The sequence below is a fragment of the Nocardia sp. NPDC003482 genome (genome assembly GCF_053588115.1).
On the sequence record NZ_JBSFPI010000015.1, the window covers coordinates 1 to 115,343 of the forward strand.

The window sequence follows — 115,343 nt, forward strand, 5'->3', positions numbered from 1 at the left end:
CGCCGCCCAAGCCGCCGAACTCCAGAAGCTGCTCGGGCTCGCCGGCGACCCGACCCACGGAAACACCATCATCGCAGGCGATTTCAACGGCACCTTCGGCCCCGAGGACCCCAACGGCCAGCGCATCCGCGATTTCGGCAGCCAGGGCTTCGACCCGTACGCGGGACAGATCCACGACGGTCAGGGCGGCACCTCGGCCAGTCATCGTCCCATCGACCAGATCATCCCCCGCGGCGTCGGCACCTCCGACGCGCTGCGGTGGGAGCGCGGCCAGTCGGACCACGACGGGCAGCGGGTCGATGTGACGCTGCCCGCCTGGTGACTTCAGCGGTTCACGTTTACGTGGACGCGCGTGGTCGAACGGGTTTCCCCGTCGCCGGGGCCGCCCTTGCCGAGTTCGGTGACCGTGGGACTTTCGGTGGTCACCCCGTTTCCGGTGCGCACCACGACCGCATTGCCGAACTCGTTCTTCAAGCCGTAGTGCGACCCCTCGCCCTTGTCCGAGGCGGGCCCGAAGTGCACCTCCCACTTCTCGCCGGGCCCCGCCCGCTTGTCGAGTTCCTTCTGCAACTGGTCCGCGCCGTCCTTGAAGACCTCTTGCAGCGTCGCCACGTCGACCTTGCCGTCGATGAGCCGTTGCGCGAGATCACCCATATCCCCCTTCTGGTTGCCCTGTCGCTCGCTGTCCGGTTTCTTGTCCCACGGCCAGTGGACCTTGTTGCCGTCGCCGCCCTGCTGGATATTCCAGTTCAGCATCCGCAGCGTGCGTTTGGACCAGGTGCTCTCCCAGGTCTTCAACTGCGAGACCGCCGAGGTGAACAGGTCGGCCTGCGGCTTCAGCTGCTTGTCCACCCGATCGCGGATCTCGTCGTAGGCGGTGACCACGTCCTTGACCAACGCGGTGTACTTCGCGTCGGCCGGGCCGATCTCGACCGTGCCGCCCACGCCCGTCTCCCGCCAGGTGACCTTGCCGTTCAGCTTGGCCTTCTCGTTGTTGAGCAGGCCCTGGTTGTAGCGCAGCACATGGATGCAGGAGCTGATCGCCGTGGCCGCCTTCCCGGCGAGTTCGGCGGCCGCGTCGAGGTCGGCGACGATCTTGCGGCGGTGACCGTCGAACCGCGTGGCCGCCCCGCCCGCCCAATGATCGCCGCCGACAACACGATTGGCGGCGGCGTTGATCGTGTCGGCGGCCCAGGACAGCTTCTCCTGCTGCGCCTTCCACACGGACTCGAATTCGCCGAGCTTCCCCAGATCGGCGTCCAGATCAAAGACGGTGACTGTGCTCCCCATGCGACAAGATTCGATCCTCACCGGCCGCCCTGTCCTGGTAGTGATCCTGCTACCCGACCGTCCGGGGGACGCGAAATGCTGACCGCCCCCGGCAATTCCGAACTCGCGCGGCGCGCCGAACTCGCCCAATTCCTGCGCGCCCGCCGAGCCCGGCTGCAACCCGCCGACGTCGGGCTGACCGCGTTCGGCGATCCGGCCCGCCGCCGCGCACCGGGACTGCGCCGCGAAGAGGTCGCCGAACTGTCCGGCATCAGCCTCACCTGGTACACCTGGCTCGAACAGGGCCGCGACGTGATGGCCAGCCGTCAGGTCATCGACGCCTTGGCCCGAGCGCTGCGCCTGGACCCGGTGCAGCATCGGCACCTGCGCGGCCTCGCCGGACTGTCCGACCCCGAACCCGGCGACCGGCACGCCGATCCGGAACGACTGCGGCGCTTCGTGGATGCCGTGCTGCCATATCCGGCCGCGATCTATACAGCCAATTTCGACTACCTCGCGTGGAACACGGCCTACGCCCTCGTGCGCGGCGATCCGGGACGGCTGTCCCCGGACCGCCGCAACCTGCTGTGGACGCTGTTCGCCGTCGCCGAATCCCGGGCCCTGCCCGAATGGGAACACCTCGCGCGGGCCGCGCTCGGCCAGTTCCGCGCCGCGGTCGGACGCCACCCGGGCGACGCCCGCGCGATCGAACTCGTCGAGCGCCTGAGCGCGGTGAGCCCCGAGTTCCGGTGCTGGTGGCCGGAATACGAGATCCGCGAATTCGATGCCACCCTCGTGCGGATCGACCATCCCGAGGCGGGCCCGATGACCTTCGAACTGTTCCAGATGCGCCCGGTGGACGACCCGCGTTCGATCATGGTGCTGCACAGGCCGTTCACCCCGGCCGATCGGGCCCGGCTCGAAACGCTGCTTCGCCGGGGGGCCGGGTAACGCTCCCGCCCTCTCGTAGGGCAGGATGGACGCAGTATTTCGTCACCGTCCCGTGTCCTTCCCGACACCGGATGGTCTTTTCGCATGTGTGTAGCAGCCGCCGTAGAGAATGGAGACCGATGTCGGAACCACAACCGGCCCGTAAGGGCTATCGGCGAGTGCTGCTCAAACTGGGCGGCGAGATGTTCGGCGGCGGCCGGGTCGGACTCGACCCCGACGTGGTGCAGGCGGTCGCCGAGCAGATCGCCGAGGTGGTTTCGACCGGCGTGCAGGTGGCCGTGGTCATCGGGGGCGGCAACTTCTTCCGCGGCGCCGAACTCGAGGAACGCGGGATGGAACGCGCCCGTTCCGATTACATGGGCATGCTCGGCACCGTCATGAACAGCCTTGCGCTGCAAGACTTCCTGCAGCAGCAGGGCGTCGACACCCGAGTGCAGACGGCCATCACGATGGGGCAGGTCGCCGAACCGTATATCCCGTTGCGCGCCAAGCGACATCTGGAGAAGGGCCGCGTGGTGATCTTCGGCGCGGGCATGGGCATGCCTTATTTCTCCACCGACACCACCGCCGCGCAGCGCGCGCTCGAGATCGGCGCCGACGTCGTGCTCATGGCCAAGGCGGTGGACGGGGTGTACACCGCCGACCCGCGGGAGGACCCCAGCGCGGAGATGTTCTCCGAGATCACGCACAAGGAGGTCCTCGAACGCGGCCTCAAGGTCGCCGACGCCACCGCGTTCAGCCTGTGTATGGACAACCAGATGCCCATGCTGGTGTTCAATCTCTTGACGAAGGGCAATATCGCTCGAGCGGTCGCCGGTGAGAAGATCGGCACACTGGTTCGGTCCTGAACGGATCAACATGACGCTGTGGAGGAAACGGTCGTGATTGAAGAAGCGCTCTTCGACGCCGAGGAGAAGATGGAGAAGGCCGTCTCGGTGGCGAAGGACGACCTCGGCTCCATCCGTACCGGTCGCGCGAATCCGAGCATGTTCAACCGGATCGTCGTCGACTACTACGGCGCGCCCACCCCGATCACCCAGATGTCGAGCATCACCACGCCCGAACCGCGCATGCTCATCATCAAGCCCTACGAGCAGTCCCAGCTGCAACCGATCGAGACCGCGATCCGGAATTCGGATCTGGGCGTCAATCCCACCAACGACGGCAACATCATTCGCGTGCTGGTGCCGCAGCTGACCGAGGAACGCCGCCGCGAGCTGGTCAAGCAGGCCAAGGGCAAGGGCGAGGACGCCAAGATCGCCATTCGCAACGTGCGCCGCAAGGCCATGGACGAACTGGGCCGCATCCAGAAGGACGGCGAGGCGGGCGAGGACGAGGTCGGCCGCGCCGAAAAGGAATTGGACAAGACCACCGCCAAGTACGTCGGCCAGGTGGACGAGTTGGTCAAGCACAAGGAATCGGAACTGCTCGAGGTCTAGCCCGGGTCGGTGCGTGCCGACCCGCGGCGACCGCCCGCGGGGTACGAAATGGACGACAAGTGAGCGACGGGACAATCGTGGCCGAACAAACCGCGGCCGGTGATGCGATGCCGACCGGCGATGTGACCGGCGGGGCCGCCGACCAGGCACCGGCCCCGCAGGGACCGCCGAGCGGTAAGTCCTCGCGGGCGGGCCGCAACCTGCCCGCGGCGCTCGGCGTCGGATTCACGCTGGGCCTGTCGCTGATCGCGATCCTGCTGTTCGCGCCGAAGATCCTCATCGGCGTGGTCGCGGTCGCCATCGCCGTCGCCACCTGGGAGGTGGCCAAGCGACTGCGCGAGGCCGACGTGCTCGTGCCGCGCATCCCGTTGATCGCGGGCGGTCAGGCGATCATCTGGCTGTCCTGGCCCTACGGCACCGCGGGCGTGGTGGGTTCGTTCGCGGCGACCGCGCTGTTGTGCATGGCGTGGCGGCTGTTCGACCACGGGCTCGACGCGCATCCGCGAAACTTCTTGCGCGACACCGCGATCACCGTCTTCGTCTTGAGCTGGATTCCGCTGCTGGCCTCGTTCGCGACGATGCTGCTGCTCGAGGACAAGGGCAACCTGCGGGTGCTCACGTTCATGATTCTGGTGGTGTGCTCGGACGTGGGCGGTTACGTCGCGGGCGTGCTGTTCGGCAAGCATCCGATGGTTCCGGCGATCAGTCCGAAGAAGTCCTGGGAAGGTTTCGTCGGCTCCCTCGTCTTCTGCGTCATCGGCGGCCTGCTCACGGTGACGCTACTGCTGCAAGCGAATTCGATGATCGGCGTCCTGGTCGGCGTCGCCGTCGTCCTGGTGGCGACCTGCGGGGACCTCATCGAATCCCAGGTCAAGCGCGAACTCGGCATCAAGGACATGGGCACCCTGCTCCCCGGCCACGGCGGCATCATGGACCGCCTGGATTCGATGCTCCCGTCCGCCCTCGTCTCCTGGCTCGTCTTCACCGCCCTGCTCTGACCCGCGCCGCGCCGCCGACCTACCGCTTCGCGGCCCGCCGCAACTGGAGGATGCGACCGCCGCCGACCAACGCCATCACCAGGGCTCCCGCGATCACCGACAGCAGGATCGTCACACCCAGCGGCTGGGTGAAACTCCAGAAGAACATGTGCACCTGCTGCTGCTCGGAGTTCTGCAGGATGAAGATCAACAGCAGGATGCCGAGGATCGCGGCCGCGACGAGTGCCGTCCAGGTGTAGCCGGTGCGGGTGCGCAACGATCGTCGGCGGACCGGCGTGGTGCTCGTCGCGGGGTCGGGCGTGTGCGTCACCGGAGGCTGCGCGGGCTCGTCGGGATGCACGGGGGTTTGATTCGGGTTCGGAACTGCATCGCTGGTCATACCCTGGCCATTCCCGGCGGCTATCGGCGCTACACGTCCCCGGGCGGGGCAATCGGTGGCCGGTCCGCGCGCGGTCGCCGACGGATGGGACACTGGAGTGGTTATGACGACCTCCCTCCCGCTCGTGTTCGATGCTCCGCGCCGTGGCATGCCGCCGCGGCACCTCGCCGACCTCGACGCGGACGAGCGACGCGCGGTGGTCCAGGAACTGGGCCTGCCCAAGTTCCGCGCCGACCAGATCGCCCGGCAGTACTACGGCCGCCTGCAAGCGGATCCGGAGCGGATGACCGACCTGCCCGCGCCCGTGCGCGCGAAGGTCGCCGAGGCCCTGTTCCCGCCGCTGCTGACCGAGGTCCGGCACGTCGTCTGCGACGACGGCACCACCCGCAAGACGCTGTGGCGTGCGGGCGACGGCACGCTGCTCGAGAGCGTGCTCATGCGCTACCCGGACCGCAACACCCTCTGCATCTCCAGCCAGGCGGGCTGCGGCATGGCCTGCCCGTTCTGCGCCACCGGCCAGGGCGGCCTGAACCGCAACCTGTCCACCGCCGAGATCGTCGACCAGGTCCGCGCCGCCGCGGCCGCCCTGCGCGACGGCGAGGTCGCGGGCGGCCCCGGCCGCCTGTCCAACATCGTCTTCATGGGCATGGGCGAGCCCCTGGCGAACTACAAGCGGGTGGTCAACGCCGTGCGCCGGATCACCGCGCCCGCCCCCGACGGCCTCGGCATCTCCCAGCGCAATGTCGTCGTCTCCACGGTCGGCCTGGCCCCCGCGATCCGCAAACTCGCCGACGAGGGCCTATCGGTGACCCTCGCCGTCTCCCTGCACACCCCCGACGACGAACTCCGCGACACCCTCGTCCCCGTCAACAACCGCTGGTCCGTCGCCGAAGTCCTCGACGCCGCACGCTATTACGCCGACACCACCGGCCGCCGCGTCTCCATCGAATACGCCCTCATCCGCGACATCAACGACCACCCGTGGCGCGCCGACCTGCTCGGCAAGAAACTCCACCAGGCCCTCGGCCCCCGCGTCCACGTCAACCTCATCCCCCTCAACCCCACCCCCGGCAGCAAATGGGACGCCAGCCCCAAACCCGTTGAGCGCGAATTCGTTCGACGCGTCGAGGCCCAGGGCGTCCCCTGCACCGTCCGCGACACCCGCGGCCAGGAGATCGCCGCCGCGTGTGGACAACTCGCCGCCGAGGGGTAGCGATTGGTTCACCCGAGGTCGACCAGCCTCCAGCATTCGCCGTATCGCCCCTTGCTTCAGTAGATACTCGATGCCATGCGCTTTCCCCGCGTTGGTGGTCAATCGATGTTTCACGACCTTGGGAGGCAAACGTGAGGGCCGCACGGCACGGGCAGCCCTGGACTGAGGAAGAGGACGAACAGCTCCTACAGGAAGTCCGGCGGGGTGATACTAGTCGCGAGATCGAGGACCGGCATCAAAGGACCGAGCGGGCGATTACACTGCGTTTGGTAGCTTTGGCTGGCACGGTCCGTCCTGTTCCTCCAGATGAGAATCCATTCGAGTGGATCCGCTCCTGTCTGTTGAAAGAAGACCAGCTGCCGGATTGGCCGGTACGCCTGCGGCGAAGTTGCCGGCGTCCGGCACAATCTCCTTCGCAAACAGATGAGTCCAACCCGCGTCCCAGGTCGAAGGACTCGGGACCGGCCTCCCCGACGGCTCAGGCCAAACAGCGATGTGTTCAGGACGTATGGACGGAGATCGAGGCTGGAACGAGTTTCGCTGGCACCGATGCCGAGCTCCGGGTGCTCGCACAATTCGACCTCGCGACCTTGCGGTCGGCGGGAGTGCGTCTGATGGAGAGCTGCGGTCGTTTGACTGCATCGGATTGGATACTGGAATGCGATTGGCCTGAAGTCGAGAGCTTGCGCTTGTCTGCTGACGACCTTCGTGAAGCTACCGAGGACGTTCGTATCGCCTGCGTCGAGCTACTGAGTGCTGCGACATGTGTCATTCGGTCGGATCGGGATCGTGATGTGCTGTTGCGCCGCATCGGCTTGCGAGGTTCGTCAACGAAACTCGCCGATATTGGTGCCGATTACGGCGTGGGCCGCGAGCGAATCCGCCAACTTGTGACGCGTGCGATGTCGCGGCTCAACAGTGGGAAACCAAAGGAAGTCTTTCGGGCGTGGGACCACACGCGAGGTGTGCTGCGGACGGCACTTCAAACCCGAAGAGGCGCCCTGGATCCCGAACTCGTCCTGGCATTTGTCGAGGCTGCCTTGCCGCGGGCCGATATTGAATTGGCGACACGCCTGCTCGCGAACGCCTCCGGACACGGGCACGCCGCTGACATCCTATGTGATCAGGTCCTACGGCTGGCGCGCGAGCGGGAACAGCGGCAGCGTGAGATTGATCGGGCGAGAGCGAAGGAAGTTCGTCGAAGGCAGGGATTTCGCGAACTGGTCGATAAGGTTGATTGGCCGCAGGGTTCGTCCAACGCCGACCAAGTACGGTGCGTTCCGCTGCGCGTGCCCAGGGAACCGGATCATCGCAGCATCGGTGGTAGATGGAGATCGCCGTTGCTGAATAGGTTTGTCGGGTATGACTCGCTGGTTGAGCTGGACTTTATTCGAAGCCTGGAGGAGTCCGATCTTGTTGAGGACTACTGTGAGCAACCGCTCGAGATCGAGTACGACCTCGATGGGCGAAAGCGTCGATACTTTCCAGATTTCATCGTGACGCTCCGCGATGGCCGCCGTTTTCTCGTGGAGGTCAAAGCAGCGCTGAGTGACTTCGCTATGTACCAGAACGTCGTGAAACTCGAGGCGGCTCGGCGATACTGTCACGCCAGGGGCTGGGGGCTGCTCGGTACGGAGGGACGACACGCCATCGGTGATCTTCAGAGTCGGCCGGTTGACGCGTCTGTCGAATCCGCATTGCGTGACTGGTTGGGGTCTCGGGTGGTCGGATGGCCGCGTTGTCGAGAATTCATGCGGGAGCAGGGCATTGGTTGGGTGGACGTCGCAGCGGTAATTCTCCGCAAGGGATGGCACTGGCGTACCCAGCCGTTCCAACTGTCGGTGCAGGCCTTTTCGCCTCCGTGACATCAGCGCGCGTGGTATCTCGATCTCACCGTGATCAGGGCCGGACATGAACCGCATCAGGTCGGTCGAGGTCGTCGGCAGCTGATCGTCGTGACCGGTTCCAATTCTTCGAAGGCGTAACTTCCTCGCTGAGACGGGGGAAGGGCTGGGCATGCCGCGGCGCTCGAATATGGCTGTCGTCTCCGAATCGTGCTCCGCCGTCATCGCCGCAGGTCGCTCGAAGGCCGCCATGCCTCGATGAGATCCGCCGGGGTGAACACGGCGTCGAGGTGCTGAGTTGTGACTCCGGATCGGGTAACGGCGATCAGGGGGACGGGTTGGTCGATGACGCGGTGGCGATGGCGCTGGAGCGCGGTCAGGTCATGGACGTCGAAAGGTGAGTTTTCCAGCCACTTGATAGACCCCAGGAAGGCGAGTTCGTGCGCGACGGGTTCGCGGTCGGCGCCGACGATGTCGATTTCCACGTCGTTGCTGCGAGTCCAGTAACCGCCGACGGCAGGACATGCCGGGATGCCGTGCGCGGGGAGCAGACGTGCGAGTGATTCGCGGACGAGTGGCTCGATGGCGCGGCCTCGCCAGCTCGTCCATCCCCGGCGGACTCGTTCGAGCGTGAGGTCGGGGCGCATGCGGTCCAACTCGGCGAGATGGGGACCGAGGAAGGTGAGCCAGAAGCGCAGATAGGGGTCGGTGATCCGGTAGCGGCGTTCCTTCGACGGTATGAGGCTGATCGGCAACTCCGCCGCGACGACACCCTTGCTGGTCAACAGTTCCGTAGCTCGTGTAAGTGTCGAGTGCGCGATGCCGCCGGCCGCTCTGGCGATGTTCGTGAAGGTGCGTTCTCCGCTGCCGATGGCCGCCAATACTTGTCGAGCTTGGGTTTGGTCCGGAAATTCGGCGGCGAGCGACAACTGTGCCGACACGACCAGAGGGCTCACTGGGTCTGCCAGCTCCCGGGCGAGGAATGCCCAGACATCCTCGCCCGTCCGCCAGCGTGCCGCGATGATGGGCAACCCCCCGGTCACCAGCGCTGCGTCGAAGGCGCTTGCCGGTTGCAGGCCGGTCATCGTTGCCACATCGGCCGGGTTCAACGGCCCCAGGCGCATTTCGGTGCCGCGTTGATGGAACGGCCGCCCGTATGAGGTGAACGCTTGCATCATGGCGAGATCGGAGCCGATGAGGATCAGCAGTACTGGTTTGCGTGAGAGTTCGCGATCCCAGGCCCGCTGCAAGATGCTTTCGAACGCGCCCGCTGGATCCATCAGATACGGCAACTCGTCGAGCACCACGACAGTCGGTTTGTCGTCCGGCAGAATCCCCGCGAGCTGGCGCAGCGCGGCTGTCCAGTTGGCGGGTAGCGCCTCGGCGAAGATGTCGGCATCGGGTAGCGACGAACTGCGTACGGCGTCGACGAACTCGGTGAGCGGGTCGGTGCCGAAGCCGATCTCGTTGGTATGAAAGACATTCGGTACGTGGTTCCTGTCCACGAACTCCTCGACCAATGCGGACTTGCCGATCCTGCGTCGTCCACGCAGGATCAGGCAACGTCCCGGTCTTGCCGTTCCGATCTCTGCTCGAACCCCGGCCAGTGCGGCCGCAAGTGCGTCCAGCTCACGTTGCCGCCCGATGAAGTTGACCAAGCCACACCTCCATGTCGAATACTATCGACACGGATACTATCTTGCTCGATAGTATTCTGAGTCAAATGGGACGCCAGCCCCAAACCCGTTGAGCGCGAATTCGTTCGCCGCGTCGAGGCCCAAGGCGTCCCCTACACCGTCCGCGACACCCGCGGCCGGGAGATCGCCGCCGCGTGTGGGCAACTCGCCGCGGAGGGGTAGTCGCGGGGGAGTGACCGCCGCTACACGATGTCGTATAACCGCAATGCTCGAGCTACTGTGGACGTCGGGCGCCGATCATGGTCGCCCGGCGTCGTAGATTGCGTGTGGCACTGCTTTTCCTGCGGCGATCGATTTTGCCCATCGGCAATCTCGCCATTTGCGTGCCCGGCGCGGATACTGTTCCGCTGCGTGTGACCGGGGCACCCTTGCCCGAAAGACGTTGACAGTACTGTGAATTCAGAGACCTCCTTCGCCGCGCTCGGCGTGCGCGACCCCTTGGTGCGCGCCCTCGAGCGGGCGGGCATCACCTCTCCGTTCCCGATTCAAACCGATACGCTGCCCGACAGCCTCGCCGGTCGCGATGTCCTGGGCCGCGGCCGCACCGGCAGCGGCAAGACGTTGGCCTTCGCCATTCCGACCGTCGCGCGGCTGGCCGGGGGACACCGCAGCCTCGAGGGGCCGCGCGGGCTGATCCTCGCTCCCACCCGCGAGCTCGCGACCCAGATCGCGACCGCGCTCGAACCCTTGGTCCTCCCGTACTCGATGCGGGTGACCACCATCTTCGGCGGCGTCTCCCAGCAGCGGCAGGAACGCGCGCTGCGCCAAGGAGTCGATATCGTCGTGGCCTGCCCGGGCCGCCTCGAGGATCTGATGCGGCAGCGCCTGATCTCGCTCGACGCGGTGCGCATCACCGTGATCGATGAGGCCGACCACATGGCCGACCTGGGCTTCCTGCCCGGCGTCACCCGCATCCTCGCCGCCACCCCGGCCGACGGGCAGCGGCTGCTGTTCTCGGCCACGCTGGACAACGGCGTCGACAAGCTCGTGAAGCGGTTCCTGCCCGACGCGGTCCGGCATTCGGTCGATTCGGCCGCCTCGCCGGTGACGTCGATGACCCATCACGTCTTCGAGGTCGCCAACCCCGAGGCCAAGAAGGATCTGGTGCACACCCTCGCCTCCGGCACCGGTCGCCGAATCCTGTTCATGCGCACCAAACATCACGCGCGCCGCCTGGCCAAGACGCTGACCGCCGCCGGAATCCCCGCGGTCGATCTGCACGGCAACCTCGCCCAGGGCGCTCGCGACCGCAATCTGGAGACCTTCGCCTCCGGCCGCGCCAAGGTCCTCGTCGCCACCGATGTCGCCGCGCGCGGCGTCCACGTCGACGGCGTCGAACTCGTCGTGCACGTCGACCCGCCCGCCGAACACAAGGCGTACCTGCATCGTTCGGGCCGCACCGCCCGCGCGGGCAGCGCCGGCGACGTGGTCACCATCGTGCTCCCCGACCAGCGCAAGGACCTGGCCACCCTGCTTCGGAAGGCCACCATCACCGCCCGCCCGCAACAGGTCACCTCCGCCTCCCCGGAGGTCCTGGCCCTGGTCGGCGAGGTCGCCGCCGCGGTCGCCCCGACCCCGCCCGCGCCGAAACCGGTGCGCGCCAACGGTTCCGCGAACTCCGGCGGCTCGGCCTCACGCGGATCCGGCGCCCCCCGCCGCCCCCGCGCCAAGAACACCCGCAACCCGCACGGCGCCCGCACGGAAACCGCACGCAACTCGTACGCCGAGGGCCGCTCGCAGGGCACTCGCACGGAAACCGCACGGAACTCTCACGCGCAGGGCGCTCGTACGGACGCCGCACGGAACTCCTACGCCGAGGGCCGCTCGCACGGAACTCGTACGGAACCCGCACGGAACTCCCACGCCGACGGCCGTCGCACCGAACCCGCACGGAACTCGTACACCAAGCGCACCGAGACCCCCGCGCGCGGAGGCAATCAGCGCGCGACACAAGGACATTCGGCCGGAAACCGCACCGGCGCCGCCCGCAACGAACGCCGCCGCGCCACCCGTTCCTGGTGACCGAGTAATCGCCCCACGCCCGCCCGATCCGTGATCCGGCGGGCGTCGGCCTATCTCCGCCCCGCCAGCCAGCGCCAGCGGGGGAGTTCCGCCACCACGGCCGCGACCGCCAACACCACGACCACCACCGCCAGCCACACCGGCCAGACGAACCACACCGCCACCCCGGCCGCCACGAGTTGCAGCACCACGATCCCGATCGTCACCACTCCCGGCACCGCAATCAGCGTCCGCGCCTTGTCGCCCGGCGTGCCGAACACCGACGGCAGCCCGATCAACACCACCAGCGACAGCGCCGACAGCACGATCGATACCGAGGCGAGCGCCCAGGGCGTGGCGATCCACGCGATCAGTTCGGTCGAGAACCGCAGCACCGAGGCGACGCGGCTGTCCGGAGTTTCGCCGCCCGGACCGCGGGCAGTCTGTTTCACGATTCCGGCAGCGTACCGACCCCTCTTTCTTTCCGCGACGCGCGTGTTCCGATCCCGAATCACCGGTGAGAGGGACATCACAGTCATACCATCGACGCATGTCGGACCCGTGGAGCGGATCAATGATGATCGAGGGGCGGGTGGTGCCAGGCGCGTCGGGTGGTCCCCGGATCGAATTCCGAAGCGGCCCAGGCGAAGCCATCGCCGTCGCGGAACGCGCGGAGCCGGTCGCCTCGGGCCGCCGGTTCCCGTTCGCGTTGGGGCGCAACAAGTCTCGCGGCGAAGCCCATCTGCTGACCTACTCCGACGGCTATCGAGTGCGCATCGGCTCGAGCGGCGACGCGCAGACGGTCCTGGAGAGCGAGACGGGCACGCGGCTGGGCATCATCCTGGTAACCGACACGGCCACAGCCATTTCGATCACCGCTGGCACCCTGTTCCACTTTGTCCCGCACCCCGAGGAAGCCCGCACCCCCGACGTGTTCCGGCTGCTCGTCCTCGACGTGTTCGGCGTCGAGATGGGCCGCCTGAATCTCATCCGCACCCCCCAGGGCTGGGGTCGCCGCGACGACACCGCCGACACCCACCTGTGGTGGGACCGCAGCGGCGAACACCTGCCGCACCCGATCCTCGGCGCCCGCCTGGCCGTGGAGCGCCGCATCGACCGCGACGAACGCGACGCCCTCCTCGCCGCCTGCGTGGACATGGTCCTCGCCCTGCGGCCCTACATCACCGAGCTGAAACGCCTCGACGACTGAGCCCGTGCGGTACCTCTCGACCACCCATGTGTGCAATACCCTGACACGAATGACCGGATCAACTCCCGACGCGCTGCGCGTGGGTTACGTGCCGGGCGTGATCGTGTCCAAATGGGAAAGAGTCTGGGCCGAACGCTTTCCCGAGCGCCCCCTCGCCCTCGTCGCGGTCCCGCAAGCCGACCAGGAAACCGCGATCCACGAGTCCCGAGTGGACATGTGCTTCGTCCGCCTCCCGATCGACCGCGCGAAGACGCACGCCATCCCCCTCTATGAGGAGCGCCCGGTCGCCGTGATCCCCACCGACCACCCCATCTCGCTGTACGAGGAGATCACCCTCGCCGACCTCGCCGACGAACGCCTCCAGGACGCCACCGACCTCGACGCCCTCGCCGACACCGTGGCCCTGGTGGCGGCCGTCGGCGGCGCGGCGGTCATGCCGCAATCCCTGGCCCGCCTGCACCACCGCCGCGACCTCACCTACCGTCCCCTCACCGACGCCGAACCCACCGCGATCGCCCTCGCCTGGCTGATCGACAACCCGAACGAGGCGATCGAGGACTTCATCGGCGTCGTCCGCGGCCGCACGGCCCGCAGCTCCCGCACTCCACGCACGGAACCCGTTGCGCCCCAACGCAACAACAAACGACCGGAGGCCGCTCGCAAGAAGCAGCCCGCCGGTCGTCCGAGAACCGCGAAGCGTCGCGGTCGCTGATCGAGCCCTACCGCGGCTTGTTCCGCAGCACCCGATCCCGGATCAGCACACCCGCCAGCAATGCCGCGAACAAGATCAGGAAGATGTACCCGATGTTCCCGGTGCCCGACGAGGATCCCTGCGGCCCCTCGAACAGCATGGCGAGCAGGATGACCACCACGACCCATCCGGCGATGCGGAAGGCGCGCGGCGACTCACCGCTCCAACCCCACGCGGCGGACGGAACCTCGGCGGGGTCGACCTTGGTGACGACACCGGCACTCGTCTTCTCCAGTTCCGTGGCGGCCACGTTCGCTCCCATCGGCTCGTTCGGATAGCGCTTTCGCCAATATCGTGGCATACGACCGGTCGTCGTAGCCAGCGGGGTGAGGGGGTGTCGGCCGGGCGGGTCCGCGACAATGTGAGGGTGTCCGACATCGTGAGAGTCCTGCTGCTGGGCAGCACCGGTTCCATTGGCACGCAAGCCCTGGAGGTGATCGCCGCCGACCCGGACCGCTTCCAGGTGGTGGGACTCGCCGCGCGCGGCGGCAATACGGACCTGCTGGCCGAGCAGATCCGGGCCACCGGCACCACGAACGTCGCCGTCGCCGACCCGGCCGCCGCCGCGAAACTCGGTGTGTCCCTTGCCGGTCCGGACGCGGCCACCGAACTGGTCCGCCGCACCGACGCCGATGTCGTGCTCAACGCGCTGGTCGGCTCGCTCGGCCTCGGACCCACGCTGGCCACCCTCGAATCGGGCCGTCGCCTCGCCCTCGCCAACAAGGAGTCGCTCGTGGCGGGCGGTTCCCTGGTGACCCGCGCGGCCGCGCCCGGCCAGATCGTGCCCGTCGACTCCGAACACTCCGCGATGGCCCAATGCCTGCGCGGCGGCCGCGAATCCGAGGTGGCCCGCCTGGTGCTGACGGCCTCGGGCGGCCCGTTCCGCGGCTGGACCGCCCCGATGCTGGAATCGGTGAGCCCCGCCGAGGCCAAGGCGCACCCCACCTGGTCCATGGGCCAGATGAACACGCTGAACTCCGCCACCCTGGTGAACAAGGGCCTGGAACTCATCGAGGCGCACATGCTGTTCGGCATCGCCTACGACGACATCGACGTCACCGTGCATCCCCAGTCGATCGTGCACTCGATGGTCACCTTCACCGACGGCTCCACCATCGCCCAGGCCAGCCCGCCCGATATGAAACTGCCCATCGCCCTGGCCCTCGGCTGGCCCGACCGCGTCCCCGGCGTGCTCGCGCCCCTCGACTTCACGCAGGCGTTCACCTGGGAATTCGCCCCGGTCGACAACGAGGTCTTCCCCGCGGTCGAACTGGCCCGCGAGGCCGGGAAGGCGGGCGGCTGCGTGACCGCGGTCTACAACGCCGCCAACGAGATCGCGGTCGAGGCGTTTCTCGCGGGACGGCTCCGATTCCCCGATATCGTGCGCACGGTCGCGCGTGTGGTCGAGTCGGCCGACCGTTGGCGCGCGGAACCCGCTACCTTGGACGAGGTGCTCGCGGCCGACGCGTGGGCGCGGGAACGTGCGCGCACGCACGTGGGCAACTGACGCAGGAGGGTTCGGAACCGCATGGGCTTCGCGATCGGATTCGTGCTGTTCGCGCTCGGCATCACCATCTCGGTAGCGCTGCACGAGTGCGGGCACATGTGGACCGCGCAGGCCACCGGGATGAAGGTGCGGCGTTACTTCATCGGCTTCGGGCCGAAGGTGTTCTCCTTCCACCGCGGCGAGACCGAATACGGCCTGAAGGCGTTGCCGCTGGGCGGTTTCTGCGATATCGCGGGCATGACCGCGCTCGACGAGATCGACGAGCGCGATCTGGACCGGGCCATGTACCGGCAGGCCACCTGGAAGCGGCTGGTCGTCATGTTCGGCGGCATCTTCATGAACTTCCTGCTCGGCTTCCTGCTGATCGTGGTGTTGGCCATCGGGTGGGGCCTGCCGCGCATCAACGACACCCCGCCCGACACGATGATCGACACGCCGTCCTGTGTGGCGAACGAGAAGCCGAAGGCCGAGGGCTACGAGCCGTGCACGGGCAGCGGTCCGGCCGGGGCGGCGGGCCTGAAGCGCGGCGACCTCGTGACCGCCATCGACGGTAAGCCGATCCACACCTGGGAAGAGTTCCGCACCAACACCGAGAGCAAGACGGGCCCGATCGTCTACACCGTGCGGCGCGACGGCTCGACCCTCGACGTCACCGTCGTCCCGCAGCAGGCGATCACCTACGTCGATCCGGTCACCAAGAAGGCCACCGACACTCCGCGCACGGTCTCCCGGGTCGGCGTCGGCAAGATGCTCATGTACGACCCGGTGAAGTACGGCGTGCTGGCGGCGATCCCGGCCTCGGCCGCGTTCACCGGGACGATGTTCGTCAACGTGGCCGAATCGCTGGCGCACATGCCCGCGAAGGTGGTCAGCCTGTGGCACGCGGTCACCGGCGGGCAGCGCGACGCCGACACCCCGATCAGCGTGTACGGGGCGAGCCGGATCGGCGGCGAGACCGTGGAGCACGGGCTGTGGAACGCCTTCGTCCTGACCCTCGCGAGCCTGAACTTCTTCCTCGGCGCGTTCAACCTGTTGCCGCTGCTGCCGTTGGACGGCGGCCATATCGCGGTCGTCGTCTACGAGAAGCTGCGCAACATGATCCGCGGCCGCCGCGGTCTGCCGCCCGGCGCGCCCGTCGACTACCTCAAGCTCCTGCCCGCGACCTACGCGGTCGTGGTGATCGGCGGCGCCTTCACCGTGCTGACCCTGGTGGCCGATGTGGTGAATCCGATCAAGCTGTTCCCGTGACCTAGCCGTTGGGCCGAATCACCGCCCGCCCGTTGATCTTTCCGCTGTGCAGTAGTTCGTAGGCGTGCGGCGCGTCCTCGAGGGCGAACGTCTCGACGTGCACGTCGATCGCCCCGGCCCGCGCGAGATCGAGGACCTCGCGGAGTTCGCCGCGGCTGCCCCAGTAGGGCGCGGTGACGTTCACCTCGAACGGCAGCGCCCCGAACCCCACGGGCACGGTGCCGCCGCCGATTCCGACGATGGTGATGTCGCCCTCCATCGCGACGCAGCCCGCTGCCGTCGCGGTCGTCGGCGCGGCGCCCACGAAATCGAACACCGCGGTCGCGCCCCGCCCCTCGGTGAGCTCCTTCACCCGCCCCGCGGCCTTGTCGTCGGAGCGGACGGTCTCGTGCGCGCCCACGGTTCGCGCGAGCTCGAGCTTGTCCTCGCTGACGTCCAGGGCGATCACCCGCGCCGGACACAGCGCCCGCAACAGCTGAATCGCCACATGCCCCAGCCCGCCCGTCCCGATCACCACGGCCGTGGACCCCGGCACCAACTTCGGCAACGACTTCTTGATCGCGTGATACGGCGTCAACCCCGCATCGGTCAACGGCACCGTCCGCACCGGATCCAGCCCGTCGAGCGATTCCAGATGCCGCACATCATCCACGATCATGTACTCCGCAATGGCCCCCGGCGCCCCCAATCCCGGCGGAAAGATCCCCAACTCCCCGGCCCGCACACAGTAGTTCTCCCGCCCACCCTCACAAGGCCAACACGTCCCACACCCCCACGGCCCATACACCGCCACCGAATCCCCCACCTCGAACCCGGCCACCCCGTCCCCCAACGCCGCAATCGTCCCCGCCCCCTCATGCCCCAACGTCAACGGCAACGGATACGGAAACTGCTCCGCGGGCCACGACATCACCGCGATATCCGAATGACAAACCCCCGCCGCCGAAACCTCCAACAAAACCTGCCCCGGCCCCGGCTCCGGATCCGCCACGCTCACCACTTCCGGCGCGGCCCCGATACTCCGATACTGCACAGCCTTCATCGCGATACCTCCGTGGTCGAGTCCGAAAAGAACACCCAACGGAAAATCGGATACAGCTCGACCCACCTTACCGAAGACCCTGGGGCCGCGTTCAGCCGCTCACAACACCCCAGGCAACCCGAACCTCTCGAACAACCGCGGCTCCACGAACACCGTGATCCGCTCGATCCGCGAATCCGCAACCGTCAGAACGTGAATCGAATGCGCCCGATACACGCTCTCCCCGTCGTCGCGCCGGTAATAGGCCACGGCCGGTTGAGTATTGGCCGAGGTGCGGATACTGCGCCAGGCGAGCGGGGCCTTGGATTCGAAGAATTCGAGGACATGCGGGCGGCCCGCGAACCAGAGCAGGGCCGGAGGCATTTCCAGGATGACGTCGTCGCGGAGCAGTTCGGCCAGGCCGCGCATATCCGCTTGGGCGAAGGTGTGGGTATAACGGTCGACGACCGCGCGTTCTTCGGGACTCACCGTCTCCGACATCCGGTCGAGCATCGGGGCCGCCTTGTCGAGTTGAGCGTGGGCGCGTTGCAGGGCGCTGTTGACCGCGGCGGGGGAGGTGTCGAGCAGATCGGCGACCTCGGCGGCGGACCAGGACAGCACGTCGCGCAGGATCAGCACGGCCCGTTGCCGCGCGGGTAGGTGCTGGAGGGCGGCGATGAACGCGAGCCGCACACCGGAGCGGGCCGCCACGACCGTCGCCGGATCGCCCGAATTGCCCAGCAGCGCATCGGGAATCGGCTCGATCCACGGAATCTCCGGATGCGTCTCCGGCCGCGTCACCACCACCTCGCTCGGCCCGCCGAGGTCCACCGGCAACGCCCGTTTCCCGCGCTGCTCGAGCGCGGTCAGACAGACATTGGTGGCGATCCGATACAGCCAGGTCCGCACCGAGGCCCGCGTCCCGTCGAACCGATCGGCGGCCCGCCACGCCCGCACCATCGTCTCCTGCACCAGATCCTCCGCGTCGTGAATCGACCCGAGCATCCGATAACAATGCGCCAGCAGCTCCGGCCGATGCGTCTCGATCCGCTCCGCGAAGTCCTCGCCGACACCCATGACCGCCGAATCTACCGGTCCCTCCGCCCGAATCACGCCGTCCTCCGCTCGAATTCGACGCCCGACGTTTCCGGCCCCGCGAGGGCTACCGCCTCAGCCCGGACGCGCTCCGAACCGGATGCCGAATCACCCCCGGGCACCCCACTCGGAATCCACATCCCGATCGCCGCCCCCACCAACGCCAGCCCCGCCCCGCACCCGATCGCCCCCACGAACCCGTCGGTGAACACCCGAGCCGACTCGAATCCCCCGACCGCCGCGAAAACCGCTGCGGGAACGGCGATCCCGAACGCCCCACCCAACTGCCGCAACGCGTTGTAGGTCCCCGAAGCCGCTCCCACCGCGGCCATCGGCACCGCCCGCAACACCGCGCTCTGCGCCGCCGGAATCGCCATCGACACCCCCACCCCGGAGATCACGAACGGCACGACCAACGCCGCGTACGGCAGATCCGGCCGCGCGATCAGCGCGATCCACCCGTACCCGATCGCCTGCATCACCAACCCGGCCACCACCAACGGCCGCTCCCCGAACCGATTCACCTGCCGCCCCGCGATCGGCGCGACCACGAACAACGTCACCGTCCACGGCGCCAGCAGCAAACCCGTACCCAACGGCCCGTGCCCGGCCACGACCTGCAAGAACTGCGCGAAGAAGAACGCCCCACAGAACAGCGACGCCGCCAACAGGAACCCGGCCGCGTTCCCCGCCGAGAACGCCCGAGACCCGAAGAACCGCATCGGAATCAGCGGCGCCGCGGTCCGCGACTCCCACCGCACGAACCCGATCAACGCCGCCACCCCCACGACGACCACCCCGACCACCTCGGCGCTGCCCCACCCCGCGTCGTTCCCGCGCACCAGCGCCCACACCACCCCGAACGCCGCCACGCTCACCAACCCGATCCCCACATAGTCCAAACCCCGTGCCTGCCCGAAACTCTCGTCCAACCGAGTCCGGACCAACGGAATCAGCACCGCCCCGATCGGCACGTTCAACCAGAAGATCCACTCCCACGTCAGCCCCTGCACCACGGCCCCGCCCACAAGCGGCCCGCCGAGCGTCGCCAAACCCGTTGTGGCCGCGAAGATCCCGAGCGCCCGCGTCCGCTGCTCCGGCGCGAACGCCGCCGACAGCAACGCCAGCGCCACCGGCATCACCGCCGCCGCCCCGGCCCCTTGCACCGCGCGCGCGGCGATCAGCCACCCCAGACTCGGCGCCAGCGCACAGCCCGCGGACGCCACCGCGAACAACGCCAGCCCGCCGACCAGCACCCGCCTGCGCCCGTAGCGGTCACCGAGCGCCGCCCCCGCCATCAGCAACACCGCGAAACTCACGGTGTAGGCGTTCACGGTCCATTCCAGTTCGCCGAGCGATGCGCCCAGATCCAGCTGGATCGCCCGCAGCGCGGTGGTGACCACCAGCGCGTCGAGCACGATCATCAATCCGGCGACCGAGGTCAAGGCCAGCACCCAGCGCTGGCCCGTGGTCGTGTTCATATCCGAATCCCTCCTCCGAAAGGTGTCGCGAGTACCTACTCGCGGCACCGCGCGAATTCATCGGAGCGGACCGGATTTCCCGCTAGCGGTCGTTCGGCGGCAGCACGGGCGGGGTGAAGAACTCCTCGAGCGGGGTCGGGCCGGTGTAGCGGCGACAGCCGCAGGTCACCCATTCGCGCAGGCCGACGGCGTTCTTGCGGACGATCTCGGCGTGGCAGACGCCCTCGTTCCGGTCGTGCAGGGCGAGGTCGTGACCGCATCCGCAGAGGGCCGGTTCCGGACGGCCGTGGCGGGCCGGGCGGCGGCCGAAACGGCCTGCGGCCCAACCCACTCCGACGAGACCGGCGCCGACGAGAAGGCTGATCGGATCGAACATGCAACCAGTATATGTATACGTATAGCCTATCCGGCGGCCTTCGCCACGAGCTCCGCGATGCGCTTCTCGTTCGCCGCGGTCATCCGCGTCAACGCGAAGGCCGTGGGCCACATGCTGTCCTCGTCCAACTCGGCGGGATCGCTGAATCCGAGGGTCGCGTAGCGCGTCTTGAATTTGGCCGCGGGCTGGAAGAAGCACACCACCTTGCCGTCGCGGGCGTAGGCGGGCTGTCCGTACCACAGCCGCGGCGCGAGCCCCGGCGCGTACTCCCTGACGATCGCGTGCACCCGCTCGGCCATCACCCGATCGGACTCCGACATCTCCGCGATCTTGGCGACCACCTCGGCCTCGGCGTCGGCCGCGCCCGCGGCCTTCTTCAATTCGCGGGCGTGTTCCTTCATCGCCGCGCGCTCCTCGGCGGTGAAGCCGTCGTAGCCCTTCGCGGTCCTGCTGCCCTGTCGCGTGGCGGTCATCGTCGGCTCCTCGGTGTCGTTCGATCGGTACGTCTCCGAGCCTAGAAAATCGAACGACCGGAAGGCTTCTTCAATCCTGATCACTTCGCCGGACGGTCGCGCACCACGCGCTCGCCCCGTTCTCGTCGTGGAACAGCGTTCGGATCGAAGCGGATTCGACGGCCTCGACCGCCCACCCGCTGCCCGGCCCGAACGCCGCCTCGATCTCGGTGCGCGACACCGGATGTGGACCGAGATTCGGCCCCTCATCGCTCAGGCACAGCAGATACAGCGCGCCCCCGACGATGGTCGCGGCCGCCAGGCTCGCGACATAGACCCGCCGCTCGTCCGCATCGCAGGTATGGAACATCCCGCAATCGAGCACGGTGTCGAACCGCCGTCCCAGCCGTTCCAGCGCGAACGCGTCGGCCACCTCGAACTCGGCCGCGATCCCGCGCCGAGCGGCCTTCTCCCGAGCCTGGGCGAGCGCGGTCTCGGCCACGTCCACCCCCAGTACCGGCAGCCCGAGCGCGGCGATGTGCAGCGCATTCTCACCGGTCCCGCACCCCACATCGAGCACGGACCCGGTGAACGCTCCCGCGGCCGCCAGCCGGACGACCACGGGCTGCGGCCCCCCGATGTCCCAGGGCGGGGGACCGTCCCGATACGAGGCGTCCCACGGCTGCCCCGTCATGCGCTCGTGACTGGTCGGCTTCCGATCGTCGGTCACGACCTCATCGTGGCACTTTCACGGCCCGCCCGGAAGCCGCCGCCGCCCCGCGTGCACCTCCTCGACGAGGTCCTCGTAAGCGACGGCCAATTCCGCGAGATGTTCCCACGCATGGCCGAGATCGACATCGTGCGATCCGGAAAGGGCGGCATAGGCGATCGCGGTATAGCGCGCGACCCGATCCACGACCGCGCCGATCGTCTCGGTGTGTACGCGAGCGGCCCCGTGCGCGGGCGGAAGCGAACGGGTGACGCAGTCGTCGATCTCGATGACGAGGTCGATCCGTTCGGTCTCCAACTCGATCACCTCGAAACCGTCGACAGCCAAGCGTCTTTCGTGAATGTCGGTGAGCCGATGCGCGACCCCCAGTATGGGATGGCCGTCCGTATCGACTCCCCGACACGCGTGTAGCAGTTGGTTCTTGGTGGGCAATGGATTCATGAGCAGCAAAGTTCCCCCAGTTCTGTCCTGGTTTCGCGAAAGTTGTTGTGGCGGAGTGGTGTTCCCGTTCTCGGCGGGCCTTCAGTGTTACTCTTTCCCCGAGCGGGGTGGTAGTTCTCACAAGTTCTTTCGGCGCGATCGGGCCCTGGTTCCACGCGGGCCCTTCCCCATTCAGGCAGACGATTGAATAGCGAGGCTAACGATGGGTTCGACTCTTGCCAGCCGTGCACTCGGCCGACAGCTGCAGAAGTTCCGTGAGCGAGCGGACGTTTCGAAGAACTCGGCCGCGAAGGCCGCCGAGACATCGCCGCAGACATATGGACGATTGGAAGACGGGGTGAAGCACAACCCCACCAACATGATGATCAACGCCCTCTGCGACAAGCTGCGGGTGAGCGACGACGAGCGGCGGTTGCTGTTGGCGCTGGGGGAGGAGGTGCGGAGGGAGCGGGCGTCGGCTGGGAAGTGGTGGCGTGCGTATATCGACGGTGCGCAAGTCAACTTCGATCATTATCTGAGCCTGGAGCAGAACGCTCGCCGCGTAACCACTCTCCAGATCGGGCTGCTGCCCGGATTGCTTCAGACCGAAGCATATCGACGACAGCTCGCGTGGTCCGGCCATCCGACGTGGACGCCGGAAGAAGTGGCTCGACGAGTTGCGCTCCTCTCGATTCGTCAAGAACGGCTCGAGGATCCAAAATTCCGGTACGAGACGATAATTCCCGAATGGCTCCTCCGTCAGCAGACCGGCGGTCCGGGGGTGATGGGCGATCAGCTGCGCCATCTCTTGGCCGAGGGTGAGCGACCGAATGTCTTGATCAGGATCGTTCCGCTCGCGGCAACCGATCCCATCGTCGGGATTGCCAGTTCGTTTGTATTGCTCGAATTCGGGCCGCTGCCCTTCACCAAGTTGATAGAGCAGCCAGTGGTCTTCGTCGAAGGGTTCACCGGGGCTCTCTACCTCGAGACGAAAGACCACCTCGACCCCTACGAGGAAGCCCTTGGCCGAGCCCGGCGAGTAGCGTTGGACGAGGCTGCAAGCCGGGACTTGATACAGGCGGTCTTGAGGGAGTGCTACGAGTGACCAGTGATCTATCGAGGGCAATGTGGTTCACGTCGAGTCGAAGTCAACCGAACGGAGAGTGTGTCGAGGTCGCTCACCTCGACGGGGGCATGGTCGGCGTCCGTGATTCGAAGGACCCCTCCGGTCCCGCGCTCATGTTCCTGCCCGGCGAGTGGGATGCGTTCACCGCGGCTGTCAGCGATGGACGTCTCGGCCCAAACTGACTGACCGGCAGCGTGATTGAGGCTACGGCGTAGTCGTCCTCGCGACTACGCCGTACCCAACTCGCTCTCTTCCCGTACCGCCACCCCCGAATCCACCAGGATCGAAGCCAACAGCTCCCGCGACCGCCGCAGATCCGCCGCTACCGCGTCCACCCGATCGATCTCCGACCGCAGAATCCCCACCACCTCGGCGCACGGATCGATCCGGGGCACGGCATCGCGCGTGCACGGCAGCACGCGGCGAATGACCTCGGTGGTCAATCCGGCCGCGAGCAGCGCTCGGATGCGCAGCACCGTGCCGACCGCGCTCTCGTCGAAACTGCGGTAGCCGTTGCCCTTCCGCGCGGCCGTCAGCAGACCCTGCTGCTCGTAGTACCGCAGCGTGCGCGTGCTACTGCCGGTGCGTTCCGCCAACTCGCCGATTCGCATCCTCACCTCGCGCTCTTGACCTTGACGCTGATGTCAATGTTTACCGTAGCCGCCATGCGTATCGGAATCTTCACCGGCGTCACGGACGAGAGCCTCGGCCCGGCCGAGTTGGGCCGGGCGGTCGAGGAGCGCGGCTTCGAATCCCTCTTCGTCGCCGAACACACCCACATCCCTGTCACCGTCCGGACGCCCAACCCCGGCGGCGGCGACATTCCGCACGACTACTACCGCAATCTCGACCCCTTCGTGAGCCTGTCCTTCGCCGCCGCCGCGACCACCCGTCTGCGGCTCGGTACCGGGGTCGCCCTTGTGGTGCAACGCGATCCGATCATCCTCGCCAAGGAGGTCGCGAGCCTGGACCGCGCCTCCGGCGGCCGTTTCGAACTGGGCGTCGGCGCGGGCTGGCTCCGCGAGGAGATTCGCAACCACGGCACCGACCCCCGCACCCGGCTCGCCCTGCAACGCGAACGCCTCCTCGCCATGACCGCCATCTGGACTCAGGAGAAGGCCGAATTCCACGGCGATTGCGTCGATTTCGACCCCCTCTATTCTTGGCCCAAACCCGTACAAGACCCGCACCCGCCGATCTGGCTCGGCGGCTGGGGCCCCACCACCCACACCCGCATCCTCGACCACGCCACCGGCTGGCTGGCCCCCGTCGGCATCCCCCTGGACGAGCTCGAAAAGGGCATCGACCAACTGCGGGAGCTGGCCGCCCGCGAAGGCCACCCACCCGTCCCCGTGATCGCGACCCTGTTCGACCCTCGCCCCGACGACCTGAAACGCCTGGCGGAGTTGGACATTCACCGCGTACTCCTGGGCATCGTCCCGGTCCTGCCACCCACGGAAACCCTGCGCGAACTGGACCGCCTAGCCGAGATCACGGCCTCGCATCGCTGAAATCACCCCTGCCGCAACAATTCCCGGCACAACCGATCCGCGCGCCGCGTGGTCTCCGGCTGCCGATACCGAGGAGTCAACCCGAGCACCGCCGCGCAGGCGGTGTCCAGGTCGATCCGATGCCCAACCGACACGAACACGGGCTTCACCCCCGCCCGCGTCCGCAACGCCCGCCCGACCACCTCGTTCCCGACAACGACATCACCGGTCGCGCCCCGCTCCGCCCCGGGCTCGGTGTACTCACCCCACACGGTTTTGGCGACCCCGACGGTCGGCAGCCCCGTCAGCACACCGACATGACAGGCCAGCCCGAACCGCCGCGGATGCGCGACACCCTGCCCGTCGCAGATCAGCAGATCCGGTGTGCTATCGAGCTTTTCGAGCGCCGCGACGGTGACCGGCAACTCCCGGAACGCCAACAACCCCGGTACATAGGGAAACTCGACCCGCCCCCGCGCCGTGGCCGTATCGACGACCTCGAACGTCTCGGCGTCCAAGACGACCACGGCCGCAACCGCATTCCCATCCTCGTCGTACGCCGAGTCGAGTCCGGCCACGGTACGGAACCGCTGCGGGCCGCGGCGAACCTCGACCAGCCCGCGCAACCGATCCTGCACCGCCACAGCCGCGTCGATGTCCGTCGGCAGCTCCACTTCCCGTGCGAGTCGCATTCCCGCACGGTACCGGGCTGCTCGGCCCATGTTGACAGATCGGTCAGGCTATCTGACAATCTAAGTCAGGGAAGCTGACTACTTCACCGGCGACCAACGCGACTCGCACGCAGTGGTCCCATGCATGGATCTGGGGGTAATTCTCTTGTCGCGCAAACTGATTCACCGCGTCGTGGGCGTCTTGGCAGCCGTCGTGACGATACTGACCGTCCCGGCCGCGACCGGCCTCGCCACACCCGGACACCCCACGAGACGCCACTGCCCGTTCGAGCCGACCAATCTGATCGCGACCCGCTGGTACCTGCTCGACGCGGCCGATGGCGAACTGGGCTGCCCGATCACGGGCGAGCTTGTGCCCGACCACATTCCGCCCGGCTTCCCGCCGGGCATGGGCGAAGCGCTCCGCCAGGAGAGCAGGCATCAGGTGTTCGAACACGGCGACATCGTCTGGTCGCCCCATCAAGGCGGCGAGATGACCGTCGCGGTGGTCACCGGCAACGGAGGCGGCGTCTACGTCGAATGGGGCCCGTCGACCCCGTTCTCCTACGATCGCTTCATCGTGAGCGTCGACGGCAGCCAGAACAACACCCCGGGCGGACTGGGCGGCTCGACCAGCCGTTCCGCCGGTCCGGGCATTCATCTGGTGACGGTCGAAGGCTGCGACGGCCACTCCACCTGCCGCCAGGGCTGGACGGTCCCGGCGGAGGTCCGGGTGCCCTGACGCGCCTCACCGCGAGCGCAGGTACTCCTCGTGCTCGCGGTCCTCGGCGTAATAGCGCTGGGTGAGCGTGGCGAGGCGGTGGATCTCGGCCGACATGCGCTGCGCGTCAAGAGGTTTGGCGATGATGGGGTCGCCGGTCTTCACGTAGTAGCGGCCGTCCTCGTAGTCCATCCACCAGAAGGAGCGGCCCGGGGTCGGGCGGGAGTCGACGGCGCCGCCCGCGAGGACGGTGACCTCGCCGATGCCGAGGCGTTCGCGCTTGAAGACGCCGTTCAGGCGCTCGATCGCGCTGTGCGACACGGCGATCGGGCGGTCGCGGTCGGCGGCGATCTCCTCGCGCCGGACCTCGAGCGGCGGCTTCGCCCCGGGCCCGCGCGGCGGCAGAGCGGCCACGGCCCGCTGTGGGACGTGCGCCGAATCCCCGTATGTCACAACGACATCCGAACCGATGTCCTCGCTGGGACCGGGCAACTGAGTCAACGAAGCACCCTCGCCGCCGCGCAACACCCCGTGGAACCGAATCACCTCCGACAGCCCCGCACCGGTGAACCCCTTCATCTCCACCCGCACCTCGGGTTCGAGCAACGCCCCGATCGCCCGCGGCAACTCCTCGCTGTACTTCCCCAGCAACCCCGCCACGGCCTCCTCCCGCCGCCGCTTCAACTCCTCGAACTCCACATCCTCGGGCCGAAACCGCAACGGATACGGCAACCGATCCCGCCCATAAGCGGCCCAAAGGATTTCGAACTCCTGCCCACTGAACCGCCAACTAAGCACTGTCGTAATCCCCACCGATCACCGGAGGCACAGCCCTCCGATACTCCCCGATCAACTCCTCCCCATGCTCCTTCGTGATCAAATAATCCGGCGTCCCCTTCTCCCGCTCATCCTCCTCCTTCCCATGCGCCCCCGGCGCCCCCATCCCCGGAATCCCCATACCCTGCTGCCCCGCAATCCCCGCCCGAGCCGCCGCAGGCGTGACATTGGTCCCCTGCGGCCCACCGGGAATGCTGCGCCCAGGGGCGTTAGCGGCTGTCCCACCGCCACCTCCTGACCCACCACCCCGACCTCCCGGCCCGGACCCGATCCGCCCGAACCCACCTCCACTCGTCCCGCCGGACCCACCGCCCGAGGACGGCCCACTCAAACCGGCTGGGCTGGTACTGGTTCCGCCCCGAGAGTCTGTGGTGCTTCCGGGCGTCGCCGACTCCGACCCGACAGAACTCGGCGCAGTACTCGCAGGCTGAGTCCCTTGCTCCGACCCACCCCCGGCCGTCCCGCCACCTTGATCCTTCGATTCCTCGGGACCGCCACCACCCCCGGACGCCGGACCACCGTCATTGCCGGTCCCACCACCGGTTCCGCCATTGCCCCCACCGCTGTCATTGCCCCCACCGCCACCCGAATTGCCGGGGCCGACGAAATCGGTGCCGGGAACGACGGGGCCATCGGCGATCTTGGGTGGTGTCGGGAGGACTGGGACGCCTTTATCGGTCTGTACGACTACCTGGCCGTAGACCGTGCGAAGAATTCGGCGGGCTTCCTCGGTCTGCTCCTCGTTGTTGTAGTCGTCCGTCTTCATGACGCCGTCTTTGGGGAGGGTCTTCGTGCGCACATCGGGACGTTCGGTGATGCCGGGGAACAGGGCTTGGGTCTGTTCGAGTCCGGTGTGGGCCTCGGCCAGTTTCAGCCCGATGACCTGAGCGGCCGATACGAGGTCGTGTGACTGAGTGGTGTAGTTGTTGACCGCCGTCGTGGCGGCCGTAGCGGCTTCGCCCGTCCAGCCGGTATGCGCACCATCTCCGCTGACCGTGCGGGCGAAGCTGCTGTTGAACGCATTAGACGCGGCCATCAAATTCCACCCGATATCACGCCAGCCGTCTGACAGGGCACGCACTTCGTCCGGCCGCATCTCGCTGACTCGCTTGCGCATCTCCTCCAGTGAAAGACCCTCGTAGATCTCGCAATAATTGATCACGGTCGGATCGAAGTCCCCCTGGAAGGTGGAGTCGAACGTTCGTGTCTCGCCATAGATTCGTTCCCGCTCCTGGTTCCATTGTTCCTGAGCGGCGATGATGCGGCGCTGGTAGTCGTCGTACGAACTCATGACGCGCCATCCGTCCGACGATACTGGTCGGCGTTCTGCTGGTCCTGCTCGACGAAGTTCGAGACAGCCTTGGCCACAACCTCTTTGGCGGTCTTCACCACGTCGATGTGCTGTTGCAGAATCGCGACGAGTGACTTGTCGCTACCGAAGGCTTTCGTTTTGAACTTCTTCTCCAGATCCACGCCCGACTGGAACGTGCCGAAACCTCCCAGGAAGCGAAAGCGGTCCGCGGCGCGAGCGAGCGCGTCCAGGCGATCCAGGTAGTCGTCGCAGACCTTGTCGAGACCCTTACCGATCTCCGGATCGAGCGTCAGCTTTCCAGAGTTGGCCTGTCCCAGCAGGTTTCGCCAAGCGGCGGGATCAACCCCCTCTATCACGATCCCCTCCTCAACTTCCGGGTAAATACTTGACCAGGTTCTCCGCGTGATGCCGAACCTCGACGCATGGGTCCCCCTGCTTGCCTACCGAATAACGAGTCTGCGCCTCGTAGGTGACACTGCCCTGGCGGAGACCAACCGCCAGGAAGCAGTACAGCCGGTCCGGATCGTCCTTCCACGAGAACTGGACTGCGTCGAGGGAGCCCACCTTGGTCGGAGTGAGGCCCTCGAAGTCCGTTCGGTTTCGGATGTCCTGGAGGGATTTGTCGGTTGAGTAGATCGTGAGGTCGTACCACTTGGCGTCGGAGCGCCAGCCGCACGTCTTGGACCCGGGGAATTGATTTCCGAGAACTCCCGATTCCTTGGTGGCTGGATCGAGACCGGTCCCGGTGAGCGCCGACTCCGGTAGCGTGCACGGGTCCCACAGGCTCGCGGCCCTGTCCGTCGTCGTAGCGGCCGAGCTGGTCCCGTTCGTCGGAGTGCCCTGCCCGGATGAATCATCCTGACACCCTCCCACCAGCACCAACGCCCCCACAACCAGCCCCGAGACCACCCAACGCCCCGCCATAACGCGTCCCCTTCCCGAGAACCCCACCGTCCGCCAGCACATTACCGCCCACCACCTTGGACGCACCCCGCCCACACCAGGTTCCCGTGTCGCCCCACTCACACGCCGCGCCCTCCCCACCCCCCACTAGACTCGGCAACGAACAGGCAGCACGCAGACGAAAGCGAAAGTAGGCAGCCGAACGTGAGTGCCATTGCATTGGGGATGCCGTCCGCGCCGGCGGCGGTCCTCGCACCTCGGCGCAAGACACGTCAGTTGATGGTGGGCAAGGTCGGGGTCGGGAGCGACTTCCCGGTGTCGGTGCAGTCGATGACCACGACTCGGACCCACGATGTGAATTCGACCCTCCAGCAGATCGCGGAGCTGACCGCGTCGGGCTGCGACATCGTGCGGGTGGCGTGCCCACGGCAGGAGGACGCCGACGCGCTGGCCGCGATCGTGACCAAATCGCCGATTCCGGTGATCGCCGACATTCACTTCCAGCCGCGCTACATCTTCGCCGCGATCGACGCGGGATGTGCTGCGGTGCGGGTCAATCCGGGCAACATCAAGGAATTCGACGGCCGCGTCAAGGAGGTCGCGCAGGCGGCCGCGGCGGCGAACACCCCCATCCGCATCGGCGTCAACGCCGGTTCGCTGGACAAGCGGATGATGGAGAAGTACGGCAAGGCCACCCCCGAGGCGCTGGTGGAGTCCGCGCTGTGGGAGGCGAGCCTGTTCGAGGAGCACGGCTTCGGCGACATCAAGATCTCGGTCAAGCACAACGACCCCGTCGTCATGGTCGAGGCGTACCGGCAGCTCGCCGCGCGCTGCGACTACCCGCTGCACCTGGGCGTCACCGAGGCCGGTCCCGCCTTCCAGGGCACGATCAAATCGGCCGTCGCGTTCGGCGCGCTGCTGAGCGAGGGCATCGGCGATACCATCCGGGTCTCGCTGTCCGCGCCGCCGGTCGAAGAGGTCAAGGTCGGCAACCAGATCCTGCAATCGCTGAACCTGCGCCCGCGCAAGCTCGAGATCGTGTCCTGCCCGTCGTGCGGCCGCGCCCAGGTCGACGTGTACACCCTCGCCAACGAGGTCACCGCCGGACTCGAGGGTATGGAGGTGCCGCTGCGGGTCGCGGTCATGGGCTGTGTGGTCAACGGTCCGGGCGAGGCCCGCGAGGCCGACCTCGGCGTGGCCTCCGGCAACGGCAAGGGCCAGATCTTCGTCAAGGGCGAGGTCATCAAGACCGTGCCCGAGCACCTGATCGTGGAAACCCTCATCGAGGAGGCACTGCGCTTGGCCGAGGGAATGAACGACGACGCGGGAACCGGTGAACCGGTCGTCACGGTCGGGTAGACCGCAGCCGACCAAAAACCAGCACGTTCGCCTTCTTCGTGGCAGGCTGTGAACGTGCGGAGTGTGCTGGAGCCGAGCCGCCGGACCCGCGGTTCCGGAGCCCGTCAGCTTGCGAGTCGCGATCTGCCCCAGGTGCTGCGAATCCTCGACAGCGACCCGGTGGCCAGCTGCATGGTCGCCGCGCGGCTGCAGGAGTACGGATTGGACGCGCGCGGCGGCTACGGCGAGCTGTGGAGTCGCGGCGGCCCGTCGGCGTCGCTGTGCTTCTCCGGCGCGAATCTGGTTCCGCTGCGCGGCGGCGCCGACGATCTGAAGGCGTTCGCCGAGCGCGCGGTGCGCTGGCCCCGGCTGTGCTCGTCGGTGGTCGGCCGCCAGGAACTCGCGCTGCCGCTGTGGGAGATGCTCGCCGATCAGTGGGGTCCGGCCCGCGAACTGCGCGCCGAGCAACCGCTGCTCGCGCTCGAGGGACCCGCCCTCGCGCCCGCCGACCCGAAGGTCCGCCGCGTGCGCCCCGACGAGCTGGACCGCTACCTGGTCGCCGCCGTCGCGATGTTCACCGAGGAGATCGGCGTCGACCCACGCGCCGGAGACGGCGGTCGCGGCTATCGCCGCCGGGTGTCGAGCCTCATCCAATCCGGCCGCGCCTGGGCACGTTTCGAGGACGGTCAGGTCGTGTACAAGGCCGAGGTCGGCGCGCAGTCCCGCCGCACCGGCCAGATCCAGGGCGTCTGGGTGCATCCCGAGTGGCGCGGCCACGGCCTCGGCTCGTCGGGCACGGCCGCTGTCGCGAATACCGTTGTCGCCTCGGGCCGCACGGCCAGCCTCTACGTCAACTCCTTCAACGACGCCGCCCGCCGCGCCTACGCCAAGGTCGGTTTCCGCCAGGTCGCGACCTTCGCCACCGTTCTGGTCGACTGAGCCGAGTGTCGCCCGGTCCCGCCCCCACCGCACTGACTACCATTTGCGCGTGCCAGATCGAGCCACGCGGACGGGGGAGAGCCGCCCCGCCAGGGTAGGGGAATCGCTCCTCGGCGCATGTCTCGCCGTGCCGACCGCGATCGCGCTGGTCGTCGGGCTCGGCGGCTGTTCGGTGACGCCCTCGGGTCCGCTGCCCGTGGCGGAGACCTTCGTCGGGGCGTTCGCCCGCAAGGACGTGCGGGCCGCCGCGGAAGTCACCAACCAGCCCGAGAAGGCCGGGGCCGCACTGGGTTCGGCGTGGGAGAAGTTGCAGGCCGAACAGATGACCGGCCATGTGGGGGCGGCGCAGGTGAACGGCGACACCGCGACCGTGGACTACACCTACGAGTGGCGACTGCCGAAGAACCGAACCTGGACCTACACCGGCCAATTGCAGATGGGCCGCAGCGAGGGCCGCTGGCAGGTGCGCTGGACCGCCGCGGAGATCCACCCCAAACTCGGCAACACCCAGACCATGGAACTGCGCGCCCTGCCCGCCCCCCGCGCCCGGGTGAACGAGCGGGCGGGCAGCGACGTCCTGGTTCCCGGTGTGCGACACGAGATCTCGTTCACCCCCGCGGCCGCCTCCGACCCCGCCGGGCTCGCCGCGCAGCTGTCGGAGGCGCTCATCCGCTTCGACCACAAACTCACCCCCGAGGCCCTCCTCGATCCCGCGCACGCCAATCCCGTTGCCGCCCTGACGGATTGGGAGTTCGAGCAACTGAACCCCGACCTGCTGAACCAGCCGGGCGTCCGCGAGGAGCGACAGTGGGATCTCGTCGCCAGCGACCGCGCCTTCGCCCCCGATCTCATGTCCCACATCCGCAAGACGGTCATCGACGAGGTCGACGGCAAGGCGGGCTGGAACGTGGTCACCGTCAACGCCAACGGCGTGGACACCGACGTGCTGAAAGAGGTTGCGCCGCAACCGGCCCCGTCGTTCTCGCTGAGCATCGACCGCACGGTGCAGAACGCCGCGCAGAAGGCCGTCGACGGTCGCGCCGAACAAACCGTCATGGTCGTGCTGCAACCCTCCACGGGCGCGTTGCTCGCCATCGCCCAGAACAAGGCCGCCGACGCCGACGGCCCGGTCGCCACCTCCGGCCTCTACCCGCCCGGCTCGATCTTCAAGACCGTGACCGCCGCCGCCGCGATGACCGCCGGGGTCGCCACCCCCGACACCGTGCTGCCCTGCCCGAGCACGATCGTCATCGGCGACCGCACCATCCCCAACTACAACCTCTTCACCATCGGCGACGCCCCGATGTCCCAGGCGTACGAGCGGTCCTGCAACACCGCCTTCGCCGAGCTGGCCAGCCGCCTGAAACCGGATGCGCTCACCGACGCCGCCGCCCGGCTCGGCGTGGGCCCGGACTACACCATCGCCGGGCTGACCACGGTGTCGGGTTCGGTGCCCGCCGCCGACGAACTCGTCCTGCGCACCGAGAACGGCATCGGCCAGGGCAAGGTGCTGGTCAGCCCGTTCGGCATGGCCCTGGTCGCCGCGACGGTCGCGCACGGCTCGGCGCCGACGCCGTATCTGATTGCCAATCATCCGACGACCGTGAACGGGGAGCGGCCCGCCCTGCCGCCGACCGTGGTGGACGGGCTGCGCTCGATGATGCGCAAGGTCGTCACGGGCGGCACCGCCGAACGGATCGCCGATCAGGGCGAGGTCTACGGCAAGACCGGGGAGGCCGAGGTGGACGGCGGGTCGCACTCGTGGTTCATCGGCTATCGCGGCGATCTGGCCTGGGCGACGCTGGTCGTGCGCGGCGGGAGCTCCGACAACGCGGTGGCGGTCACGCGCGACATGCTGGCGGCCCTGCCGCCGGGTACGGCCTGACGAAAACGGCCGGGTGCCCGAAGACACCCGGCCGCCCGCGCGGACAGCCGCCGATCATCGGGATGAACGCGTCCCGTCGGCGGCCGCCGAATGAGATTGGGGTACAGGGCCGGACATCTCCGCGGAGGAGGGGTCTCCGATCAACTCGACGACGCCGGCGCCGGCCAGGATCATGCCCACGGTCAAGAGGGCCAATGTCGAACGCTTCATGGTCTTCTCCCTTGTGGGTGAGTGAGATCGAAGGCTCGAACGAAACGATTCGCCGACTGTTCGCCGACGTGGAAAACGGTAGTCCCCGGGCGCGGAAGGATTCAACCCCTAATCTTTCCAGGTGGACATTCCGGGCATGTCCGGCGGGTTCAGCGGTCCTGTTCGCTGCGCCGCAGGCTCGCCGCCAGATGATGCTGCTCGGGCTGGCCGACGGCCGCCATCCGCAGCGTGTAGTCGATCGTGTCTCCCGACAGGTGGATCGAACGGCCCAGTGCGGTAACCAGTTTCGCGGTCGCGCTGCACCCGAGATGCGTGGAGCCCAGCTCCATGCGCAGCCCGCCGTTCGCGACGTCGAGGGTGCCCTCGCAGATCTCGGTGATCCCGGTCGGATGCGCCAGGATCAGTTCGATGCGATCGGGTCCCGCGCAGCGCAGGTAGCCGGTCTCGGCGTGCAGCGAGCGGCCGTCCCCGGCGTGCCGCGTGCGTTGCCGGTAGGTGAGGAAGGGACGCCCGACGTGCCCGAAGTGGATTTCCTCGTGGTAGTCGAACGATTCGATGGTCGGGTACTCGCCGTGCCCGGAGCCGCGCCACGTGCCCAGCAGGGGGGCGAGATGAGCGATATCGGGGTGGGGCGCGACGGGGGGTTGGGCTTCGAGCACGGCGGACAGCATAGTGGGCGGTCGGGCCCGGGGTGCGTCGGCGACGCGCCGAGCGCCCGCATTCCGGGCAGGGGGACTTGACGGGCTGCATATCCGGCGGTTCTCGCGATGTGTCTGTTGAGATATCGGACAGGGAGGTGACCGTGACGATCGAAGTGCCCCGGCGGCACGCGCTCGCACAAGGCTGGGTGCTCGCGCTGCGCCTGATCCGGCCGTCGGTGCGCAACGGCGAGGTGATCACGGCGATCCTCGCCCCGACCGTGTTCACGCTGGGCTTCTACGTACCGCTGAACCGGGTGATGACCTTCATCGGATTCGGCCTGAGCAGCTACGCGCAGTTCCTCATGCCGATGATCGTGATGCAGGCCGTGTCGTTCTGCGCGACGGCCGCCGCGGTCCGGGCCGCCAACGACGCCCGCGACGGCCTGGACGCGCGGTTCGCGACCATGCCGATGCCGTCGGTGACCCCGCTGCTCGCGCGCACCGCCGCGACCGCTTACCGCATCGCGCTGTCGCTGGTGACGGCCCTGCTGTGCGGGCACGTCATCGGCTTCCGGTTCTACGGAAGCTGGTGGCACACAGCCGGTTTCCTCGGATTCGCCATGCTGGTCGGGGTGATGCTGAGCGTGCTCGGCGATCTGCTGGGCACGCTGTCGAAGAGTCCGGAGGCGACCAGTCAGGCCCTGGTGCTGCCGCAGCTGATCCTCGGCATGGTGTCCACCGGATTCGCGCCCGCGAACCAATTCCCGCACTGGATCCAGGGTTTCGCGCGCGATCAGCCGGTCTCGCAGTTCGTGTTCGCCCTGCGCGCGCTCGCCGGGGACCGTTCGGGCCGGGCGGGCGCGGTGAGCTGGGGTGTGGTCGGGCCGGGGCTCGCGTGGACGATGGCGGGGCTGGTGGTCTTCGGCGCGGCCGCGGTGCTGGTGGCCCTCCGGAGGCAGCGATGACGGCCGTCGACCTGCCCGTGGTGCGCACGCGCACCGAGTCCTGGCGGCACGCGCTGCCGCAGACGATCCTCGAGACGCGGCGGTTGCTGATCCGCTGGCGGCGCGACCCGCTGACGATGGCGCAGTCCCTGGTGTTCCCGGCGGGCCTGCTGATCGTGCTCAATACCGTGTTGGGACGGCAGATCTCGGCGTTCTCCGGGGTGAGCGCGCTCTATGGCTCGGTGCCGATGGTGACGCTGGTGTCGGCGATGTCCGGCTCCCTGGCCGGGGCGATCACCCTCGGCCGCGAACGCGACGCCGGGCTGCTGGCCCGGATGTGGGTGCTGCCCGTGCATCGGGCCGCGGGCCCGGCGGCGCGGGTGCTCGCCGAGGGAGTGCGCATCCTGGTCTGCACGCTGGTGCTGTTCGGCGTGGGCATGCTGCTGGGTTTCCGCTTCCGGCAAGGGTTTCCGGCCGCGGTCGCGCTGGTGTGCGTGCCGGTGGTGTACGGCATCGGCTTCGCGACGCTGGTGACGGCCGTCGCCGTGTACTCCGCCAAATCCGCTCTGGTGGAGGCGATCTCGCTGGGCTCCTCGCTGCTGATGTTCTTTTCGACCGGTTTCGTGCCGCTCACCGCCTACCCGGCATGGGCGAAGCCGATCGTGGCCCATCAGCCGATGAGCCACGCCATCGACGCCATGCGTGGACTGTCACTGGGCGGCCCGGTGCGCGACCCCCTGCTCGCAACGCTGACCTGGTCGCTCGGCGCGATCGTCGTATTCGCGGGTCCGGCGTTCCTCGGCTATCGGCGCGCCAGCCGCCGCTGATCACTTCATCCCGTGCGCGACCTCGGTGATCATCTCCGCGGAGTCGCGCGGGCTGAGCGCCATCGCGCGCAGCTGGTCGAACATGACCCCGAAGCGGCGAATCTCGTTGTGGCCCTCCACGATATCGTCGCCCGCGATGCCCTCGACGTAGACCAACTCCGGATCGGCGGGATCGGGGAAGTCGAGCACCACGAACGAACCGACCATCGCCGGATGCGCGCCCGCGCCGAACGGCAACACCTGCAAAATCACATTGCGCTTATCGGACTCCTCGGCGAGCCGCAGCAGCTGTTCGCGCATGACATCCGGCCCGCCCACCACGCGCCGGATCGCGGCCTCGTCCAGCACCACCCACAACTCCAGCGGATTGCCGTCACGCACCAGCACTTTCGAACGCTCCACGCGGGCACGCAACCGCTGCTCGATGACCGACGTCTCCACCTTGGGCATGGCCGTGTCCAGCACCGCCCACGCGTAGCGCTCGGTCTGCAACAGCCCCGGAATGAACGATGTCTGGAACAGCCGCGCCGACAGCGCCTCGGTCTCGAAGTTGATATAGGCCGCGTACACCTCCGACACGGCCGCCTCGAACGGCCGCGACATCCCGGGCTTCTGCGCGTCCGACAACAACTGCAACGCGTCCGTCCGCGCCGGATCCTCCACGCCGTACAGATCCAGCATCGCCATCAACGTCCGCCGCTGCGGCCGCGCCTGCGCCGTCTCGATCCGATACAACGTGGTCACATTGATCCCGGTCCGCGCGCTGACCACTTCCTTGCTCAGCCCCGCGTGCTCCCGCATCTCGAACAACAGCGCCGCCAACCGCCGCAACCGAACGGTCAACACCGTGCGCTTACCCGCCATAGCGCGAACTCCTCCCGGTCGCCCCGTGCGCCCGCGTCATCGAGAGCACCCCGTGCGCGTCGAGCCTCGACGTACCGTCGTGAACTCCCCACGAGCGCGTCAGCCTCGACGTACCACCGTGAACTCCCCACGAGCGCGTCAGCCTCGACGTACCATCGCGAGCTCCCCACGAGCGCAACGGAAGTCGGGTCATGGGGCGAGAGCATACAGCGCACCCGGCGAACACGGCGGCGACCTGCGGGAATTCACCGATTGGGCTGATATGCCCCATCTTTCGGGAATGTCCGTTGCCTGCGGGTAGCCATCGTGACCTTTCTGTGCTCCCATCTGGAGATTTCACGGTTACTGTCGGGTCTGGGCGTCTCGTTGCCACGGCCGGGAACCGCACCGGTCGGCGGGCCGTACCGTCCGAAGGAGGCGATCTGCATGCCGGTGTGTTCCACGCGCGACGGAGTCGACATCTACTACAAGGATTGGGGGTCCGGCCGCCCGGTGGTGTTCATCCACGGCTGGCCGCTCAACGCCGACGCCTGGGACGACCAGATGAAATGCGTCGCCGACGCGGGCTACCGCGGCATCGCCCACGACCGCCGCGGCCACGGCCGCTCGGCCCAGCCGTGGGACGGCTACGACTTCGACACCTTCGCCGACGATCTGAACGACCTGCTGACCTCGCTCGACCTCCGCGACGTCACCCTGGTCGCGCACTCGATGGGCGGCGGCGAACTGGCCCGCTACATCGGCCGCCACGGCACCGACCGGATCCGCTCCGCGGTGCTGCTCTCGGCGATCCCGCCGCTCATGGTCCGCCGCGACGACAATCCGGAGGGCGTCCCCGACGAGGTGTTCACCCAGATCAAGGAGGGCATCCTCGCCGAGCGCTCGCAGTTCTGGCACGACACCTCCGAGGGCTTCTTCTCCGCCAACCGCCCCGGCACCAAGGCCACCCAGGGCAACCGCGACGCCTTCTGGTTCATGGCCATGCACGAATCCATCCAGGCCGGGGTCAAATGCGTGGACGCCTTCGCCTACACCGACTTTACCGACGACCTGAAGAAGTTCGACATCCCCACCCTGATCGTCCACGGCGACGACGACCAGGTCGTCCCGCTCGAGGCCACCGCCCGCCGGGCCGCCCACATCATTCCCGACGCCACATTGACCGTCTACGAGGCCGGCTCCCACGGCATCGCCCTGGTGCCCGGCGACAAGGAGCGCTTCAACGGGGACCTGCTGACGTTCCTGCGGGACTGAGCTCAGATCTCCAGCCGCGCAATGATTTCCGCGAGGGTGCCGACGAGGGCCGCGCGCTCGTCGGCACCGAGCTCGTCCAACACCGAAGCGAACTGCCGAACCCGAGCTGAGGTATACCCGTTCACCAGTGCGAACGCCTCCTCGGTCGCCGTGAGCACCTGAGCCCGCCCATCACCGGGATCGGCCGCACGACGCACGTACCCGAGCTTCGCCAGCCCGGACACAATCCGCGACATAGTCGGCGCCGTCACGTGCTCGGCGGCAGCAAGATCCCCGAGCCGCATCGGCCCCCCGGTCACCAAAGTCCCCAACGCCGAGGTAGCCCCATGCCCGAGCGCCCCCGCATCCCCACTCCGCCGCAACAACCGCACCACCCGATCAAGCGCAACCAACGCCTCCGCCGCCTCAACCAGCGACTCATTCACTCCTGCAACACTTTTGGTGACGGTCTCGTTCGGCGTCTCGCCCACTCCGGGGACCGTGGCCTCGTCCAACGTCTCGCTCACTTGGGAGACACCTTCGGTGGTAGACCCGTCCAGCGTTTCGCTCACTCCGGCAGGGCTTTTGGTGGCGGCCCCGTGTAGCGTCTCGCGCACCCCTGCAGCGCTTTCGGTGGCGGTCTCGTCCGGCGTCTCGCGCACTCCGAGGGCGTTTTTGGTGGTGGCCCCGTCGAGCGTCTCGTTCCCACCGGGGGCTCTTGTGGTGGCCTCGTCCAGTGTCTCGCTCACCCCGGTCGCTCTTTTGGTCGTGGCCCCGTCGAGCGTCTCGCTCACTCCGGTAGCTCTCTTGGTGGAGACTCTGTCCAGCGACTCATTCTCCCCGGGGGCGCTTTCGGTAGCGGTGTCGTCCGGCGTCTCGTTCACGCCGTCAGCACTTCTGGTGGCGGTCTCGACCAGCGACCGATTCACTCCATCAGCACCTCTGGTGGCGACCCCGACCAGCGACCGATTCACTCCATCAGCACCTCTGGTGGCGACCCCGACCAGCGACTCACTCACCCCGGCAACACCTTTGGTGCCGGGGTGGCGATCCATGTGCGGAAACACGCACGGCTCATTCGGCGCGGAACCCGCTGCGCACCGAGTGGTCCCGTTCGACGGCGTGCCCGTTCGTGCCGTTGGACGGCTGGTCGAACCCGAGGTGCACATCGTGCTCGACCGCGCCGCCGTTGACGGCCACCCGGGTCGTCACCGGCGGATAGCCCCGCGCGATCACCGTGTAATCGCCCTCGGGCAGATCGGTCACCGTGTATCGGCCCTCGTCGTCGGTCCGCGCGGTCCCCAGGACCGTGCCGCCCTCATCGCGGACGGTGACCTGGGCATCGGGCACCGGCCGCCCGTCGGCGCGGATCGAACCGGTCAGCATCGCCAGCGGCGCCAGCTCGATGTCGTGCTCGAGCACCCCGCTGTCGGGGACGGTGAGCATGGTCGCGGTCGGCCGCATGCGCTCGGCGATGACGACCAGGGTGTAGGTCCCCGAGACCACGCCCGGGCAGACGTAACTCCCGTCGCCATCGGAGACCGCCGCACCGACGACCTCCCCGCGCATATCGGTCAGCGTGACCGTGGCACCCGCGACGGGCCGTCCCTTGGCCGACAGCACCCGCCCGGTCAGCTCGCCCGAACCTTGCAGGGTGACATCCAACCGCTGCGGCTGCCCATCGATGCCGACGGTGACCGCCGCGGGCTGATGTCCGCCCGCCGACACGATGAGCACGTAACTCCCGGGCGCGGGCGGCTCGATGACATAGCCGCCGTCCCGATCACCGGAGGCACGCGAAACCTGATGTCCCCGTTGATCGATGAGCGTCAGCGCCACACCGGCCACCGGATGGCCGTCGGCCCGCCGCACGCGACCGCTGATCGTGCGCCCGTCCGCGAGCGGCGCCCGCACCGGTGCGGGCCGGACCGCGGTCGCGACGGCGTGACGGCCGTTCGAGCCGTTGTCGGCGGCCAACGCCGCGGTGGCGTCGCCGTCGGTCAGGAGTCCCTCGCGGGCGGCCTCGGCCACCTCGGCGGTCTCGTGCTCGACGTAGTTGTCGCCGCGCGCGAACCACGACGCGATCGAACCCAGCAGCATCATCACCGCGGCCGTCAGGAACACCGCGATCAGACCGGAGTGGAACGGCCCGGAGATCAGATGCGGGAAGAACTCCTGCCCGGTCAGCACATCGGCATGCACGCCCGGCTTGTCCAAAGTGCCGCTGGGACCGAGCAATTCCTTGAACGGGTTGTAGCCCAGGAAGGTCGCGAACAGGCTGCCCACCGGCGGCAGATCGGCGATCTGCGAGGCCACGTCGGCGGGAACGCCCTGCTCGCGCAGCCCGGAGTTCATCGCGCCGGGCAGCGTGCCGGACAGACCGACGATCATCAGCGAGAAGAAGATGCCGATCGACAGCGCCATACCGCCGTTCATCAGCGTCGACCGCATACCCGAGGCCACGCCGCGCTGCGAGGCCGGGACCGCGGACATGACCTCGGCCGTATTGGGCGAGGTGAAGACGCCCGTACCGAGCCCATTGAGCAGGATGACCAGCGCGAACAGCCAGTAGTTGAAGTCCACCGGGATGATCACCAGCAGCACGAACGTCACGGCCGAGACGAACAGGCCGCCCGCCGCGAACTTCCGGCCGCCGTACTTGTCGCTCAACCAGCCCGAAAGCGGTCCCGCCACAAGGAATCCGATGGTCAGCGGCAGCATGTAGATACCGGCCCACAGCGGCGTCGACTCGTAGTCGTAGCCGTGCAGCGGCAGCCAGATGCCCTGCAACCAGATGATCAGCATGAACTGCATACCGCCGCGGCCGACCGAGGCCATCAGCCCCGCGAAGTTGCCGAGCGCGAACGTCCGATTGCGGAACAGCCCCAGATTGAACATGGGCTGACGCGTCTTGGCCTCGATCACGCAGAAGATCACCAGCAGGGCGATGCCGCCGATGACCGCGGCCAGCACCCACGGATTGGTCCAGCCGGTCTTCGAATCACCGTGCGGCTGAATGCCATAGGTGATGCCGGTCAGCAGCGCGGTCAGGCCGAGCGCGAAGGTGATCGTGCCCGGCAGATCCAGTGACCCCGGGGTACGCACCCCGTTGTCGTGCAGCGAGCGGTAGGACCAGACGGTCCCGACGATGCCGAACGGCACGCTCACCCAGAACACGGCCTTCCAGTCCCATTCGGCGAGCAGACCGCCGATGAGCAGACCCAGGAACGAACCGGCCACGGCCGCAACCTGATTGATGCCCAGCGCGATACCGCGCTGACTGGCCGGGAACGCGTCGGTCAGGATCGCCGCCGAATTCGCCATGAGCATGGCGCCGCCGACACCTTGGACCACGCGCCAGACGATCAGCCAGAGGGCACCACCTCCCAGGTCGAACGGATCGAACGACAACGCGATCGCCGAGAGCGTGAAGACCACGAACCCCGCGTTGTAGATGCGCACCCGTCCGAACATGTCGCCGAGTCGCCCGAACATCACCACCAGCACGGCGGAGGTGAGCAGGAACCCCATGAGCAGCCACAGCAGATAGCTGACATTGCCGGGGGAGAGCGGATCGAGGTGCACACCGCGGAAGATCGCCGGCAACGAGATGATGACGATCGACGAGTTGATGGTGACCATGAGCATGCCGAGCGTCGTGTTCGACAACGCCACCCACTTGTAGTGCGGGTGATCGCGGTCGACGCGGAGCCGGCGGCCGATGGTCCGAACGTCGGAGACGTCCACCTCATCGGCGGATCGAGCGGTAGCCAAGGTAACTCCCTCATCGACGGCAAGTGGATAGGGCCTCCAGTTAATATAGTTGCAAGGGCTAACTAAATAAACCCGGGGGTCTGTGACGCGTGGAACGCCCGGTGATTCAATCACTGATTGAAAACCCTCTTGAAACCTGTTCTACTTTCTGCCGTGGCAGGTGACGTCTCGGTGGGCACCCGCGAGCGGTTGCTCGCGGCGGCGGAGCGGTTGCTGCTGACCGAGCCCTACGACGCGGTCTCCGTGCGGGCGATCTGCGTTGCGGCGGAGGCGAATCCGGCCGCGGTGCACTATCACTTCGGGTCCAAGGACGAGTTGGTGGTGGCGCTGCTCGAGGAGCGGCTCGCCCCGCTGTGGGCCGAGCGGCTGGCGAGCGTGACCGCGGCGGGCGGGCCGGTGGCCGCGGTGGTCGAGCAAGTGCTCGCGCCGTTCAGCGGACTGGCCGAGGACCCGGTGGGCCGATTGCATCTGCGTCTGCTGGCCCGATTCGCGCTCGGACAACGGGTGGATCTGTGGCGGCGGCCGTGGTTCCGGATGGACGCGTGGGTCGGCCTGCTGCCCGAGGTGAGCGCGCGGGAGAGCCGTCGCCGCTGGGCCTTGGCCTTCGATCTGATCATCCTGCGGTTCGGCGGGGGCGGCTGCGAGGGGCGGGAGATGTCGGCGTCGGCGGTGGCCGCGCTGCGCGATTTCGTGGTGGCCGGTCTGACCGCGCCGGCACCACCGAATGATCCAGGAGGACAACGACAATGACCGCACGGTTGGCCGGACGCGTGGCCCTGATCAGCGGGGGCGCCTCCGGCATGGGCGCCGCGCACGCCCGGGCCTTCGTCGCCGAGGGCGCCGCCGTCGTACTCGGCGACATCGCCGACGACGCCGGTGCGCGCCTCGTCGCCGACCTCGGCGACGCTGCGGCCTACGTCCATCTGGACGTCACCCGCGCGGCGGACTGGGCGGCCGCCGTCGCCGAAACCGTCCGGCGCTTCGGCAAACTCGACGTTCTGGTCAACAACGCCGGCGTCCTCGACGGCGGCCCGCTCGGCGCGTACACCGAGCGGCAATGGCAACGCGTCCTGGCCATCAACCTCACCGGCCCCTTCCTCGGCCTGACCGCCGCCCGCGACGCCCTCGTCGCCGCCCGCCCCGCTTCGGTCGTCAACATCTCCTCCGCCGCGGGCATCCAGGGCGTCGCCGGCATGCACGCCTACACCGCCTCCAAATTCGGCCTGCGCGGACTCACCAAATCCGCGGCCCTCGAACTGGCACCGCACGGCGTCCGCGTCAATTCCGTCCATCCCGGTGGCATCCTCACTCCCATGATCGGCGCCCCCGCGGGTAGCACCGCCGACCGCGACGCGGACCCCCGCGCCCGCCTCGGCCTCCCCGAAGAGGTCTCGAGCCTCGTCGTCTTCCTGGCCAGCACGGAATCCAGCTACTGCACCGGCGCCGAGTACCTCGTCGACGGTGGTATGACCGCGGGCTGACCGCGCTCGGGGCCCCGGTGCCCCTGCGCCACTTCACGATTCGCCACGTCCGGTCGCCGCCGCCCGGCGGGCGAGTGGCGGACGTACCCCTGCCGCACGCCCGCCGCCGCGTCGGGACGCGAGCGCCGTCAGAAATAGGACTGCAATGTCCCTCGCCGGCGAACGTCGAGGGTCGCGCAGTGGAACGAGCCGCCGAAGCTGTTGAAATTGCGGAAGTTGCACAGGATCGGGGTGAACCCGAAATTCTTCAGGGCCTCGATCATGGGCTCGTCCTGGCGTTCCACCATCACTCGCTGCTCGTCCAGCATGAGGATGTTCATGTTGATCCACTTGCTGGTCATGTACAGCGGATGCGCGTCGGGGATGATCGGCCGCGGCGCGTGCAGCACATCCCAGTCCTTGAACAGGTGCGGAACCTTCGGCACCCGTTCGGGATTGATCAGGAGTTTGCCGGGGGCGAGCGGGACCAGGGTCGCGTCGATGTGCATCGGATGCGTGTCGGCGAACTCGAACACGTGCACCCGGTAGTCGTCGCCGAGATGACGCTGGAGCCATTCGATGCCGAAGGCGTTGGTCACATTGCTCATCTGGCCGATGATGTCGCGGCCGCAGCGGGTGAAATCGGCGGCGTCGAAGGTCGGCTCGAATTCGGTGATCACCAAACGGGTTTCGCCGTCGCCGGGATCGGTCCACTCGTGGTCGTAGAGCTCGTCGGTGAGCTCCGGTTTGGGACCGGCGCTCCACTTCGCGCCGCCGTGGAAGTACTCCTTGAGCAGCGGCCGGTAGGCCAGCGACTCGTAGTACCGCGACCGCCACGCCATCGGGCACTCGATGATGTCGGTGCCCACCACCAGCAGCGCGTCGCGCGGCATCGCCGCGTACAGGCCGGTACTCGCCCAGTGCAGCGTGCGGAACTCGGTGGTCTGCGGAATCGGTTCGGGGCGGCGGACTTTCACGCCCTCCGCGGTCAGGATGCGCGCGAACTCGTCGAGTTCGCGTCGCGCCGCGGCGATGCGCTCGGCCGGGAACGGCCGACCCGCCTGGGCGCGGAAAATCTCGACCTGACCGCTGGGCAGCACCGGCGGCAGGCAGTCGTGGAACGGCGGGAAGGTGGCGTCGTCGACGATGCCGACGATCACCTCTTCCAGCGGGTCCCACTCGTTGTAGGAACACACCGGGCCGACCGGCTGCTGCTCGAGGGCCGGTCCCGGTGCGGGGGTCGTGATCGTCATACGAGTATCCCAACGTCGTCACGAATTCGGTTCGGTCGCATGGCGATTCTGCGTAGTGGACACGTCAGCGTCCGAACATCCGAAGGCAGCGCGTGCGCGGGTGATTTCCCAGGTCGAGCGGATGGGACCGGCGGCGAACCGGATTGACGGCGGAGTTCGGCCCGCGCGAGGCCGCCCGCGACCCGTCCCCGGCGGCCCACCCCGTAGCCGATTCGTGCGTCGTGACCGTCCACGGCCGCGACCTGCGCCGTCCGCCGCGAGGCGGTGTCCAATCGCTGCCCACGGCCCGCCACGGGATCCGGTCACGATGAAGACCCGGCCACACCGTGAAAGGACCGCGAATGCCAGGCAGCATCGTTCTCGACGAGAAGGCCCACGAGATCGTCGGAGCACTCACCGACGTCGGTGAGTGCCTGATCAGCGCCGAAACCCTCTCGAACCTGCTGGACGCCGGGCCCGACGACTGGGCCCGGCTGGCCGCCAACTGGGAGGATCTGCTCCTCGACACGTTCATGGCCGACGGTGGCACCTACCGCTACCGCCGCTACGGGCAGTTCGAGCTGGACCCCGAATCCGGTGAGCTGATCCAGCTTCCGCACGAGCCGTACCGGCAGGAGAAGTACTACAACCGACTCAACGGCGGCGTCGACCGCGTCTACGAGCCGCTCACCGACGCGTTCACCGGCGATCCGCTGCTGCGGTCGGCGCTGATCACCCTCGGCCGCATCTTCACCACCGTCGACGGCACCCGCCGCTGGCTGATCAAACTGCACCCGGTGCGCATCATCGCGGGCGAGCAGATGGGCAAGCCCGCGCCCGAGGGCCGCCACCGCGACGGCGTCACCTTCGTCGGCTCGCTGCTGTTGGACCGGCTCAACATCACCGGCGGCGAGAGCTCCACCTACGACGAGAACGGCAACCGGCTGCGCACGGTCACCCTGGAACAGGCCGGGGAACTGCTGCTCAACGACGATCAGCGCACCTACCACGCCGTCACCCCGATCGAGGCGATCGACAAGACCAAGCCCGCGCACCGGGATGTGCTGGTGGTCAACTACTCCGCCCTGCCCGCGCGGCTCTGAGGGGTTGCGATGAAGACTCGGAATCTCGGAACCCAAGGGCTGTCGGTCTCCGCGATCGGCCTGGGCTGCATGGGCATGTCGCAGGACTACGGTCCCGCCGACGACGCCACCAGCATCGCCACCCTGCGCGGCGCACTCGATCTCGGCGTCACCCTGATCGATACGTCGATGAGCTACGGCGCGGGCAACAATGAACGCCTCGTCGGCAAGGCCCTCGCGGGGCGCCGCGACGAGGCCGTGCTGGCCACGAAATTCGGTATCGTGCGCGACAATCCGGGTGAGGACGCGCGCCTGTGCGCCCGCCCCGACGACATCCGCCGCTACTGCGACGCCTCCCTCGCCCGGCTCGGCGTCGATCACATCGACCTGTACTACCTGCACCGCGTCGACCCGACGGTCCCGGTGGAGGACAGCGTCGGCACCATGGCCGAACTCGTCGCCGCGGGCAAGGTCCGCTATCTGGGCCTGTCGGAAATGCAAGCGGCGGAGCTGGAACGGGCCGCGGCCGTGCACCCGATCAGCGCTGTGCAATTCGAGTGGTCGCTGTCCTGGCGGGAGATCGAGGACGACATCGTCCCGCTCGCCCGCAAACTCGGCATCGGCGTGGTGGCGTTCAGCCCGCTGGGCCGCGGCTTCCTCACCGGCGGCCTGAACCTCGACGCGCTCGGCCCCGACGACGACCGGCTGCCCGATCAACGCTTCCACGGAGAACATCTGGCCCGCAACACCTCTCGGCTCGAGCGGCTGCGCGAGCTGGCCGCCGCCCGCGGGATCACCCCGGGACAGCTGGCGCTGGCATGGCTGTTGCATCAGGGCGACGATGTCGTGCCGATCCCCGGCACCACCAAACCGAAGCGGATCGCGGAGAACGCGGCGGCGGTCGAGATCGAGCTGTCGGCGGCCGACCTCGCCGAGATCGAATCCGAGCTGGCCCGCACGGCCTGGTCCGGTGAACGACACTCCTTCGCCGTCCCGCGCACCACCCGCGCCGAGACCCGGACGGACGCGTGAGGCGATGACAGGGGTGGCGAATGCGGGCACCGCGCCGACCCAGACCCGCAGGCTGGCCGCGGTCGCCGCGATCGACGAGGTGATCTTCGGCGAGCATGCCTGGCTCGACATGGATTCCGCCGCCGTGACCCGGCTGCGGCACCAGCTGGTGAGCGAGGCGTTCGACTGGCACCTGGGCAACTGCCCGCCCTACCGGCGGTTCGCCGAACGGGCGGGCGTCGCCGCGGCCGCCGATCTCGACGGCGACCTGTCCCGCATTCCGCACCTGCCGGTCTCGCTGTTCAAACGCCATCCGGTGCGTAGTGTCGACGCCGCCGAGATCGTGCACAGCTTCACCAGTTCCGGCACCTCCGGGGTGCGCAGCGTGGTGCATCGCGACGATGTCACCCTGCAACGGTTCTGCGGATCGCTGCGCCCGGACGGTCCGGTCCTCAGTGACATCGTCGGCGGCCTGGACGACGAGACCGGCGTCATCCTGAACCTCGGTCCCCCCCGGTTCGAGGCCGGGCAGGTGTGGTTCGCCTACGTCATGGGCCTGCTCGAGCAGCTCGCGCCGATGCGATATTACGTGTCCGGCAACGAGTTTCGCCTCGCCGAGGCGGCCGCGGAGCTGCGCCGGGCGGTCACCGACCACGAGCACGTCCTGCTCGTCGGCGCCCCGTTCCTGGTCGCCGACCTCATGGAGTACGTGACCGGACACGGCATCGACATCGCGGGCGGCACCACCCTGACCGTGTTCACCGGCGGCGGCTGGAAACGGGAACTCGCCCGCAGCGTCTCCCCGGAACGCTTCCGCGCCAACGCCTGTACGGCGTTCGGACTGGCCGACGAGACCCAGGTGCGCGACGTGTTCAACCAGGTCGAGGTGAACAGCGTCTTCCCCGAATGCCGCCACCATCACAAACACATACCCCCGTGGGTGCACGCCGTCACCCGCGATCCGGTGACCTTCGCGCCGCAGCCGCCGGGCACCCCCGGCGTGCTCTGCTACTCCGACGCCAGCGCCCGCAGCTACCCGTGCTTCGTCATCTCCGACGACGTCGGCGTGGTCGAGGAGGGCGATTGCGACTGCGGCAGAGCGGGTTCGCGGCTGGTCTGGCAGCGACGGCTGCGCGGCGCGACCCATCAGGGCTGCGCGGAGACGTTGGCGACCATGCGCCCGGCACGAGAACAGGGATCTGAGCGATGATCACGGAACGACTCGATGTCCACATCTCCGACGGCCGCCGAGTCGCTGTGTGGCGAAGCACATCCGGTGACCCGGGCGGCCCCGTGGTCGTGATCAGCGCGGGCTACGCGCGCACCATGCGCTCCGCCGGCGCGATCGCGCTGTGCTTGGTGCGCAACGGCTGCACGGTCTACCGGTTCGACTCGGTCAACCACCTCGGCCTCAGCGACGGCGAGATCGTCGACTTCAATCTCGAGGACCTCGACGAGAGCTTCCGCGCGGTCATCGATCTGGCGCGCCGGACCGAACGGGTCCACGAGGTGCGGCTGGTGGTATTGAGCATCGCCGCCGCGGCCGCGTACAAGATCGCCGTCGAGGATCCGGGCATCGACCGCATCGTCGGTCTGTCGGGGGTGGTGAACGGCGTCCGCACCCTGAAAGTCGCCTGCGGCGAGGACTATTCGGTCTACAGCCGGGCCGAACTGCCGCCCCTCGTGCACGTCGACGGTCACGACGTCGAGCCGACCCGGCTCTGGCAGGCCATGCAACCCGGCGGCGGCCTGACGCCCGAACTCATCACCGCGCGCCTCGCCGAGATCTCGGTGCCCGTGGTCAACTGCGTCGCCACCGGCGACACCTGGGTCGACATCGACGACTGCCGACAGGCGTTCACCGCCACCCGCGACAACGCCCCCCGCATCCTGGTCGAGCTGCCGTTCAACGGTCACGACATCGCCAAGAACCCGGCCGCGGTGAAACTCGTCCTCGAGGAGTTGACGCGCTACATCGCCGGACCCACCCCCGGTCACGACGGCCCGCCCGAATTCGAGGTGACCTTCCCCGGTTTCGAGGAGCTGCTACAGACCCGCACCGGCGAGCGCGACCGCGCCGTCGCCGAACAAGCGGGCCCCGAGATGGCCGGCCGGGCCGGGTGAGCGCGCGATGACCACCACCGAAACACCCACCACCGCAATCACAGTGCCGTTCGTCGTGGACGGCAAGCGCGTCTCCGGCCGCGAACGGCAACGGATCCGCGTCGGCGACCACTGCGAGGTCGTGCTCCCCGTCTTCGACGACGAACTCGCCCAGAGGTTGGCCGCCGTGGACCGGCATCTGCTCACCGACGTCCCGCTGTCGGAGATCACCGCGATCCTGCACCGCGTCGGAAAGAATTGGCGCAGCGACGAATACACGTTGCGCCGCCTCTACATCACCCGGCTGCGCGCCATCATGGGCTACTCAGAACAGGCCGCCGAGGCCGAGGCCGACTGGATCGCCGCGATCCTGTGCTCGCACAGTCGCATGCACGACCTGGTCGAGTTGGAACTGGGCAGCCAGTTCGTGCTCGACGAATGGGTGCACAGCGACGAGGCCACGGTGCGTGCCTTCCCGCGCGGGCTGGTTGTGCACATCATGCCCGGCAATGTGCCGTCGTCGAACATCCTGTCCCTGGTCCGCGCGCTGATCACGAAGAACGTGTCGGTCGCCAAGGTCGCCTCGGGCGATCCGGTGACCGCGATGTCGCTGGCGTTGAGCATTCTCGACGTGGCCCCCGATCACCCCGTGGCGCGGGCGATCAACGTCGTGTACTGGCCCGAGGGCGACCCCCGCGGCACCGATCTGGTGCGCTCCGCCGACGCCGTCTGCGCATGGGGCGGCGGGGCGGCGCTGGAGTGGGCGCACGAACACACCGCGCCCGAGGCCGCCTTCCTGCCCTTCGGTCCGAAGTGGAGCTTCGCCCTGGTGGGCGCGGACGCCGACCTGAAGGCCGCCGCCCTCGGCGCGGCCCACGACGTCAGCCGCTACGACCAGGCCGCCTGCTTCTCCACCCAACGCGCCTACGTCGAGGAGACGGTCCTGGACCGGTTCCTCGCCGAACTGGCCCCCGCCCTCGAACGCTACGAGAAACTGCTGCCGCCAAGGGCTTTGGACGTCGACGACTCCGCGCAACTCAACCTGGCCCGCCTGCACGTCCAATTCGAGGACGGCACAGTGCGTTTCGCCGCCGGGCGCGCGGCGGTCATCGTCGCCCCGCCCGCGGCCCGCACGGCGGCGCCCCTGGGCCGCACCCTGATCGTGCACCCGGTGCGGGACCTGCGGGAGTCCTACGCCTACGCCGATCCGTCCGTGCAGACGGTGGCCTGCGCGCCGTGGGACAACGTCACCGAGCACCGCGACGCGCTCGCGCGCCGGGGTGTTTCGCGCTTCGTCGATCTCGGGCTGTCGAACTTCTTCCGGGTCGGCGGCGCGCACGACGGATTGCGGCCCCTCCAGCGTCTGGTCCGGTTCGCCTCCACCGAGGCGCCGGCCCGGGTGCGCCCCAAGGGCATGGTCCTCGAGGTCGATCAGACCGACTTCCTCGAGCATCGCCGCTACAAGGATCTGGCGTTCTGATGCCGGCGCCGCGTACGGCCGTCCGATCCCACCGAACCAGCCGAACCTAGGAGAACGTCATGCCCGATTGGGGCGTCCTGCTCACCACCGCACATCCGCCGTACATGTCCGAGCGTGAGGTGCTGCTGACCACCCTCGAACACGCGGAACTGGCCGAACGCAACGGTTTTCACAGTGCCTGGCTGTTGGAACACCACTTCACCCCGTACGGCATCTGCCCCGACACCATCACCCTGGCGTCGCACATCCTCGGCCGCACCACCGACCTGCACGTCGGCACCGCGGTCCTGGTTCAGCCGTTCATGCATCCGGTGCGGCTCGCCGAGAGCACGGCCCTGCTCGATCAGATCTCCGGCGGGCGTTTCCATCTCGGTCTGGGCCGCGGCTGCTGCGCCCGCGACTACAAGGTCTTCGATGTCGACCCGTCCCAGACGCACGCCATGCTGCACGAATGCGTCGACATCATGAGGGGCGCCTGGACCCAGGAAGAGGTCGGCGGCAAGGGCCCGCAGTACCGATTCGACCCGGTGCCTGTCTTCCCCAAGCCGTACACCACTCCCCACCCGCCGGTCTACGTGGGCGGTGAGTCGCCGTCGACGGTGCAGTGGGCCGCCGAACAGGGTCTGCCGCTGCTCATTGTCACCACCGTCGAGGACGAGGAGATCCGTTCGCGGCTCGAGCTGTACAACGAGACCGCCGAGGCGTTCGGTCACGACGTCTCGACGATCGGTCACATGCTGACGTGCGTCAGCTTCCTCGCCGACACCGCCGAAGAGGCCAAGAAGCAGCTGATGTCGGACCTGATCTGGTGGGCCGACGAGGTCAACAAGGTTCGCTTGCAAGTGGAGGATCTGCGCAAGCTGCCGAACTACGGCTACCACCTGCGTCAGCTCGAGCAGCGCGTGCTCGAGGGACGAGCGGCGCGAGAGAAGCTGCTCGGTGAGTGGATGGACAAGAACCCGGTCGGTCCCGCCGAACACTGCGTGGAGCGGCTGGAGGAACTGATCGACATCGCCAACCCCGCTCACATCGTGCTCGGCTTCGAGGGCGCGGGCGATCGAAAGCTGGTGGGGGAGAACATCGAACGCTTCGCCACCGAGGTGCTCAGCAAGGTCTCCGGCGGCCTGAAGAGCTGAACCGCCGCTGGCCGGGGCGCGCAGACCCCGGCCAGCCGCCGTCTCACGACGCCTGGGCGGGCAGCAGTTCCGCGCGCTCGGTGCGGCGGTCGGCGGCCAGTTCGGCGGCGTAGGCGTGTACGAGCGGGTGCATCTGGTAGCGGCCGGGCATCGTCTCGGCGACGAAGTACACCCGCGCCAACTCGTCGAACCACGCCGCCACCCGATCCGCTGGCAACGCGAATTCCCTACTGACCGTGCCGATCTCGTACCGGCGGTCGGTCGTGCCCCCGAGCCGGGTGAGCAGCTGCACGGCCTCCCGGCTCAGCGCGTCGCAGGTCGACGCGAACGCGGTCCGCAGATCGGTGGTGTCCTCGTCGCTGACCAGCACATCGAGCGGATGCGCGTGCTCGGCCAGTTGCTCGGCGATCGCGGTGAGCGACAGGCGCACATTGATCACCGCCCGTGTCGCGATCAACGACAACGCCAGCGGCAGCCCGCCACAGCGCTGGATGATCGTCTCCGCGGCCTCGGCCTCGGCCATCGCCCGGCTCGATCCGATCCGGCGATGCAGCAGGATGCGAGCTTCGTTCTCCGACATGACATCCAGCACCATCGAGTGCGCCCCGGCCGCGGTGATCAGGCCGCGCATCTGATACCGGGAGGTCACCAGGACCGCGCACCCCGGCGAGCCGGGCAGCAGCGGCCGCACCTGTTGTGCGTGCCGGGCATCGTCGAGCACGATCAGCATCTGGCGTTCGGAGAGCATGCTGCGGTAGAGGCCGACCCGATCGGTGAGCCCGCGCGGAATCGACAGCGGCGGCACACCCAGGGCGATGAGGAATCCGCCCAGAATGTCGTTCGGGTCGCGCGCGCCGTCGGCGCCGAGATCGGCGTAGAGATGCCCGTCCGCGAAGCGCCCCGCCGCCCGATGCGCCCAGTGCGTGGCCAGGGCCGTCTTACCCACTCCGGCCAGCCCCTGCAGCGCGATCACCGGGCTGATGTCCGGCGGTCCGGCCTCGATCAAGGAGTCCAGATGGGCCAGGTGATGGTCGCGGCCCGCGAAACACGGGATATCCGCGGGCAATTGGGTCGGAATGGGAGTCGCGGCGCCGCCGGTCCGCGAATGATCGGTCTCGTTGCACAGGATCGCGAGGTAGGCGTCGGACACCTCCCGGTCGGGATCGATGCCGAGTTCGTCGGCCAGCCGCGTGCGCAGCGTCTCGAACAGCCGCAGCGCCTCGGCGCGTTGCCCGGCGTTGGCCAGAGCGGTCATCAGCCGGGCGTGCGCGATCTCGTGCAGCGGATTGGCGTCGACGAAGCGCCGCAATGGCACCAGCAGTTCGCTGTGTCGCCCGGCCTCGGCGGCGGTCTCCGCGTATTCGAGCAGCACCGCCTCGATCTCGCGGTTGATCTCCACCAACGCGGCGTGCTGCTGCAGTTCCGGCAGATCGGAAAGCGGTGTGCCGCGCCACAATCCGATCGCCTGCCGATATTGGGCCACCGCGGTGTCGAGCCGTCCGGCGTCCCGGTCGCGCCGGGCGTTGTCGGCGAGTTTGCGGAAGGCGAGGATGTCGAGCTGATTGGTCTCGACGCGCAGGGTGTAACCGCCCGGGGTGGCCACCAATACGCTGGGTCCGTCGGTCTTGGACTGTAGCCGGCGCCGCAGTCGCGACACCTGGGTGCGGACCATATCGATCATCGCCGGCGCGCCCTTCCCGTCGCTCATCGCGTCGGCGAGCGCGCTGACGCTCACGGTCGCACCGGGATTGAGCACGAACAGGCTGAGCAGTGTGCGCTGCCGATCGGAGTTCAGTTCGATCCGGGCGCCGTCGACCCACACCTCGAGCGGGCCGATCACCTGCAGGCGGAGGTCGCTGGCGAGGACCGAACCCTGTTGACCCAGTTGCACCAACTCCTCGACCTCGGCCGGCGACAGCTCCAGCGCCACGGCCAGTCGGCGCAGGGTGCTGCTCCTCGGGCGGGTCACCCGGTTCTGTTCGATATCGCGCAGGCCGCCCACGCTGATGTGGGCACGCGAGGCGACCTCGTGCTGCGTCAGCCCGACGCGACGACGGCCGCGCCGGACGACCGCACCCAAATCGTTCTGTTCGTTGATCATTGACACCCCCGGTGAAAGAAGGAATAGCGGTGGCCAAAACGTTTGGCGTACTTCCGAAAATGACGCCGTAGAGATAGCGAATTCGCACAGCCGTCGGTCTCGGCGACGACCATTCATATCGGCGAGTCCAACCGCGTTACCGCGCATCCCAGCCGATCACCTCTTGGCGTACTCACCCCCAGAATCGACCATGACCGGAAACATACCAGCGGAGCTAGGGGCGTGCAAGATCAAAAAGGATCGACTGTTAGCGACTATGTCGACGCGTCGGGAAAAGCGATGTCGATATGACAGACGGATGCCAGAAACCTTACTTCGGACATGACGTTACAACTACTGCTAGTGCCACGTCTCGACCTGCGCGGCGAGGGTCGATACGGGAACAGCACGGGCATCGATCGGGAATCGGAGAACCCCGGCGATCGACTGTTGTCAAGACCGGACATGGCCGGGCGGCAGGGCCATCGACCCGCCCGAACAGTGTGAATCCACCCGAACACTGTGTGGTAAGGATCCGATCGGAAGGGTCGGCGTGTTGCACGGACTCGACGCGCGGGTTGCGGAGACCCGCGGTCGGGGACGGCGGCGTTCCGACCGGAAAGCGAACACCGCTGTTCATCGAATCGTCCGATTCTCGTGCGGGCGGTGATGTCGAATCCGGATTTCCGGTCCGCCGGTGGAACGGTATTTCCGGTCTTTTTCGGCAATGCCTGCTCCCTTCTTCTCGTTTGCGGAAAATATCCTGGGGTCGGTTGATCGCGCACTCGATTCGGGCATGACAATTGATGCTTGCACGATGCGAAAGTGGAGGAAACCTTGGAACGTATTTCAGTTGTCGACCCTTGTCGGGTCCGTACGCTCAGTTCCTGAAAATATTCGGCCCGACAATCGTCGCCGTGCTTCCGGATCACTGTCGGGAAGTCGACGAGCGATGAGTTCGAACCGTGCCTCCGAAGATACTGCGGGGCACCGACAACAACGGGGAGCGACGGCCGCGGGACCGTCGGGCGCTGCCGTAGCGCAGTGGCATCGGTGCCCGCATCCGCCTTCTGACCAGCGCCGACCGATCGCGTGGTGTGTCAGGGACGTGACCGCGCCTCGCCACGCGCCTCCGCGACGATGAGCGTGCCCGACTCCACGGGTCGCGAACGTCGGTTGCTGAAGGGGAATGGTGACGGTGTCGAACGGGAATGTGTTCATGTTCGCCGGGCAGGGCTCGCAGTACTTCGGCATGGGTCGCGAACTGCGTTCGGCCCACCCGGTTTTCGCGCGTTCGCTGCGCGAGCTGGGCACGATGTTCGCCGACCACGGCACTCCCGGCCTGCTCGACGAGCTGTATCGGACCGACGTCTCCGCGGCCACGCCGTTCGACGCGTTGCGCTACACCCATCCCGCGCTGGCCGCGCTGCAGTTGGCCCTGTTCGACATGCTCGTCGCCGAGGACATCGTGCCGGACTGTCTGCTCGGCTACAGCCTGGGCGAGTCGGTCGCGGCCTGCGCCGCCGGCGTACTGGACCGGGAACGCCTGGTCGCGTGCCTGAGCGAACAGGTCCGACTGGTCGAGCGGCACTGCCCCGAGGGCGCGATGCTGGCCGTGCTCGGGATCCGGCCCGAGGACTACGACCCGGCGGCCGACGAGGTCGAACTCGCCGCGATCAACTACGACGAACATTTCGTGCTGTCCGGTCGCCCGGAGGCGATCGCGCGAGCCGGCGAGCGGTTGCGGGCCGCCGGTGCCACCTGCCCGATCCTGCCCGTACGGTACGCCTTCCACACCGCCGACATGGATCGCATCGGCGCCGACTACCTCCGCGTGCTGGCCGCGGAACCCTTGCGGCAGCCCGAGATTCGCCTCATGTCCTGCGCCGCGAGCGGCTTCGTCGCCGACCCCGCTCCCGACGACCTGTGGCGAATGTTCCGCGCCCCCATCATGTTCCGGGACGCGGTGCGGCTGTTGGAGCAGCGGGAGGACGGGCTGCGCTATGTGGACCTCTCGCCGTCGGGCACCCTCGCGGGCTTCGCCGCCCGCGACTTCGGCCCGGACTCTACGTCCCGTACCTTCCCGCTGCTGGACCGGTTCGCGCCGGTGTCCCGCCGCCTCGAGGAGGTCCGAGCGTTGCGGCCGAAGACCGCCGCGCGCATGCCGTCCCGGCCGCCGCGGACCGCCGTGGTCTTTCCCGGCCAAGGCTCACAGCAGCTGGGCATGGCCGACGAGCTCTTCGATGAATTCCCCGATTTGAGGGCACAGGCGGATGAAATCCTCGGATATTCGGTTGCCGAATTGTGCCGGGAGGACGCCGCGGGAAATCTGGGTCGCACCGAATTCACCCAGCCCGCACTGTTCGTGGCCAATGCTCTGTACTACCGAGCCTGGGAGCGCGAGCACGGTCCGGCAAATTTTTTCGCCGGCCACAGTCTCGGTGAATACAACGCCCTGTGGGCGGCCGGGGCCTTCGATTTCGCCACCGGGCTGAAGCTGGTACGCGCCCGGGGCCGCCTGATGGCGGCCGCGACCGGCGGTGGAATGGCCGCGGTCGTCGGCAAGAGCGAGTCGGCGGTGCGAGCCGTGCTCGCCGACCACGGTCTCGACCTCGACATCGCCAACTTCAACGCTCCGGATCAGCTGGTGCTGTCGGGTCCGGAGGATGTGGTGGCACGCGCCCAGGACGCTTTCACCGCGGCCGGTGCCCGATTTGTACGATTGCGCGTGAGTGGTGCCTTTCATTCGCGCTGGATGGCCCGCGCGCGAGCGGAATTCGAGCGGTTCCTCGCCGGAGTGGAGTTGCGTCCGCCGACCCGGCCGGTGATATCGAACGTGACCGCGCGCGCGTACCCGGACGCCGATATCCGCCCGCTGTTGCTGGATCAGCTCACGAGCCCGGTGCGCTGGGAGGCCGGCATGCGGCACCTGCTCGAACAAGGTGTCGACGAGGTGGTCGAAACCGGCCCGGGGCGGGTGCTGACCGGACTGCTCGGCAAGATCCGCGCCGCCGCCGACGGCGATGTCCCCGTTCCGCCCCGGAAGCATTCGGCCGCACCGGCTTCGGTGCCGACCCGGAGCGCGGGTATGGCGGTCGCGGTCGTCGGCATCGGGTGCCGGATGCCGGGCGCCCGCGATCATCGCCGGTTCTTCGCCAACCTGCGGGCCGGGGTGGACTCGGTGCGCGAGGTGCCCGCCGATCGCTTCGATGCCTCGCGCTACTACGACCCCGACATCACTCGCCCGGATCGTACGGTCAGCAAGTGGCTCGGGGTGCTCGACGACCCGTACCGCTTCGACCACGAATACTTCGGCCTCACACCGCGAGACGCGCGCCTCCTGGATCCGCTGCAGCGGCTGCTGCTCGAGGAGACCCAGCACTGTCTCGACGACGCGGGCATCACCCCCGCCACGCTCGCCGCGGCGCGCACCGCCGTCTACATCGGCAACTTCGAGCGCGACCACCTCATCGAGATGAGCGACCGGCCGATCGAAAGCCATTCCGTGCTCGGCGTTTACGACTGTCTGCTCGCCAACCGCCTCTCGGACGCGTTCGACCTCACCGGCGCGAGCGTGTCGGTGGACGCGGCCTGTGCCTCGTCGCTGGTCGCGATCCACCTGGGCGCGCAGGCGCTGGAGACGGGCGAGGCCGACTACGTGCTCGCGGGCGGGGTGAATCTGAGCACCCAGCCGTGGAAGTACATCGGCTTCTCCAAGGCACGCATGCTGAGCCCCAGCGGCCGCTGCAAGACCTTCGACCGGGACGCCGACGGCTTCGTTCCCGGCGACGGGGTCGGGGTGGTGCTGTTGCGGCGCCTCGACGACGCGGTGCGCGACGGCGACCACATCTACGGCGTGATCCGCGGCACCGCCGTCAATCACAGCGGCTCCCGCACCACGATCACCGCGCCGACCGTCGCCGCCGAACGATCGGTCGTCGCCGCGGCGGTATCTCGCGCGGGTGTGGATCCGCGCGCGATCACCTATGTCGAAACACACGGCACCGGAACGGCTCTCGGCGATCCGATCGAGGTGGAGGCGCTGCGCCAGGTGTTCGCGCCCGCGTCCGTCGACACCGGCTGGTGCGCGCTGGGCTCGGTGAAATCCAATATCGGGCATCTCGAGGGCGCTGCCGGGGTGGCCGGCCTGATCAAGGTGCTCATGATGATGCAGCGGCGGCGGATCGTCCCCACGCTGCACGTGCGCACGGTCAATCCGCTGATCGATGTGACGAGCAGCCCGTTCCGCCTCGCGTTGGCGGAGTCGGACTGGCTGCCCGCGGCACCGGGAGCGCCGCTGTGCGCCGGGGTCAGTTCGTTCGGATTCGGGGGAGTGAACTCCCATATCGTCGTGGAGGAATACGTGGGGGAGCGGCCCGCGAACGCGGCGGCATCGCCGACGACGGAACCTGTTGCGCGCCAACCCTTCCTGCTGTCCGCGCACACTCCCGCCGCACTCGATCGTCTGGTGACCTCCTGGCGGCAGGCCATCGGAGCCGACGGCTATGTGGCCGCGCCGATAGCCGACATCTGCAAGACGTTGGCGACCGGCCGCACTCATCAGCGAATCCGGCTCGCCGGTCTGGTCGCCTCCTACGCCGACATCGACGCACTGCTGTCCGAGGCGAGCGGAACAGCGACAGCGGAGCCGCAAGGCTGGGCACTGGAGATCGGGCTGCTGCCGCTGCCCTCGCCGGACGAACTCGAAAGCCTGCTCACCGCAGCGCCTTTCGGCGAGATCCTCACCGACTGCGCGGCTGGCGAGACCCCTGCCGAGCGGGCAGCCGCCATTCGAGCCGAGCTGTCCCAGGGCGGCGAGCGGGCCCGATCCCGGTACACCGAGCTGATCGTCCGCGCACTGCTGCGCCTGGGACTGCGCCCCGATCTGGTGGTTCCGATCGGAGCGGGCATCCGGCCCACCCTCGCCGCTCTCGGCTGCCTGAACTCCCCGAGCGCCGCCGAAAGCGCCACGGGCGCAATCGGACAATTGGACCTGCGCCCACCGGCATTCCCGGTGCTGGTTCCCGCGACCGGTCGAGTCGTCCATCCGATCGCCCTCGACCGGGACTACCTCGCCGAACTCGCCGCCACCCCGGATCCCGCACCCGCCACGCTGACCGCGGCGCTGGACCTGGCGATCCGCCTCGCCGGTCAACGCACCCTGCGCCAATACCTGCACGACTGGCAGCGCGTGCTCGACGAGCGTGGGCTCGCCGACTGGACCGTCCGCGATCCCGTTGCCGTCGCCTCGAAAACCGGCTTCCAGCCCCGCGAAACGCTGATCCTCACCGTCGCGTTCCAGCACGCGCTGCGTCGGCTCACCAGCAAATGGTCGCTACCGCTGGCTCGGCTCGACGCCGACGAGCGCGTAATGGAGTTGGTCGACCTCCTGCTCGACGACGTCCTGACCCCCGCCGCGGTTCTGGATCTGCTGCTCGGCGGCCCGGACGGACTCGCCGCGGCCGCCGCGCGGGCCGATCGTGATCGAGTCGATCTTGCCCAACCGGATCGTTACCCGGTGCTGCGTCGTCGCCACGCGTTCCCGCCCGGCCTGCGCGATCCTCGAGACTGGGTCGAATCGGACGCCAGCACAGCGGGTTTCGCCGTTCCCGACGGGTTGTCCGTCGTACGGGTGGGCGCCGGAGCGGGCGTCGCGGATCCGGCGGTGTCGATCGCCGGCACTCCGGCGACCGACCCGCTCACGCCCGCCCTGCTCGAATTGTGGCGTCGGGGAGTGGATATCGACTGGTCGCACCATCCCGTCGGATCGGCCGGAGTCACCGTTCCCCTGCCCACCACGGAGTTCGACGGCATCGTGCATCGTGACGCTCCCGCCGGGGACGAGCCGCGGGTGATCGAGGTAGCGGCGGAGTGGGTGACCGCGGATTCCCGAATCGGAGCGGAGCCCGGTCCCGTCCTGATAGCGGCATCGCCGACCCAGCTCCGTGAGATACGCGGCGCCGCAGGGGGTCCGGCGAAGGCCGCGAGCGGCGCGTTTCCCGCCGTGAGGTTCGCGGCCGTGCTCGACGGCGCCGTCCCGGACACGACGATCGATGCCGGAACCTCGGTCGTCCCGCTCACCGACTCCGATGCCTGGGGGCGCGCTCTCGACACCACCGCCGAGTTCGGTGCGCCCGTGCGCGCGGTGATCCTGGTCCTCGGCGGCCTCGAGGGCCCCGCCGCCGCCCTGCAGGCCGCCAAGGCCGCCTTCGGGCTGGGTGTCACGATTCTCGCTGTCGGCCGGCACGACAATGGCTCGCTCCCACCGGATCTGGCGGCGCTGTCCGGTATGGCGCGCACCCTGCGCCGCGAAACCGACGGGGTCCGCCTGCGGGTGGTCGCGCTCGGTGGCGGCCTCGCCGATCCGGCCACCTGGGCCGTGCTCGCCGACGAGGCCGCTCGGCACGACGGCGGCGACCTCGTCCGGCATCACCTGGGCATCCGGGCCACGCGCCGCTTCGTTCCCCTGCCCGCCGCCGCACCGCATACCGTGGAGCCGTCGCCCGACGGCGATGTCTACGTGATCACCGGCGGCCTCGGCCGCATCGGCCGCCTCGTCGCCGCACACCTGCTCCGGCGTCCCGGAGTTCGAGTGGCATTGGTCGGGCGCACGCCGGAAGGCGATGTCTCCCATGTCGATCTCACCTCCGACGCCGACCGGGTGGGGTACTTCTCCGGCGACATCTCCGACCCGGCCGGTACGGGCGAACTACTGGATCGGGTACGGTCCCGCTTCGGCCCCGTCACCGGCGTCTTCCACGCCGCGGGTGTATTGCGGGACCGAAACCTGGTGCACAAGCCGCTCGCGGATCTGCGCGACGTTCTCGCCCCGAAGGTGCTCGGCGCGATCAATCTGGACCGCGCCACCCGCGACGACCCGCTGCGCGTGTTCGTCCTGTTCTCCTCGATGGTGGCGACCGTCGGCAATCCCGGCCAGGCCGACTACGCCACGGCCAACGCCTACCTCGACGAGTTCGCTTCGGCACGAGAGGTGCTGCGCGCGAACGGAAGTCGTCGCGGCCGCAGCGTCTCCATCGGCTGGCCGGTGTGGCAGGAGGGCGGCATGGCCGCCACCGGCGGCGGAATCCTGGTCGGCGACCACGGCATGCGCCCCATGCCCAGCGAGACCGGCCTGGCCATTCTGGACCGCCTGTGCGCCACCGGTTCCGGGCCGCATCCGATTCTCCACGGTGACCCCGCGGCCCTGCTGCGCTTGCTGGAACTCGACTCCTCGGCGCCGAAATCCACTGCGCCACAAACGAAAGACGTTGCTGCCACCACAGCGACCACTGTCGCCGCGCCGGAGACGACGTCGGTGACGGCCCTGTCCCGGCGCTATGTCCGGGATCGCGTCGCCGCGCTGCGCGGTGTCGACCCCCGCACGATCGATCTGCACACCGGCCTCGACCAACTCGGGCTCGACTCCATCGTCGTCAGCGAGTTCAACGCCACCGTCGCCGCCGAACTGGGCCCGGTGAGCGAAACCCTTCTGTTCGAATCGCGCAATCTCGCCGCGGTCGCCGACCGCATCGCCGCCGCTCGACCGACCGAACTCGCGTCTCGATACGGTTCCGTGGCAACCGACGACAACGGCTCGGCCGAGCCCGCGAACACCACGACCGAACCCCGAACGGCGGTGCGCACTGTTGCCGAGACAGCGGTCCGCGACCGCGATATCGCGGTGATCGGCATGGCGGGCCGCTACCCGCAGGCCCCCGACCTGGACGCCTTCTGGCGCAATCTCGCCGAGGGCCGCGACAGCATCACCGAGGTCCCCGCCGACCGCTGGGACTCCCGCGACCGCCCCGAAAGCCGCTGGGGCGGCTTCCTCACCGACGTCGACGCCTTCGATCCGCTGTTCTTCGGCATCTCGCCCCGCGACGCCGCCGCGATGGACCCGCAGGAGCGCCTGTTCCTCCAAACCGCCTGGCACGCTTTGGAAGACGCGGGCTACCCACCGCTGCGCTTGGGTGACCCCGACCAGCCCGGAGCCCGCGCGGTCGGCGTGTTCGTCGGCGTCACCACCCAGACCTACCCGTACCTGGACACCCGGCGGCGGCCCGACGATCCGATGGTTCCGCCCTCGAATCAATGGGCCATCGCCAACCGAGTCTCCTATCGGCTGGATCTGCGCGGACCCAGCATGCCGGTGGACACGGCATGCGCGGCGGCGCTGACCGCCATCCACCTCGCGGCGCACAGCCTGGTTCGCGGTGAATGCGAGATGGCATTGGTCGGCGGGGTCAACCTCTACCTGCATCCGGTCAAATTCGACTGGCTGGCCCAACTCCGGATGCTCTCCCCGACCGGACGCTGCCACACCTTCGGCGCGGCCGCCGACGGCTTCGTCCCAGGCGAGGGCGTGGGCGCGGTGGTGTTGAAGCCGCTGCGCGCGGCGCTGTCCGACGGTGACGAAATCCTCGGCGTCATCAAGGGATCCGCCGTCGGACACGGCGGCCGCACAAGCGGATTCACCGTCCCCAACCCGGTCGAACAGGCCCAGGTCGTGCGCCGCGCCCTCGCCGACGCCGACGTCGGCCCGGACACCATCGGCTACCTCGAAGCACACGGCACCGGAACCCAGCTGGGCGACCCCATCGAACTGTCCGGGCTCACCATGGCCTTCGGTGATGTCCCCGCGGGCACCTGCGCCATCGGCTCGGTGAAATCGAACATCGGTCACCTCGAATCCGCCGCGGGTCTCGCCGGGCTGACCAAGGTGCTGCTGCAACTGCGGCACGGCCGCCTCGTCCCGTCCCTGCACAGCGAACCGGAGAGCCCGCGAATCACCTTCGCGGACACGCCGTTTCGCGTGAATCGCGGCCTCACCGACTGGCCCCGACCAATGGTGAACGGTGCGCCGGGCCCGCGCCGGGCGGGCATCAGCGCCTTCGGCGCGGGCGGAGCCAACGCACACGTCATCGTGGAGGAAGCGCCGCCGCGCGAGCAAGTGCGCGGGCCCGCCCAGGGCACGCACCTCGTGGTGGTCTCGGCGACCGACCGGGAACGACTGCGGGCCCACTGCGCCCGACTGGCTCGGGCGATCGAGGGCCGCGCGGGCGACTACCGCGTCTCCGAACTCGCCTATCAACTGCAGGTGCGCCGTGAGCCGCTGGACGACCGACTCGCCCTTCTGGTCGAGGAGACCGCGACGCTCACCGACCTTCTCCGCGCGGTCGCCGAGGACCGCCCGCTGCCCGCCCCGCACCGGCTGACCGGAACCGGCACCGGTCCGCGTCCGGACGACATGTGGGAGAACGAGATCGCCACCGCACTCGCGGCCCGCGACCTCGCCACCTTGGCCGCGCTGTGGGTCGAGGGCGCGCACGTGCCGTGGGAGCGGCTGTACTCCACACCCATGCCGCACGTTCGGCTGCCCGGCTACCCGTTCGCCACCGAACGCTGCTGGCTGCCGGACGCCGCACCCGCCCGAGGCGCGCAAGCGGTCCCCACACCACTCGCTGGTATACCGGACGCCACCGGCTCGACCATCGAATTCACCGGTGCCGAACCGATACTCGACGACCACCGCGTGGACGATGTCCCGATCCTGCCCGCCGTCGCCTATGTGGAAGCGGTACGCGCGGCCGCGAACATCGACGTCCCGTTCCGTGTGCGCAATACCGTCTGGTACGCGCCGATCGCGGTCCCGCAACCGCGAACGGTCCGGATGGAACTGTCGAACATCGGTCAGCGCAACACATTCGAGCTGACCGACCGATCGACCGGCACGGTCCATGCCACCGGCCTGCTGGAGACCTCGACCGACGTCTCCCCGGAGCCGTTGGACATCGCCGCGATCCGCGCCCGCTGCTCGACGACCAGGACCGCCGCCGAGTTCTACCCCGAGATCCGCCGCCGCGGACTCGCGCTCGGCCCCTCCTATCAGGGCATCACCGAACTGAGGTACACCGACGACGAGGCCCTCACCGAACTGCGCCTGCCCACCCCCGCCACCGGCCACCTGCTCGATCCCGGCATGCTAGACGCCGCGCTGCAAGCGAGCCTGTGGCTCCTCGCCCTGCGCACCGACCGGCTGCACCTGCCCTACTCGGCCGGATCCGTCGAAGTGCACGGCGGCACACCGAAATCCGGCTACGCGCACGTCGTCGTCCGCAAGTCCACGCCCGACGGCACCAAACTGGACGTCAGCCTGGCCGACGCGGACGGTCGCGTCCTGGTGAAGGTCACCGACCTGTGGCTGCGCCCCTGGCAGTCCACGGCCGCACCCGACCGAACCGGATCCTGGTTCGTCCCCGAATGGGTTACGGCGCAACGAGATCAGCGCCGCGATCCCGGTCGCACGCTGATCGTTGCCTCGACACCGGCGCTGGGGGAGCGTCTGCTGGACGAATTGGATCGACGAACCGGCCGTCGAGGCTCCGCCGTGCTCGCCACCCCGGGAACCGAGTTCGCCACCGCCGGGGCGGGCCGCTACCTGCTGGATCCGCTGTCGGAGTCTGACATCGAAGCCGTCCTCGCGGCGATCGGGCCCGTCGAAACGGTGATTGCCGCATGCCCCGAATCATTCGGCACCGCAACTGATTTCGGTGCCGCGTTCGAGCAGGCCGTCCTGCCGATGTTCCACCTGATCCGGGCACTCGTCCGAGCTGGTGGCACGCGGCGGGTTCGCGTCGTCGCCGGAATCCCCGCGGCCTCACCGCCGCATCGGGCGCTCGGCGGTCTGCTGCGCACGGCGACCCGCGAGAGTACCCGGATCTCACACGTCCTGGTGGAGCTCCCCGACTTCGACGGCGAGTCCACCGAACAGTTGATCGCCGAGGCCCTCGGCGCGGCCGACGGGACCCACGTACGGGCGACGGCCGAAGGCCGCGACGTGCGTCGTTGGCGGCGCTCCACCCCGTCGCCCGACGTCCCGGAACTCCGCCGCGGCGGTGTCTACCTGATCACGGGTGGCGTCGGGGGCTTGGGCGCACTCGTCGCGGAGTGGCTGGCGCGAACGGCCGGAGCGCGGGTGGTCCTCGTCGGCCGCTCGCCGCAGGACGCACGCGCTCGGGCGGTACTCGATCGCGTGACCGAACTCGGCGGCGAGGGCCGCTACCTTCAGGCCGATATCTCCACCGCCGCCGGCGCCCACGCCGCCGTCGCTGCCGCGGACACCGAATTCGGTGCGCTGCACGGGTTCTTCCACTGCGCCGCCGTCCTGCGTGACGACTACCTCGTCCGCCAGAGCGCCGACAACATGCGCGCGGCGGCGGCCGCGAAGGCGTTCGGCGTGGTCCAGCTCGACGCGGCCCTGTCCGGCCGCGCGCTCGAGGTCAGATGCCTGTTCTCCTCGGCGGCGGCCGCGCTCGGCAGCGTCGCGCAAGCGCCGTACGCGTACGCCAACGCGTTCCTCGACGCCTACGCCGAGTGGTGCACCGACCGCGGTCAGCGCACCGTTTCCATCGGCTGGCCCCTGTGGGCCGACGGCGGGATGCGGGTGGATGCCGAAGTCGCCGAACGACTCCGGGCGGTCTTCGACATGGAGCCGCTCGACACGGCCGAAGGTCTGGCCGCCCTCGGAACCGCCGTCCGCACCGGCACACCTCATCTGGTCTACGTCCGCGGCGACGGCACCGCAGTGGCTCGTGAACTCGGCGCTGACAGCCACGACGGCGAAAAGTCCACGGGGACAGGCGAACAACAGATCCCGGACACCGCGGTGCACGATCTCGTCATCGCCGATATCGCCGATATCGCCGGTCTGGCACCTCACCGGATCCGCTCCGACCGCGCCATCGGTGACTACGGCTTCGACTCCCTCTCCTTCGGCCGCCTGGCCAACCAGCTGAGCAAACGCCTGAACATCGACCTGACCCCGGCCCTGTTCTTCGAATACACCACCGTCCGAGCGGTCGCCGACCACCTCCGATCCGAATATCCCGCCGCGATCGCCAGCGCACTGGCCGACACCGCGGCCACCCCGACCGCGACCACGCCCACCCAAACCACGACCGAATCAGCGCCACCCGCCGAGACCGTCCCCGGCGACACCGCGCAATCCGGGCCGGAACCGATCGCGATCATCGGCATGCACGCCACCCTGCCCGGCAGCCGTGACCCCGACGAATTCTGGCGTCACCTCGCGGCGGGTGACGACCTCGTCACCGAGATTCCCGCCCAACGCTGGGACTGGCGCGACAACTACCACCCCACCCCGGGCCCGGGCCGCACCAATAGCCGCTGGGGCGGATTCCTGCCCGAGGTGGACACTTTCGACGCCGCCTTCTTCGGCATCACGCCGCGCGAGGCCAGTCTGATGGATCCGCAACAGCGACTGTTCCTGCAAACCGCGTACCGCGCGATCGAGGAGGCCGGGTACCGGCCCGCCGAACTGGCCCACGGGCGGACCGGACTGTTCGTCGGCGTCGGCTCGCACGACTATCAGGAGTTGTTGCGGGAGGCAGGGGTACCGGTCGAAGCCTTCACCACCACCGGGATGTTCCACGCCATCCTGGCCAACCGGGTGTCCTATCTGCTGGACCTGAAGGGCCCGAGCTTCCCGATCGACACCGCCTGCTCCAGTTCCCTGGTGGCACTGCGTTCGGCCGTCGAATCCCTGCGCGTCGGCAGCTGCGACACCGCGTTGGTCGGCGGGGTGAATCTGCTGCTCGCACCCATGGTGTACATCTCCTTCGCCCGCGCCGGGATGCTCAGCCCCACCGGACGATGCCGTACCTTCGACGCCGCCGCCGACGGCTACGTGCGGGCCGAGGGCGTCGGCGCGCTGCTGCTGAAACCGCTGTCGGCGGCCGTGCGCGACGGCGATCACATTCACGCCGTCATCCGCGGCAGTGCCGTCAATCACGGCGGCAGGGTCAACACCCTCACCACCCCCAACCCGAACGCCCAAGCCGACCTGATCGTGGCCGCCTTCGAGGAGGGCGGCATCGATCCCGCCACGGTCGGGTACCTCGAATTGCACGGCACCGGAACGGCATTGGGCGACCCGATCGAGATCAACGGCATCCACCGGGCCTTCCGCGAACTGCGCGACCGCGCGGGCCGTCCCCGCCTGACCACCCCGACCACGATCATCGGCTCCGTCAAATCGAATATGGGACACGCGGAGGCGGCCGCGGGCATCGCGGGCATCGTCAAGGTGATCCTCGCGATGCGGCACGGCCGTATCCCCGCCAACCTGCACTTGCACGAGCTGAACCCGCAGATCCGTCTCGACGGCGGCCCCTTGACCATCGCCGACCGTGAATTGCCCTGGCCCCGCCCGCGTACCGCCGACGGCACCGAGCAACCGCGACGCGCTGGCGTGAGCTCCTTCGGTTTCGGCGGCGTCAACGGCCACGTGCTGCTCGAGGAATACCTCCCTCCCGCAACAACTTCCGCACCGTCCTCGGGGGAGCAGATATTCGTGCTGTCGGCCCGAACCCCGGAACGACTGCGCGCCTACGCCGCCGCACTCGCGACCGCTTGCGCCACCGCGGGCGACCCGGCCGATATCGCCTACACCCTCCAGGTCGGCCGAGAACCCATGGCGCACCGGCTGGCTGTGGTCACCGCCTCCCTCGGCGTCCTCGCGGCCGAACTCTCCGCGTTCGCCGAAACCGGTGTGCCCGGGCCCCATTCGCTCACCGGTACGCCGGACCCGGACGCCGAGCCCTCAGATCTCCCGGAGTCCGATCCCGCGGCCCGATGGATAGCGGGCGGTGACGTGGACTGGGCCCTCCTGCACCGGAACCGTTCGCCTCGACGAGTCGGCCTGCCCACCTATCCTTTCGCGCCGGACCGCTACTGGATTCCGGAAGACCGCGCCCCGCAACCCGCTCCGCAGGCCAACGGCGCTGCCCTCCCGCCGTCGTCGAAGACCTCCGGCAGTGCGAGTTCACCCACCGAGGTCACCTTCGATGTCCGGTTGTCGCCCGATGACCCCTTGATCCGCGATCACGTGGTTCAGGGCGCGAATGTCGTCGCCGGAGTGGTGCAACTCGAACTGGCCGCGGCCGCCGTCGCCGAGCATCGGCCCGAACTGCGCCACGTCGTCGACCTGTGCTGGTTGCGTCCGCTGGAGGTCCCGGCGACGGGAACGACGGTATCCATCCACCTGACCGAGACCGCGGGCGAATTCCGCCACGAGATCCGAACCGGCACCGAGCCGGACCAAACCGTCCACTCCACGGGCCGGTGGATCCCGGACGACGGTTCCGCCCCCGAACCCCTCGATCCGGACCGCGTCGCGAGCCGGTGCCCCAACGAGATTCGGGACTCCGACGTCTATCGCACCTTCGAACGCATCGGCATCGAGTACGGTCCCGCCTTCCGCGGGATTCGCGCCGCCCGCGCGGGCGAAGGCCACTTGCTGGCCCGCGTCGACGCCGAGCGACCGGCGACCGTGCTCGACGCCGCCCTCCAGGCCGTCACCGTTCTCACGGCCGCACAGGGAGCCGAACCATCGACCACCCGGCTGCCGTTCGCGGTCGACCGTATCGAGCGCTTCGCCGAACCACCCACCCGCGGCTACGTCCATGTGACGAGGCGCGATACCGAGCACGATGTGGTGATCGCCGACGAGTCGGGCCGCGTCTGCGTCCGCTTCACGGGTGTGACGATTCGCGAGGCACCCGATCCGCTCGAAGGGATGTTGTATCGCCCCGAGTGGCAGGCCGAACCCACCGCGAACCCCGGTGACTCCCACGGAAACTGGCTGATCGTCCAGCGCGGCAACGCGTTCGGCCTCGCCGCCGCATTGGCCGACCGGCACGACGGACCGATTCAGCGGCTCGTGGTCGGGACACGCAACCAGCGTGTGAACGACGACACCTGGGAGGTCGACGCCGACGATCCCGGCAGCGGTCTGACCGACTTCCTCCGCGCGACCGAACGAATCGACCAGATCTGGTTCCTCAGCGCTCTTAGGGACGACCCGTCCGAATCGGAATCGACGAAAACCGGTGCGCTGTTGCTGTTCCGGCTCGTACGAGCACTGGCAGACGCCGGTCACCTCTCCGGCGTCACCCTTCGGGTCGTCGTCAACGACGCCTCCGACGCCGCCGGACGCCTGATCGGCAACCCGGAGGCGGCAGCGGTGGTCGGCTTCACGAAGTCCCTGGCCCGGGAGTATCCGCGGCTCGGCGTCAACTGCGTCGACATCGGAGTGGCCGTCGGGACCCGACCGGAACCCGGCGAACTGACCCGCATCGTCGACGCGCTGCTCACCGAACCGTCTCACCCGGACAATCGGGACGTGGCTCTGGCCGGCGGCCGTCGCCTGGTCCGGCGGCTCCGGCCGATCCCGTCGATTCCTGTGCGACACAGCGTGTTCCGTCCTGGCGGTCACTACGTGATCTTCGGGGGAGCCGGAGGAATCGGCCTGGCATTGGCCGAATATCTGGCGCAGCGGGTGTCCGCCCGCCTGCTCCTGGTCGGCCGCGGTCCACGCGACCAGCGCATCGAGGACGCCCTGACCCGGTTGACCCGCCTCGGCGGCCAACCCGAGTACTGGCCCGCGGACCTCACCGATGCCGACGCGGTGCGGGCAGTGATCGATAAGGCTTCCGCGTCCGGTCGCATCCACGGCGTGATCCACGCGGCCATGGTGTTGCGGGACGGCAGCGTGGAACGCCTGTCCGAGCGCGCCTTCGAGGCGGTGCTGGCGCCGAAGGTGCCGGGCACCCGCGTGCTGGGCCGGGAACTGAGCGGCGAACCGCTCGATTTCCTGCTGGTGTTGTCCTCGGTGCAGTCGTTCACCGGCGCCGCCGGGCAAGCGAACTACGCGGCCGCGTCCACCGCCCAGGACGCCCTGGCCCATCGCCTGGCCGCCCGCTGCGACTTCCCGGTCCACGTGGTGAATTGGGGACCGTGGTCGGGTGTCGGCCGAGTGGCGTCGCCCGAGTATCAGCGGAGCCTGCGTGCCCGCGGCTATGTGCCGTTGACGCCCGCTGAAGGCATGCTGGCGATCGAGCGCGTCTTGGCCTACGGGGAGCGGCAAGTCGTCGTCGTACGTGCCGACCGGCCCGTCCTGGATTCGATCGGCGTCCTGGAAACCCCTGCGCCGCGCCCTGATCCGGTGCCGCGCTTCGACGCCGACCCACGGGCGCGGGCCGCGCTCGACGATTACATCGCCGCCGCTGTCCGGCAGGTGTGCGCCCCAGCATTGCCCGCCTCCGGCGAAAACCGTTCCCGCGCGGACATCATCGCTCGGCTCGGGGCCGTGCCCGAACGCTATCCCCTCGTGCATGCCCTGCTGGACATCCTCACCCGGCACGGTCTGCTCATCGAGGACGCCGGGCAGTGTACCGGAACGGCCGCGGCGGTGCGGGCGCCGCGTCCGGAAACCCTGCGGGCCGACTTCCCCACGCTCACCGCGCAGCTGGATCTGGTGATCCGTTGTGTGTCGGCGCTGCCCGAGGTCCTCGCCGGTACCCGTCCCGCGACCGAGGTCCTCTTCCCGGAGGGCTCCAGCGATGCCGTGGCAGCCACCTACCGGACCCAGTTGACCGACTACTGCAACGCGATCGTCGCCCGCCGCATCGCCGACGCGCGTCCGACGCGCGTTCTCGAGGTCGGGGCCGGGACCGGCGCCACCACCGAACCGGTCCTGGCGGCGCTCGCCGCCGCCGGAATCGACGCCGAATACGACTTCACCGACATCTCCGCCGGACTGCTGCGCCGGGCCGAGCGATCCGTGCCACGCCAAGGTATTCCGATGCGCTTCCGTCGACTGGACATCGAAAAGCCGACGCGCCCACAAGGTTTCGAATCCGGCTCCTACGACGTCGTACTCGCGGGCAACGTCCTGCACGCCACCCACGACCTGGACGCCGTCCTGGACAGCGTCCTCGACCTGCTGGCCCCCGGCGGCATGCTGGTCCTCACCGAGGTCACCGCGGTGCAACCGTTCCACACCGTAACCTTCGGCCTCCTCGACGGTTGGTGGCGGCACCACGACGAGGGCCGTCGCCTGCCCGGCTCCCCGCTGCTCGACACCCATCTGTGGCGTAATCGCCTGGAGGATAGAGGTTTCACCGACGTGTCCACTCTCGGCTCCGCCGCCCCCGAACACCTGACCCAGCACGTGCTGACCGCCCACCGGCCCTCCGGAGCGCGACTCGACGCCGCAACCGATCCGGCGCGTACGGTGTTGTCCGACCGGCCGACATCACCCTCCCGGTCGGCGGACGAACACTCCGACGGGCTCGTGGTCCACGGTCCCGGCACATCGGCACCGGATCCGCGACCTGTGCGGGCGGCGTCCCCGGAAACGAACGGCGACACCCGCGCACTCGAAGAGGTCGTCCGAACGACCGTCACCGAACAGGTAGCGGGTTGTCTCGGCGTACCTGTCGACGAAATCCGCACGCACACACCGCTTTCGGACCTCGGCGTCGACTCGATCGTCGCGGTCGAGCTCACCAATCGACTCAACGACGCCCTCGGCACCACCCTGAAGACGATCGTGGTCTTCGATCACCCCACCGTCGCCGACCTGTCCGACTTCATCGCGAAACGGCATGCCGACCGGTTGACCGGACTCCTGCCGCAACAACCCACCCCGGCGCACACCGCCCCCACCAACGGGTCCGTGTCGGCGGGAACGCTCGTTACACCGGTAGCCGTTCGATTCGAAAAGCCGGGCCACCCAAGGGATCTGCGAGTCGTCCCCGTCGAACCCGTCGCACCGGGCCCCGGCGAGGTCGAGATCCGGGTACGCGCGTTCCCGATCAACTTCTCCGATTTCCTCTTCGCCAAGGGCCTGTATCCGACCATGCCGGACTTCCCGTGCACCCCGGGTGTCGAGGTGTCCGGCGTCGTGGCGCGAGTCGGCGCGGGTGTGACCCGATTCGCCGTCGGCGACGAGGTGATCGCTTTGACCGGACCGCGATTCGGCGGCCAGGCCACGCTGGTGGTGACCGACGCGGACTTCGTGATCGCCAAGCCACCGCAGGTCAGCCACGAACAAGCCTGCGGTTTCCCGGTCGCGTTCCTGGCCATGTACCTCGCCTTCGAACGTGCCGCGGTCCAGCCCGGCGACCGCGTGCTGATTCCCTCGGCCACCGGCACCAACGGGCTGATCGCGATCCAACTCGCCCGCCTCGCCGGTGCCGAGGTGATCGCCACCGCGAGCACCGCCCACAAGATCGAATACCTGCGCGGGCTCGGCATCGCCGACGCCATCGATCACCGGTGGACGGACGTCGTATCCGAGGTCCTGCGCCGCACATCGGGCGCGGGTGTCGACGTGGTCGTCAACACCCAGGGCGGCAACGCGATCCAACAGGGCCTCGACGTCCTCGCCCCCGAGGGCCGCTACGTCGAGACCGCGGTCTTCGGCCTCCAGGCCACCGCCGGGCTCGACCTGTCCCACCTGGTCGACAACCAGAGTTTCCACAGCTTCAACACGAAGAAGTACTTCCGCCGCCACCCCGAACAGCGCACCCACTACCTGTCTATCGCGGCCGATCATCTGGCCCGAGGCGCGGTGACCCCGACCGTCGCCCACATCGTGCCTTTCAATCGAATCGCCGAGGCGTACGCCCTCAAGGACAACCGCGACCTCATCGGCCGTGTCGTCGTGACCATGCCCGATTCGGCCGAGCCCGCCACGATCAGCCATACGGACCCGGCATCGAGTACGCGACCGGGGGAATCCGAATCGGTTGTCACGCAACGCTTTACCGCGAGCTCGATGGGCGAACGGGTATTGGCCGCGAGCCAGCACAGCAACGGAACCCCGCCCGCCCCGAACGGTTCGGCGGAGACACACCGCGGTCAGGCCACGAAACCGCCTGCGCGGCCGTCCGGCGACAGCGAGGCGCACACCCCTCGGCCGAACCCCGCCCGCGACACGGACATCGCAGTGATCGGCATGTCGGGCCGTTTCCCGGGCGCCGCCGATCTCGACCAGTTCTGGCGGAACCTGGCCGACGGCGTCTGCTCGATCGGCCCGGTGCCGCCGCACCGCTGGGCCGCCACCGGACGCTGCCGCGAAGGCGGCTTCCTCGACGATGTATCCGGTTTCGACGCACGGTTCTTCGGTCTGGACGAGGCCGAGGCCGACTTCACCGACCCGCAACAGCGACTGTTCCTGGAGCAGTCCTGGCTCGCGCTCGAGGAGGCGGGCTATGCGGCCTCCGAGCTGCGCGGCCGCCCGTGCGGTGTCTTCGTCGGCGCCGGGCCGAGTCAATACCTGGCCCGCATGAGCGCGGCGGGCGTGGCCAAACCGGCCTCGGTGTTCTGGGGTAACGAGGCGTCGGTACTGGCCGGGCGCATCGCCTATTTCCTGGACCTCACCGGACCCACCATGACGGTCAACACCGCGTGCTCGTCATCGCTGGTAGCCCTGCATCTGGCCGTGCGCAGCCTCATCTCCGGCGAATGCGAGACCGCCCTCGCGGGTGGCGTATTCCTCACCTTCGACCCGGACTACTTCACGGTCGCCGAGCGCGGCGGCATGCTGGCCGCCGACGGGCGCTGCAAAACCTTCGATGCGGCCGCCGACGGTTTCGGCCCGGGTGAGGCCGTCGTCGCCCTCGTCCTGAAACCGCTCGCGGCCGCCCTTCGGGACGGCGACCACATCCACGGCGTCATCAAAGGCACCGCCGTGAATCAGGACGGCCGCACCAACGGCCTCACCGCCCCCAGCGGGCGAGCCCAGACCCGCGTGGTGCTCGAGGCCCTCGACCGGGCCGGTGTCGATCCGGCGACCCTCGGCTACCTCGAGGCCCACGGAACCGGCACCCGCCTCGGTGACGCGATCGAAATCGAGGCGCTGACAACGGCGTTCGCCCAACACACGAGCCGCACCGGCTTCTGCGCCATCGGCACGGTCAAGACGAATATCGGTCACACCGCCGCCGCCTCCGGACTGGCCGGAGTCGTCAAGGTGCTGCTGTCCATGCGCCACCGCCAACTCCCCGCCACCTTGCACCTGACCCACCCGAACCCGTTGATCGATTTCGACGACACGCCCTTCGTCGTCAATACCGAACTGCGGCAATGGGATACGGACGCCGACCACCCTCGCCGCGCCGCCGTATCGAGTTTCGCCTTCAGCGGCACCAACGCCCACGTCGTCCTCGAGGAAGCCCCGCAGGCCACCGCCCCCGAACCGCGTCCCCGCGCGCACGGCCCCTTCGTCATCCCCCTGTCCGCGCCGACCCCGACCGCGCTCGCGGCCCGCCGCACCCAACTGGCCCAGTGGCTCACCGACACCGGCGCCACGACCCCGCTCGCGCACCTGGCGCACCATCTCCAGGTCCACCGCGACCACTTCCCGCACCGAGCGGTCTTCCTGGCCCACACTCACGAAGAACTACACGCCGCCCTGACCGCGACACACCCTCCCACCTCGGCCCTCCCCGACATCGCCACCGCCTACCTGTCCGGCGCCGATGTCGACTGGCGCGCGCAATGGACCACGCCCGGCTCCCGTCTCTCCCTCCCCACCTATCCCTTCGAGCGAAAGGCTCACTGGTACACCGACAACGACACGGTCTTCGGCTCCGTCCCGACCGCGAACCCCCAATCCCCAACCGCCGCCGAGGAACCCGCCGAACTCTCGTCCGCTGACCCAGCCGGTGTCTCCCCCTGGGAGGTAGCGAATGCCGCTGTGCTTCAGGCGATGTCGACAGTCCTCGCCCGGCCCCACACGGATTTCGATCTCGACGCGACGCATACGGATCACGGCATAGATTCGGTCCGAGCCATGGCCATCGTCACCCAGATCAACCGAACCCTCGGCGATGTCATAGGCCCCACCGATCTTTTCAACCACCCCGACCTTCGCAGTCTCATAGACCACGCGGCGAACCGCCTCGCGGCCGCCGAAGCGAGATGAATACCCGCCGACCGTCCCTCGGGCGCGCGAGTCCGCTCGATCGGGACGGCGGCATTGGGTCACCTGGTCCTCGGCTCGCGACGGGTGAGCGTTATGGCCTCGAAGGTGGTATCTCGCTCTCGGTGCTCGCTCACGGAGTGCCGTTGGCGCGCAGGGCAACCGGAAGGCTGGACAAGCCGCGGATATGGGCACTGAGCCGCCAGCTGAGCTCATCCGGATCCACCGCCAAGGCGAGGTGGTCGAACGTGTCCAAGAGACGGCCGAAGGCGATCTCCGCCTCCAGCCGGGCCAGCGGTGCGCCGAGGCAGTAGTGCATGCCGTGGCCGAAGGCGACGTGGCCGGTCGGTCGGCGAGTGATGTCGACCCGGTCGGGGTCGGGGAAGCGGACCGGGTCGCGGTTCGCTGAAGTGAGGGCTACGACGACGAATTCGCCCGCGGGGATATCGACACCGCCGATCCTCGTGGGCTGCTTGGTGTATCGCGTCGAGGTGATGTTGACGGGACTCTCGTAGCGGAGGAACTCCTCGATCGCGGCGGGCAACAGCGTCCGGTCGGCGCGCAGCGAGGCGAGCTGGTCCGGGTTGCGCAGCAGCGCCAGAGTGCCGCTGGCGATGAGGTTGACCGTGGTCTCGTGCCCGGCGAACAGCAGCAGGAACGCCGTCGACACCAGCTCGCGTTCGCTGAGGGCGTCGTCACCATCCCGCGCGTGCACCAGCCGACCCAGCAGATCATCGGTGGGCTGTTCGCGTTTGCGGGCCACCGACGAAACCAGGTACGCCTGCATGGCTTTGGCGGCGGCGCGCATTTCCCGGAAGCCCCCGGTGGTGCCGACGATCGCGGCGCTCCAGCGACGGAAGTCGTCCCGGTCGGCGGTGTCGACGCCGAGCAGTTCGCAGATCACGGTCAGCGGCAGCGGGTAGGCGAATTCGGCGAGGAGGTCGGCCTCGTCCCGGCCGACCAGACCGGCGACGAGTTCGTCCGCGATCTCGGTGATGCGGGGGCGCAACTGTTCCACGGCGCGCGGCGTGAACACCGTCGAGACCAGCCGCCGCAGCCGGGTGTGCACGGGCGGATCGGAGTTGAGCATGTGGGTGCGCAGGCTCTCGCCCATCGTGTCGATGATGCCGCGCCCGCGGGCGATGCGCATGATCTCGTCGGAGTCCTTGGCGATCGCCGGGTCGGTCAGCGCCGCCCGCACATCGTCGTAGCGCGTCACCAACCAGAGACGTTCGCCGCCGGGGATGTCCGCGACACAGACCGGCGCCTCGGTGCGCAGTCGCTCGTAGAGCCGATACGGATCGGCGAGGAATGCGGCGTCCAGCTCGACAGGGCGGCGCCCGGCTACGGTCTGCTCGTTCACCCGACCGTCTCCTGGGACAGCAACTGCTCGACCGCCTCCCGGAATTCACCGAAGATCGGCGTGTCCCAGACCTGCAGCATGTCGACCTCGACGCCCAATTCGCGGCGCAGGAACGACACGATCCGGGTGACCATGATCGAATCGCCGCCGAGTTCGAAGAAGTCGTCGTCGTCCCCGACATCGGCCACCCCGAGCGTTTTCCGCCAGGATTCCGCGATGATGTCCGCGGGCGGCGTCGACTCCGATGGGGTGGATGGGTCGGACATAGTCGAACTCCGTTCTCGGCCACAGTGATCGCGTCTCGATTGTCGGCCTCCGGCCTGGCATGCCACGTTTGCGGCTGTGCCGCAATCTCTCTCGCGAACCGCGAGCGCATCCGCGTCCCAGCCGCCGGATGCGGGGCGAGTACGGATCCGGTTCGGCGAGATCGAGTTCGCCCGGCGGCGCGCGGCGTTCGGCTCGATTCGCGAGCGCGGGTTCGAGCCGGTTCCCGTACTCGCTCCGCGGCGGTGCGCGGATGTGTCCCCTGCCTTCGGCTTTCCGTGAACACGTGGGCAATCGTCGTGTCGGAAGCTTGACGGCGGCCTGGCGCACGATCGATTCCGGGCCCCGGCGGGCCGTTTCGCATCGACCGAAAGGGAGTGCCACGGTGACAGGTGGGTTCGGGCAATGAGCCGATTCGACGAGTATCTGGTGGTCCGCAACGACGTCGGACAGTATTCGGTCTGGCCCGCGTCCCGCCCACTGCCGGACGGCTGGCGGGCGACGGGCGCACGCGGCACCCGCCCCCAATGTCTGTCCCACATCGATACGGTGTGGACCGATATTCGGCCTCGCCGCACCGACACCGGTGCCGTTCCCGGGCAGCGGGTCACCCCATGACGCCGGGAAAGTCGATCACGCCGGTCGACAGGTCGGCGCCGCTGCCGCTGTCGTTCGCTCAGCAGCGGCTGTGGTTCCTGGACCGTCTGATGCCGGGCAGCCCGTTCTACAACGTGCCGATGTCCTACCGCCTCTCCGGCCCGGTCGACGCCGACGTACTGCGGCGGGCCTTCGAACAATTGGTGGCCCGGCACGAGGTGCTGCGCACCGTCATCGCCGACGACGCGGGAGCACCACGGCAGGTGATCGGATCGCCCGGCCCGATGCCCGTGCCGGTGGTGGACGTCGCCGCCGCGCCCGATCCGGTCACTGCCGCGGCCGAACACGCGCTGCGAGAGGCACGGACCCCCTTCGACCTGGCCACGGGCCCGCTGCTGCGAGCGTGCCTGGTCCGGCTCGCCGCCGACGACCACGTCCTGCTGGTCACCCTGCACCACATCGTGACCGACGGCTGGTCCACCGGTGTCCTGCTACGCGACCTGAACGCCCTGTACGAATCCTGCCGGACCGGCACCCCACCCGACCTCCCCGAATTGCCCGTCCAATACGCGGATTTCGCGGTGTGGCAGCACGAGTGGCTGACCGGTGCGGCGCTGCGGGAACAGCTGGACTACTGGCGTGACCAACTGGCCGGGTTGACGGCATTGGAACTGCCGACCGATCACGCCCGTCCCGCCGTGCCGACCTTCGCCGGCGGCGCATACCATTTCGTGGTTCCCGCCGAGGTGACCCAGCGACTGCGCTTGCTGAGCCGGACCAATCGGGTGTCGCTGTTCATGACGCTGCTGTCGGTCTTCCAGGCACTGCTGGCGCGCGACACCGATTCCGACGACATCGCCGTCGGCACGCCGATCGCGGGACGTGCGCGCGCCGAGGTGGAGGAACTGATCGGATTCTTCGTCAACACCCTGGTGATCCGCACCGATTGCGGCGACGACCCGACCTTCACCCAACTGCTCGCCCGCACCCGCTCCGTAGCCCTGGGCGCCTACGCTCACCAGGATCTGCCGTTCGAACAGCTGGTCAACGAGCTGGCGCCGCACCGCGACCTGGCCCGAAACCCGTTGACGCAGGTCATCTTCCAGCTGCTCAGCGCCCCCAGCGAAAAGCTCCGGCTGGCGGGCGCGCAGGCCGAACCGTTCGGGATGGACACCGATATCGTCCGGTTCGACCTCGAACTGCATTTCGTCGACCACGGCTCACACCTGACCGGCGCGCTGGTCTACGCGCGAGATCTGTTCGAGCAGTGCACGATTGAGCGCATCGCCGATCGCTACCTGCGGGTGCTCGACGCGGTGCTTGCCGATCCCGACATCCGCCTGTCGCGACTGAACCGGCTCTCCGAAGCCGAACAGCGGGCGCTCATCATCCGTAACGATACCGCGACCCCGCTGCCCGAAAACGCGACCCTCACCTCGCTCTTTCGCGCGCAGGCCGCTCGGACCCCGCACGCGGTGGCCGTCGTGTGCGGCGAGAACAGCCGTACCTACGCCGAACTGGACCGCGAGTCCGAGGTCGTGGCCCGGCGGCTGCGCGCCCGGGGCATCGGTCCCGGGGCGTTGGTCGGCGTCTGTCTCGATCGCGGTCTCGAGGCGATCGTCGCCATCCTCGCCGTGCTGCGATCCGGCGCCGGGTATCTGCCGCTCGACCCCGAATACCCGCTGCCCCGACTGGAATTCATGCTCGCCGACACCGGCGTCACTGCGGTCGTCTCGACCCGCGCGGCGCGGCCGGGCCTCACCGGTGTCGACTGGATCCTTCTGGACGACACAACGGAAGACGGTGCGCCGCAACCCCTTCCGGACCACACCGACCCCGACGCGGTGGCCTATGTCATGTACACCTCGGGATCGACGGGAACCCCGAAGGGCGTCGCCGTCGAACACCGGTCCGTCATTCGGCTCGTCTGGAACGCCGATTACGCGGACCTCGGCCCCCGCACGGTGATGTTGCACGCGGCACCGTTGACCTTCGACGCGACCACCTTCGAAATCTGGGGCCCGCTGCTGCACGGCGGACGGCTGGTCGTGTCCGGGGAACGAATTCCCACGGTCGCGGGCCTGCGAGAGCTGTTCGCACGCAACGAGATAACCACCGCCTGGCTGACCTCGGCACTGTTCAACTCGATCGTCGACGCCGATCCCGCCGTTCTGGCAGGGCTGCGCGAACTGCTGGTCGGCGGCGAAGCCCTGTCGCGCGAACACATCGCCAAGGCCCGCCGAACGCATCCCCGGCTGCGATTGATCAACGGATACGGCCCCACCGAATGCACGACATTCAGCTGCACCGCGACGGTGAACGACGAGCTGCTGGAGTGCCGATCGATCCCCATCGGCCGCCCGATTCCCAACACCCGTGTGTACGTACTCGACGGCTTCGGCGACCCGGTGCCCGACGGGGTGGTCGGCGAACTGCATATCGGCGGCCCCGGGGTAGCGCGCGGGTACGTGAACAGGGGTGGTCTGACCGCAGACCGTTTCGTGCCCGATCCCTTCGGTCCACCGGGCAGCCGACTGTACCGGACCGGAGATCTGGTCTGGTGGAATCCGCTCGGCCTTCTGGAATACACGGGCCGGGTGGACCAACAGGAGAAGGTCAACGGGTACCGCATCGAACCGGGTGAGGTCGAGGCCGCACTGCTGGCCCATCCCGGAATCGAACGCGCGGCCGTCGTCGTGCGTGCGGATCGCCCGGGGGACCGGCGGTTGGTCGGCTACGTGATCGCCGATCCGGCGGCCGACGCCACCACCGACGAGGGCGACCTCGTCGAGCAGTGGCGAACCGTCTACGACGACCTGTACTCCGGGAGCGCCTACCTCGACGCGTCGGCCGAAACACCCTCGCACGCAGGCCGATTGGGTACCGACTTCAGCGGCTGGAACAGCAGCTACACCGGAGCGCCGATCGACGTGGCGCAGATGCGGGAATGGCGCGACGCCACCGTAGCCCGGATCCGGGCCTTGCGGCCGCGGCGGATTCTGGAGATCGGCGTCGGCTCCGGTCTGCTCCTCGCGCCGCTCGCGCCCGACAGCGCCGAATACTGGGCGACGGACTTCTCCGCCGTCGTGGTGGCCCGCCTGCGGGCCCAGATCGAAGGCGAGGACTGGGCATCACGAGTCCGGCTCGAACACCGCGCCGCCGACCGGCTCGATGATCTGCCCGCCGAGTATTTCGACACCATCATCGTGAATTCCGTGGTCCAGTACTTCCCGGGCGAACGGTATCTGCGCCGGGTTCTCGAACAAGCCGCGCGCCTGCTGACCCCCGGGGGCGCGGTATTTCTCGGTGACATCCGCAGCCTCGACCTGTTGCGCGAATTCACCACCGCGACGGAGATGACCAACGGTAGCCCCGGCGATCCGGATGCGTTGCGGCAGCGCGTATCCCGTGCCCTCGCCGCCGAACCCGAGCTGCTGCTGTCGCCGCGCTTCTTCACGACGGTGGCCGGGTTCGACGCCGTGGACGTTCAGTTGAAGCGCGGTCTGGCGGTCAACGAGCTGACGCGGTACCGCTACGACGTCGTCCTGTCGCGCGAGCCGTCGAAACCACTGTCGCTGGCGGCGGCTCCCGTCGTGCGGTTCGAGGACGCGCGCGCGGTGCGGTCGACTTTGGCCGACACATCCGAACTCCTCAGGGTGACCGACATTCCGCACGCGGGACTGATCGACGAAGTCTCCGCGGCCCGGACGATCTGGTCCGGTCGACCGGACGCGACGGTCGAGAAGGCGGGGGCGGAGGCGATCCTGCCGCCGCTGTCGGAGCGCCCCGACGATCGGTTGCTACCGGAGGATCTGCACGACATCGCCGCGAGAGAGGGGTTTTCGGCCGCCGTCACCTGGTCGTCGCGGCCCGGGTACCTCGAAGCCGTCTTCGCGCGTCGTGAACTGGCCGACGGTCGGCGCTTGACCGATGTGCTCCGCGTCGGCGACGACGAGCGCCCCCTCGCGAGCAAGCCCGAGCGCAGTCTGCTCGCCGCGCAGGCCATCCGCTTCCTGACCGGACGCCTCCCGAAGTACTTGGTGCCCACCGCGATAGTCGTGCTCGACGAATTCCCGTTGACCGCCAACGGGAAGCTGGACCGCGCGGCCCTGCCCGCACCCAGCTACCGCGGACAGGACGACTACCGGCCGCCCTCCACACCGGCCGAGGAGGTCCTGGCCGGAATCTACGCTCGCGTACTCGGTCTGGAACGCGTCGGCGTCGACGACTCCTTCTTCGACCTGGGCGGCAACTCCCTGCTCGCCATGCGAGTGGTCGCCGCGGTCCAGAACGCCTTCGGCACCGACCTGGCGGTCCGCGTCCTGTTCGAGGCGTCCTCGGTCGCCGAACTCGCGGCCCTCGTACAACGCGACGCCCGCCCCGCCCGCGTCCCCCCGTTGGAGACGATCCGAGGCGGCACCGGAACACCCCTGATCTGCGTCCACCCCGGCGGCGGCATGTCGATGTCCTACCGGACTTTGGCGCCCCACCTCGACTGCCCGATGACCGGCATCCGGCAGGTCCCCGACGCCGACGACCCGCGCCCGAAGTCGTTGCGCGCCATGGCCGAACGGTACGCCGACCTGATCCAGGCCGAGCACCCCGGCAACGCCTACCACCTCCTCGGCTGGTCCTTCGGCGGCGTGGTGGCCCACGAACTGGCCGTGGTCCTCCAGTCCCGCGGCGCCACCGTCACCTCCCTGACCCTCCTCGACTCCTACGTGGTTCCACCCGAACACCGCACCGAGACCTCCGGCGACGACCTCGCCGCCCTGGTCCTCAACGGTTACCTCCTCGACGCGGACATCGACCTGCCCCCGGGCACCCGCCTCGACTACACCGACATCCTCGCCCTAGCCACCCGCCAGGGCACCGCCGAATCCCTCCCCCCGGAGTGGCTGCTACGCACGATCCTCGACAACGTCCACGCCAACGTCGCCCTGGCCCACCACCACACCCCCCGCCGCTACAACGGCGACCTCACCGTGATCACAGCCCAGAACGGCCCCTTCACCCACCTGACCCCCCAAGCCTGGCAACCCCACATAACCGGCCGAATCACCACCCACCCCATCCCCTGCACCCACGGCACCATGCTCCACCCCCACGCCGTAACCTTCTACGCCCCCCACCTCCGCACCCTGACCTCCACCGACACCACCCTCCAAACCTGATCACGCCCGCGGTTCTGCTCTGTACCTCGAGCCGCAACGCAATCGACGCAGCCGATACCGTGTATCTCGACGGCCCATTCAGCGACAGCCCACCCGGCCCTCCAACTACCAACGCCGAGTCCATAGGCGGCCTCCACCGTCACCGCCAAAGAAGCCGCCCACCAAGCCATCCGGGATGACTCGTGCCCGCGGCCGGGAAGCGTCAACGACAGCGGCACATCAGGACACGATGACGTCTTCGGGCGTCGGAGCCGTACTCTCCGCTGCCATAGCTGTTGAGGCGCAACCACATTCAGAAGGCGCGTTCGGCCCGACCGTGGAAGGCGGTGGTGACCTGCGGGCAAGAAGCGCAACGCCGCTCTCATCTGTCCCAGCTCGCCCTCGCTGCGATGTCCCTTACGCCGTGCTCGAGAGCAAGGAGCCCTACCGGATCCCAAAGCCGTCCAGGCACCTGGTCATCGACCGCACCGAGGCCATGACGGCCATCGACGTCAACACCGGCAAGTTCATCGGCGCGGGCGGCAGCAACCTCGATGAGACAGTCACCCCCGCGACAACCTGGAGGCGGCCGAGGAGGCACCTCGCGGGTCCCGCGAATTCACAACCGGATCCTCATGGCGGTGGTTCGGCATGTCCGCCGCTACGGATCACGCTACTGATTCCTCACGGGTGGGGGACGGCCAGAAACTCGACCGGGATGGGGAATTCCGGTGTGGTGTTGCCACATTCGAGGGCCCACAGGGCGGCGGCGGGGCCTTGACGCGTGGCGTGGGCGCGGAGGGAGTCGGGGTCGGGGGCCAGGGCCGCTATCTGATCTACGGCTGTGGTGAAGGCTGCTACGTCGGGGCCGGGTGGGGTGGAGCCGTCGGCGGGACGGGTTGCTCGGGCCATGGCCTCTGTGGTGGCCTGGTCCCAGCGGTCGGTGACGCCCAGGGTGCCGTAGACGCGTTCGGCGGCCAGGGCGCCCATCCAGGCGGATGCTTCGCGAGTGGGGGTTTGGGCGGAGGTCTGGCGGATCGATGTGTTTTGGGGGCCAGCGAGTTTCGAGCGTTGGGCGGCGCGGGCCAGGCGCGGGGGGATGCCTTCGACCGCCCAGCGGCCCGCCCAGCCCGCGACGATTCCGGCGGCGTTGCGGTCGGCGGGGTTGTGCAGCTGCATCATGTCCCATTTGTTCGTCATCGCCACCACGATCAGGTCGCGATGCGGGTAGACGCGGGCGTCCCACCACGAGCCCCAGGGGTAGGCCGCGGAATGGCCCCACCAGTAGCGTTCGCCGAGACGTTGCGGGCTGCCCAGTTCCAGGGCGATTCCGGCCCAGGTGTCGGGGGTTACGGGACTGCTGCGGCTGATTCGGGGTTGCAGCATCTGCGCGAGGCTCGTGGGGGAGAGGATGCCGTCGCCCTTGGCGCTGCGCAGCAGTGATTGGAGCAGCCTGGCGTAGTCGGCCGGGGAGGTGACCAGCCCGGCAGCGGGGTATGTGGCGCTGTGCAATTCGGGGGTGGGGACGCACCAGGGGCCGAAGCCCATGTATCCGACGGCCCGGTTCGCACCCGCGCGCAGCTCGTCCCAACGTCCGGGTGCGCTGTTCCCCGCGGGAAGGGCCGAGTCGGTCATGCCGAGCGGGCGCAGGATATGGCGGTCGACGTACTCGTCGTAGCGGGTTCCGCTGAGATGTTCGACGGCGCAACCGATCAGGGACATGCCCAGGCTGGAATACGCGTAGGTGCCGGGGGTGCCGCGCAGCGGTGACACGCCGCCGTATTCGGGGGTGGCGCCTATCGCGAGTCGTCGCGCGAAGTGGTCGGCGAACGGCCCAGGGTGGGTGAGGGTGGCGTCGATGAAGTCGGTTCGATAGCCGCCCTGGTGCGAGGCGAGCATGGCCGCGGAGATCGGCTCCGGGTCCGGGGGGCGCAATCCGCTGGGCAGGAAGTCGTTGATCGGTGCGTCGACGTCGATGCAGCCGGCCTCGGCGAGCTGCATGAGCGCGATACCCAGGAGCGGCTTGCTGAGCGAGCCCGCAGGGCCCGAGCTGTCGGCCGTCATGGGCGTGCGTGCCGCCAGATCCGCGTAACCGGCCGCGAGCGAACGGAATTCGGTCGGCGTGGCCAGTGCGACCCCGACGCCGGGCGCACCCGTGGCGGCGAGGATCTGGGGCAGGATATGGGCGAGCGCGTCGGCCAGGTCATCGAGCATGACTCGCGTTCACCTCCTCGTGAGTCGGGCCCGATGCGGGCGGTGCGGAAGTCTCGAAACCGCCACCGAATTCGCCCGCCAGCCGGATCGCGGCCACCGCGGCGCCGAGGCCGGGCGCCGCGGGATCGACGAGCGCGGTGACGGCGGCGGCGTAGGCGCGGCCGATCCGAGCGATGGCGGCCTCGGTGAATCGACCGGTGTCGTACATGAGCTGGGCCCAGGGCCGCTCGCCGTCCTCGACGATGAGGGTGAGTGGGTAGTTGTTCGAATCGTCGGCCCGCAACGCCTCCGGCGTCAGTCCACCCATCGCCGTCCGCACGGTGTCGTCGACGGGAAAGTTCTCGAACACCAGGACACTGTCGAACAACGAGGTGCCCCGCCGGATGGCGCTGTACCGGGCCACCTCGCCCAAAGGCGTGTGCTCCGAGGGCATGTGGGCTCGCTCGCGCTGCGTCTGTCGCAGCCACTCCCGGATCGGAATGTCTCCGTCGAGGCGGATCCGCACCGGCAAGGTGTTGATGACGGTTCCGATCATCGTCTCGATACCGGGCATCCCGGAACGGCCCGAGCTGGTGGCCCCGAAGACGACATCGTCGTGGCCGCTGTACGCGCTCAGGACCAGACCCCACGCCGCCTGGCACACCGTGTTCCGGGTCAGCCGGGCCTCGCGAACGAATCGGTCCAGCGCTGAACCGAACCCGTCCGGCAGCGGCACCTGGGTCAGCCGGTGTACGGGATCGCCGTCCGGTCGACCGTTCTTCGCGCGTCGATCCGTGGGGCGAACGCTGTCGGCGACGGACGCCAAGGGCAGTGGGGTCGGCGTGGTGAAGCCGGACAGGTATCCGGTCCAGAAGGCTCGGTCGGGTCCGGTGGGACGGTGGATGTGCCAGGCGACGTAGTCGCGGAACCGTTGGCGGGCAGGCAGTTCCACGACGATGCCGTCGCGTTCCGCCCGGTACAGCGCCAGGACGTCCTCGATGAGCATCGCGCTGCTCCAGCCGTCCAGGAGAATGTGATGCGACTCCATGAGGACTCGCCACGTCGAGGACGTCAGGCGGATCAGGGTGATGCGCAGCGCCGCTTCCGCCGTGAGATCGAAGCCCCGGGTTCGCGCGGTCGCGAGCAGTCGGTCGAGACGGGCGGCGTGCTCTGCGACGGGATGAGTGGACCAATCCAGCCGTGTCACCTCCGGTGCGATGCGTTCGTCCACGACCTGAAGCGGACGATCGACCGTCGCCCACAACAATCGCGTGCGCAGCACCGGGTGCCGTCGCGCCGCCTCCCGCCAGGCGGCGGTGAAGGCGTCGGGATCGAGTTCGCCTATCTCCCAGGACATTCGGGTGGTGTACATGGCCGGGCCGGAGACCAGGCTGTGGAACAGGATGCCCTCCTGCACCGGGGTCAGGGGGTAGACGTCCTCGATTCCCCGACCGGAGCCGAACTCGCGAGCCAGCTCGGCGGTGGACAACCCGGACAGCGGGTAGTCGGCGGCGATACGGCGGCCGGACTCCGGCCGTTCGGCGACCTCGGTCAAGGCCTCCAGCGCCGATATCGTTGCCGCGCCGACCTTCTCGATCGTCGCGCACTCGAATGCGGTGCTGTCGTAGCAGAAGTCGAAACGCAGCCGCCCGTCCCGCAGTTGTGCGACCACCTCCAAGGGGTAGGGGAGCGGCCGGTCAGGGGCCGCGGCCGCGCGCAGCGGGGCGCCGATCGGGACGGCGACCGCGTTCCCGGTTCCGGCCGCGTCGGTGCGGCCCAGGTAATTGAGCTGGACCTGCGGCGTCGGCAGCTCGGCGAACGCATCGGTCGGTCGCAGGTGCCGCAGGACGCCGAATCCCGCCCGGTGGTCGGGTAGCGCGCGCATCGCTTCCTTCACCGCGACGAGGCAGTCCGCGGGGTCGGCCGCCGCGAGCGTGACGCCGAGAGGATGCACGCTGGTGAACCAGCCGACGGTACGGGTGAGGTCCAGATCCGGGAACATCGCGTCGCGGCCGTGGCCCTCGAGATCGATCACCTGCCGGGTCGCGCCCGTCCAATCCCGCAGGGCCATCAGCAGCGCGGTCAGCACGGCGTCGACGAGTCCGGCCCGGAAGGCGACCGGCAGTGCCGCCGAGAGCCTTCGAGTGTGCTCGGCACTCAGCTCGGATTCGACGATCCGCATGGCACCGCGCCGAGCCGGTGCGACCGCGTCGTCGCGGTCGTGCGGCAGGGGCGCGACCGGCCCCTCCAGCATCGCGCGCCAGCGGGGAAGGTCGTCGTCAGGCTCGGCGGTCCGGGCGTACTCCCGTAGCCTTACCGCCCAGTCCCGGTAGGACGACGTCTTGGCGGGCAGGCCCACCGGCGAAGCCGAGGCACGGCACAGGCGGTTCAGATCCTCGAGCAGCACCTGCCAGGACACGGCGTCGACGCACAGGTGGTGCACGGCCACTACGAGAATTCCGCCCGCCCGCACTGCGTTCACGACCCTGCCGCCGCTCAGGTCGAACCGTGCGTGGGCGCGCTCGATCGCCTCCGACTCGGTTGCGGCGGAGCGAACTTCGAGGCGGGCGCTCGGCTGGTGCGCGGCGATGGTTTGCCGCCATTGCCCGTCCGACCGGACGAAGCGCGCCCGCAGCAGATCGTGATGGGCGATCAGCCGATCCAGGGCGGTATCGACGACCGCGTCCGGCAGATCCTCATCAATCCGCAGCACCACGTATTGGGAGACCCAATCCGTCTCGGGATCACCGACATTCAGGAAGTCTGCCTGGATCGGCGTCAAGGGCACCGGGCCGGTGAGCTCGCCCTGTTCGGCGACGGTGAGCGCGGGTGTCTCGGTGGCACCCGCCGCCAGTTCGGCGACGGTCTGATAGCGGAACAACTGATTGGGAGACAGCCGAACTCCGGCGCGTTCGGCGCGGGTGGCCACCTCGATCGCCCGCAGCGAATCACCACCGAGCGCGAAGAAATTGTCGTGCACACCGATCTCGGCCACCCCGAGAACCGCGCACCACACCTCCGCGAGCAGCCGCTCGGCGGCGGTCCGCGGCGGTGTGCGATCGCCGCCGCGCGGAGCCGGAGGGTCGGGCAGGGCCCGCTGATCGACCTTGCCGTTGGCGTTGAGCGGCAACTCGTCGAGCACCACGAACACGCTGGGCACCATGTACTCCGGCACCCGCTCGGACAGGTGCCCGCGCAACGACTCCGACAGTGCGCGTGGCTCGGCGTCGCCCGCCGCGACATAGCCGATCAGGCGTTTGGTGCCGGTGTGGTCCGCGCGCGCCACGACCACCGCGGCCCGGACCGCGGGATGGGTGCGCAGCTGCGCCTCGATCTCGCCCGGCTCGATCCGGAAGCCGCGCACCTTGACCTGGAAATCGCTGCGCCCCACGAACTCCAGATTCCCGTCGGGCCATTGCCGCACCAGATCCCCGGTGCGATACATGCGCGCGCCCGCCGGGCCGAATGGGCAGGCGACGAATCGGTCCGCGGTCAGCCGCACCCGGCCGAGATAGCCGCGCGCCAATTGCACACCCGCGACATACAATTCGCCGACCACGCCGGTCGGCACGGGCTGCAATCCGGCGTCGAGCACGTAGAGCCGGGTGTTCCAGGTGGGCCGTCCCAGCGGAATCCGGTCCAGCCCCGGTTCGAGCCGATGGAAGTTGGTCTGCCCGGACACCTCCGCCGGGCCGTACTGGTTGTGCAACTCCGCTCGCGGGAACACCTCGTGGAATCGGTTCACCAGATCGGGGGTGATCGCCTCGCCGCCGCAGTGCACCATCCGCAGCTCGTCGCAGGCGGCGGCCTCCGGTTCGGCCAGGAACGCGCGCAACATGGCGGGCACGAAATGCGCGATCGTCACCCGCTCGGCACGCATCAGTCGCGCCAATTCCTTCGGATCGCGCTGATCCCCGGGCGGCGCCACCACGACCGTGGCCCCGGATGTCAACGGCCACAACACCTCCCACATGGAGGCGTCGAAGGTGAACGGGGCCTTCTGCAACAGGCGGTCGCCCGCGCCGAGCCGGTACTCGTGCTGATCGCAGGCCAACAGGTTGGCCGGACCGCGGTGCGGGGTGACGATGCACTTGGGCGTGCCCGTGGAGCCGGAGGTGAAGACGGCGTGGGCGAGATTGTCCGGGCGGACATTCGTGACGGGCGCGGTGATCGGACCGTCGGCCAGCACGGTCAGTTCCCGATCGAGTTCGAGCACCGGCACACCCACCCGGCCCGCCAGCTCGGACGCGGCGTCGCTCAGCGCGATCAACGCCCGGGCGCCGGTGGCGTCCAATAGTTCGCGCAGGCGGGACGGTGGCTGGGCGGGGTCGAGAATGGTCAGCGCCGCACCGCTTTTCAGCACACCGATCATGGCGACGATCGCCGGTGCCGAGCGTTGCGCGCAGATCGCGACAATGTGTTCGGGACCCGCGCCCAGTGCCCGCAGGCGGTGGGCGAGGGCGTTGGCGTGCTCGTCGAGGCGGCGGTAGGTCAGCGATCCATCGGTGGCGATCACCGCCGGGTGGTCGGGCGTGCGGCGGGCCTGGGCGGCGAACAGCTCGTGCAGGCAGATCGGTTCGACGGGTCGATCGGTATCGTTGTGGGCCACCAGGATTCGGTGTTGCTCGTCGGCGCTGAGCAGCGGCAGCGCGGCGATCGGGGTGTCCGGGCGGTGGGCGGCCGCCCGCAGCAGCGTCGCGAAGCCGTCGGCGAACCGTTCGATGGTCGGGGCGTCGTACAGCTCGGTCGCGTACTCGACGCGGCCCACGAAACCGTCGGGCCCGTCGGCGATCGCCATCGCCAGGTCGAATTTGCTGGTGCCGGTGCCCGTGGGGAACGGCGTGCTGGTCACGCCGGGCAATCTGAAGACCTCCTCGGCGCCCGCCCCTTCGACCGCGGCCAGCTCGAGCTCGGGTGCGCTGTTGTTGAACCGCGACACCACCTGGAAGCTGATCTGGTGCAGCGGATGGGTGCTCAGCTGACGTGTCGGTTGCAGCCGGTCCACCAGGACGTCGAACGGTGCGCGCTGATGATCGAACGCCGCCAGCGCCGTATCGCGCGCCCGCCGCACCGCCTCCCGGAAGGTGGGCTCGCCGCTCAGATCCGTGCGCAGCACGATGTCGTTGACGAAGAACCCGACCAGCGCCTCGAGCTCCACCCGATCCCGCCCGGCGACGGGTGAACCCAGCACCACGTCGTCCTCCCCGGTATAGCGGGACACCTGGACCGACAGCGCCGCGACCAACACCATGAACAGCGTCGCCCGCTCGGCGCGGGCGAGCTCCCGCAATCCGGCCGCCACATCGGCGGGCACGGTGAACATGTGCTCGGCGCCCTCGAACCGGGGCACCACTGGGCGGGGACGGTCGGGCGGCAGCGTCACCAATTGCGGGATGCCGGAGAGCTTCTCGACCCAGTAGTCGAGATCGGGCCGCCATTGCTCACGGGCCGAGGCGGACCGCTGCCACGCCGCGAAGTCGGCGTACTGGATCGGCGGCTCCGGCAACTCCGGCTCGATGCCGCGCCGGTAGGCGTCGTAGGCGACGCGCACCTCCCGGTAGATGATCGACAGCGACCAGCTGTCGGTGACGATGTGATGCATCGTCAACAACAGCACGTGGTCCTCCGCGCCCAGCTCCACTACCGAAACACGCAGCGGCGCATCCCGTTCCAGATCGAACGGCCGCCGCGCCTCGTGGCGCGCCAGCTCGCGCGCCCAGCTCTCGCTCGACTCCCACATATTCCCGGCCTCGGTGAACCGGTGGATCGTGAGCGGGAACGGGGTCGGCGCGCCGATCACCTGCACCGGCTCGGCCCCCGCCATGCCCAGGGTGGTCCGCAGGATCTCGTGCCGGGCGACGAGCAGGGTGAACGCGTGCCGCACCGCGTCGATGTCGAGGCGGCCGCGGATGCGGTAGGCCATCGGCGCGTTGTAGACCTCCTTGCGCGGCAGCAGCCGGTCGAGCACCCACAACCGTTGCTGCGCATACGACATCGGTATAGGTGCGGTGCGGTCGGCGCGCGAAATCGCGCCCGGTGCGGCGATGCCCGCCCGTTCGCGCAATCGGGCCAGCAACAGGGTGCGCCGCGCGGCGGCGGCCTCGGGAGACAGGGTCATCGGATCACTCGGCCCGGCCGGGAACGCGCAGGCTCTTCGGCCGCAGATCCGTCCACACCCGGCCGATGTGGTCCAGGCATTCCTGTTCGGTGCCCGAGACGCCCGTGTCGAACCATCCCTCGGGAAGCGGGCGGTCGGCCCACCAGATCGAGTACTGTTCCTCGGCGTTGACCACCGCCGAGAAGACGCCGCTGGTGTCGGTCATATCGTCCTCGCTCTCGAGTCTCGGTCAGACGTAGGCGAATTCGGTGCGGGGCACCTCGCCGCGGAACCGGTCCGCGTGCAGCGAACCGATATCGATGCAGGGCTCGCACCCCAGCACCAGATCGGACACCACCTCGCCCACCGCCGGCGCCTGCATGAAGCCGTGCCCGGAAAACCCCGCGGCGTAGAGGAATCGGCTCACGGTGGTGGACTCACCGATGAGCGCGTTGTGGTCCGGCGTCACCTCGTACAGCCCCGCCCAGCCGCCGGACAGGCCGACATCCATCAGGCCGGGTGTGCGTTCCCGCACGGTGGCGGTCAGCCGGGGCAGCCAGTCGTCGGTCGGGGTGGTGGAGAAGCCCGGCCGCACATCGGGATCGGACATGCCGATCAACAGGCCGCGGCCCTCCCGGCGAAAGTAGTAGGCGGTGGCGAAGTCGATGGTGAACGGTGCCGGGATCGTGGCGTCGACCGGGCCGGTGAAGATGATCTGCCGACGATAGGGCAGCACCGGCAGGTCGACGCCCACCATTTCGCCGACGGCGGCCGACCACGCGCCCGCGGCGCAGATCACCGTGCTCGTCGCGATGCTGCCCCGATCGGTGTCGACGGCGCGAATCTCCCCGCCCGCCAGCTGAATTCCGGTGACGGTGCAGCGGGTGAACAGCCGCGCGCCGCGGCGGCGGGCGGCGGTCGCGTAGCCCAGCACCACCGACTCCGGCGTGCAGTGCCCGTCCTGCGGCGAATAGGCCGCCGCCAAGAGCCCTTCGGTGTCGATCAGGGGCGAGAGTCGCTTGGCCTCGTCGGGGTCGACCATCCGGGTCGGGATGCCGAGCGAATTCTGTAGCGCCACATTCCGTTCGAAGGCCGTCACGTCGTCGGGCCGGGACAGCAGGAACAGGTAGCCGACGGTCCGCAGGTCGATCTCCTGGCCGTGGTCGAGATGGAATCTGCTGTAGGCGGCCATACTTCGGGCCGCGATCTGGATGTTGACCGTGTCCGAGAACTGGGTGCGCACCCCACCGGCCGCCTTACAGGTCGACCCCGACCCGAGTTCGCCGCGCTCGAGCAGCACCACGTCGGAGACACCGGCGGCCGCGAGATGGTAGGCGATGCTGGTCCCGATGACACCGCCGCCGATGATGACGATCCGCGCGAACGAGGGTAGCGACATCTCGAATCTCCCAGGTAGTCGTTGGCTCGTGCCCATGGTGTGTGAAGGGCCTGACGAGCCGCTGGTGCGTCGGGGCCGCAACGTTTTCGGTGACGGCACTGCGCACGCCGGTGCTGGGCGGGGGGATCAAGGGTTGGGTACGGGAGCCCGTGCCGCGGCCGGGCGCGGGCACACCGGTATCGCCGCGGTCCGTGGGGAACCCGTGGTCACTCGTCCTCCGGCGAACTGAACAGGACGATCGCGGTTTTCGGGCCGGTGCATCGGTGCCACTGCGGTGACGGGCCCGGCTTACAGAATCGGCACATGATCGTTCGACCGTTCCCGACCGGCCCCGTCGCGGCACGAGCCACCACGGCGGAGATCGAACGCGTGCCCGGCGGAGCCTCGCGATGACGACGCCACGCGAGGTCGTCATCGACGCCGCCTTCAACGGCCCCCCGAATTCCGCGCACGGCGGTTACGCCTGCGCGACCTTCGCCCGGGCCACGGAATCGACCGCGCCCGTGACGGTCACGTTGCTGCGGCCGCCGCCGTTGAACACCCCGATGACCCTGACCGGCGGCGGGCGCGGCTGGCTCGTGCACGCCGACGACGCGCTGATCGCCACCGCCGCGCCCGCGCCCGCCGCCTCGAGTGCGCTGCTGGATCCGCCGCCTCCCGTCGACGCGGCCACCGCCGCCGCGGCGACGCGGGCCTTCGCCCCCCGCGCGCACCCGTTCCCGACCTGTTTCGTCTGCGGCCACGACCGCCCGGACGGCTCCGGTCTGCGGCTGGCTCCCGGCCCGGTGCCGGAAAGGCCGAATACCGCCGCGTGCCAATGGGTTCCGCCCGGTGCGCCGGGGCGGCCGGTGTCCGCCGAGCTGATCTGGAGCGCACTCGACTGCCCGGGTGGCTGGGTGCGCGACCCCGCCGCCGCACCGGCCGTGCTCACCCGCATGGCCGCGGAGATCACCGGTCCCGTCGAGGCGGGCCGTCCGCACATCGTGGTCGCCGCGCTGCGCCGGGAGCAGGGCCGCACCCGCACGGTCGGCACCGCGGTCTACGCGGCCGAACCTGGTTCGGTGTCCCGTCCGCTCGCCGCCGCGACCGCGATATGGACGCTGCTCGCCGAGCCGACCCGGCCACCCGTCCCCACCGGCTCCCACGCCCGCGGCTGAGAAAGGAGACCTCGTGCGCATGGATTTCGCCGACACGATCACCAGCGTGTTCAAATGCGGTGTCGCCGACCACCCGGACCGGATCGCGCTCAGCGCGCCCGACGGCGACCTCACCTACGCCCAGTTGGACGCCGCCGCGAGCCGCCTGGCGAGCAGGTTGCGGGCGCTCGGTGTGCGGCCGGACGACCCGGTCGGGGTGGCGCTACCCCGCTCCGCGGATCTGGTGGTGGCGCTGCTGGCGGTGCTCGAAGCGGGCGGCGGGTATCTCGCGCTGGATCCGTATCAGCCCGAGACGGGCCGGGCCACCATCCTCGCCGACGCCGGGGCGAAGGTCGTTCTCACGCCCGAACTGGTTCGGGAACTGTCCGAGGAACCCGCCGCGGGCGCACCGGAACCCGAAACCAGCGGCAGCACAGCGTATTTCGCGTACACCTCCGGTTCGACCGGAAGGCCGAAGGGGGTGTGCGTTCCGCATCGGGCGGTGCTGCGGCTGGTGCGCGGTCAGCGGGCGCTGCCGCTCGATTCCGGCGAGGTGTTCGCCCAATTGGCGCCCGTCGCCTTCGACGCCTCCACATTCGAGATCTGGGGGCCGCTGCTCAACGGGGCCCGGTTGGTGGTGCCGCCGCCCGGCGACCCGACCCCGGCGCTGCTCGCCGATCTGGTGGGACGGCAGGGGGTGAGCGTGCTGTGGTTGACCGCGGGCCTGTTCCACGCCACGGTCGAGGCCGGGATCGGAAGACTGCGCGGGCTGCGATATCTCGTGGCGGGCGGCGACGTCCTGTCCGCCGCGCACGCCGACCGCGCCCTGACCGAACTGCCCGGCCTGACCGTCATCAACGGTTACGGCCCGACCGAGAACACCACCTTCACCACCTGCCACCGCATGACCGCGCCGCTGGGCACGGATCGAGTTCCGATCGGGCGGCCGATCGACGGCACGACGGTGCATCTGCTCGACGCCGACCTGAACCCCGTGCCCGACGGGGAGATCGGCGAATTGTGGGCCGCGGGAGCGGGTTTGGCCTTCGGCTACCACAATGATCCGGTCCGGACCGCGCGGCAGTTCCGCCCCGACCCGCGGGTGCCCGGGGGGCGTCTGTACCGCACCGGCGATCTCGCCGCGCTTCGGAACGGGGTGCTGGAATTCCACGGCCGGGTGGACGATCAGGTGAAGATCCGCGGGTTCCGGGTGGAGCCCGCGGAGATCGAGGCGGCGTTGCGTCGGCATCCGGAGATCCTCGACGCCGCCGTGGTCGCGCAGGAGCGACCGGACGGGCGTGTGCCGGTCGCGTTCTACCTGGGCGAGATCACGCTCACCTCCGCGGAGTTGCGCGAGCATCTCGCGGAGCTGGTGTCGCAGTACATGATTCCGGCGGTGTTCCATCGGCTCGAGGAACTGCCGCTCACCGCCAACGGCAAGGTCGACCGCGCCCGGTTGGCGACGCTCACCCTGCCGGAACGTCCCGAGCTCAGCACCGACTATCGGCCGCCGGGCACGGAGACCGAGACCTTCCTCGCCGGACTGTGGGCGGATCTGATGCAGGTGCGGCAGGTCGGGGTCGAGGACGACTTCTTCGAACTCGGCGGCCACTCCCTGATTGCCACCCGGATCACCGCCGAGATCGGCGCCCGCTACGGATTCGTGGTGTCGACCGCCGACTTCTACGCCGACCCGACAGTCGCCCACCTGGCGACGCTCGTCGACGAAGGGCGGGCGAGTCGATGAGAATCACTGTGCCGCAGCCGGATACGCCGGATATCGATCTGGCGTCGATCGACTTCTTCGACCCGAACTGGTACGCCACCGGCGACCCGCATCCGGTGTGGGCGCAGATGCGTCGCGATGCCCCGGTGCACCGCCAGGTCCTGCCCGACGGCCGGGAATTCCGTTCGGTGACCCGATATCAGGACGTGCGGGCCGTGCTACGCGACCACACCCGCTTCACCTCCGAACGCGGCACGCTGCTGTCCATCCTCGGCGGCACCGACCCCGCGGGCGGCAAGATGATGGCCGCCAGCGACCCGCCCGTGCACACCGCGCTGCGCACACCCATGGCGAAGGTCCTCTCGGCCCGCGAATTACGCTCCAGCACACCGCGAATCCGCTGCATCGTGCGGCGCATGCTCGCGCCGCTGCTGGACGGCGAGCCGTGGGACCTCGCGGCGGCCGGGGCGGAGTTCCCGATCATGTTCACCGGCGGATTGATGGGCCTTCCCGAATCCGACTGGCCTCGGCTGACACGGCTGACCACCATGGCCATTGCCCCCGAGGACCCCGACTTCCGCGACGGTGACGGGGCCTTGGCGGCGGCGCATCACGAGCTGTTCGCCTACTTCTCCGCGCAGGTGCGCAGGCGACGACAGGATCCGGGTGACGATCTGCTCGGATTCCTCGTGCGCATGCGAGCCGACGGACGCGCCCTGCGTCACGACGAACTCGTCTACAACTGCTACAGCCTGCTGCTCGGCGCGAATGTGACCACACCGCACGCGGTGGCGGCCACCGTGCTGGCCTGCGTGGAGAACCCGGACGAGTACCGGCGCTGGACCGCGGACCGATCGATGACGCCGACCGCCGTGGAGGAGGGGCTGCGGTGGGCGTCCCCGGCCAACCACTTCATGCGCTACGCCGTCGCCGACACCGAACTCTCCGGGGAGCCGATCGCCGCGGGGGAAGCGGTGGTGGCGTGGCTGGGTTCGGCGAACCGGGACGACCGCGTCTTCGCCGAACCCTATCGATTCGATCTGAGCCGCAACCCGAATCAGCACGTCGCGTTCGGATACGGGCCGCACTACTGCATCGGCGCGCCGCTGGCCCGCATCGCGCTGCGGCTGCTGTTCGACGAGATCACCGCCGCCGTCGAGGAATTCGAGATCGCCGGGCCGATCGAGCATCTCGCCTCGACCTTCACCGCCGGGATCAAACGACTCCCGGTGCGAGCCAAGCTGTTTCCGGACGCCGAGCGACTGCTCGATCGAGCGCGCTCCGAGGACGGACCGATCCCGGTATGACCGCGCGCGACCATGGAGGTGAGCGATGACCACTGCCCGACCGGCGCCGCGTCGACGCGGCGGCCTGCTGCGCCCACCGAGCCCCGACGCCGCCGCGCGACTGTTCTGCTTCCCCTACTCCGGCCTGGGCGCATCGATGTACCGGCACTGGCCGCGCCGTGTCGGGGAGGTCGAGATCTGCCTGATCCAGCCGCCGGGCCGCGAGAACCGCATGCGCGACCCACATTTCGGTCGCTACGAGGACCTGGCGGAACTGCTGGTCCCGGATCTGGAGCCGTGGCTGGATCGGCCGTTCGGGTTCTTCGGGCACTGCGGCGGCGCGCTGGCGGCCTTCGCCACCGCGCTGCGGCTGGGCGCGCGGGGGCCGGACTGTTTGTTCGTCTCCTCGCAGGTGGCTCCGCACGAGGGGCCCTTCGGGCGCTTCCTGCGGATGACCGACGACGAGCTGGCCGTCGAACTGGCCGAACTCACCCGGTCTCTCGGTGGCGAGCCGCAGCCGGACATCCTCGCGCTGAGTCTGCGGGTGCTGCGCGCCGACGTCACCGCCAACCAGCGCTATCGCCTCGACGAGCCGGTCCGGCTGCCCGGCCGGGTGGTCGCGATCGGCTGGGCGGACGACCGGGAGATCCGGCCCGAGCAGATGACGGGCTGGCGCGAGTACGCGACCCCGGACCGGTTCAGCTCCACCGTGCTGCCCGGTGCTCATTACGAATTCCTCAGCGCCCCAACGGTTCTGTTCGAACAGTTCGCCGCCGGGATGGGCGCGTCGATGACGGAGGTGGGTTGATGTCACCGCGTATCTGGGCGCATTCGCCCAAGGACGCCGTGCTGCTCGGGATCAGTCTGTCGCAGCTGGCGGTCATGATCGCCGCGGCGCTGACCTGGTCCAGCACCGGACCGGTCGTCCGCGGGGTCGGTTTCCTCGTCGTCACGGCGATGATGACCTACAACATCATCGTGGTGTCGCATCTGTTCACCCATGTGCCGTGGTTCGTATCGGGCAGGCTCAATGCCATTGCGTCGGTGCTGAATTCGATCGCCATCGGGCAGTCGGTACAGGCGTATCACCTGACCCATGTCCGCAATCATCACCGGTACAACAACGATCCGATCGGGGCGGACGGCACCACCAAGGACAAATCCTCCACCTACCGCGACGGACACGACGGCGACCACACGCCGTTGCCGCGGTACGTGCTGCTCGGCGCGCTGGACTCGCTGCTCGGCCGGGGCCGGGAGTTGATCGGTGTGGTCCGGTTGTGGCGGCTCGGGCCCGCGGACGCGAATCTGCTTGCGCTGGCGTCGAATCGAGAGCCACGCCGTAGCCGGGAACTGCGGCAGGTGCGGGCCGACCGCGCCGCGCATTGCCTGTCGCTGGTCGGGTTCGCCGTGTTGTCGTGGCAGTGGACCCTGTTCTGTTATCTACCGGCCTTCTTCGCCGCATTGGCTCTGGTCAACGTGCAGAACTATTACCGTCACTACGGCGCGGATCCCTCGCACCGCGGCGCGGACTCGGTCAGCCACTACGGCCGCGTCTACAATCGCCTCACCTTCAACGACGGCTACCACCAGGAACACCACCTGAGCCCGGCCACCCACTGGACCAAACTCCCGACCGTCCGAGACCGCCGCCGCGACCTGCTCGACGCCCGCCCCCGCATCGTCAGCCCGGTCCCGGCCATGCTCGGCTTCCTCCATCGCGGCCGCCCCCTCCTCCACCGCGCCCCCACCGACCAACCCACGAACTCATGAGCGCGGCGGCGATCTCCACCCGGCTGCCTGCTATCGGCGAGGTGGACGCGAAAACCCCACGCGCACTGGCATCCCTGCCGGTTTTCGCGGCGGTGCGAGGGCCCGATGTCGCTGTCGGGCTGGGCGGGATTCGAATTGCGGGTCGGTCCTGGTCGGGGACGGCCGTGTTGGGTAGACGAGTCAGGGCGGTGATTCGATGAGTGTCACGAAGGACGTTGCTGCGCCGGGTTTCTCGGCGGTGAGTGATCGTATCGCCGTGCGGGCCGCTGAGCAGCCGGGGGCGACGGCTGTGGCCTGGGCTGGTGGTGTGTTGTGTTATCGGGAGCTCGATCGGTGGGCCGATCGTCTTGCGCGATTGCTGCGGGCTCGGGGGGTTGGGCCGGAAGTCGTTGTGGGAGTGTGGTTGCCCAGGGAGCCCCGTTTGATCGTGGCTCTGCTGGCGGTGCTGCGGGCGGGCGGGGCGTATCTTCCGCTGGATCCGGGCTATCCGGCGGAGCGGTTGCGGCATATCGTGTCCGATGCGCAACCGCGGGTGGTCGTGACGGCGGGGGACCGGGCGCTGCCGGGGACGATCGTGGTGGATTTGGATCGCGACGCCGAAGCCATTGCGGCACAGGAGGAAGGGCGTCCGGAGGGTGGGGTTCGGCCGGACAATTCGGCCTACGTCATCTACACGTCGGGGTCGACCGGTGCGCCGAAGGGTGTGGTGGTTCCGCATCGTGGGCTGTCACATCTGGTGGATTGGCATATCGCGCGTTACCGCCTTACGCGCAGCGATCGGTGTGCGCAGGTGGCCGCCATCGGATTCGACGCCTCGGTGTGGGAGATCTGGCCGGTGCTGGTTGCCGGGGCCGGGCTGCATCTGCCGCCCGAGGGGGTGCGTGGTGTGCCGGATCGTCTGACCGCTTGGCTGGCCGAACGGCGGATCACCGTGACCTTTCTGCCGACGCCGCTGGCGCAGGAGGTGCTGCGGGATTCGAGGCATCGTGAAATCGGTGCGCGGGCGATTCTCGTCGGGGGTGACGCGCTGACCGCGGCGCCTACGGCGGGGACACCGTTCGCGGTGGTGAATCATTATGGGCCGACCGAGAATACGGTGGTGGCGACGGCGGGGGAGGTGCCGTCGGGTGGGCCGGGGCTGCCGTCGATCGGGAGGCCGATCGAGGGGGTGCGGGCCGTGGTCCTCGACGATCGGCTGCGGCCGGTTCCGGCGGGGACTCCGGGTGAACTCTGGCTCGGGGGAGACGGTTTGGCGCGCGGCTATCTCGGTGGTCCCGGGCGGACGGCGGAACGGTTCGTAGCGGACCCGGCGGGCGGAGGGCGGCGTCTCTACCGCACGGGCGACATGGTGAGTGTTCGGCCCGACGGGGAGTTCGACTTCCACGGGCGGCGCGATGACCAGATCTCGTTGCGCGGGGTTCGGATCGAGTTGGGGGAGGTGGTGGCCGCCGTGCGCGGGGACGCGGCGGTGGCCGATGCCACGGCCATCGTCCGCCCGGCGCCGAACGGGACGGATCAGTTGGTCGCGTATGTGATCCCGGCCGAGCCCGCGGGCTTCGACGCGACAGCCCTGCTGGCCCGCCTCGCCGCTGTCCTACCGGCGGCGATGGTGCCCGTCCTGGTCGTCGCGATCGAGCGTTTCCCGCTCACCCCGCACGGCAAGATCGATCGGGCCCGGTTGCCGGAACCCGCGGTCACGCGGTCGGAACTGCCTCGTGACGGTCTGGAAGCCCGGCTCGCCGAACTCTGGTACGACATGCTCGGCCTGCCGGGAGCCGAGCCGAACATCCACGCGAATTTCCTTGCCCTGGGCGGTCATTCGCTGCTGGCCACCCAGCTGACGGTGCGACTGCGCGAGCAGTTCGCGATGGAGTTGCCGACGCGCGCCGCGCTCGCCGCCCCCACCATCGCCGAACTAGCCGACCTCCTGCGCGCACACGAACCTGCGCCCGGCCACCTCGATACGGTCGTCCAAGTGCACGGTGAGGTCGCCGCCCTGAGCGACGAGGAGGTGACGGCCCTGCTCGCCGACCTCGAGGACCAACGCTGAGAGCCATCACGGGAGCGATGCGTCTTCGTCGGCCGAGCCGCTGACGGACATCCGCTACCCAGCAATCGCCGAACGGGCTCGACCAGGTTCACGCCCAGGAGAACAGTGAGGCGCTCCTCGCCGTTAGGGCATCGGTCGCCCTCGTTGGTGAGAGCCTCGTAGCGGTCACATCCGCCGTGGCGGTTCGCCCTGATCGAACGACGTCCCGGATGGCTCTGCCCGTTACGGGAATTCGTCTTGGTGAAACCGGGCAGCTGGTCGCGTCCGTCACGAAGGCGGTCCGACCGAAGAGACCGCGAATCACGCTGTCCGTCAGAGTGATTCGCCTTCATCAACCGAGGCCGAGAGTAGCCTTGCCGGTCGCGGCAGTTCGTCTTGCCACATTGAACGGCGAATGCCCCTGTGCATCAGAATGATTCGACGATCAGGTCCACCACAAGAACTCCCCCTGATCCGACACACCACTGAAGCAGGTCAAAAGGAGACGCCCCCGGTCCCGATCATCGCCGCCCAAAACGGCATGGATGAGGTTCCCATTGATCAGACAGAGGTCCCCGGTATGCACAGGGATGTCGAGGGCGGGGTGGGCGGTGAGGAGTTCGGGCGGATAGGGGTAGCCGCTGTGCGTCAGGCCCAGCCGGGAACGGGTGGCGTGGTCCGGGGCGACATTCCAGATTCGGAGGGCCCCGCCCGCCCCGGGGACGTGGGGGTAGACGTTGATGGCCAGTACCCGGCGAACGGTTTGAATCTCGAAACCCGCTTGCAGGGGATCACTGAGTTGGGCGAGGTCGTCGTGGGGAAGGAGGAGATACTCGCCGATATTGTTCCAGCACACGGCCTTCGAATCCCCCGCACGGCGTCCGTCGTGCTGTGCGGGACGGCCCGTGAGCGCCCCGGTGGCCAAGAGCAACTCGCGCACACGGGACACCGGGTCGTGGACGCCGGTGTAGAGGGCCCGCATGGCGGGGGCGGTGGCCGCCGCTTGGTCAAGGTATTGGTCCGTGGTCTTCTCGATGTGGGATGCGCCGAGGACGTACGCCTCCACGCCGTCGGCGCCCTCGCCGTAGCGGGGGATCCGGTCGGTCGAGTTCGCGAAGTTCGCGGTGATCACGGAACAGTCGGCGGCACTGACGTATTCGGAGACCAGGTAGGCGGCGAGCCGTCCGTCGAGGACGTCCAGCACGCGATCGACGTCGACGGTGCGGGCGGTGCGATGGACCCGGAACCGATCGACCGGCAGGGGGGTACCGGTGACAGGGGCGGTGAGCAGATCGTCGGTCATGGAACCACGATGGCGGTCCGGGTCGATGTCGAGTGGTCACCGGATCGTCGCCTCGGGCCTCGATCGTTCCCGGTCATCGTCGTCCGACCGGCGAGCGACGGCGGCCCTACGGTCCTGGTACGGCCGAGTCCGATTGTGCGGTGCGGCCTTCGGAGGTTCGGGGCGGCTGCTGCTTCAAGTCCGGAGCAGGTCCTCCCCGCACCCGCACCGCCGCCCCCGAACTCACCGAGCCGAAACGATATTCACCAGTTTCGGCGCCCGCACGATGATCTTGGCGATCTCCCGGCCCGCCAGCGCGTGCCGCACCTTCTCCGACGCGACGGCCAGTCCGCGCAGCGACTCCTCGTCGGCGTCCACGGCGACCTCCACGCGGTCGCGGAGTTTGCCGTCGACCTGGATGACGCAGGTCGTGGTGTCGGCGGCGACCAGGGCGGGGTCGGCGGTGGGCCAGCCCGCCACCGCGACCGAGGGGCTGTGGCCGAGGCGTTCCCATGCCTCCTCGGCGGTGAAGGGTGCGAAGCAGGACATCATCCGGACGAGGGATTCGACGCCGAACCGGACGATCGGGTCGCCGGGGCCCTCGGCGCCGTCGACCGCCTTGCGCAGCACATTGGTGAGCTGCATGAGCTGGGCGATGGCGACATTGAGGCGCTTGCCCGTCATCAACGTCGTGGTCTGGTCGATGATGCGGTGGATCGAGCGGGCCAGGTCGCCCGCGGGGTCCGCGCCCGAGTCGGCGGTGGGAGCCGCGCCGATCTCGGTGGCGAGACGCCAGACTCGGGACAGCCATTTGACCGAACCGTGGGGGGAGACGTCGGCCCAGTCGATGTCGTCCTCCGGCGGGCCCGCGAAGATCATGGTCACGCGGACGGCGTCGGGGCCGTAGGCGGCCAGCTGCTCTTGCAGATTGACCAGATTGCCCTTGGACTTGCTCATGGCGCTGCCGTCCATGAGCACCTGGCCCTGGTTGGTGAGGCGCTTGAACGGTTCGGTGAACGACAGCAGGCCCGCGTCGTGCAGGGCCTTGGTCAGGAACCGGGAGTACATCAGGTGGCCGGTGGCGTGTTCCTTGCCGCCGATGTACTCGTCCACGGGCAGCCACCGCTCGATCCCGGCCGGATCGAACGGGCCGTCGGTGTAGTCCGGATTCGGGTAACGCAGGAAGTACCAGCTGGAGTCGACGAAGGTGTCCATGGTGTCGGTGTCGCGCCGGGCCTCGCCGCCGCAGGCGGGACAGCTGACCCGCACCCAGTCCTCGGCGCTCTCCAGCGGGGACTTGCCGCCGGACGGGCGCAATTCGTAACCGCTGGTGGGCAGCCGGACCGGGAGCTGATCGTCGGGGACGGGCACCAAACCGCAGGCGCCGCAATGGATGATCGGGATCGGCGTGCCCCAGTACCGCTGCCGCGACAGCAGCCAGTCCCGCAGCCGATAGGTGACCGCTCGCTCGCCGAGCCCGCGGCGCGCGAGATCGTCCGTGATGGCGGTGATCGCCTCGGCCTTGGACAGGCCGTCGAAAGCGCCGGAGTTGACCAGCTTTCCGTCGCCCGCGGTGGCGACGCCGGTTTCGTTCGGGTCCGGTTCGCCGGTGTCGACCACGACCCGCACCGGAATATCCATGGCGCGCGCGAAATCCAGATCGCGCTGATCGTGCGCGGGCACGGCCATCACCGCGCCGGTGCCGTAATCGGCGAGCACGTAATCGGAGGCGTAGATCGGCAGCCGCTCACCGCTCACCGGATTGATCGCGTAACGACCCAGGAACACACCGGTTTTCGGCCGATCGGTGGCCAACCGCTCGATATCGGTGGCCGCCGACGCCGCCTGCCGGTACGCCTCGAAATCGTCCTTGCGTTCGGGCGCGCACAGCCGCGCGGCCAGTGGGGCGTCGAAGGCGACCACGAAGAATGTGGCGCCGAACAAGGTGTCCGGGCGGGTGGTGAACACCCGCACCGGCTCGTCGTACCCCTCGACGGTGAAATCGACGTACGCGCCCTCGGACCGCCCGATCCAATTGCGTTGCATGGTCAGGATTTCCGCGGGCCAGTCGATCTCGGCCATATCGTCGAGCAGCCGCTGGGCGTAGGCGGTCGTCTTGAAGAACCACTGGGTCAGCGCGCGCTGCACCACCTGCGCGCCGCAGCGCTCGCAGCGACCCTGGATGACCTGCTCGTTCGCCAGCACCGTCTGATCGTTGGGGCACCAGTTGACGTGCGCGTCCTTGCGATAGGCCAGGCCCTGTTCGAACAGTCGCAGGAACAGCCATTGATTCCAGCGGTAATACTCGGGGTCGCTGGTGTGGAACCGGGTACGCCAATCGAAGGAGATGCCCAACCGCCGGAATGATTCGGCCTGGGTCTCGATATTGGCGTATGTCCAATCACGGGGATCCAGATCGCGTTTCAGCGCCGCGTTCTCCGCGGGCAGACCGAACGAATCCCAGCCGATCGGCAACAAAGTCTGATAACCCCGCAAACGCAGGAATCGGGCAATCGCGTCGCTGATCGAATAGACCTCGGCATGACCCATGTGCAGATCGCCGGACGGGTACGGGAACATGCTCACCACATAACGCCGGTCGCTGTCGTCGAGCCCGGTGAGCTTTTCGACTTCGAACGTACGGCGGTCCGCCCACACGTCCATCCATTTATCGATGATGGCGTGCGGGTTATAGGTCTCCTCGGCCGAGGTGTTGTCAGCGGTCATGAGTCCAGTTCATTCGTGTCCCGGATGGTCGTAGGTCAGTCTGTCACACGGGTTGGCCGGGCTCCTAACCCAAGCCCGGCCCCCCTCGCGCGGTCCGACACGCCCTGTGCGACACGCCCATTTGTGAAGCCCGGTTCACACCGAACCCATTCCCCGAAACCCGTGTGGCCAGTGTCGATTTCCGTCGCCGTCGGAACGTCGCGATTCGAGTGGCGCGTCCGGCACCTGGACGTTCGAGCGGGTTCTATCATCGCCACGATCATGCATCGAAAGGCAGTTATGGAACCGACCGGTGTGTTCTGCGAAAGCCCTGGATACGGCCGGTGAGTCTGTGCGGACGCAATGTTGCGTTCTTACAGATGAAAGAGCATGATCCGAGCTAGCCTAGTTCTGGACCACTGATCGAAGCGGTACATCTGAACCCCGGAGACCAATCATGTTGGTGCGATCGATGTTGCGGCGAGATGCCTGTGGGGAGCGACGATGACGACCATGTCGATGGCCGGCGTGCTGCCGACGGCGCCACAGCTGTTGTGCGCGTTCCAAGGTCGTCGCTTCCAGGATCGGGCGCTGTTGCGGTCGGCGCGAGCACTGGCCGAACTGCACAGCCGCCGGGCGGCGGTGTGCGATCCGTCGATGCTCGCCGAGATCGACTGCCGGCGCGGCGAACTCGTGGAGGACATCAACGATTGGGTGGATCACGAACTGCCCCAACACCGCAACGGCGCGCAGTTGCACACCGAGAGCCTCGGCGCGGTGGTGGACCGGATGGCCCGCAGTTGGGTGGACGCGAATCAGGCCATCGATCGCCACGGACCGCGCAGCGACAATACCCATAAACACTGGTATCACCTGGCCGAACTCGTCGACGGCTACACTGATCTCGTCATCGATGTGGCCGGTGGCCGCCGTCGGTTACCGGAACAGTGATCGAAGACGGCGGGCGCAACGACGCGCCTCGCCCGGCGTGCCGCGCGGTCGACTGGCGCGGCACGCCCGTTCGGTTCCTCAGCGCAGCGCGGCCCGGCTCCGCAGCCGCCCGAGGATCAGCAGCACCAGCAGCGTGACGGCGACCAGCACCGTCGTGCTCGCGGCGGCGTCGAACACCTCGCCGCGATCGGTGGCCGCGAAGATGCCGACCGGCAACGTCTTCCAGGTCGCCGGATAGACCATGATCGTCGCGCCCAGTTCGCCCATGGATAGCGCGACCGCCAGACCCGCCGCCGCGCCGAGCGCGGGCAGCAGTAGGGGCAGGGTGATTCGGAGCAGCACCCGGACCGGTCCCGCGCCCAGCGATTCGGCGGCCTGCCGGTAACTCGGGTCGAGCCGGTCCAGCGCGGCCGACACCGCGCTGAAGGCGTAGGCGAGCACCAGCACCGAATGTGCAACGATCACTATCCATTTCGTGCCGCCCAGCAGCAGCGGCCGCTCGTTGAACGCGATCAGCACGCCGAGCCCGATCGCCACCGACGGCACCGCCACCGGCAGATGGAACACCGCGTCGGTGAGCCGCCACCACCAGCCCGGCGCCTCCCGCGCGGCCAGCGCCGCCCAGGTGCCCAGCACCAGCGCGACGGCCCCGGCCAGCAGGGCCGTCTGCAAACTCACCGACAGGCTCGCCGCCTCCTCGCCCGACAGCGCGTGCCCGAAATTGGCGAAGCCCAGGTGCGACGGCAGCGGCCCGGTCCATCGTCCGGCCAGCGCCGCGGCCACCACGGTCGCGATCGGCGCGGCGAACACGATCAGCACCACGAGCGCGAAGACGGCCAGCACCACCGCCCGCCCGGTGCGGGTCCACACCAGCACGGTTCAGCCCTCCGTTCGAATCCTCGTGACCCGGCCGAAGATCAGCCGATACGCCACGTACAGCGTCAGCGACAGCAGCACCTGCACCGAGGCCAGCACGGCCGCGCCCGGCAGATCGAAGGTGACGATGCCGCGGGTGTAGATGAGCGCGGGCAGCGTGATCACGCCCTTCGCGCCGGTGAACAGCACGATCCCGAACTCGTTGAGCGTCAACAGCAGAACGAGACTGCCGCCCGCCGCGAGCGCGGGCCACGCCTCCGGCAACACCACCTGCCGCAACACGCGCCACGGCGACGCGCCCAGGCTCGCCGCCACATCGAGCTGTTCGCGGGGCAGTTGCGCGAACGCGGCCAGCAGCGGGCGCACCACGAACGGGGTGAAATAGGTGATCTCGGCCAGCACCACACCCGTCGGTGTGGTCAGGAAATCGATGGTGAGCGAACGGTTTCCGGCGATTCGATCGAGCAGCGCGTTCACCGCCCCGGCCGTGCCGTAGAGGAAGGTGAACGCGAGCGTGATCAGGAACGACGGCAGGGTGAGGATGGTATCGATCACCCGCCCCACTACCCCCGCGCCCGGGAACGGCACGAACGCCAGCACCACCGCGACGAAGGTACCCAGCACCAGGCAGCCCGCCGTCGAGCACACCGCGATGGACACCGTGCGCCACAACGCGTCCCGGAACGACCGCGATCCGAGCACCTGCGACCACACCCCGAGGCCGCGGCCCGACGCGGTCTCGGTCGATTCGGTGAGCACCCGCGCGATGGGATAGACCGCGATGAGCGCGACCACCGCCAGCGGCGGCAGCGACCACAGCACCGGCCGCCAGACCCGTTGTGCGGCAGGGCGTTCGGGCGGCTCGGTGACCTCGGGTTCGAGAACGGTCGACAGGGTCATTCCCGCTCGCCCCCCACGGGAGCCGGGATCAGCACCCCGGCCGGATCGGGCAACAGCACGCCCACCACCGCGCCGACGGCGTGGTCGGCCTGGCCCGGCACGTCGGCGAGGAGTTCGACCGGCAGCCCGTTCACGTCCAGTCGCAGGCGGGTCGTCGCGCCGCGCCACACCGCGGACAGCACCGTCGCGGGCAGGGCCTCGCGTTCGGCGGTCGTGCCGACGCGGACGGTGTGCGGGCGCACGCACAGCAGGCCCTCGTCGTCGGGCGCCCAATCCAATTGGCCCACACCGGGTGTGGGGGCCTCGGCGCGCAGCGTGCGGGTGCCGGAGGTGACGAACGCGGCGGTGCCGGAGACGTGTTTCACCGTGCACGGCACCAGGTTCGCGCCGCCGAGGAAGGCCGCGGTGAACGAACTCGGCGGGCGTCGCCACAGGTTCTCGGCGGTATCGATGTCCACCAGCCGGGCGTCGCGCATGACCGCGATCCGGTCGGCCAGCGCCAGCGCCTCGGACTGATCGTGGGTGACGTACAGCATCGCCGTGTCCGGCAACGCCTTTCGCAGATCCTGGAGTTCGGTGAGCATGGACTGCCGCAGTTGCGCGTCCAGCGCGGCGAGCGGTTCGTCGAGCAGCAGCACCTTGGGCCGGATGGCCAGCGCGCGGGCGATCGCGACGCGCTGCTGCTGACCGCCGGACAGCTCGCGCGGCAGCCGGTCGGCGTAGGCGGCCATGCCGACCATCTCCAGCGCCTCGCCCACCCGCTCGCGCACCCGGGCGCGCGGGACGCGATGCGCCCGCAGGCCGAAGGCGACATTGTCGCGCACCCGCATGTGCGGGAACAGCGCGTAGGACTGCACGACCACGCCGATCCCGCGCTTGGCGGGCGACAGGTCGGTCACGTCGCGGCCGGACAGCCGGACCGCGCCCGCGCTGGGCCGGACGAATCCGGCCAGCGCCTTGAGCGCGGTCGACTTCCCGGAACCACTGGGGCCCAACAGCGCAACGGTCTCGCCCGCGGCCACGCGCAGGGTGAAATCGGTCAGCGCGGCCGTGGCCTTGCGGCCCCGGCCGTAGTGGACGCCGACCCGATCGAACACGATGGCGGGTTCGGCGTCGGCCGTGCCGGTGGCCGCGACGGAGGTCGACGGTGCGGACATCAGCTGCCGGTGGCCTTCTGATAGGCGGCGACGTCGGCGTCCAGCTCGGTGAGCACCTTGTTCCAGTCGGGGGTGACGATGCCGACATCCTTGATGTAGGCCGCCGGGGAGTCGGCGCCCGCGGGCGCGGAGTCCTTCAGATCCTTGCGCACCGGAACCGCTTTGGCGTCGGGGCCGAGGGTCTTCTGGACGTCGGCGGAGAGCAGGTACTCCATGAGCTTCTTCGCCGCGTCCTTGTGCGGGGCGCCCTTGGCCAGGCCCATGACGTAGGGCAGGGCGACGGTGCTGCGCTTGCCGTCGGCGGTGGCGGGGAAGAAGAGGGTGAACTTCGAGCCCTTCTCCTTGATGGTGGCCAGATTCATCTGCACGTCGCCGTTGGCGACGAGCAGTTCGCCGTTGTCCACCTTGGGTTGCAGCTTGCCGGTCGAGGAGGACGGGCCGACATTGTTGGCCTGCAACTTCGCCAGATAGTCCAGCGCGCCCTGCTTGCCGTAGAGCTGCTGGAGCAGGATCAGCACGGCCGTGCCGTCTCCGGCCTGCCCGGGGGTGGAGTACTGGATCTTGCCCTTGTACTCCGGCTTCAACAGGTCGTCCCAGGTGAGCTTCGAGCTGTCCACCGACGGATTCGCGATGAACGACAGGTAGTTTCCGGCCAGCGAGACGTACTTGCCGCCGGGATCCTTGTCGGTGTCGGCGACCGCGCTCAGATCCACGCCGCTGTCCTGGAGCAGCCCGGACTTGTTCGCCTTCTGGATGAACGGCGGCAGCGTGACCACGACGTCGGCCTGCGGGTTGGGCTGTTCCTTGTCGACGCGGTTGACCACCTCCCCGGACCCGGCCTCGACGTAGTTCACCGCGATACCGGTCTGTTCCTTGAATTTCGCGAAGTGGGTCTTGTACCAGTCGCCCACGCCGTCGGCGGAGTAGACGGTGACGGTCTGGTCGCCGGAGGTCGAGGTGCCGGTGCCGCCGCACGCCGCGGCGGTGAGGGCGACCGCGGCGGCGGAGGTCAGGGCGAGGGCGGCGCGTGCGAGGCGACGGGACGGAATACGCACGATGACAACAACTTTCGTGTGCAGCGAAGGGTGGATCGAAGGGACGGTTACGGGGTGGTGAGCAGTTCGGCGAACTCGACGACCGAGTCCACGATGTGGGTGGCGCCCGCCGCGCGCAGCTGCTCCTCGCTGTGCGCGCCGGTCAGGGTGCCCGCCACGATCCGGGCGCCCGCCGCCAGGCCGCTGGCGATATCACTGGTGGTGTCGCCGAGCACGGCCACCCGGTCGACCGCGTCGGCGCGCAGGCGCAGCAGCGCGGTGAGCACCAGATCCGGGTAGGGGCGGCCGCGTCCGGCCTCGGCGGGGGCGAGGGTCAGATCCGCGATGTCGTTCCAGCCCAGGGCGTTCAAGAGTTTGTCCTGGGTGGTGCGGCTGAAGCCGGTGGTCAGCGCGACCTTGATCCCGGCCGCGCGCAGCGCCGTGATCGCCTCGGCCGCACCGGGAATCGGGGTGGCCTCGGCGGCGAACTCGTCGTAGGTCCGCTCGAAGGTCCGGTTCGCCAACTGGGCGCGGTCCTCGTCGCCGAACAGCGCGCGGAAGACGGTGATCTTGGATTGGCCCATGGTGTCGAGCACGTAGGCGCGCGCGGTCTCGCGGTCGGTCCCGCTCTCGGGCAGCCCCACGGCCGTCGCGGCGGCGTCGAACGCGCGCAGCACCAGGCCGCCGTCGGCGACGGTGGTCCCGGCCATGTCCAGGACGGCCAGTTCGATCCGCTTGTCGGACACGATATTTCCTCTCACAGGTTCAGCAGGTCGGCGGTTTCCTCGCCGAGGGCGGGGCCCAGCGTCATGCCGCGCCCGCCCGGTCCGGTGACGACCCAGACGCCGTCGGCGGCCCGCACGCGGGTGACGATGGCGGCGGGATCGATGCTCTGGCTGTAGACCCCGGCCCAGCGGCGCACGACGGGCGGGAGCTTGCGGCCCAGTAACTCCTCGGCGACGGCGGTCAGATGGTCGTAGGGGGCCTCGTCGACGTCGAAGGCGAACGGCTCGTCGTATTCGTGGGTGTCGCCGATGGTGAGCCCGCCGTGCAGGCGCTGCACGCACAGCAGCTGCATCTTGTGCTGGGCGGCGGTGAACGTCTGCGACTCCTCGCGCGCGAGCGAGTCCAGGGCCGGTCCCGCGAAACCGGGGTAGTAGCGGAAGCTGTCGCCGTCGGCGATTGCGGTGGTGAGCTGTTCGCCGAGCGGGGCGGTCTGCATCATCTGCAACCGCACGCGGCGAACGGGCATGTCGCCCACCAGTTCCCGGGCCAGCCCCGAATGCGCCGCGCCCGGGCAGACCAGCACCACGTCGCCGGTGAAGCGGCGGCCCCGGTCGTCGACGACGGTGGTGCCGGTGACGGTGCGCGCCTCGGTCCCCGCGTAGAAGCTGTAGCGCCCGCTCGCCTCCATGAACGCGCGCAGGGCGGGCAGCGCCTGCCGGGACTCGACCGCCGCGTCCGTCGAACAGTGCAGGCCCGCAAGGAATTTGCCGCGCAGAGCCGGATTGAGCGCCCGCACCCGGTCCGGGTCGAGCAGTGCGAAACCGCGCTCGGCGGCGGCCGGGCCGGCCGCCGCGGCCTCGGCCACCGCGAGTTCGGCCTCGGTGCGCACCAGCGTGATCGATCCGGCAGGGCGGAAGCCGACGCCCGGCACCCGCCCGCCGATCTCCTCCCACAGCTGCCGCGACCGCAGCGTGATCGCCAATTCCCCTGCGGCGCGGCCCGATACCCACACCAACCCGAAATTGCGCACGGTGGCGCCGCGGGCCTCGACCTCGCGCTCGAGCTGCACCACCTCGTGCCCGCGGCGAACCGCGGCGAAGGCGTGGGCGGTGCCGAGGATTCCGCCGCCGATGATGACCAAACGCATGACCAGCATCATGCTCAATGGTCTAGACCGACGGGTGTGGGCGAGGCCAACGTTCGGTTAACAATTGGTATAGACCAATCTCGGGTACGCTGGGCGCATGGAGGTGACGCGGCAGCCGAAGGCGTATCGGGTGCGCACGCAGATCGAGCGGATCATCGACGACCTGGCCGAGGGGGATCCGGTGCCCTCCGAGCGGGAGCTCGCGGGGCGGTTCGAGGTGGCGCGCGAGACGGTTCGGCAGGCCCTGCGGGATCTGTTGGTGGAGGGGCGGATTCGGCGGCAGGGGCGGGGCACGGTGGTGTCGCGGCCGAAGATGGTGCAGCCGTTGTCGTTACGGTCCTATACCGAGGCCGCGATCGGTCTGGGGCGCAAGCCCGGCCGGGTGCTGGTCGGGTGGGACGATGTCGCCGCCGACGCCGACACCGCCGACGCGCTCGGCCTCGAGACCGGTTCGCCCGTCATGCATCTGGAGCGGATCCTGCTCGCGGACGGGGAGAAGATCGGGCTGGAGAGCACGTTCCTGACACTGGAGCGGTTCGGCGGGCTGCGCGCGGTCTACGATCCGACGACGTCGCTGTACGCGGCCATGCGGGCGGCGGGGGTGGTGTTCGGGTCGGCGCGGGAGCGGGTGGAGACTGTGCTGGCGTCCCCGCGCGAGGCGGCGCTGCTGGAGTGCACGACCGCGTTGCCGATGATCCTGTTGCACCGGCGGACCGTCGACACCGACGGGCGTCCCATCGAGCGGGTGCGGTCGTTGTATCGCGGCGACCGTATCGCGTTCGAAGCGGTACTGCGGGAATGAGTCTCACTGCCGGGTGAGTTCACCGGAGGCGAAGTTGGCGGGATTGCCGATCTCGCGCCAATCGATGCGCAGTCGGCCCTCGCCCGCCGGGGTGAGATCCAGCGAGCCGGCCACGCACCGCCCGTCGGGATTGTCGGTGGGGGTCTCGGTGGCGGTGACGGACCCGTTCACGGGCGGCGTGAGCGTCATGGTGCCCCGGCAGCCGAGTGTGCTGTTCTCGAAGGTGCCCTCGAGCCGGTCGCCGGGGATGTGCAGGGTGACCGTGGACTCGGAGATCTGCCCGAACGGTTGCGCGATCGACCCCGACCAGTTGCCGATGAACGCCTGCGGCACGGGTTTCGGCGCTACCGTCGTCGAAGTGGCCGCGGCGCCAACGGGATTCGCGTGGCGCGCGTTCCAGACCACCGAGAACCCCGCCGCGACGAACGACACGGTCAGCACCCCCGCCACCACGCTCCAGATGATCACGTGCCGCCGTTGATCTGCCACCACACCCGATCGGGGACCTCGCCCCGAAGAGTGGAACACCCCGGCCGGAACTCCACCCGAAAACCCTTGGCCGCCAGGGGTACCGGCCCCGCCCGTCATGGCCGGAACCGGCCCGCTCGGTGGCCGTGTCGCCGGGAGTGGCCCGCCCGTCGGTCCGAGTGGTGGTGTGCCCGGCGCGCCGTGCGGTGGCCGACCCGTCGCGCCGGTCGGGGGTCGGTCCGTCGCGCCGAATGGTGGTCCCGTCATCGCACCTTGTGGTGGCGCGCCGGTTCGGGTCATGCCCGGAGGTGGTGTGCCAGGTGGGCGTCGTTCTCGTGGTGGAACGGGAGCGGCGGGGAACTGGCCGGTTCTGTTGTCCGGCGGGCCCGCCGGACGGCTCGGCGGGAGCGGAGCCGCAGGAGGGCGATGGGTCCCCGGCGCGCCGGGCGGCTGGGGGCGCGGCGGGACCGCTTGCGGCCCAGCGGATCCCGACAGCGCCCGCCAGGCCGCGTCGGCGAACTCCCGGCAGGTGCCGAAGCGCTGGTCCGGGCTCTTGGCCAGGGCTCGGGTGAGGACGGGGTCGAGGGGGACCAGGGCGCGGTCGGTGGTGCCGAGGGAGGGCGGGGTCTGGAAGAGGTGGGCGTGGAGCATGGTGAGCGGGTCGCGGGCGGGGAAGGGGGTGCGGCCCGTGAGGAGGCGGAACAGGGTGCAGGCCAGGGAGTACTGGTCGCTGCGGCCGTCGATGTCGGCGTCGGTGTCGAATTGTTCGGGGGAGGCGAATTCGAAGGTGGCCAGGACCTCGCCGGTGCGGGTGAGGCGGGTGGATTCGGCGAGGGCGCGCGCGATGCCGAAGTCGGTCAATACGATTCGTTCCGGTTCGGTGGGGCCGCCGGGGGACAGCAGGATGTTCGCGGGTTTGACGTCGCGGTGGACCACGTCGCGGGCGTGCGCGTAGTCCAGCGCCCGCGCGGTCTCGCGCACGATGTGCAGCGCCCGCTCCGGCGCCACCCGGCCCACGCTCGCGGCGTCGGTGCCCTCGATGTACTGCATCGAGATCCACGGCTGCCCGTCCTCGACGCCGCGGTCGTGGATCGACACGATGTTGGGATGGTCCAGCCGCGCCGCGAGCTCGGCCTCCCGTTCGAAGCGCGCCCGCACGCCGGCCTCGTCGAACAGACTGCGCGACAGCACCTTCAACGCGGTCAGCTTCGGCAACCGGGGATGCTCGGCCAGATACACCGTCCCCATCCCGCCACGCCCCAGCCGCCGACGGACGACGAACCCGGCGAACACCCCACCGGGCGCCAACTCCTCCGACACAGCCCGAAGTCTTCCGCAGCCACGGCCGTGTCGCAATGCCGTGTGGGGCCGGGAACTTCCGCAGCCGCCGCCGGGCCGCAACGCCGTGTTGGGCCGGGAACTTCCGCAGCGGCCGCCGTGCCGCAATGCCGCGTCGGGCCTGGATGTTCCGCAGCCGTCGCGAAGCCGCAATACTGTGTCACGCCTGGAAGTTCGCAGCCGCCGGGCCGCAACGTCGCGTCACGCCTGAACGTTCCGCAGCCACGGCCGGGCCGCGAGTCGTCTCACGCCTCGAACAGCAGGTACAACCCGGCGAAGGTGAAGCCGACCATGGTGACCATGAGGGCCAGCTGGCCGGTCAGGCGGTGTCCGGGGGGCAGCAGCCGGAGGCTGCGGTCGTGGGCGGCCGCGACGCCGAGGATGTGTCCGGTCAGCACCGCGCCGACCTTGATCACGCCGAGGAGCGCGGGGTGCTCGGACAGTACGTAGTGCACCCGCAGCCCCAGCGTGGCCTGGCCCTTCTCCACCAGGAACGTGAGGTAGTGCGCGATCAGGTACCCGGCCGCGATGGGAACCAGGCTGTGCGCCAGCCGATTCGGCAGGGCGGCCCGGTCCGCGCGGGAGAGGCCACCGGCCGCGCGCGCCGCGAGCTGGAAGATCACGAACACCGCCGCCACGAAGGCGAACAGGCCGCCCGTGCGGACCAGCACCGCGATCGTGAGCGAATCGCCACTGACACCGTCGACCAGATCGCGCCACGAACTCGAGGCGGCGAAGCTGTCGAACAGCGTCGACCCGAGCAGCGTGGCGGTCACCGCCACCGTGCCGGGCAACGCGGGTGTTCCGGCCAGATGTCCCAACGGCGTGCGCAGCACGAACGCGCCGTCCCGGTTCCGCGCGAGCGGGCTCAGCCGCCCGAGCAGGGTGCTGTACACCTCCAGCGGGTCGGCCCGCTCCGCCCACACCGTGCCGAACAGGACCAGCCCCGTCACGGTGACCACGAGGTACGCCAGCACCCACACCCACACGGACAGCACCGAACTCGGCTCCGGCGAGGCCAGCTCGAGCCACGCGAACGAGAACAGACCGGCCGCGGCGGGCCACAGGCCGAGCCCGTCCGGGTAACGCCGCCGCACCGGGATCCGGGCGAGCCCGCGATATAGCGCGCGCGGCGGCGACAGGAACCTCCACACCGGCCCGACCACCAGCGAGGCCACCATCACGCCCACCCAGACGAAGATGTACGCGATGCCCGGCACCGGATTGCGTTGCGCGTCATCGGGTCCCAGCCACGCGGTCAACAGCACGGCGAGCGTGCCCGCCGCCATCACCACGGCCACCGCGGTCCGGGTGGCCCGCGCGTCGACCACCCGGCGCACCCACCCGGGCAGCCGCCGGCCGGGCGCGTCGGGATCCAGCCGTGGCGTGCGCCAGAACAGGAACAGGATCGCCACCGAGAAGGTCAGCGCCCACGAACCGCCGATCAGGGCGTAGGACAACGGAATCGGCAGATCCGCCGCACCGCCGAGGCCGTGGGCGAGGACGGACTCGGTCACGGGCGCACCGTCAGCGTGGTCACCGTGCGGTGCGCGTGATGCAGTTCCACCTCCACCTGTCCCGGCACGTCCACGGTGAACTCGAACCGTTGATCCGGCTTCGCGGCCACCTCGAACTCGTGATCCGGCGAGGCGTGCACGTGCAGTTCGTCCTCGGCGTCACTGCTCACCACGAACACGATCGGCTGGCCGACCTTCGCGTCGTTGTGTCCGTTGGTCGGGGTCACCGTGCCGTTGGCGATGCGCAGGTCCACCGTCACCGCGCTCGTCGCGTTCGCCGATGTGCTTGTCCCGGGCGAACTCTCGCCGCCGCAGCCGCCGACCACCAGCCCGGCGGCCAGCAGGGCCGCGAATCGGATACGCCTGTTCACTCGTCCTCCTTCTCCTCGAGGTGGTCGCCGCGCCGGTCGCGCAGGGCGACGACGAGCACCACCAGCACCACCACGACCGCCGGTGCCAAGGCTGGTATGGCCAGCAACAGGGCGTGATGCGCGAGCACCTCCACCCGGTCGGCCGCGATCATCGCCGCGCCAACTCGTCCGGGGCGAGCGTGCGGGCGCGCGGCGCGCGTTCGTTGATCCGGGCCGCGCCCCAGGACAATCCGCCCACCAGCGCCAGGCTGCACACCAGCACCACCAGCGAGGCCGCACCGTACAGCCAGCTCGGCTTGTCGAAGGACCGCTCGCGTTGCAGCACCTGGATCTCCGGGGTGAACGGGCGGTTGAACGACGCCAGCGCGGGCACCTCCTCGGCGCCGATCGCGCGGTCGTGCGGCATGAAGACCGGCAGCGCGGTCAGCATGCGGCCGTCTTGCAGGCGCAGCACGGTCTTCCAATTGCCGTAGGCCGGAACGGGTTTCGTGGACACGTAATGGCCCTGCTCGACCCGGCGCAACTTGTCCACGACCAGGCCGCGCCCCGGGCTGTCGGTGCCGACGCCGCCCTGCCAGGACAGGATCTGCACCCATTCCGGATCGTCGCCGACCAGATCGGCGGGTTCGAGCCGCACGTCGGCGGTCACCATCCGGCGGTCGGGCGAGGTGCCGGTATCGGTGAGCGCCACGGTGGCGCTCGCGTGGTCGGGCACCCGCACCATCACCCCGTTGGCGGTCGCGATCCCGGTGACGAGCACCGCGGCGACCAGGAGCGTGCGGCGAATCGGCCTGCGCGGCAACGTCTCCCCGCGCAGGACCACGCCCAGCAGGGCGCCCACCACGCCGCCGAGCACCCCGACCGGCACGGCCATCGCCAG

At 69.0% G+C, this 115,343-nt stretch carries 84 protein-coding genes and 3 pseudogenes (1 of these 87 running past the window's edge); 43 read left to right on the plus strand and 44 right to left on the minus strand.

What is annotated here, in order from left to right:
• The coding region (locus ACWDSJ_RS23240; RefSeq protein ID WP_450034202.1) for an endonuclease/exonuclease/phosphatase family protein at window positions 1-322 on the plus strand (322 nt) is incomplete at its 5' end.
• A gap of 2 nt (window positions 323-324) precedes the next feature.
• Here the strand turns inward: ACWDSJ_RS23240 and ACWDSJ_RS23245 are convergent.
• On the minus strand, window positions 325-1,290 hold the full coding sequence (locus ACWDSJ_RS23245) for a hypothetical protein (RefSeq protein ID WP_450034203.1): 966 nt from the start codon (window positions 1,288-1,290) through the stop codon (window positions 325-327).
• A gap of 75 nt (window positions 1,291-1,365) precedes the next feature.
• Here ACWDSJ_RS23245 and ACWDSJ_RS23250 point away from each other — a divergent pair, with 75 nt between their 5' ends.
• From ACWDSJ_RS23250 to ACWDSJ_RS23265, 4 genes are all read left to right on the plus strand, one after another.
• Window positions 1,366-2,220, plus strand: coding sequence for a helix-turn-helix transcriptional regulator (locus ACWDSJ_RS23250; RefSeq protein WP_450034204.1), 855 nt, complete (start codon window positions 1,366-1,368; stop codon window positions 2,218-2,220).
• A 119-nt stretch (window positions 2,221-2,339) separates the two neighbouring features.
• Window positions 2,340-3,068 (plus strand): UMP kinase, encoded by a 729-nt coding sequence (gene pyrH / locus ACWDSJ_RS23255; RefSeq protein ID WP_387356020.1) that lies wholly within the window; start codon window positions 2,340-2,342, stop codon window positions 3,066-3,068.
• A gap of 33 nt (window positions 3,069-3,101) precedes the next feature.
• Entirely contained in the window at window positions 3,102-3,659 is a 558-nt protein-coding gene (gene frr, locus ACWDSJ_RS23260) for a ribosome recycling factor (RefSeq protein WP_387356021.1), read from the plus strand.
• Window positions 3,660-3,766: 107 nt separating this feature from the next.
• Window positions 3,767-4,657: a phosphatidate cytidylyltransferase gene (locus ACWDSJ_RS23265; protein ID WP_450034397.1), complete on the plus strand. Its 891-nt coding sequence runs from the start codon at window positions 3,767-3,769 to the stop codon at window positions 4,655-4,657.
• 19 nt (window positions 4,658-4,676) lie between these two features.
• On the opposite strand, the gene ACWDSJ_RS23270 is transcribed toward ACWDSJ_RS23265, so the two are convergent.
• Window positions 4,677-5,036: a LapA family protein gene (locus ACWDSJ_RS23270; RefSeq protein WP_450034205.1), complete on the minus strand. Its 360-nt coding sequence runs from the start codon at window positions 5,034-5,036 to the stop codon at window positions 4,677-4,679.
• 103 nt (window positions 5,037-5,139) lie between these two features.
• Here ACWDSJ_RS23270 and rlmN point away from each other — a divergent pair, with 103 nt between their 5' ends.
• Together rlmN and ACWDSJ_RS23280 are read left to right on the plus strand one after the other, a co-directional pair.
• A complete protein-coding gene (gene rlmN, locus ACWDSJ_RS23275) occupies window positions 5,140-6,249 on the plus strand; it encodes a 23S rRNA (adenine(2503)-C(2))-methyltransferase RlmN (RefSeq protein WP_450034206.1) in 1,110 nt (369 codons plus the stop codon).
• Window positions 6,250-6,812: 563 nt separating this feature from the next.
• Entirely contained in the window at window positions 6,813-8,114 is a 1,302-nt protein-coding gene (locus tag ACWDSJ_RS23280; protein WP_450034208.1) for a TnsA endonuclease N-terminal domain-containing protein, read from the plus strand.
• Between the two features lie 200 nt (window positions 8,115-8,314).
• On the opposite strand, the gene ACWDSJ_RS23285 is transcribed toward ACWDSJ_RS23280, so the two are convergent.
• Window positions 8,315-9,751: an ATP-binding protein gene (locus tag ACWDSJ_RS23285; protein ID WP_450034210.1), complete on the minus strand. Its 1,437-nt coding sequence runs from the start codon at window positions 9,749-9,751 to the stop codon at window positions 8,315-8,317.
• A 63-nt stretch (window positions 9,752-9,814) separates the two neighbouring features.
• On the opposite strand from ACWDSJ_RS23285, the pseudogene ACWDSJ_RS23290 reads away from it, so the two are divergent.
• A pseudogene (locus ACWDSJ_RS23290) lies at window positions 9,815-9,952 on the plus strand (23S rRNA (adenine(2503)-C(2))-methyltransferase RlmN); the annotation flags it as partial.
• Between the two features lie 264 nt (window positions 9,953-10,216).
• Window positions 10,217-11,812, plus strand: a complete 1,596-nt coding sequence (locus ACWDSJ_RS23295) for a DEAD/DEAH box helicase (RefSeq protein WP_450034399.1) — start codon at window positions 10,217-10,219, stop codon at window positions 11,810-11,812.
• A gap of 50 nt (window positions 11,813-11,862) precedes the next feature.
• Here ACWDSJ_RS23295 and ACWDSJ_RS23300 read toward each other — a convergent pair whose 3' ends face one another.
• Window positions 11,863-12,243, minus strand: coding sequence for a hypothetical protein (locus ACWDSJ_RS23300; protein ID WP_450034212.1), 381 nt, complete (start codon window positions 12,241-12,243; stop codon window positions 11,863-11,865).
• Between the two features lie 98 nt (window positions 12,244-12,341).
• Here ACWDSJ_RS23300 and ACWDSJ_RS23305 point away from each other — a divergent pair, with 98 nt between their 5' ends.
• Window positions 12,342-13,001 carry a hypothetical protein gene (locus ACWDSJ_RS23305; protein ID WP_450034214.1) on the plus strand — a complete coding sequence of 220 codons (660 nt, stop codon included), beginning with the start codon at window positions 12,342-12,344 and terminating at the stop codon, window positions 12,999-13,001.
• A gap of 49 nt (window positions 13,002-13,050) precedes the next feature.
• Window positions 13,051-13,713 carry a LysR substrate-binding domain-containing protein gene (locus tag ACWDSJ_RS23310; protein ID WP_450034216.1) on the plus strand — a complete coding sequence of 221 codons (663 nt, stop codon included), beginning with the start codon at window positions 13,051-13,053 and terminating at the stop codon, window positions 13,711-13,713.
• Window positions 13,714-13,720: 7 nt separating this feature from the next.
• On the opposite strand, the gene ACWDSJ_RS23315 is transcribed toward ACWDSJ_RS23310, so the two are convergent.
• Entirely contained in the window at window positions 13,721-14,002 is a 282-nt protein-coding gene (locus ACWDSJ_RS23315; RefSeq protein WP_387356032.1) for a DUF2631 domain-containing protein, read from the minus strand.
• Between the two features lie 117 nt (window positions 14,003-14,119).
• Here ACWDSJ_RS23315 and dxr point away from each other — a divergent pair, with 117 nt between their 5' ends.
• Window positions 14,120-15,259 carry a 1-deoxy-D-xylulose-5-phosphate reductoisomerase gene (dxr, locus tag ACWDSJ_RS23320; RefSeq protein ID WP_450034217.1) on the plus strand — a complete coding sequence of 380 codons (1,140 nt, stop codon included), beginning with the start codon at window positions 14,120-14,122 and terminating at the stop codon, window positions 15,257-15,259.
• A gap of 21 nt (window positions 15,260-15,280) precedes the next feature.
• On the plus strand, window positions 15,281-16,507 hold the full coding sequence (locus tag ACWDSJ_RS23325) for a M50 family metallopeptidase (protein WP_387356036.1): 1,227 nt from the start codon (window positions 15,281-15,283) through the stop codon (window positions 16,505-16,507).
• 1 nt (window position 16,508) lies between these two features.
• Here the strand turns inward: ACWDSJ_RS23325 and ACWDSJ_RS23330 are convergent, their stop codons facing one another.
• The 7 genes from ACWDSJ_RS23330 to ACWDSJ_RS23360 form a co-directional block, all read right to left on the minus strand.
• The gene (locus tag ACWDSJ_RS23330; RefSeq protein ID WP_450034219.1) at window positions 16,509-17,549 is read right to left on the minus strand and encodes an NAD(P)-dependent alcohol dehydrogenase; all 1,041 of its coding nucleotides are present in this window, start codon (window positions 17,547-17,549) and stop codon (window positions 16,509-16,511) included.
• Between the two features lie 99 nt (window positions 17,550-17,648).
• The gene (locus tag ACWDSJ_RS23335) at window positions 17,649-18,605 is read right to left on the minus strand and encodes a sigma-70 family RNA polymerase sigma factor (RefSeq protein WP_450034221.1); all 957 of its coding nucleotides are present in this window, start codon (window positions 18,603-18,605) and stop codon (window positions 17,649-17,651) included.
• A gap of 32 nt (window positions 18,606-18,637) precedes the next feature.
• A complete protein-coding gene (locus ACWDSJ_RS23340) occupies window positions 18,638-20,104 on the minus strand; it encodes a DHA2 family efflux MFS transporter permease subunit (RefSeq protein WP_450034222.1) in 1,467 nt (488 codons plus the stop codon).
• A gap of 82 nt (window positions 20,105-20,186) precedes the next feature.
• Complete coding sequence (locus tag ACWDSJ_RS23345; RefSeq protein ID WP_450034224.1) at window positions 20,187-20,480, minus strand: hypothetical protein; 294 nt, start codon at window positions 20,478-20,480, stop codon at window positions 20,187-20,189.
• A gap of 26 nt (window positions 20,481-20,506) precedes the next feature.
• Complete coding sequence (locus tag ACWDSJ_RS23350) at window positions 20,507-20,953, minus strand: iron chaperone (protein WP_450034225.1); 447 nt, start codon at window positions 20,951-20,953, stop codon at window positions 20,507-20,509.
• Between the two features lie 70 nt (window positions 20,954-21,023).
• A complete protein-coding gene (locus tag ACWDSJ_RS23355; protein WP_450034401.1) occupies window positions 21,024-21,626 on the minus strand; it encodes a class I SAM-dependent methyltransferase in 603 nt (200 codons plus the stop codon).
• A 54-nt stretch (window positions 21,627-21,680) separates the two neighbouring features.
• Window positions 21,681-21,989 carry a DUF4254 domain-containing protein gene (locus ACWDSJ_RS23360; RefSeq protein WP_450034227.1) on the minus strand — a complete coding sequence of 103 codons (309 nt, stop codon included), beginning with the start codon at window positions 21,987-21,989 and terminating at the stop codon, window positions 21,681-21,683.
• Window positions 21,990-22,305: 316 nt separating this feature from the next.
• On the opposite strand from ACWDSJ_RS23360, the gene ACWDSJ_RS23365 reads away from it, so the two are divergent.
• Window positions 22,306-23,187 carry a helix-turn-helix domain-containing protein gene (locus tag ACWDSJ_RS23365; RefSeq protein WP_450034228.1) on the plus strand — a complete coding sequence of 294 codons (882 nt, stop codon included), beginning with the start codon at window positions 22,306-22,308 and terminating at the stop codon, window positions 23,185-23,187.
• Between the two features lie 20 nt (window positions 23,188-23,207).
• Entirely contained in the window at window positions 23,208-23,390 is a 183-nt protein-coding gene (locus tag ACWDSJ_RS23370) for a DUF397 domain-containing protein (RefSeq protein WP_450034403.1), read from the plus strand.
• A gap of 45 nt (window positions 23,391-23,435) precedes the next feature.
• Here the strand turns inward: ACWDSJ_RS23370 and ACWDSJ_RS23375 are convergent, their stop codons facing one another.
• Window positions 23,436-23,819 carry a MerR family transcriptional regulator gene (locus ACWDSJ_RS23375; protein ID WP_387356969.1) on the minus strand — a complete coding sequence of 128 codons (384 nt, stop codon included), beginning with the start codon at window positions 23,817-23,819 and terminating at the stop codon, window positions 23,436-23,438.
• 54 nt (window positions 23,820-23,873) lie between these two features.
• Here ACWDSJ_RS23375 and ACWDSJ_RS23380 point away from each other — a divergent pair, with 54 nt between their 5' ends.
• The gene (locus tag ACWDSJ_RS23380; protein ID WP_450034230.1) at window positions 23,874-24,719 is read left to right on the plus strand and encodes an LLM class F420-dependent oxidoreductase; all 846 of its coding nucleotides are present in this window, start codon (window positions 23,874-23,876) and stop codon (window positions 24,717-24,719) included.
• Between the two features lie 2 nt (window positions 24,720-24,721).
• Here ACWDSJ_RS23380 and ACWDSJ_RS23385 read toward each other — a convergent pair whose 3' ends face one another.
• On the minus strand, window positions 24,722-25,390 hold the full coding sequence (locus ACWDSJ_RS23385) for an endonuclease V (RefSeq protein ID WP_450034232.1): 669 nt from the start codon (window positions 25,388-25,390) through the stop codon (window positions 24,722-24,724).
• A 193-nt stretch (window positions 25,391-25,583) separates the two neighbouring features.
• Between ACWDSJ_RS23385 and ACWDSJ_RS23390 the strand changes: the two genes are divergently transcribed.
• On the plus strand, window positions 25,584-26,111 hold the full coding sequence (locus ACWDSJ_RS23390) for a hypothetical protein (protein WP_387356050.1): 528 nt from the start codon (window positions 25,584-25,586) through the stop codon (window positions 26,109-26,111).
• A gap of 6 nt (window positions 26,112-26,117) precedes the next feature.
• Here the strand turns inward: ACWDSJ_RS23390 and ACWDSJ_RS23395 are convergent, their stop codons facing one another.
• The 4 genes from ACWDSJ_RS23395 to ACWDSJ_RS23410 are packed head-to-tail and all read right to left on the minus strand — an operon-like array spanning window position 26,118 to window position 29,163.
• Complete coding sequence (locus ACWDSJ_RS23395) at window positions 26,118-26,888, minus strand: ESX secretion-associated protein EspG (protein WP_450034234.1); 771 nt, start codon at window positions 26,886-26,888, stop codon at window positions 26,118-26,120.
• Complete coding sequence (locus tag ACWDSJ_RS23400; RefSeq protein WP_450034236.1) at window positions 26,881-28,218, minus strand: hypothetical protein; 1,338 nt, start codon at window positions 28,216-28,218, stop codon at window positions 26,881-26,883. Before ACWDSJ_RS23400 ends, ACWDSJ_RS23395 begins: the two co-directional genes overlap by 8 nt.
• A complete protein-coding gene (locus tag ACWDSJ_RS23405) occupies window positions 28,215-28,595 on the minus strand; it encodes a hypothetical protein (RefSeq protein ID WP_450034237.1) in 381 nt (126 codons plus the stop codon). The genes ACWDSJ_RS23400 and ACWDSJ_RS23405 overlap by 4 nt, the downstream gene beginning before the upstream one ends.
• 10 nt (window positions 28,596-28,605) lie before the next feature.
• Window positions 28,606-29,163, minus strand: a complete 558-nt coding sequence (locus ACWDSJ_RS23410) for a DUF3558 domain-containing protein (RefSeq protein ID WP_450034238.1) — start codon at window positions 29,161-29,163, stop codon at window positions 28,606-28,608.
• Between the two features lie 204 nt (window positions 29,164-29,367).
• Between ACWDSJ_RS23410 and ispG the strand changes: the two genes are divergently transcribed.
• From ispG to ACWDSJ_RS23425, 3 genes are all read left to right on the plus strand, one after another.
• Window positions 29,368-30,501 (plus strand): flavodoxin-dependent (E)-4-hydroxy-3-methylbut-2-enyl-diphosphate synthase, encoded by a 1,134-nt coding sequence (gene ispG / locus ACWDSJ_RS23415; RefSeq protein WP_387356971.1) that lies wholly within the window; start codon window positions 29,368-29,370, stop codon window positions 30,499-30,501.
• Between the two features lie 54 nt (window positions 30,502-30,555).
• The gene (locus tag ACWDSJ_RS23420; RefSeq protein WP_387356055.1) at window positions 30,556-31,419 is read left to right on the plus strand and encodes a GNAT family N-acetyltransferase; all 864 of its coding nucleotides are present in this window, start codon (window positions 30,556-30,558) and stop codon (window positions 31,417-31,419) included.
• Between the two features lie 127 nt (window positions 31,420-31,546).
• Window positions 31,547-33,304 carry a penicillin-binding transpeptidase domain-containing protein gene (locus ACWDSJ_RS23425; protein WP_450034406.1) on the plus strand — a complete coding sequence of 586 codons (1,758 nt, stop codon included), beginning with the start codon at window positions 31,547-31,549 and terminating at the stop codon, window positions 33,302-33,304.
• Between the two features lie 359 nt (window positions 33,305-33,663).
• On the opposite strand, the gene ACWDSJ_RS23430 is transcribed toward ACWDSJ_RS23425, so the two are convergent.
• Window positions 33,664-34,185 (minus strand): peroxynitrite isomerase, encoded by a 522-nt coding sequence (locus tag ACWDSJ_RS23430; RefSeq protein ID WP_387356056.1) that lies wholly within the window; start codon window positions 34,183-34,185, stop codon window positions 33,664-33,666.
• Window positions 34,186-34,316: 131 nt separating this feature from the next.
• Between ACWDSJ_RS23430 and ACWDSJ_RS23435 the strand changes: the two genes are divergently transcribed.
• Together ACWDSJ_RS23435 and ACWDSJ_RS23440 are read left to right on the plus strand one after the other, a co-directional pair.
• Window positions 34,317-35,120, plus strand: a complete 804-nt coding sequence (locus ACWDSJ_RS23435; RefSeq protein ID WP_450034240.1) for an ABC transporter permease — start codon at window positions 34,317-34,319, stop codon at window positions 35,118-35,120.
• Complete coding sequence (locus ACWDSJ_RS23440) at window positions 35,117-35,926, plus strand: ABC transporter permease (protein WP_450034242.1); 810 nt, start codon at window positions 35,117-35,119, stop codon at window positions 35,924-35,926. The genes ACWDSJ_RS23435 and ACWDSJ_RS23440 overlap by 4 nt, the downstream gene beginning before the upstream one ends.
• Here ACWDSJ_RS23440 and ACWDSJ_RS23445 read toward each other — a convergent pair whose 3' ends face one another.
• Window positions 35,927-36,790, minus strand: coding sequence for a helix-turn-helix domain-containing protein (locus ACWDSJ_RS23445; protein WP_450034243.1), 864 nt, complete (start codon window positions 36,788-36,790; stop codon window positions 35,927-35,929).
• A gap of 426 nt (window positions 36,791-37,216) precedes the next feature.
• Between ACWDSJ_RS23445 and ACWDSJ_RS23450 the strand changes: the two genes are divergently transcribed.
• Window positions 37,217-38,044, plus strand: coding sequence for an alpha/beta fold hydrolase (locus ACWDSJ_RS23450; protein WP_450034244.1), 828 nt, complete (start codon window positions 37,217-37,219; stop codon window positions 38,042-38,044).
• 2 nt (window positions 38,045-38,046) lie between these two features.
• On the opposite strand, the gene ACWDSJ_RS23455 is transcribed toward ACWDSJ_RS23450, so the two are convergent.
• From ACWDSJ_RS23455 to ACWDSJ_RS23465, 3 genes and pseudogenes are all read right to left on the minus strand, one after another.
• Window positions 38,047-39,042 (minus strand): MarR family winged helix-turn-helix transcriptional regulator, encoded by a 996-nt coding sequence (locus ACWDSJ_RS23455; RefSeq protein ID WP_450034245.1) that lies wholly within the window; start codon window positions 39,040-39,042, stop codon window positions 38,047-38,049.
• Window positions 39,043-39,097: 55 nt separating this feature from the next.
• Window positions 39,098-40,054, minus strand: a complete 957-nt coding sequence (locus ACWDSJ_RS23460; RefSeq protein ID WP_450034407.1) for an MSCRAMM family protein — start codon at window positions 40,052-40,054, stop codon at window positions 39,098-39,100.
• A gap of 30 nt (window positions 40,055-40,084) precedes the next feature.
• A pseudogene (locus tag ACWDSJ_RS23465) lies at window positions 40,085-41,797 on the minus strand (MFS transporter); the annotation flags it as partial.
• A 153-nt stretch (window positions 41,798-41,950) separates the two neighbouring features.
• Between ACWDSJ_RS23465 and ACWDSJ_RS23470 the strand changes: the two are divergent.
• A complete protein-coding gene (locus tag ACWDSJ_RS23470; protein ID WP_450034247.1) occupies window positions 41,951-42,547 on the plus strand; it encodes a TetR/AcrR family transcriptional regulator in 597 nt (198 codons plus the stop codon).
• The gene (locus ACWDSJ_RS23475; RefSeq protein WP_387356070.1) at window positions 42,544-43,278 is read left to right on the plus strand and encodes an SDR family oxidoreductase; all 735 of its coding nucleotides are present in this window, start codon (window positions 42,544-42,546) and stop codon (window positions 43,276-43,278) included. Before ACWDSJ_RS23470 ends, ACWDSJ_RS23475 begins: the two co-directional genes overlap by 4 nt.
• A gap of 128 nt (window positions 43,279-43,406) precedes the next feature.
• Here ACWDSJ_RS23475 and ACWDSJ_RS23480 read toward each other — a convergent pair whose 3' ends face one another.
• Window positions 43,407-44,510: a hypothetical protein gene (locus ACWDSJ_RS23480; RefSeq protein ID WP_450034249.1), complete on the minus strand. Its 1,104-nt coding sequence runs from the start codon at window positions 44,508-44,510 to the stop codon at window positions 43,407-43,409.
• Window positions 44,511-44,851: 341 nt separating this feature from the next.
• On the opposite strand from ACWDSJ_RS23480, the gene ACWDSJ_RS23485 reads away from it, so the two are divergent.
• From ACWDSJ_RS23485 to ACWDSJ_RS23510, 6 genes are read left to right on the plus strand one after another with little or no spacing between them, the layout of a single operon-like run.
• The gene (locus ACWDSJ_RS23485; protein WP_387356074.1) at window positions 44,852-45,592 is read left to right on the plus strand and encodes a 2OG-Fe dioxygenase family protein; all 741 of its coding nucleotides are present in this window, start codon (window positions 44,852-44,854) and stop codon (window positions 45,590-45,592) included.
• A gap of 9 nt (window positions 45,593-45,601) precedes the next feature.
• A complete protein-coding gene (locus tag ACWDSJ_RS23490) occupies window positions 45,602-46,603 on the plus strand; it encodes an aldo/keto reductase (RefSeq protein WP_450034251.1) in 1,002 nt (333 codons plus the stop codon).
• Window positions 46,604-46,607: 4 nt separating this feature from the next.
• Window positions 46,608-47,792, plus strand: coding sequence for a LuxE/PaaK family acyltransferase (locus tag ACWDSJ_RS23495; protein ID WP_450034252.1), 1,185 nt, complete (start codon window positions 46,608-46,610; stop codon window positions 47,790-47,792).
• Window positions 47,789-48,706, plus strand: coding sequence for a hypothetical protein (locus ACWDSJ_RS23500; protein WP_450034254.1), 918 nt, complete (start codon window positions 47,789-47,791; stop codon window positions 48,704-48,706). Before ACWDSJ_RS23495 ends, ACWDSJ_RS23500 begins: the two co-directional genes overlap by 4 nt.
• A 7-nt stretch (window positions 48,707-48,713) precedes the next feature.
• A complete protein-coding gene (locus ACWDSJ_RS23505) occupies window positions 48,714-50,165 on the plus strand; it encodes an aldehyde dehydrogenase family protein (protein ID WP_450034256.1) in 1,452 nt (483 codons plus the stop codon).
• Between the two features lie 59 nt (window positions 50,166-50,224).
• Complete coding sequence (locus tag ACWDSJ_RS23510; RefSeq protein ID WP_387356083.1) at window positions 50,225-51,301, plus strand: LLM class flavin-dependent oxidoreductase; 1,077 nt, start codon at window positions 50,225-50,227, stop codon at window positions 51,299-51,301.
• Between the two features lie 43 nt (window positions 51,302-51,344).
• Here the strand turns inward: ACWDSJ_RS23510 and ACWDSJ_RS23515 are convergent, their stop codons facing one another.
• A complete protein-coding gene (locus ACWDSJ_RS23515) occupies window positions 51,345-53,402 on the minus strand; it encodes a BTAD domain-containing putative transcriptional regulator (protein ID WP_387356085.1) in 2,058 nt (685 codons plus the stop codon).
• Between the two features lie 1,177 nt (window positions 53,403-54,579).
• Between ACWDSJ_RS23515 and fabD the strand changes: the two genes are divergently transcribed.
• On the plus strand, window positions 54,580-74,175 hold the full coding sequence (gene fabD, locus ACWDSJ_RS23520) for an ACP S-malonyltransferase (RefSeq protein WP_450034258.1): 19,596 nt from the start codon (window positions 54,580-54,582) through the stop codon (window positions 74,173-74,175).
• A gap of 130 nt (window positions 74,176-74,305) precedes the next feature.
• Here the strand turns inward: fabD and ACWDSJ_RS23525 are convergent, their stop codons facing one another.
• Window positions 74,306-75,535 (minus strand): cytochrome P450 family protein, encoded by a 1,230-nt coding sequence (locus ACWDSJ_RS23525; protein ID WP_450034259.1) that lies wholly within the window; start codon window positions 75,533-75,535, stop codon window positions 74,306-74,308.
• Window positions 75,532-75,801 (minus strand): phosphopantetheine-binding protein, encoded by a 270-nt coding sequence (locus tag ACWDSJ_RS23530; RefSeq protein ID WP_450034261.1) that lies wholly within the window; start codon window positions 75,799-75,801, stop codon window positions 75,532-75,534. Before ACWDSJ_RS23530 ends, ACWDSJ_RS23525 begins: the two co-directional genes overlap by 4 nt.
• A 403-nt stretch (window positions 75,802-76,204) precedes the next feature.
• Here ACWDSJ_RS23530 and ACWDSJ_RS23535 point away from each other — a divergent pair, with 403 nt between their 5' ends.
• The 3 genes and pseudogenes from ACWDSJ_RS23535 to ACWDSJ_RS23545 form a co-directional block, all read left to right on the plus strand.
• A complete protein-coding gene (locus tag ACWDSJ_RS23535; RefSeq protein ID WP_450034262.1) occupies window positions 76,205-76,417 on the plus strand; it encodes an MbtH family protein in 213 nt (70 codons plus the stop codon).
• Window positions 76,414-81,570, plus strand: a complete 5,157-nt coding sequence (locus ACWDSJ_RS23540) for an amino acid adenylation domain-containing protein (protein WP_450034264.1) — start codon at window positions 76,414-76,416, stop codon at window positions 81,568-81,570. The genes ACWDSJ_RS23535 and ACWDSJ_RS23540 overlap by 4 nt, the downstream gene beginning before the upstream one ends.
• A 451-nt stretch (window positions 81,571-82,021) precedes the next feature.
• Window positions 82,022-82,164: pseudogene (locus tag ACWDSJ_RS23545) on the plus strand (ribonuclease E/G); the annotation flags it as partial.
• 69 nt (window positions 82,165-82,233) lie between these two features.
• Here ACWDSJ_RS23545 and ACWDSJ_RS23550 read toward each other — a convergent pair.
• Genes ACWDSJ_RS23550 through ACWDSJ_RS23565 form a run of 4 tightly spaced genes read right to left on the minus strand, consistent with a single transcriptional unit; the run spans window position 82,234 to window position 91,238 of the window.
• Window positions 82,234-83,763 carry a serine hydrolase domain-containing protein gene (locus ACWDSJ_RS23550; RefSeq protein WP_450034265.1) on the minus strand — a complete coding sequence of 510 codons (1,530 nt, stop codon included), beginning with the start codon at window positions 83,761-83,763 and terminating at the stop codon, window positions 82,234-82,236.
• Window positions 83,753-89,860: an amino acid adenylation domain-containing protein gene (locus ACWDSJ_RS23555; protein WP_450034266.1), complete on the minus strand. Its 6,108-nt coding sequence runs from the start codon at window positions 89,858-89,860 to the stop codon at window positions 83,753-83,755. The genes ACWDSJ_RS23550 and ACWDSJ_RS23555 overlap by 11 nt, the downstream gene beginning before the upstream one ends.
• Window positions 89,861-89,864: 4 nt before the next feature.
• Window positions 89,865-90,065, minus strand: coding sequence for an MbtH family protein (locus ACWDSJ_RS23560; protein ID WP_387356101.1), 201 nt, complete (start codon window positions 90,063-90,065; stop codon window positions 89,865-89,867).
• Window positions 90,066-90,089: 24 nt separating this feature from the next.
• Complete coding sequence (locus tag ACWDSJ_RS23565) at window positions 90,090-91,238, minus strand: NAD(P)/FAD-dependent oxidoreductase (protein ID WP_450034267.1); 1,149 nt, start codon at window positions 91,236-91,238, stop codon at window positions 90,090-90,092.
• 389 nt (window positions 91,239-91,627) lie between these two features.
• Between ACWDSJ_RS23565 and ACWDSJ_RS23570 the strand changes: the two genes are divergently transcribed.
• The 6 genes from ACWDSJ_RS23570 (at window position 91,628) to ACWDSJ_RS23595 (ending at window position 99,209) form a co-directional block, all read left to right on the plus strand.
• The gene (locus ACWDSJ_RS23570; protein ID WP_450034268.1) at window positions 91,628-92,395 is read left to right on the plus strand and encodes a hypothetical protein; all 768 of its coding nucleotides are present in this window, start codon (window positions 91,628-91,630) and stop codon (window positions 92,393-92,395) included.
• Between the two features lie 19 nt (window positions 92,396-92,414).
• A complete protein-coding gene (locus tag ACWDSJ_RS23575) occupies window positions 92,415-94,121 on the plus strand; it encodes an amino acid adenylation domain-containing protein (RefSeq protein ID WP_450034408.1) in 1,707 nt (568 codons plus the stop codon).
• Window positions 94,118-95,407, plus strand: coding sequence for a cytochrome P450 (locus ACWDSJ_RS23580; RefSeq protein ID WP_450034270.1), 1,290 nt, complete (start codon window positions 94,118-94,120; stop codon window positions 95,405-95,407). Before ACWDSJ_RS23575 ends, ACWDSJ_RS23580 begins: the two co-directional genes overlap by 4 nt.
• Window positions 95,408-95,432: 25 nt before the next feature.
• On the plus strand, window positions 95,433-96,194 hold the full coding sequence (locus ACWDSJ_RS23585) for a thioesterase II family protein (RefSeq protein ID WP_450034271.1): 762 nt from the start codon (window positions 95,433-95,435) through the stop codon (window positions 96,192-96,194).
• The gene (locus ACWDSJ_RS23590; protein WP_450034272.1) at window positions 96,194-97,159 is read left to right on the plus strand and encodes a fatty acid desaturase family protein; all 966 of its coding nucleotides are present in this window, start codon (window positions 96,194-96,196) and stop codon (window positions 97,157-97,159) included. Before ACWDSJ_RS23585 ends, ACWDSJ_RS23590 begins: the two co-directional genes overlap by 1 nt.
• 196 nt (window positions 97,160-97,355) lie before the next feature.
• The gene (locus ACWDSJ_RS23595; RefSeq protein ID WP_450034273.1) at window positions 97,356-99,209 is read left to right on the plus strand and encodes a non-ribosomal peptide synthetase; all 1,854 of its coding nucleotides are present in this window, start codon (window positions 97,356-97,358) and stop codon (window positions 99,207-99,209) included.
• Window positions 99,210-99,633: 424 nt separating this feature from the next.
• Here ACWDSJ_RS23595 and ACWDSJ_RS23600 read toward each other — a convergent pair whose 3' ends face one another.
• Together ACWDSJ_RS23600 and leuS are read right to left on the minus strand one after the other, a co-directional pair.
• Window positions 99,634-100,491, minus strand: a complete 858-nt coding sequence (locus ACWDSJ_RS23600) for a hypothetical protein (protein WP_450034274.1) — start codon at window positions 100,489-100,491, stop codon at window positions 99,634-99,636.
• Window positions 100,492-100,713: 222 nt separating this feature from the next.
• Window positions 100,714-103,197: a leucine--tRNA ligase gene (gene leuS / locus ACWDSJ_RS23605; RefSeq protein ID WP_450034275.1), complete on the minus strand. Its 2,484-nt coding sequence runs from the start codon at window positions 103,195-103,197 to the stop codon at window positions 100,714-100,716.
• Between the two features lie 570 nt (window positions 103,198-103,767).
• Here leuS and ACWDSJ_RS23610 point away from each other — a divergent pair.
• The gene (locus ACWDSJ_RS23610) at window positions 103,768-104,127 is read left to right on the plus strand and encodes a DUF4254 domain-containing protein (RefSeq protein WP_387356979.1); all 360 of its coding nucleotides are present in this window, start codon (window positions 103,768-103,770) and stop codon (window positions 104,125-104,127) included.
• 78 nt (window positions 104,128-104,205) lie between these two features.
• On the opposite strand, the gene ACWDSJ_RS23615 is transcribed toward ACWDSJ_RS23610, so the two are convergent.
• Genes ACWDSJ_RS23615 through ACWDSJ_RS23640 form a run of 6 tightly spaced genes read right to left on the minus strand, consistent with a single transcriptional unit; the run spans window position 104,206 to window position 109,967 of the window.
• On the minus strand, window positions 104,206-105,003 hold the full coding sequence (locus ACWDSJ_RS23615) for an ABC transporter permease (RefSeq protein ID WP_450034276.1): 798 nt from the start codon (window positions 105,001-105,003) through the stop codon (window positions 104,206-104,208).
• Between the two features lie 3 nt (window positions 105,004-105,006).
• Window positions 105,007-105,903, minus strand: coding sequence for a 2-aminoethylphosphonate ABC transporter permease subunit (locus ACWDSJ_RS23620; protein WP_450034277.1), 897 nt, complete (start codon window positions 105,901-105,903; stop codon window positions 105,007-105,009).
• Entirely contained in the window at window positions 105,900-107,060 is a 1,161-nt protein-coding gene (locus tag ACWDSJ_RS23625) for an ABC transporter ATP-binding protein (protein WP_450034279.1), read from the minus strand. Before ACWDSJ_RS23625 ends, ACWDSJ_RS23620 begins: the two co-directional genes overlap by 4 nt.
• Window positions 107,060-108,109: a 2-aminoethylphosphonate ABC transporter substrate-binding protein gene (locus ACWDSJ_RS23630; protein WP_450034410.1), complete on the minus strand. Its 1,050-nt coding sequence runs from the start codon at window positions 108,107-108,109 to the stop codon at window positions 107,060-107,062. The genes ACWDSJ_RS23625 and ACWDSJ_RS23630 overlap by 1 nt, the downstream gene beginning before the upstream one ends.
• Before the next feature lie 53 nt (window positions 108,110-108,162).
• Entirely contained in the window at window positions 108,163-108,840 is a 678-nt protein-coding gene (locus tag ACWDSJ_RS23635) for a phosphonatase-like hydrolase (RefSeq protein ID WP_450034280.1), read from the minus strand.
• An 11-nt stretch (window positions 108,841-108,851) separates the two neighbouring features.
• Window positions 108,852-109,967, minus strand: a complete 1,116-nt coding sequence (locus ACWDSJ_RS23640; protein ID WP_450034281.1) for a TIGR03364 family FAD-dependent oxidoreductase — start codon at window positions 109,965-109,967, stop codon at window positions 108,852-108,854.
• A gap of 97 nt (window positions 109,968-110,064) precedes the next feature.
• On the opposite strand from ACWDSJ_RS23640, the gene ACWDSJ_RS23645 reads away from it, so the two are divergent.
• Window positions 110,065-110,769, plus strand: coding sequence for a GntR family transcriptional regulator (locus tag ACWDSJ_RS23645; protein ID WP_387356126.1), 705 nt, complete (start codon window positions 110,065-110,067; stop codon window positions 110,767-110,769).
• 3 nt (window positions 110,770-110,772) lie between these two features.
• On the opposite strand, the gene ACWDSJ_RS23650 is transcribed toward ACWDSJ_RS23645, so the two are convergent.
• From ACWDSJ_RS23650 to ACWDSJ_RS23670, 5 genes are all read right to left on the minus strand, one after another.
• Window positions 110,773-112,557 carry a protein kinase domain-containing protein gene (locus tag ACWDSJ_RS23650; protein WP_450034283.1) on the minus strand — a complete coding sequence of 595 codons (1,785 nt, stop codon included), beginning with the start codon at window positions 112,555-112,557 and terminating at the stop codon, window positions 110,773-110,775.
• Window positions 112,558-112,820: 263 nt separating this feature from the next.
• Window positions 112,821-114,092, minus strand: a complete 1,272-nt coding sequence (locus ACWDSJ_RS23655) for a hypothetical protein (RefSeq protein WP_450034284.1) — start codon at window positions 114,090-114,092, stop codon at window positions 112,821-112,823.
• The gene (locus tag ACWDSJ_RS23660) at window positions 114,089-114,463 is read right to left on the minus strand and encodes a hypothetical protein (RefSeq protein ID WP_450034285.1); all 375 of its coding nucleotides are present in this window, start codon (window positions 114,461-114,463) and stop codon (window positions 114,089-114,091) included. The genes ACWDSJ_RS23655 and ACWDSJ_RS23660 overlap by 4 nt, the downstream gene beginning before the upstream one ends.
• A complete protein-coding gene (locus ACWDSJ_RS23665; protein WP_450034287.1) occupies window positions 114,460-114,615 on the minus strand; it encodes a hypothetical protein in 156 nt (51 codons plus the stop codon). Before ACWDSJ_RS23665 ends, ACWDSJ_RS23660 begins: the two co-directional genes overlap by 4 nt.
• Window positions 114,612-115,343, minus strand: the end of a protein-coding gene (locus ACWDSJ_RS23670) for a hypothetical protein (protein ID WP_450034412.1). Its footprint extends 1,113 nt past the window's final position; only the last 732 of its 1,845 coding nucleotides appear in the window; its start codon lies off the right edge, out of view; its stop codon occupies window positions 114,612-114,614. The genes ACWDSJ_RS23665 and ACWDSJ_RS23670 overlap by 4 nt, the downstream gene beginning before the upstream one ends.

Bases quoted from the DNA above. Each gene is read 5' to 3' on its own strand.
- ACWDSJ_RS23245 (WP_450034203.1), bottom strand. From the start codon at position 1,290: ATGGGGAGCACAGTCACCGTCTTTGATCTGGACGCCGATCTGGGGAAG.
- ACWDSJ_RS23250 (WP_450034204.1), top strand. From the start codon at position 1,366: ATGCTGACCGCCCCCGGCAATTCCGAACTCGCGCGGCGCGCCGAACTC.
- pyrH (WP_387356020.1), top strand. From the start codon at position 2,340: ATGTCGGAACCACAACCGGCCCGTAAGGGCTATCGGCGAGTGCTGCTC.
- ACWDSJ_RS23265 (WP_450034397.1), top strand. From the start codon at position 3,767: ATGCCGACCGGCGATGTGACCGGCGGGGCCGCCGACCAGGCACCGGCC.
- ACWDSJ_RS23270 (WP_450034205.1), bottom strand. From the start codon at position 5,036: ATGACCAGCGATGCAGTTCCGAACCCGAATCAAACCCCCGTGCATCCC.
- rlmN (WP_450034206.1), top strand. From the start codon at position 5,140: ATGACGACCTCCCTCCCGCTCGTGTTCGATGCTCCGCGCCGTGGCATG.
- ACWDSJ_RS23305 (WP_450034214.1), top strand. From the start codon at position 12,342: ATGTCGGACCCGTGGAGCGGATCAATGATGATCGAGGGGCGGGTGGTG.
- ACWDSJ_RS23310 (WP_450034216.1), top strand. From the start codon at position 13,051: ATGACCGGATCAACTCCCGACGCGCTGCGCGTGGGTTACGTGCCGGGC.
- ACWDSJ_RS23325 (WP_387356036.1), top strand. From the start codon at position 15,281: ATGGGCTTCGCGATCGGATTCGTGCTGTTCGCGCTCGGCATCACCATC.
- ACWDSJ_RS23330 (WP_450034219.1), bottom strand. From the start codon at position 17,549: ATGAAGGCTGTGCAGTATCGGAGTATCGGGGCCGCGCCGGAAGTGGTG.
- ACWDSJ_RS23335 (WP_450034221.1), bottom strand. From the start codon at position 18,605: ATGGGTGTCGGCGAGGACTTCGCGGAGCGGATCGAGACGCATCGGCCG.
- ACWDSJ_RS23340 (WP_450034222.1), bottom strand. From the start codon at position 20,104: ATGAACACGACCACGGGCCAGCGCTGGGTGCTGGCCTTGACCTCGGTC.
- ACWDSJ_RS23345 (WP_450034224.1), bottom strand. From the start codon at position 20,480: ATGTTCGATCCGATCAGCCTTCTCGTCGGCGCCGGTCTCGTCGGAGTG.
- ACWDSJ_RS23350 (WP_450034225.1), bottom strand. From the start codon at position 20,953: ATGACCGCCACGCGACAGGGCAGCAGGACCGCGAAGGGCTACGACGGC.
- ACWDSJ_RS23355 (WP_450034401.1), bottom strand. From the start codon at position 21,626: ATGACGGGGCAGCCGTGGGACGCCTCGTATCGGGACGGTCCCCCGCCC.
- ACWDSJ_RS23365 (WP_450034228.1), top strand. From the start codon at position 22,306: ATGGGTTCGACTCTTGCCAGCCGTGCACTCGGCCGACAGCTGCAGAAG.
- ACWDSJ_RS23370 (WP_450034403.1), top strand. From the start codon at position 23,208: ATGTGGTTCACGTCGAGTCGAAGTCAACCGAACGGAGAGTGTGTCGAG.
- ACWDSJ_RS23375 (WP_387356969.1), bottom strand. From the start codon at position 23,819: ATGCGAATCGGCGAGTTGGCGGAACGCACCGGCAGTAGCACGCGCACG.
- ACWDSJ_RS23380 (WP_450034230.1), top strand. From the start codon at position 23,874: ATGCGTATCGGAATCTTCACCGGCGTCACGGACGAGAGCCTCGGCCCG.
- ACWDSJ_RS23385 (WP_450034232.1), bottom strand. From the start codon at position 25,390: ATGCGACTCGCACGGGAAGTGGAGCTGCCGACGGACATCGACGCGGCT.
- ACWDSJ_RS23400 (WP_450034236.1), bottom strand. From the start codon at position 28,218: ATGAGTTCGTACGACGACTACCAGCGCCGCATCATCGCCGCTCAGGAA.
- ACWDSJ_RS23410 (WP_450034238.1), bottom strand. From the start codon at position 29,163: ATGGCGGGGCGTTGGGTGGTCTCGGGGCTGGTTGTGGGGGCGTTGGTG.
- ispG (WP_387356971.1), top strand. From the start codon at position 29,368: ATGCCGTCCGCGCCGGCGGCGGTCCTCGCACCTCGGCGCAAGACACGT.
- ACWDSJ_RS23430 (WP_387356056.1), bottom strand. From the start codon at position 34,185: ATGCTGTCCGCCGTGCTCGAAGCCCAACCCCCCGTCGCGCCCCACCCC.
- ACWDSJ_RS23440 (WP_450034242.1), top strand. From the start codon at position 35,117: ATGACGGCCGTCGACCTGCCCGTGGTGCGCACGCGCACCGAGTCCTGG.
- ACWDSJ_RS23445 (WP_450034243.1), bottom strand. From the start codon at position 36,790: ATGGCGGGTAAGCGCACGGTGTTGACCGTTCGGTTGCGGCGGTTGGCG.
- ACWDSJ_RS23450 (WP_450034244.1), top strand. From the start codon at position 37,217: ATGCCGGTGTGTTCCACGCGCGACGGAGTCGACATCTACTACAAGGAT.
- ACWDSJ_RS23475 (WP_387356070.1), top strand. From the start codon at position 42,544: ATGACCGCACGGTTGGCCGGACGCGTGGCCCTGATCAGCGGGGGCGCC.
- ACWDSJ_RS23480 (WP_450034249.1), bottom strand. From the start codon at position 44,510: ATGACGATCACGACCCCCGCACCGGGACCGGCCCTCGAGCAGCAGCCG.
- ACWDSJ_RS23485 (WP_387356074.1), top strand. From the start codon at position 44,852: ATGCCAGGCAGCATCGTTCTCGACGAGAAGGCCCACGAGATCGTCGGA.
- ACWDSJ_RS23490 (WP_450034251.1), top strand. From the start codon at position 45,602: ATGAAGACTCGGAATCTCGGAACCCAAGGGCTGTCGGTCTCCGCGATC.
- ACWDSJ_RS23495 (WP_450034252.1), top strand. From the start codon at position 46,608: ATGACAGGGGTGGCGAATGCGGGCACCGCGCCGACCCAGACCCGCAGG.
- ACWDSJ_RS23500 (WP_450034254.1), top strand. From the start codon at position 47,789: ATGATCACGGAACGACTCGATGTCCACATCTCCGACGGCCGCCGAGTC.
- ACWDSJ_RS23505 (WP_450034256.1), top strand. From the start codon at position 48,714: ATGACCACCACCGAAACACCCACCACCGCAATCACAGTGCCGTTCGTC.
- ACWDSJ_RS23510 (WP_387356083.1), top strand. From the start codon at position 50,225: ATGCCCGATTGGGGCGTCCTGCTCACCACCGCACATCCGCCGTACATG.
- ACWDSJ_RS23515 (WP_387356085.1), bottom strand. From the start codon at position 53,402: ATGATCAACGAACAGAACGATTTGGGTGCGGTCGTCCGGCGCGGCCGT.
- ACWDSJ_RS23530 (WP_450034261.1), bottom strand. From the start codon at position 75,801: ATGTCCGACCCATCCACCCCATCGGAGTCGACGCCGCCCGCGGACATC.
- ACWDSJ_RS23535 (WP_450034262.1), top strand. From the start codon at position 76,205: ATGAGCCGATTCGACGAGTATCTGGTGGTCCGCAACGACGTCGGACAG.
- ACWDSJ_RS23540 (WP_450034264.1), top strand. From the start codon at position 76,414: ATGACGCCGGGAAAGTCGATCACGCCGGTCGACAGGTCGGCGCCGCTG.
- ACWDSJ_RS23550 (WP_450034265.1), bottom strand. From the start codon at position 83,763: ATGCTCGATGACCTGGCCGACGCGCTCGCCCATATCCTGCCCCAGATC.
- ACWDSJ_RS23555 (WP_450034266.1), bottom strand. From the start codon at position 89,860: ATGACCCTGTCTCCCGAGGCCGCCGCCGCGCGGCGCACCCTGTTGCTG.
- ACWDSJ_RS23560 (WP_387356101.1), bottom strand. From the start codon at position 90,065: ATGACCGACACCAGCGGCGTCTTCTCGGCGGTGGTCAACGCCGAGGAA.
- ACWDSJ_RS23565 (WP_450034267.1), bottom strand. From the start codon at position 91,238: ATGTCGCTACCCTCGTTCGCGCGGATCGTCATCATCGGCGGCGGTGTC.
- ACWDSJ_RS23570 (WP_450034268.1), top strand. From the start codon at position 91,628: ATGACGACGCCACGCGAGGTCGTCATCGACGCCGCCTTCAACGGCCCC.
- ACWDSJ_RS23575 (WP_450034408.1), top strand. From the start codon at position 92,415: ATGGATTTCGCCGACACGATCACCAGCGTGTTCAAATGCGGTGTCGCC.
- ACWDSJ_RS23580 (WP_450034270.1), top strand. From the start codon at position 94,118: ATGAGAATCACTGTGCCGCAGCCGGATACGCCGGATATCGATCTGGCG.
- ACWDSJ_RS23585 (WP_450034271.1), top strand. From the start codon at position 95,433: ATGACCACTGCCCGACCGGCGCCGCGTCGACGCGGCGGCCTGCTGCGC.
- ACWDSJ_RS23590 (WP_450034272.1), top strand. From the start codon at position 96,194: ATGTCACCGCGTATCTGGGCGCATTCGCCCAAGGACGCCGTGCTGCTC.
- ACWDSJ_RS23595 (WP_450034273.1), top strand. From the start codon at position 97,356: ATGAGTGTCACGAAGGACGTTGCTGCGCCGGGTTTCTCGGCGGTGAGT.
- ACWDSJ_RS23600 (WP_450034274.1), bottom strand. From the start codon at position 100,491: ATGACCGACGATCTGCTCACCGCCCCTGTCACCGGTACCCCCCTGCCG.
- leuS (WP_450034275.1), bottom strand. From the start codon at position 103,197: ATGACCGCTGACAACACCTCGGCCGAGGAGACCTATAACCCGCACGCC.
- ACWDSJ_RS23620 (WP_450034277.1), bottom strand. From the start codon at position 105,903: ATGACCCTGTCGACCGTTCTCGAACCCGAGGTCACCGAGCCGCCCGAA.
- ACWDSJ_RS23625 (WP_450034279.1), bottom strand. From the start codon at position 107,060: ATGTCCGCACCGTCGACCTCCGTCGCGGCCACCGGCACGGCCGACGCC.
- ACWDSJ_RS23640 (WP_450034281.1), bottom strand. From the start codon at position 109,967: ATGCGTTTGGTCATCATCGGCGGCGGAATCCTCGGCACCGCCCACGCC.
- ACWDSJ_RS23645 (WP_387356126.1), top strand. From the start codon at position 110,065: ATGGAGGTGACGCGGCAGCCGAAGGCGTATCGGGTGCGCACGCAGATC.
- ACWDSJ_RS23665 (WP_450034287.1), bottom strand. From the start codon at position 114,615: ATGATCGCGGCCGACCGGGTGGAGGTGCTCGCGCATCACGCCCTGTTG.